The following is a 115343-nucleotide window of genomic DNA, read 5'->3' on the forward strand; positions in this document are numbered from 1 at the left end:
ACAACGCGGCAATGGCGGCTTGTCGATCTCCAATCTGGAAACCTTTTTATGAGTCCTATCTGGCCAGAGGCCTGGCAAAAACCCAAGCCCTGGTCATCCTCGCGCGCAAGCTGTGCCGGGTGGCATTTGCTCTCATGAAAAACCAGAGCGAATACCAGCCGAATTTAAGGCTGCAGGGTTCCCCTGCAACATAGAATCTCCCACAGGGTACTCACTGATCCTGTGGGAGCGAGCCTGCTCACGATTGGGTCTGTGATTCAGCGCTGATCGAATGTCAGACGCGGAAGTGGCTCACCATCTGCTGCAATTGACCACCCAATCGCGCCAGTTCAACGCTGGACTTGGCGGTCTCATCGCTCGCCGCAGCCGTCTGTTCCGACACGTCGCGTACGTTGATGATGCTGCGGCTGATCTCCTCGGCGACGGCGCTTTGTTGTTCGGCGGCAGCGGCGATTTGCTGGTTCATCGACTGGATGTTGGACACCGTGCGAGTGATGTTTTCCAGTGAGGCGCCAGCCTGACGGGTCAGGGCCACGCTGCTGTCGGTCAGGGCGCGGCTGTTGTTCATCACGTTCGCCACTTGCTGGGTGCCGTTCTGCAGGCCGGCCACCAAGGCTTCGATTTCCTCGGTGGATTTTTGCGTACGCTGTGCCAGGCCACGGACTTCGTCGGCGACCACGGCAAAACCGCGCCCGGCTTCACCGGCACGGGCCGCTTCAATGGCGGCGTTGAGCGCCAGCAGGTTGGTCTGTTCGGCCACAGCCTTGATCACGTCCATGACGCTGCCGATCTTGTCGCTTTCCTGTTGCAGCACGCCCATGGCTTCGGTGGAACGCACCACTTCGCTGGCCAGACGCTCGATCTGGGCGATGGCTTCGCCGACCACTTTGTCACCTTCGCGCGCTTCACCATCGGCAGCGGCTGCCGCTTGCGAAGCTTGCTCGGCATTGCGCGCGACTTCCTGCACGGTGGCGGTCATCTCGTGCATGGCGGTGGCGACCTGATCGGTCTCGACTTTCTGGCTGTTGACCCCGGCGCTGGTCTGCTCGGTCACGGCCGACAGTTCTTCGGCGGCGCTGGCGATCTGGGTGACACCGTCGCGGATGCCGCTGATCAAGTCGCGCAGGGTCACGCCCATGCGGGCGATGCCTTGCTGCAATACGCCGAGTTCGTCGCGGCGCGTCACCTGGACGTCTTGGGACAAGTCGCCGCTGGCGATGCGATCGACCACGGCCAGGGTGTCGCGCAGCGGGCCGGTAATCTGCCGGGTAATGATCACGGCAGCGATGACGCCCACCAGCAACGCCAGCAACGTGCTGAACAGTTGCAAGGTGCGGGCGCTGGCGCTTTCGGCGTCACGGCGGTCGAGCTGGATCTGATACAGCGCGTCGCTCAGGCTGACAATGGCGGCGCCCTGGTCGGTCATCTCCTTGCGCGCTTGCACCACATCACTGTTCGCGACTTTGTAGGCCTGCAAGGCACTGCGGTAATTGCTCAGTGCACTTTCCAGTTCACGCAAGGCGTCCGGCTGAACGTCAGCGAGTTGCACGTTGAGTGATTTCAGGCTGGCGATGGCGGCGTCCAGTTGTGCGACGGCTTTTTGCTCGGTTTCGGCGTTGGTGGTGGCGGTGTAGCCGCGCACTTCGTAGCGGGCCAGCAGGAACGCTTCCTTGGCGGCGGTGATGGCCTGGAATTGGTCGAAACGCTGATCGCTCGGCGGCAGTTGTTGCACGCGGGTGTTGATCGCGTTGATCAGGCTATTGGCGGTTTCCGCGTTGGCACCCATGACGTCACGCGCATTGTTGCCGGCGCGGTAGGCGCCACGCATTTTGTTCAGCGACGTCTTGTAGGCGTCGATGACGGTGCCTTGTTCTTTGAGCAGCTTGAGGTTTTCCGGGCTCTTGAATTTCACCAGCAAGGCTTGCTGCTGAGCGGAAAAGGCTTCAAGGGTGGTCTGCACGTTCTGTGCAGTGGCTTCGTCGCCGTTGGTCAGCATGTATTGCAGGCGGACTACGCGCAGTTTGGTCAGGCCGGCGTTGAGCTGAGTGATGTCGCTCATCCAGTTGCTGCGATCAATCAGGCCGCCGAGGCTGGTCCAGCCGGTCAGGGCGAGGACGCAGGTCAGGGCCAGGACCAGGCCAAACCCCAGGCCCAGTTTCAGGTTCACGCTGATGTTGCCGAACCAGCTATTCATCAAAATTCCTCCAGGAACGTGGTGCTTCTTTATCGTCGGTTGGCTGGAAGATTGTTGTTTTTGGGAGCCAGCAAGGTTGTGTCGCAGGTCTGTATCGGCAGCCTTTGCGAGAGCTGAAAGGTTTTTGTGCGGGGATCGCAATCCGTAGGAGCTGGCGCAGGCTGCGATCTTTTGATGCCCTTAAGCTTTTTTTCACATGGGTTTCACCGCCAGCCGACGCTCGTCTCTCTACCCTCGCGGCATCAAATGAAGTGGTGCATGCCGGCGAGGCGGCTTGATGTGGAATTGAGACTGAGTCTGTTCGGCGTAAAACGCTCGATCGATCTGAGCCGTTTTGCTCCCTGGCGCAATGCGGCGGTGATTCTGGCCTCGGCGCTGCTGGCGGTGCCGTTGACGGTGTTTCTGCTGCGGCCGGCCGCTGTACCGGACCTGGCCCATGGCAACGTGGCCGGTGCGCGGGCGTTGCAGGCGGGTTGGGCCAATGGCGACATGATCGTGCTGGTGCGCCACGTCGAACGTTGCGACCACTCCCGAGCCGCTTGCCTGAGTGGCAACGACGGGATTACCGATCGTTCGCGCAGTGTCGCGGTGAGTGTCGGTGCGCAGTTCGAGCAGTTGGGGCTGGGCAAGGCTGATATCTACAACAGCCCGTTGATCCGAACCGCCCAGACCGCGGGCTACATGTTCAACAAGGTCGGCGTGGGTGAGGAATGGCTGATCAACTGCAAAGGCACCATGTTGCGCGATGCGCTGACGCACAAGATTGCCGGGCGCAACCTGATCCTGGTGACCCACAGCGAATGCATGGCGCAACTGGAGAAAGACCTCAAGTTGCCAAGCTCCACCCTCGGCTATGGCGCCTCGCTGTTTATCTCCGCTGAAACGCCACAGAAGCCACGCATGCTTGGCTTCATCGAAGCTTCGGACTGGCGCTCGGTGACCACCGAATGAATTCACACTCCAGATCAGGACGCACAATGCGCCGCTATCGTTTTTACTGGATGAACTTCGGTATTCCACTGGCCTGCGCGGTCGTGGTGTTCCTGATGTTCGACCTGACCACCATCGACATCGCCTTCAATGATCTTTTTTATGACCCGGTGACGCAGACGTTCCCGCTGGACCATGTGCACCTGTTCGAAAAGATCACCCATAAATGGGCGCGGATCATCCCGAACTGGACCGGCGAGATAGCGATCATCGGTGCCTTGTTGTCGTTTCTCTGGCCTCGGCTGAAGGCTGAAAAGCATTCGAAAATCATCGCGTTCCTGGAAAAAATCAAAATCGCCCCGGTGCTGCGATTTGCCAACAAACACCGTCGGGATTTCCTCTACGTGGTGTTCGCGTTTTCCATCAGCACCGGCGTCATTCACTACCTCAAGGGCCACACCAGCGTGTATTGCCCGATCGAAACCACTCAATACGGCGGCAAGATCGAGCACAAGGAGTGGTACCAGAATTTCGATCTGCTGAAGGTCGCCGGCGACGGTCGCTGCTGGCCAGGTGGGCATGCTTCGGGTGGTTTCACTATGCTCGCGTTGTACTTCGTCGCGCGACGTTATCGCTGGCGTTATGCCAAGGCGCTGATGTACGGCTCGCTGGCGCTCGGTTTCATCTATGGCACGACACGGGTGGTGCAAGGCTGGCACTACATGTCCCACACGTTCTGGGCCGGGATCTTCGTCTGGCTCGCCTGTTTGCTGACGGCGCTGGCGTTTTACGGGCGAGCGCGACTGGAAATGCCGGTGCTGCAAAAGCATGAAGAAGTTTCGGGAAACCTGCAGGCGAAAAAAAGCCCGCGGGAGGGCGGGCAAACCGTAGTTTCTTGAATGAGCGAGGGAAATGTACCGGTTGTTGTGCCGGGGTGCAGTGAAGAAAAGTTCATGTGCGGCCCGATGTACGGCGTGCTCGGCCTCCGAACGCGCGCGCTTCGACCTTTGCGGCGAGCCTGCTGGAAATCATTTTTTGTTGCGCCGCCATGATTACCACGTCTATGTGGCGGGTGGGTTTGCTGCAGTCCAGTACGTCAGCGAATACGTTGAAACGCAGGGTTTTCACTTCCCGACCCGGCGCCGGGCCTACCTGCGGGCGGAGGATTCGCAGCCGCTGGGTGAACGCTTGATGGTGTCGATTGATTTGAGCGGGTTTCGATTGAGCTGAGATGTGCGGGGGGGATGTGGTGAGAAAACACGGGCAACAAAAAAGCCGTAAAGCTTGAGCTTTACGGCTTTTTTGAGTCTTCCCGGGAAGACGAATTGGTGGGCCGGGGTAAGTTGAATTGATCTTTTAATACATTGTTCCATATACGGTTTTCCATTTTCATTTTTTGGTAGGAATACCGGTTGGAATACCATATAGAGATAAGTCTATGCTTGAATAGGGGGATGGCTTGCCGCTCTGGCCTCAAGTGAAAAGCTCACCAACGTATCGTTCCCGGAGCAACGTCCTCTTGATTATCTCTCAAAATAGCCGGACAAGGGTTGGGGCCAACGAGTCTTTGCTCTATCCGCGAGTAGACTTGGAAATTTCCCCGAGTCAAAATCCTCAGTCTTTCCATCTATACAGGGATGAATGAATTGCGATCTCTCCAGGGGTTTATTGAAGTAGGACAGGACGCGGCTGCCGTGATCGAGAAGGAAAATACCGATGTCTTAGGAGTATTCACTGGAGGCGTCCAAACCTGCATGGTTTTCAGCTTTGAGTGCAAGCGCGGATTGGTGGTTGTTCATGATTCGGGGCAATTGAAGCTTGAGGATGTGGCGGGCGTAGTCCAAAGCCAAGGGCTCTGCCGCCGGCTCACTACTTACTGCAAGCAAGATACGGAAGATGGCCATATTCCTCGGCTTAGGCAACTGATTCGGATTTTGAGAGTTAAGGATAAAAACATCCAGCCCTACATGATCCCTCATGCATTCGAGCTAGCAATCTCCGTGTCGGGAAATGGCGAGGTAGGAATTTGTGGCCAATTTGAAGGCTACCAAGCCTTACCTGATAAGCCTGTTCGCCATTCCATTACCGAACTGAACAATTTTTTTCTCGCCAAAAATTCGCAGTCTTTACGCTTGGACATTCAATATGCCGGCGGTAGGTATAGGAAGATCCGTCCTTTGGACAAAACTGTTAATCAAATGCTTGCAGTCGTACGCAACCAGCCCGATTTCTTTTTCAACAATCTTGCACTGCTTCATGCTGCAAATCAGGTAGGTGTTTTATCCCTTCCTGAAGGGGTGGCGCAGCTCGTGGATGATCATGGCTTGCAAATGTACCGAAGCAGTGTCGTGGAGGCACATCGACAGGATTTCCAACGCGAGCTTTTTGACGGTTACCTCGAAAGCAGGAAAAACCAGGGGGCGTCGGCTTAAGACTAGGCGCTGACTGAAATTCTCCACAAGGCGACTGCCACTGAGCGCTAGGTCCCAATCAGGATGCGCACACATCAAGCCCTTGGTCGCGTAGAGAGTTTGTCATTCGGCCATTGTTCGGTGGCGCCTGCCCTGATCTTAGGGGGGGCGACTACCTCCCAAAGCGCAAGACCGGCCAAATGCACCAAGTAGTGGGGCATTGATTAATGCGCAGCGCGCGCAGATTTGGTCACTGGAGGCTCAGGACAACATATTTTATGTAGCTGTTTGGGGGGGACGATAGCTGCTATCTGATCTTAATTAAGTAATCATCAATTCTTTGTTTGGTCACGGCTATTATAGACTCTACTGCTTCAGAAACATTTAATGAATTTGCTTTCCGTAGATGGATAAAAAATTCACCTTGTGAGTGTTTTAAGTCCATGCTGTGGATAAAGTTCCTTGTTTCGGATAAGGCTAGGAGTGCTGTGGCAGAGTTCCAACGCTGCATTCCATGAGCGAGCTCAGATTTATTTCTCCAGGTTACAATGTCTTTTATGGCAGAAGGTACCGGCTCAGGACATAACGCAAGTAAACCTGATACGCCTTGAACTGTTTTTGAATCATGCGTGTAGTACACGGCTCCTTTGTGATTTAAGTATAATTTGTTGCTAGCTGATAATACTCCAATAAGGTAGCACTCAATGCATCGGATGCAGTGATGCAAAGATAAGTTCGAGCTGCCTTCCCTATTTGATAATGAGGTTGCCAGGGCTAAGTGAAGGCTAGACTGCCAGACTAAAACTTTTCGATATAAAACTAGGTCTGAGGCTGAGTTGTTAAATACATCTGCGGCTAAACTTCCGTCAGCTAAGTGCTCTAGTGAGTGCCTAAGCTCACCATATGCTATTGACTTAGATGAATGAAGATTTCGTGCGTACTTTATAGCGTCTTTTATTGTCGACGATATGATGTGAGAGCTTGACTGTGCTACTAATGGTACCGAGCATGAGCCTATGTCGGTGCGAAGTGCTTCAAATCGGAAAATTGCGCCAAGTGCTATCATTCCTTCTCTGATGATCTCTGAGATATTAGAGACGGTAAAGTCATCTATCGATGCCTTTAGATGTTTCGTAGACTGAACAAACCAATCAAAATTGATTTGTCGCAGCTGGATCTCTGGCGCACTAAGCTGTGAAACTATATTGGTCAAGCTCCATGGTTTTATCATGGTTAGGTTTGTGCTTTCGAATTGAAATCGATATGTATTTATTAAGGGTTTGTCTATGTTAAGTAATATTGCAATGCAGGCAAGATCTAGATTGGAAATCGCACACTCGGAAATGTAGGTGCATGTAGGTGCGATGTCGAGAGCGATCAACTCAAGAAAAAACTCTTTCCCTGTTTTTTCTGACGATGAAATTATCAGTGTTAGTGACTTGGGTTTAATAGTATCTAAGCGATAGGATAGCTCAAGCGCCACTTCATCGAGTGGCGCTCCTAGTGCTAATGAGACTTCAAGAAGAGTCACTATTCACCTTCTATTTCAACGGACGAATCAATGGCAATTCCGTACTCGTAGTCAAAGGCGCTTCTAAAATCTGCAATCGCAACCTGCACATCTCGGTTGACATGCTTGGCAACTGCTTTGAGAAAGTCATTGCTCACTTCATCTTGAGGTATTTGCTTATGGCGTACTGCTTGGAGTTGTCTGTTGTGTTCTTCTTCTAAACTTATAAGTAGTGCGCGCTCTTCATCATCAAGCGTTGCAAATTCGACTCGATATGTTTTCATGAAGTACCGTTGACGGGCGTCATGGTATTGGTTCATAAATAATCCGGCGCGTTCACATCCTAAACGGTGTAGCCGGTCACGCAGTTTTTCAGAGTCAGCGGGCGATACTGATATTGCAAAATCGGATGCGATGGCGTCTGTTGCAAAAAGAGTCAATATACAATTGGAAATAGCTGTTTTGGAGTCTTCCGTTGGTTTTATATTGATTGCCTCCCAGACGGTATACTGCATATACTTTTTATGCGGTTTGAACAGTTCTCCATCTTCCCGCAATGCATGGTTCAAAATTGGAATGAAAGCTTTGGTTGCGTCTATTGGCGCGATGCCGAGATCCTTGCATCGGTCTAATACCACGCTCCAGGCTTCTAGTATCCCTCGTTGTACTATTGCATATTGCAGAAATGATACGACATTGTCTTTATTAGATGCCCGCAAAGACTCCTCAAATTCAGAGTATATATTTTTCGCTGACTCATGATACTTGTCGTCGTCGATAGGCTTATATTCAAGAATTTGAGTCAGTGCAGCTGTGTGCTGTGTCGGATTTCTTGACGAGTCTCGTTCAGTTCTCAGTTTAGCTATTTGAGTGGTAAATTGATCCGATAGTGTTTTGAATCCATCCAGGCCAAAAAAAATCTCCTCTAAACAAGGTACGAAGTGTTTTACAACTTGCGCCTCAATAATTCGTTTTTGATTTAGCGAAAAACGCTCCCACTCTACTTCACGATTGTCATCGGAATCGTTATCTTGAGGGTTAAGTTGCTCTTCAACTTCGGAAAGTGCTAGTGCGTAAGCTAATAGTATTGACTTGTTGTTTCTAACGGATCCGCCGGAGAATATTTTTGTAAGTGCTTTGTCTAGTATGCCGATACTGGTAATGGAGTAAGGGCGCTTTATGATTGTTGATTCTTTCTTGGATTTGATGTTCCACTCAATCTGGGCTAGAGACTCTTCTCCGCGGCTTTTTAGGATGCCATCACAGAACTTCCGGCAAATTATTCCGCTTATTGAAGAATCAGATAGCAGGATGTTAAAATGACCACCAACATGTTGCATGGTGGTGTTAACGTCGACGAATAAGGTTCTGAATACTGAATGAACCGTTAACACCTCTTTGTCCCCCAACAGTTCTCTATGGGCTTGAGTGCTATTTGGGGGGAATAAGATACATACAGGCACACAAACGCCTTCTAGTAACTCACTTTTTCGTTCGTAGACGTAGCGCAGTGCGGCGAGTCGGTGTTGGCCGTCTATCACTACAAGTTTTGCGCCTTGTTCATTACCTTTCGGGCTTCTGACAGAAAGTTTTACAGGGGAGCGCTGTAATGCTACTTTTTGCAGTGTTCCATTTATAAGTAAGCTAGGGGAATAACTGGTTCCACTCTCGTCGGTAAAGAAATCAAGTTTTATTTGTCTCGGCCACTCACGGGTGACACTACCCAGCGTCGTATCGACAGTAACCTGTTCGTCCGGGTAGTAGGGCTGCATCTTTCTATCTTGCACTGGTACTATTGCTACAAGGAGAGGAGGAAAGAAGACTGCTCTATCCTTGATTTCTTGGTCTGACCTTTCTGTTGGGTTGAGATAAGGCACTACATCGCGTAAGACGCGCTCGTGATCAATGTCTCTTTGCATGAGTAATTCAAAGTCTTGTCCATCCGGGTGCAGCTCTCGTGCGAAGCTCAAATCGAGTAAGTCGGCTGCTGTGAATGAAGCTTGCACATAGTCGATAGGAAAAGAGTTTCCTGATGAGAAACGGCCAAAACTTCCGATGTAACTAATATCGTAGACGTTTTCTGAGAATTTTTTCATTTTTGATCTTTATCCATTAGAGTATGGGGGTTTTATCAAAGCATGCAGTAGCGTTTCGAGCGCTCTTACTGGAGGCTTTGCATCAGCTATAGGGTGACAACCATATATTAAGTCATCCCAGCGTAGCCCTAAGCTTCTAATCCGATAGCCAAAACTGTCGCGTTCGCTACTACTATGAAAATTTGATTTATGCTGGAAGTATCGTTGATTTAAAGTTTGTTCCTTAGCCATGCCTAAATAAATTGGCGCAGGAACAGTACTCAATGACTCTAACGAATCTAGCAATATTGGGACGTCTTGAGGGTCACAGGATTCTAAAAGACGAATCGAACTACTTAATGTTACCTGGCGGGCAGTTACTACGTAGCCTTCGCTTACGCCGCTTCCTTTACCGGATTCTCGAAGTGTGCCATCGAGGGATCGAGACGCAAAAATGCTCTCCAAGCGGCCTAGGCGACGTAGCAAACTCGTTTTAGCTGTGATGAGCGTTTTTTGATCAAAAGGGTGTTTGCCGAGTAACCCTGCTTTTTGCCTGCTACCTAGGATCACAGAGAAGCTATAGATACCAGGCGAATGAGGAATGTCGATTTCATCTGAAATCGAATACCAAAGCATGCTCATGGGTTGACCAAAAAGGGTGTGGAAGTTAAATTTAGCACTGAAAACTTCCATGCCAAAAAATGACTTCCAAAAAAATGTCGATTGCTGATGGTTTCACCAGTACTTTCCCAGCTGTGAGGGGAATCCAATCAGGGCGTCCTTGCTATATCGCGATGTGCCCCATGCGCTTGATTCCTAAGATGTTTATCTTCAATGAGGAAGAGGTGCCAGCAGACCTACGTGCTCAGAGGAAGCTTAACCACTCCAGAATCCCGGAAATTGCAGCGTACCTAGTCGATAATGCACGCGATTATACGCTGTCTGCAATCACCGCCTCAATCGACGGTGTGGTTGCTTTTGAGCCCTCTGCGGATACCGGCATAGGTCAGAATATCGGCACTCTGTCAATACATATGGGTGCTCAAATTTTGATCAATGATGGTCAGCATCGCCGAGCCGCTATCGAAGAGGCAATCAAGACTAATCCCGAGATTGGTTACGATAATATACCGGTACTTTTTTTTATTGATGAGGGGCTCACTCGTAGTCAGCAGATGTTTGCTGATTTGAATAAACACGCCGTTCGTCCAAGTGATTCGATAAGCACTCTTTACGATCACCGTGATTCGATATCTGATCTCGCAAGATATATGGTAAAGAATGTCGATATATTCGAAAGAATGACAGAGATGGAGAAGTCTAGCATCTCCAACAGGAGCACCAAGCTATTTACTCTCAGTGCGATAAAAAATGCGTCTAAAACGCTTTTGCGCATCAGTAAAGGGCAGGTAGTATCCAATGATGCAAAAGAACTTGGCGTTTTGTATTGGGCAACTGTTGCAGCGCAGATGCCTGATTGGCTCTTGGCGAAGAAGAAAGAAGTTTCAACTGCTGAGTTGCGGGAGCAATATGTTCACGCGCATGCGGTAACTCTTCAAGCTTTAGGAATAATTGGTGCAGAGTTAATTGCTCGTCCGAAGGTGGAATGGGTTGCAGTTCTCTCTAAGCTTAGAGTGGTCGACTGGTCAAGATCAAATTCAGATTGGGAAGGTAGGGCATTAAGTCATGGGCGAATTAGCAAAAGCCACGTGAATGTAGCGCTTACTGCCAATTATATTAAAACTGTGTTGGGCATACCACTGTCGAACGCGGAACTTACATTAGAGGGTGGTGTTTAATATGGGAGCTGAAGAGGTCTATATATACGACTCTCACGAAGAGCTTGTGTCTTCGATGCATGCAGCTAATCGGCCGGTAGCCGACTTGGTGCGAGAGATTCAAAATATATATTTGGCGGACTCCCGGCCTTGGGTTGTAGGGTTTAGTGGCGGTAAGGACTCAACCGTTATTTTATCCTTGACATATATTGCAATTTTTTTGTTGCCCGTAGAGCAACGGACCAAGCACGTATATGTCGTGTCATCTGACACATTAGTCGAAACTCCTGTTGTTGTGGATATGATTAAGGCGTCGTTGGCGGCAATTAACGATAGTTCTTTGGCTAATTGCATGCCGATCAGTGCGCACGCCGTGATGCCAAAAATGGATAATACCTTCTGGGTCAACCTCTTAGGTAGAGGTTATCCTGCGCCAACTAGAAGTTTTAGATGGTGTACTGAACGTATGAAAATTAATCCTGTAAGTGAGTTTATTCTAGATAAGGTGGCCTCATTTGGAGAGGTTGTAGTTGTTTTGGGTTCGCGAAGCCAGGAAAGTTCATCCCGGGCACAAGTGATAGCAAAGCATAAGATAGATGGTTCTGCATTAAGTAGGCACTCGTCGCTCCCCAATGCCTATACCTATATGCCAATTGAGGCGTGGTCCTCGGATGAGGTTTGGGAGTATCTGATGAGTGCGCCGCGCCCTTGGGGCGGAAGTAATCGGGTGCTATTTGAGCTATACAAAGGTTCCAATGCAGGTGAGTGTCCACTCGTAATTGATACTAGTACTCCGTCCTGTGGTAATTCTAGATTTGGATGCTGGACTTGTACAGTTGTTACGCACGACAAGGCTATCGAGGGGCTAATTCAGTCTGGCGATTCTTGGATGCAGCCTTTGTTGGATTTTAGGAATTTGCTTCATTTTAGTTCTCTCCCTGAGAATAAAACTAAATATAGAAACCACCGGAGACGGACAGGGAAAGTGACGTTTGCAAGATCTGAAGATATAGAAAATGACGAGGAGAAGACCGCGAAGCATGTACCTGGGCCTTATCTTATGGCTTACAGGCGTGAGTGGTTGCAGCGGCTTCTCGAAATTGAGAAAAATTTAAACGATAGTGGTCACGAGATTGAGCTTATTACTCGTAGTGAGCTTCAATATATAAGGCAGCAGTGGTTGTGTGACCCTAATGAGCCAGATTGGAAGGACTCCGTTCCTAAGATTTTTTCGGATGTATATCCAAATGAAGAAATTAGCTGGATAAAGAATGATGCTGGGGCATTCACCGCTCCAGATGAGATGCTATTAGAAGAGCTTTCTTCTCCTCGGGGAGTTTCATCCTCGATGATTATGCGCCTGATAGACACAGAACTATCATATATGGGTTTGTCGAAGCGCTCAGGTATTCTGAATAAAATTCAATCTGTCCTTGATCAAGACTGGGAAGAATTGGAAGTCGTGAGTAAAAGAAAGTCTGAGCCGCGTAGCTCTACATATTACACTGATGAAGCAAATGCTATGAAAAATCTGATTGAAAGACTTACGCAATGATTATTGATGAGCTAACTCTTCAGGACTTTAGAGTCTTTCGTGGTCAGCACACTTTCGATCTAACCCCAAGGAAAGTTTCAGGGAGAGAGCGTCCAATAATTTTGTTCGGAGGGCTGAATGGCGCCGGAAAAACAACTATTCTCACTGCTCTGAAGCTAGCTATATATGGGCGTGGTGTACTTGGTAGCGTTTCGCTCACGGATTATCATCAGTATCTTTCAGCCTCGATACATAAGGTGGTTGATTGTCTAATTCAGCCATATTACTCGTCAGTTCAGATAAAATTTAGGCACGCTCATCATGGGCAGTTTAATGTATATGAGGTCAAGCGCGATTGGGCGTTGCTAGAGTCGGGGAAAGTAAAAGAGAGCTTGAGAATTGTGTGCGATGGCGACGTAAAGTCGGAATTGTCATATGAGCAGTCTCAGGCGTTTTTAAACGAGCTCATCCCTATTGGTGTGTCTGAGCTGTTCTTTTTTGATGGCGAAAAAATAAAAGAGCTTGCGGAGGAAACTACTGGCGGTTTACTCAAAGGCTCTATTGAGAAGTTGCTGGGGTTAGATGTTATTGCTCGGCTGGATTCAGATCTTTCTGTACTCGTCAGGACGAGGTCAGCAAAAGATGCGTCTAAGGAGAAGCTGTTAACTATCGAAGCTCTGGAGCTAGAGTTGGTTGCGTCGAAGGCGCTTTTGGCCGAGCGTCAGATTGATTTTCAAGCGGTTGATATTTCGTTCAAGCAGTTAAGTAAAAATATAGAAGTTCTTCAGAAAGAAATAGATGCTCGAGGTGGTGCGTGGAGCATAACAAAAAATGATGAAATAGTAGTTCTTGGTGAACTTCGCTTGAAGAAGGAATATGTAGAAGCAGCGCTTAGGGAAGTAGTTTCATCCACTTTGCCCTTGGCAATTACAAGAGATCTAGGGAGGAGCCTTCTTCTCACGCTTGATTCTGAAAGTAAGCTGAAGTTGGATATGAAGCTCGGAGGTATGATAGCTGCCAAGCGCGATGACTTTGTCAGTAAAGTAGACTCGTTTTCTAATCAGGAAGATCTGGTAGAGATTTTCGATTCTTTGTTTTCTGATTTTAATTTAAGCGAGAAAGGTTCGCTGATCCATGATTTGTCAGACACTCAGGTTGCAAGCATAAGTCAGCGGTTGGAGAGTTCAGGAAATCTTCAGTTAAAGAAGGCTGAGACGCTAATTTCCCAGTTAGATGAGATTGAAGAAAAAATTGATTCGGTAGGAGTTAATTTAAGTCGAGCTCCCGATGATGAGGTTATAAAGCCTCTTACTTCAAGGCTCCAGTCCCTTTTAATTGACCTTGGGGAGTCTAAGGCTTATCGCTCTCGGTTGGCAGGTGAGCTTCGCCAATTGGTAAGTAGTATTTTAGAGGCAAGTAGAAGGCTTGATCGTTTATATAGCGAGATTACAGAGTCTTCTAATAAAAATCGTTTGTTTGAGCTGGCGGAAAACTCCAGGCTGGTCCTGAAAGAGTTTATTAAGCGCACTTCTGAACGAAAAATTCGTGAGTTGGAAAGCCAGTTTGAGAAGGCCTTGCATAAGTTGTCTAGGAAAAACCAGAAAAGCTTATCTATAGCCATTGATGAGAAAAATTATAGCGTGATGCTTCGTGATGCATCTGGTGTTGAGATTAACAAGAATGAATTGTCTGCAGGTGAGAAGCAAATTTATGCGATTGCCTTACTTGAAGGATTGGCTAGAACATCTGGTAGAAATCTTCCTGTTATAATTGACACGCCTTTAGGGCGCCTTGATTCCTTTCATAGAAAAAACCTCGTCGACCATTATTTTCCTGAGGCCAGTCACCAGGTTATAATCTTGTCCACGGATACTGAAATTGATTCCTCTTTTTATGAGGATCTGGGTACTAGTATTTCACACACATATTATCTTAATTTTGATCACGCTTCGGGCTCAACCAAAGTTCAAGATGGGTATTTTGAGCGTGTGGGAGGCGATAATGAATTTTCCAAATAGACTTAAAGTGTCTGTCGGGGCGACCGATAAGTTAAAATATTTGAAAAGCAAGACTGGAGTCACGCCGAATATTCTTTGTCGGTTCGCCATTAGTTTGGCTCTTCGGGACTCTGTTAATGTGGACGATTCCTCAGGACTTGAGTTAAGCGGTCAGGAGTTTAATTCGTCTACGCTGTTTGGAGAGAATTCAGATATTTATTTTTGCTTAGTCTCTCAATACATTAGTGACAACGGATTGGAGTCCGACATTAGCAAAGTTATAGGGTCTCTTGTAGAGGTTGGTCTTCACAAAATGGGACATGTGAAGTCTATAAAGGAATTGGCTTTGATTGCTTGTAAATAGTATTGATTAATTGTGGCTGGCCACTTGCAGGGAATTTATTTAATTTCGGGTGGTCGGCTGCTTTAATCCAATCTCAATGGTGAGCGTACTTTATTGACTGTCTAGAGGCGCCACATTAGTACATTATCAATAATTTTCTTCAGGTTATTGTCTTTCTCAGGTGCGTAGGGCGATTGCTAAGATGGTCTTTTCTGAGTTCGGCCGAGCTGAAAACTGAACTTTTTCAACTGAATTTGCTAATTACAGTCTATCGCTACTGTCCGCTATGAGCTGGACTATGATTTTGGAGTTTGTCGACACGAAATTGTTGTTCGGGTGGTCCGAGCGAACTGAATTAATGCCAAGTCACTGGGGTCGATTACATTGATTTGACCGATATGACTTCCACAAACCTGAATTTTTTTCTGGCCAGCTTTGTAGCTTCTTGTTCTGCAAATAGGTAGCTCAGTGTATCGGCAACATGTACAACCTCGTGCATCTTGCCTTCAAACTCATTTCCCACTCGAAGGGTGACTCTCAGTCTTGGCGTAAAGGCGTTTGAGACTCTCTTTTTCTTCGCTGCGCTTACCGGTTGTACGGTCACGACATCTGCAATAGTGTCTTGCACGTGTGGGTTAATTACCGGTACATGCAACTCAGACTCCCCGAATAGCGCACGGCGCATTTCCTCTTCCGTCAATTCTGTATTCATATCATTTCTCGAGATAGGTCATGTATAACGTTACCAATTCTATCAGTGTGGCCTGAATTTGTAGTCGTTTAGTTAGACGTGAAACGATAGAGCGCTCAGACATCGGCAAGAGTTAGCGTCCGGCCTGAAGTTTTCATTTGGATGCTGAGCGTATTGGTATCCCGCGCTTGTGTTGTCGCGGCTTCACATTTACGCTTTGCCCCGTCGCGGTCAATCCCGTGGCCGGGTGTCAGAACCTGAATTGTTCGAGGCGCATAGCGCCATAGCTAGCGATTAAGTGCTTACAGAGGCTTAGCTGCTGCTTTTCTATGGCGGTCCGTGCGGGGCAGGCTTCGGCCTGGCCGGTTCCCTCGGACGCCGGTTTCTGACCCCCGTACGGTCCGCCACCTATTTCGTGTCAGAACGGCTGGGTGGACGGCTCCTTAACTGTCCGAGGAGATAAGGAAAATGCCCTGTCCCCCTTTTAAGCTCGTGCGCCGCCCTGGTCTTTGGGTTCGAACCGCAAACTATCTCGGAGGGATCCGCGATGTTTGATCTCTCGCTTCTAATCGGCCTCCCCAAACCCCACACCATCGATACTGCGTCGCTTACCCCTGAAGATGCCGCGATTAAACTACGGCAGGCTGCCACGCTTCGGCTTAATGGAGCCCAGAGTATTCTGCTTCATTTTCCGCAGGACGTTGAGCTGGCTGTGGAGCTGCTGGATGATGCTGCCGTGTTATACGACAAGGCGTTCCGGTACTTGACCGGCATCCCAGCTCAGCGCGTTCATCAACAGATCCATGAGTACTTTTCTGTCCCCTCCGCTGACGGCTGTCCCGCGATCCAAACCCCTTGGGGTGATGAGTTCGCTCCGTCGATTAAGGATGGCGTTCGGTGTGCAGAGACTTGGCTTGACGGTTCATCCTTACCGTTATGGTGGGCACTGGCGCAGAACCGAAAACGTCATCGTCCAGGCGATTTTCAGGAAGCGTTCGAGGCCGGTTTTCTGCTGCGTTTGCAGCAGACGCTGATCAACCTTCGAGAAGCTGCTGCATCCCGATCGACAAGTTTCGATGCTTGAGGCTCTAATTGACGTTTGAGATTTTGCTTTTCCCGCCAAACCCTCCGATCCTGCGATCTTTGATCGCGCCGATCGGAGGGTTCACTCGCTTTTTCTCGAAGCCAACTCGTTCCACCCTCCCATTTCAAATTTGATTAGCGCCACGTCTTCTTTTACCGGAGTAATTGACTGCGATCTCTATCGAGCGCAACGCAGTCTCAGTGTCAGAGCGGAGTTTGTCGTGGGGCTATGGTTAAAGAGGTGGCGACAGCGGCGACAGCGGCGACAACCCACGTAGAACGTGGCCTGGAGCATGGCGACAAAAGTGGCGACTGTCGCCACTTTCTGAGCGCATTGGCCGTGGCGCTTGACCGCCTTTTCGAGTGGGTATAACAATTGGCGCACGGATCGCTGTCGTTGACAGCACCAGCCCAGGTAGCCAGAACCTTCAAGGCTACGCCACTCGCGTGGTGGTTCTTCCGAAGTGCGATTAGCGTCCGGCGGCTCGCACGGTCACTCCCTAGGAGTGATGGGTGCTCACTCGACTTATCTGCCCACTGCGGCAGACGATGGACCTACCTCGCTGCGTTGCAGCAACCTCACCTTTCGGCACACTTCGCTGCGCCAGACTGCGCCCGTCTCTTTTTCCTGGAAAGAGACGGGCGCTCGTACCACTGCTGCAAGCCACGTCTTACATGGCATTGCCGCAACTCTCCTCGTGACAATCGGCCTGACAAATCTGATTCGTCGCCATCCGCATCGACACAGGCACCGGTGCCGCAGCCTTTGGAAAGGCTGCACCTGACTGACAGTCAGGCATGCCCCAGGTGTCCATGTCGTTGCCTTCTCCTGCTCAGGATCTCCAGGTGCCGAACTCGTCAGTCGGCACAGCCTCCACCCGCCCGCAGCTTCGGATGCGACTAAGGAGGCCAGATTCATGGGTTCATGCCCTCGCTCCCGGTCGTAAGGAGCCGTTCGTTCCGCGTCAGTGAACACCTCACAGGCCGCAGGGGCCTTGATCCCTGATAACACTCAACAGCCGTGGCGGGAGTACGTGAGGACAACCAGCAATCACCGAGGAGAGGGCCCATGCAGCAGTTAGATCCGAAGCTTGAACTACCACGATCCCCTCGACCGTTAATCGAGTCGAATCCCATGGCCGAGCCTTATCCAGTCCAGGCACTGGGTGGAATTCTTGGGCCTGCAGTGGAGCGCATGGCCGAGGTCATCGGCGTGCCCCAGGCACTGGCTGCGCAGTCGGTGTTGGCCGCCTCGGCGCTCGCCACCCAAGGTCATGCGGCCTTACATCTCGACGGTAGAAATTATCCCCTGTCGCTGTACCTGATCACTGTTGCCGCGTCCGGTGATCGCAAGACGGCGGCAGACCGATGTGCATTGCTGCCTGCACGGCAATGGGAGCGTGAACAGTGGCAGCGCTACCGCGAACAACTCACTCGGTACCGTGCCGCACAGCGACAGGCGCAGCGTATCAACCCTGCCGATTCCGTCCCCACAAACGGCGTACTGCTCGAAGCGGAGCCCTCTGCACCCAGGCTGATTACTACGGACCCAACTATCGAGGCGCTGATCAAAGGGCTCTGCCATGACCTGCCGAGCATGGGGTTGTTCTGCGATGAAGGAGGGCAGTTCCTCGGTAGCAGCACCATGAGTCGGGACAACCGCTTGAAAGCGGTCACGACCTTGTCGTCACTCTGGGACGGTAGCCCGATTGACCGCGCGCGCTCCATGGCAGGTGAAAGCCTGCGAGCCTATGACCGACGCGTGAGCCTGCACCTGATGTTGCAACCGTACTTGGCCATGCAGTTACTCAGTGATCCGTTGCTGCAGGGGCAAGGCATCCTCGGACGCTGCCTGATGACCTGGCCCACCAGCCTGGCTGGACAACGTAGCTATCAGGCTGTCGACTTGTCGAAAGACGCCATCCTAAAGCGATATCACCACCGCCTTTCGGCCCTGTTTCATCAGCCTTGGTCACTTTCCGCTGACGGTGCTCTGCAGCTGTCACCGCTGACCCTCAGTCCGTTGGCCCGCCGTCGCTGGATTGATCTGCATGATGCCATCGAAGCCCAGTTGGGTGAGTTTGGGGAGCTGGCCAGCGTACGGCCTAGCGGATCGAAGGCCGCCGACAACCTGCTGCGCGTCGCTGGCATCCTGGCAGTGGTGGAGAAGAGCAGCACTGTGGAAGTCGACCATATACAACGGGCCTCGGCATTAGTTGGCTACTACCTCACCGAGATCCAGCGCCTGACCGAACAGGAGCCGGTTTGCCGGGTAAAGGAAGAGGCGGACCGGCTGCTGCGCTGGCTGCAGGTCAAGGATTGGAAGCGCTTCAGTATTCGGGAGCTGAACCGCAATGGTCCCCGCTTTGCCCGTAAGAGCAGTCGTCATGCCGCCAAGCTGCTGGTCGAGCTAATTGATCATCAGTGGCTGATCACCGATGGCCATACCTTCGAGGTGCGCCATGTTCAATATTGATGAAGCGCTACGCAACCATCTGGCTCAGCGCCAAAAGGAGCCGAAAGCGCGATTTGTCGCCGCTACTGTCGCCACTTTGTCGCCACGCTCAAAGCCAGACAGAGCACGGGTTGTCGCCGGTGTCGCCGATGTCGCCACCATCCGTAAAACTATGACCTCGACGACAGCCATCATCCAATGGTTGGAAGAGGAGGGGGCGATCCTCTTCGTCATGAATAACTCGCTGTATTTTCGCCCGAGTGATTGGTCCCAGTCCGCCATCGTGAGTGCGCACTGGCAAGCCCTCTTGCATGAGCTCGCGGCAGTAGATCAGGAGCAGAAAAATGGCTCGGGTCGGTAGGCGAGCTGGGCGTAATTTTGGCTTCGGTCGCCAGCTCAGCTATGCCGGACCGCAAGCCCTGAAAGAGCTGTTTGGCGACGGCCATTTTAGTACCGTCAAAGCCCATAGCGATCGCTGGCAGGCGTTCGTGCAATGGTGTCGATCAGAGGAGGGACCCGGGCTCAACGACGCGCGACAGATCGACCGCGAGATCCTTATGCGGTACGCCTTCCATTTGCGCGAGCAGGTTGATCAGGGCAACGTCGGCATCGCCACCGCGCAGAACCGCCTGTCCAGCGTGAACCGAACGATGGCCGCGCTGCGCGGTGATCAGTACGTCAAAATCCCCAGTCCGAGCAAGGCGCTTGGCTTGCAGCGCTCAAGTGTGCGTAGTGAGGCCCCGCAAGGCCAAGACCGTGTGCAGGTCGAGTTGATCGCACAGGCGTTGTCAGAGCGAGGCCAGCAATCGAGGGTGAGTGCCATTGTGCTCCTTGCTCGGGAGACCGGCATGCGCCTGCGTGAAGCGATCTTGGCGGACTTGCCCCGGCTGAAACGTGAGGCTCGGCAACTGGGCAAGATCAATATCCAGGACGGCACCAAAGGCGGTCGATCAGGCGCATCGGCACCGCGTTGGATTGCGGTCACGGATCAAGTTCGTGGCGCCCTGGATAGAGCCAGTGAGGTCTCACCCAGTGGCAGTCGGAATTTGTTGGCGCCCGACGAAAGCTACAAAGACTTCATGCAGACAGTCGTACGACCGGCGCGGGACCTCCTGCATGAGCATGGATTAAAAGGCTTTCATGAGCTGCGGGCGGCTTACGCCTGTGAGCGCTATGAACAACTGACCGGCTTCTCCGCGCCCATCAATGGCGGTCGTGGTCATCGAGAGGATCGAGCACTCGATCAGCGTGCACGCCAGCAGATCAGCCACGAGTTGGGGCATAACCGCATCGACGTGGTGAGTGCCTACATCGGAGGTCGTCGATGAAAGCCGATTTCGATATGGCGTTGTTTCTGAGTCCGGTGCTCAAAGGTGCGCATGCCACGCGGCAGCGGCACATCAGGCAAGCAGAAAGGATGCAAGAGGTAATACGTGAGCGCTGGAGTTGCGCAACGCCCTGGTCCTGGAAGGAAAAGCACACCAGATGGTTTTTAGAGCACTGTCTGTGTTGCTCTGCGCCAGCGACCGTTTACTACTACGAATTAACAGCAGGGTTGATTCGTCGAAGATGTGAAGGCCGTTCAGCTGACTATCAGCGGGTCGATACAACCTGACATCGGGCTAATTTGAGCCTCAAAGAGGGATGTGGGTTGTCGACAAGACCTGGCGCAACCCCATGAACGAGCGAATCTGGCGAACCCCGGGCAGGTAAAGCAATTGCTCCGCGTGGAGCCGGTTGAAACTGTTGCTGTCCTTGGTTCGTATCAACATGAAGTAGTCGAATTCCCCCGTCACCACATGGCATTCCATGCAGCCGAACACCTTTTGCGCCGCTGCTTCGAAGGCTGCGAAGGATTCCGGCGTCGAGCGGTCCAGCACCACGCCGATCAAAACCACCATCCCTGCATCGAGCGCTTGATTGTCCAGCAACGCGACAATGCCCTTGATCAGGCCCGCCTGCTTGAGGCGTTCGACGCGCCTGAGGCAAGCCGGTGCACTCAGTTTCACCTTGTCGGCGAGCGCCACATTGGAGATAGAGGCGTCTCGCTGCAGGGTCTTGAGAATGGCGCGGTCGGTTCGATCCAGCGGCTGCGGAATCGGAGCTGTTTTGCTCAGGTTCTTGTGAGCATTTGTTGTGTTCATATTGATTTATACACAATAAAAGTATGTTTTATGTTGCTTGTTGGAAATTATGTTTCCTTTTTTAATGAATGTTTGCAACACATATTTTTCGATTTTTTCTTATTATTGAATTCATCGAAGCCCGCCTGAAGAGCCTGGAATGCAGCCTTTGCCTTTCGGTCTGGCGCTTGGATATCCATTAATCGAGGAGCAGAGTTATGAACCTGAATCGTTTTAAACGTTATCCGTTGACCTTCGGTCCTTCTCCCATCACGCCCTTGAAGCGCCTCAGTGAACATCTGGGTGGCAAGGTCGAGTTATATGCCAAACGTGAAGACTGCAACAGTGGCCTGGCCTTCGGCGGTAACAAGACGCGCAAACTCGAATACCTGATTCCCGAGGCACTCGAACAGGGCTGCGACACCCTGGTGTCCATCGGCGGCATCCAGTCGAACCAGACCCGTCAGGTCGCTGCCGTCGCCGCACATCTGGGTATGAAGTGCGTGCTGGTGCAGGAAAACTGGGTGAACTACTCCGATGCGGTGTATGACCGCGTTGGCAATATCGAGATGTCTCGCATCATGGGCGCGGACGTACGACTGGACGCCGCCGGGTTCGACATCGGCATCCGGCCCAGTTGGGAGAAGGCCATGAGCGATGTGGTGGAGCGGGGTGGCAAGCCGTTCCCGATACCGGCGGGTTGTTCCGAACATCCCTACGGCGGCCTCGGGTTTGTCGGGTTTGCCGAGGAAGTGCGGGAGCAGGAAAAACAACTGGGGTTCAAGTTCGACTACATCGTGGTCTGCTCCGTGACTGGCAGTACCCAGGCCGGCATGGTGGTCGGCTTCGCCGCGGACGGCCGTTCGAAGAACGTTATCGGCATTGATGCCTCGGCCAAGCCAGAGAAAACCAAGGCACAGATACTGCGTATCGCCCGGCACACCGCTGAGCTGGTGGAACTGGGCCGTGAGATCACCGAAGACGACGTGGTGCTCGATACACGCTTCGCCTACCCGGAATATGGTTTGCCCAACGAAGGTACGCTGGAAGCCATTCGTCTGTGCGGCAGCCTTGAAGGTGTGTTGACCGACCCAGTGTATGAAGGCAAATCCATGCACGGGATGATTGAAATGGTCCGCCGTGGCGAGTTCCCCGAAGGCTCGAAGGTGCTTTACGCACACCTGGGCGGGGCACCTGCGCTGAACGCCTACAGTTTCCTGTTCCGCAACGGCTGATTAACGCCAATAACCTGACGGAGCGAGTTTGCTCACGAAGCGGTGGGTTAGTCGGCATCAATGTTGAATGTCACGGCCTCATCGCCACCCGGAGCAAGCTGCTCCTACCAAGCCGCCGGGAGTACCGCCATGCTTGCGATATCGCAATCCGCAGTCTGGATCAAGGAACCTTCGGCGGATGCCGGAGTGGTCATCGTTACTAGCGCCGCGTTGCCCAAATACATGATCGACAAGCTGCACGTGGCGATAGATGACTGGGACCAGGTGGCTTATCTGGCCGTCAAGCAATCCGAGGAGTTGATGGTCGACTGGTTGCGGGTCGGGTCTGGCCCGGAGCAATCTGCTGGGAGCTGCGCGTGTTATGCCAGCCAACTGTTGCGCTCCGTCTCCCTTGGAAGTTTTTTACTGGATGTCGAAGTCGGCACGGTTCCCGGATTGACCTGGCTGGGGTCGGTGCGCGGTCACCCGTTGCGCGTCGTCGAACTGGGAACGACAGCCTCATCCACCGCAGCGATGGATCAACAGGTAGAACAAGTGCTTTCGGCGACCCGCCGTCTGGCGAAAAGCGTGCTGCAGGCGCGCGGCGTCATTTAGCCAGTGTCCGCGCCAATTTGCCTGTTGAATCAACCACCCCAAACATCAAAGGCAACGCCTATGAGCCAAGCTGCCGACTGTCGTACCAACGCCCTGAAGTGGATGCGCGAACCTTCAAATTGCACACGTATCGTGGTCATCGCATGCGGGCTTGATAGCGATCATATTGACTTGATCCATCAGGGGTTTAGCTGTTTTGACAATGTGGCACTGATCCATGTCGATGCTGTGAACACGATGCCTGGCCAGCTCGCTGAAGTGCGAGTGGTCAAGGGTGACTACTGTTTTGTCGTGCTCGGTGAACTGGATGAGCGTTTATTACACGACCTTTCCATTGGTCAGTCCTGCATCTACCCGATTGCTTCAGACGGGGCGGCCGAAAGTTCGGTCATTGCGGCGGTAGAACAGGTGAAAAGCCTCGCCCGAGTGAACCGTTCGCACCACCTTGACGCGTTACCCGACATTTGCAGGAGATGCCCATGAACCCGTCCGACATTCTTGCCCAATTGCCGGGCCAGACCACTGAAGATGCTCAAGAAGTTGCTGAATGGCGGGACGCCTTGCTGTCTGTCATCGCCCATGGCGGCGCGGCACAAGTCAAACAGATCCTCGACATGCTGGTGGCTGTGGCAAGCGCCGCGGACATCGGTTGGCGACCCAGCCATGGCACTCCCTACATCAACACGATCAGCGTTGAGCGGCAGCCTGCGTTTCCGGGTGACCTGGCGATTGAGGAGCGCCTGGCCTCGATCATGCGCTGGAATGCATTGGCCATGGTAGCCAGGGCCAATCATGCCTATGGCGAGTTGGGTGGACATATCGCCAGTTACGCCAGCGCCGCCGATTTGTTCGAAGTGGGTTTCAATCACTTTTTCAAGGCGCGCACCGAAATCTCTGGCGGAGATCTGGTGTTCTATCAGCCGCACTCGGCCCCGGGCGTTTATGCCCGAGCCTTTCTTGAAGGGCGCTTGGGTGAACAGGATCTGCTGCACTACAGACAAGAAATCGGCGCGCGCGCCAATGGCGCACGGGGTTTGTCGAGTTATCCGCACCCGTGGTTGATGCCGGACTTCTGGCAATTCCCGACCGGGTCCATGGGCATCGGTCCGATCAGCTCGATCTACCAGGCGCGTTTCATGCGTTATCTGGAGCATCGAGGCCTGCAGTCCACCACGGGCAGAACTGTCTGGGGGGTGTTTGGCGACGGTGAAATGGATGAGCCGGAAAGCATGTCGGCGCTGACCCTAGCCGCGAGAGAAGGACTGGACAATTTGGTATGGATCGTCAACTGCAACCTGCAGCGACTGGATGGGCCGGTGCGTGGCAATGCTCGCATCATCGACGAGTTGGAAGCGCTGTTCGGCGGTGCAGGCTGGAACGTCATCAAACTGGTTTGGGGTTCCGACTGGGACGGTTTGTTTGCGCGCGATGCAGATGGCGCGCTGGTCAAGGCGTTATCCAGCACCGTCGATGGCCAGTTCCAGACGTTCGCGGCAAAGGACGGGCGCTTTAACCGCGATCATTTCTTCGGCCAGAACGAGGCGTTGGCACATTTGGCCCAGGGTCTGACCGACGAGCAGATCGACCGCCTCAAACGTGGCGGTCACGACATGGTGAAGATTTTCGCCGCCTATCAAAGCGCACTGCTGGAGGGCAAGAAGCCCACGGTGATTCTGGCGCAGACCAAGAAAGGCTTTGGCATGGGCGATGCTGGGCAGGGCAAGATGACCGTGCACCAGCAGAAGAAGCTCGATAGGGAGGCGCTGATCGCATTCCGCAATCGTTTCAACCTGCCGTTGACCGATGAGCAGGCCGCCTCGTTAAGCTTCTTCAAACCCGATGAAGACAGTGCTGAAATGCGCTATCTGCATGAGCGTCGCCGTGCATTGGGTGGATACATGCCATCGCGTCCTTCGACTGCCGAGTCATTGGCTGTGCCTGACGTCAACAGCTACGGCGGGTTTGCCATCAACGCCGAAAGCAAGGAAATGTCCACCACCATGGCCTTCGTACGGATGCTCAGCGGTTTGCTGCGGGACAAGCAACTGGGGCCGCGTATCGTGCCGATCGTGGCGGATGAGGCGCGTACGTTCGGCATGGCCAGCCTGTTCAAGCAGATTGGCATTTATTCCAGCGTGGGGCAGCGATATGAGCCAGAAGACATCGGTTCGATCCTGAGCTATCGGGAAGCTCTGGATGGCCAGATTCTCGAAGAGGGCATCAGCGAGGCAGGGGCGATCAGTTCCTGGGTCGCGGCGGCGACCAGCTATTCGGTTCATGGTTTGCCGATGCTGCCGTTCTACATCTATTACTCGATGTTCGGCTTCCAGCGCATCGGCGACCTGATTTGGGCGGCGGCGGATCAACGGGCCCGCGGCTTTCTGCTCGGCGCCACCGCAGGACGCACGACATTGGGTGGCGAAGGCCTGCAGCATCAGGACGGCAACAGTCACCTGATGGCGGCGATGGTCCCCAATTGCCGTGCTTACGACCCGGCATTTGCCGGCGAATTCGCGGTGATTCTGGATCACGGCATGCGCCAGATGCTGGAGCGTCAGGTGGACGAGTTTTATTACGTCACCTTAATGAACGAGAACTACCCGCAGCCCAACCTCCCTGAAGGGGTCGAGCATGCGATTATCAAGGGCATGTATGCCTTTGCCCGGCATGAAATGGTGGATGCGCGCGGCACCGTCCAGTTGCTGGGTTCCGGCACAATCCTGCGCGAAGTGATTGCCGCCGCCGAACTGTTGGCTAGCGACTGGAACATCGACAGTCAGGTGTGGAGTGTCACCAGTTTCACCGAGCTGGCACGTGATGCCCGTGAAGTGGAGCGCTGGAATCGTCTTCATCCGGGACAACCTGCACGAGGCAGCCATGTTCAGGAATCGCTCAACGATACAGCACCGATCATAGCCTGTACCGATTACGTGCGCGCCTTGCCTCAGTTGATCGCCAGTTATCTGCAGGCCCGTTATACCGTGCTCGGTACCGATGGTTTCGGCCGCAGTGATACCCGCGAGCGGTTGCGCAGCTTTTTTGAAGTGGACCGCTACCAGATTGTGCTCAGCGCCTTGACTGCGTTGGTGCATGAAGGACGTCTGGAAGCCAGTGTTTGTGCCGAGGCCATTACCAAGTACGCCATCGAGGCTGACACAGTGGTGCCTTGGGAAGCTTGAAGCCAAGTCGAATTTTCAGGAAATGTTTATGAAAAATGTGCATGAAGTTCTGGTGCCCGATATTGGCGATGCCAAAGATGTTGGTGTCATCGAAATCCTAGTCCAGGTAGGCGAGACGGTGGTCGAAGGGCAGACGCTGATCATTGTCGAAACCGACAAGGCATCGATGGAAATTCCATCGTCACACGCAGGACTCTTGCAGTCGCTGGTGGTCAAGCTCGACGACAAAGTCAGCGAAGGGTCGCCCATTGCGTTTATCGAGGCCGGTCAGGCGTCCTCGGCAGCATCGTTGCCATCGGAGCCTGCCAAGTTCGCGGTGCCTGTGCCGCCGGTGGCACAGCCCGCCGCCGAACCCGTTGCAACACCTGCTCAGCCCAAACCGGCTGTGCCAGTCGCGATTTCGGGTTCGCCAACTCCATTGCCGCTGGCATCACCCTCGGTGCGCAAGTTCTCTCGGGAACTGGGTGTTTCGATTGAGGCCATTCAAGGCACGGGGTTGCGTAATCGCATCACTAAGGATGACGTCTTGGGCCATGTAAAAAATGCACTGATAGCCCAGGCGCCGGTTCCTGCCGCAAATGCACAACCCTTGGGTGGCTTGCTGCCCTGGCCAGTGGTTGATTTTGCCAAGTATGGGCCGGTGGAAAGCAAGGCACTTTCCCGGATCAGGAAAATCAGCGGGGCCAACCTGCATCGCAATTGGGTGATGATTCCTCACGTCACTAATCATGATGATGCCGATATCACGCAGCTCGAACAATTTCGCGTGCAAGTAAATAAGGAAAACGCACAGGGTGGGGTGAAGGTCACGTTGCTGGCGTTATTGATGAAAGCGTGTGCCGCGGCGCTGAAAAAGTTTCCCGAGTTCAATTCCAGCCTCAACGGCGACGAGCTGGTATTGAAACGTTACTTCCATATCGGTTTTGCCGCCGATACGCCGGACGGATTGGTCGTCCCAGTCATCAAGGATGTAGACCAAAAAGGCGTGCTGACGATTGCCCAGGAAATGTCAGAGCTGGCCGCCAGGGCGCGTGCGGGCAAGTTGAGTGTTGCCGATATGAGCGGTGGCTGCTTTTCGATCTCATCATTGGGCGGAATTGGCGGGACTTACTTCACGCCGATCATAAATGCGCCGGAAGTTGCAATATTGGGCGTAGGTAAAAGTGTCGAAAGACTTGCTCTGGACGGCGGGCAAGTTGTCGCGCGAACCATTCTGCCCTTGAGCCTCAGTTGGGATCATCGCGTTATAGATGGCGCCGCAGCGGGGCGTTTCAACGCTTATCTAAGCAATACCCTAGCGGATTACCGCAGGCTCGTTTTGTAATATGCAAGGTGACGGTTTTGTCGAGACGTTTATTGGTTTTTTGTTTGTCATGTTGTTGATTGTTCATGCCTATTCCAACTGATTGCGCGTTGCTCTGCGCGGAGTTGTGCCTCGCCAAGAAGAAACTGGTTTCGAGTTGTTTAAACTTAAAGATCACTGCCCTTTAAACCCCAACTACAACTGAAGGAGCACTTGTGATGTTGCAATTTCTTGCTTGGCATCCGGAAATCTTGGTGCCGTCCGTGAAACAACCGATTGGACATTGCCCCCTGGCTGTGCGGCTATCCAGCGATCAGATGATTCCGTCACTCGATTCAAGGGGGTACTGATGGACGGAATTTTTATACAGCAACTGGTCAACGGCCTGACCCTCGGGTCGGTCTATGGCCTGATCGCCATCGGCTACACAATGGTCTATGGCATCATCGGCATGATCAACTTCGCCCACGGCGAGGTTTACATGATTTCCGCTTACCTCGCGGCGATCAGTCTGGCTCTGCTGGCATACTTCGGTATTGAATCTTTCCCGCTGCTGATGCTTGGCACACTGATCTTCACCATCGTCGTCACGGCGGTGTATGGCTGGGTCATCGAGCGTGTCGCCTACAAACCCCTGCGTAACTCCACCCGACTTGCACCGCTGATCAGTGCGATTGGTATCTCCCTGATCCTGCAAAACTACGCACAGATCTCCCAGGGCGCAAAGCAACAAGGTGTTCCGACTTTGCTCTCGGGTGCCTGGCGCGTTGATATCGGTACCGGTTTCGTTCAGTTGACCTACACCAAGGTCTTCATTCTGGTCGCCGCGTTCGTCGGGATGGCCGCGCTGACCTACATCATCAAGTACACCAAGCTCGGCCGCATGTGCCGTGCAACCCAGCAAGACCGCAAGATGGCTTCGATTCTGGGGATCAACACCGATCGGGTGATTTCCTATGTGTTCATCATCGGTGCAGCGATGGCGGCCCTGGCCGGCGTGCTGATCACCATGAACTACGGCACATTCGACTTCTATGCCGGCTTCATCATCGGGATCAAGGCGTTCACCGCCGCGGTGCTCGGCGGGATTGGCTCACTGCCCGGCGCGATGCTCGGCGGGATCATTCTCGGGATTTCCGAGTCGCTGTTTTCCGGTCTGGTGAACTCGGACTACAAAGACGTCTTCAGCTTCTCGCTGCTGGTCCTCGTTCTGGTCTTTCGGCCTCAAGGCCTGCTCGGCCGTCCTCTTGTGTCGAAGGTGTAAGCGATGTCTTCAACCACTAAAAAAACCATTGATATCAAAAAAAGTCTGGTTGACGCGATTCTTGCCGGCCTCATTGCCCTGATCGTGTTCGGGCCGATCGTCGGCGTCGTTCTCGATGGCTATGGCTTCAACCTGGAAACCACCCGGGTGGCGTGGATCGTGGCGATCGTCATGGCCGGACGCTTTGCCCTGAGCATGTTCCTGCAGACAGCCAAGGGCCTGAGAATCCTCGAAGGTTTTGAAACGACAGGCTCCGGGGTGCATGTGCTGGCGCCGGACTACAAGTCGCGGTTGCGCTGGATCATCCCGCTGATGGTCGTCATCGCCGTGGTGCTGCCGTTTTTCTCCAACTCCTACCTGCTGGGCGTGGTCATCCTCGGGCTGATCTACGTGCTGCTGGGGCTGGGGCTGAACATCGTGGTCGGCCTGGCCGGCCTGCTCGACCTCGGTTATGTGGCGTTCTACGCCATCGGTGCCTACGGCCTGGCGCTCGGTTATCAATACCTTGGTCTGGGTTTCTGGACGGTGTTGCCGCTGGCGGCGATTACCGCGGGGTTGGCCGGTTGCATCCTCGGTTTCCCGGTGCTGCGCCTGCACGGTGACTACCTGGCGATCGTGACCCTGGGCTTCGGTGAAATCATTCGGTTGATCCTCAATAACTGGCTGTCCCTGACCGGCGGCCCGAATGGCATGGCAGCGCCGTTGCCAACCTTCTTCGGCATCGAGTTCGGAAAAAGGGCGAAAGAGGGCGGAGTGCCGTTCCATGAGTTCTTCGGCATCGCCTACAACCCTGACGTGAAGTACTACTTCATCTACGTCGTGTTGTTCCTGGTGGTCCTGGCCGTGCTGCACATCAAGCATCGCCTGACCCGCATGCCGGTTGGCCGCGCCTGGGAAGCCCTGCGCGAAGACGAAATCGCCTGCCGCTCCATGGGCCTGAACCACGTACTGGTCAAGCTCTCGGCATTCACCATCGGCGCCTCTACGGCCGGTCTGGCCGGGGTGTTCTTCGCCACCTATCAGGGCTTCGTCAACCCGACCTCGTTCACCTTCTTCGAATCGGCGCTGATCCTTGCCATCGTGGTACTGGGGGGCATGGGTTCGACCATAGGCGTGGTGATTGCAGCCTTCGTGCTGACCGTCGCCCCGGAGCTGTTGCGTGGCTTTGCTGAGTACCGTGTGCTGCTGTTCGGCATCCTGATGGTGTTGATGATGATCTGGCGACCGCGCGGCCTGATTCGGATCAGCCGTACCGGTGTGACCCCGCGTAAAGGAGTAGCGCCATGAGCGAAGTCGTACTCAGTGTAGAAAAGCTGATGATGCACTTCGGCGGCATCAAGGCGTTGAGCGATGTCAGCCTGAAAGTGCACCGCAACTCGATCTTCGCCCTGATCGGTCCTAACGGCGCCGGCAAAACCACGGTGTTCAACTGCCTGACCGGGTTCTACAAAGCCTCCGGCGGCAAGATCGAGCTCAACATTCGCGGCGAGCAGACCAATGTCATCAAGCTGCTGGGCGAATCGTTCAAACCGGTCGATTTCGTCTCGCCGAAATCCTTTGCCAGCCGGCTGTTCTACAAGATGTTCGGCGGCACCCACCTGGTAAACCGCGCCGGTCTGGCGCGGACATTCCAGAACATTCGCCTGTTCAAGGAAATGTCGGTGCTGGAAAACCTGCTGGTGGCCCAGCACATGTGGGTCAACCGCAGCCTGCTGGCCGGCATCCTCAACACCAAGGGTTACCGCAAGGCTGAAAGCGATGCGCTGGACCATGCGTTCTACTGGCTGGAAGTGGTGGACCTGGTGGACTGCGCCAACCGTCTGGCCGGTGAACTGTCCTACGGGCAGCAACGCCGTCTGGAAATCGCCCGGGCCATGTGCACCCGTCCGCAGATCATCTGCCTCGACGAACCGGCTGCCGGCCTCAACCCTCAGGAAACCGAAGCGCTGAGCGCGATGATCCGGCTGCTGCGCGACGAGCACGATCTGACCGTGGTGCTGATCGAACACGACATGGGTATGGTAATGAGCATTTCCGACCACATCGTGGTGCTGGACCACGGCATCGTCATCGCCGAGGGCGGCCCTGACGATGTTCGCAACGACCCGAAAGTGATTGCCGCCTACCTGGGCGCCGACGAAGAGGAGCTCGCATGACTAACGGTGCCATCCTCGAACTCAAGGAGCTGGACGTGTTTTACGGGCCGATCCAGGCCCTGAAGAAGGTCTCGCTGTACATCAACGAAGGGGAAACCGTCAGCCTGATCGGCTCCAACGGTGCCGGCAAGTCGACCCTGCTGATGTCGATCTTCGGTCAACCGCGGGCGGCGGACGGGCAGATCCTCTATCAGGGCGTGGACATCACCCACAAGTCGTCGCACTACATCGCCTCCAACGGTATCGCGCAGTCGCCGGAAGGGCGGCGGGTGTTCCCCGACATGACCGTGGAGGAAAACCTGCTGATGGGCACCATCCCTATTGGCGACAAGTACGCCAAGGAAGACATGCAGCGCATGTTCCAGCTGTTCCCGCGGCTCGAAGAGCGCCGCACCCAGCGTGCGATGACCATGTCCGGGGGCGAGCAGCAGATGCTGGCCATCGCTCGGGCCCTGATGAGCCGGCCGAAATTGCTCCTGCTCGATGAGCCGAGCCTTGGGTTGGCGCCCATCGTGGTCAAGCAGATCTTCGCGACCCTGCGGGAACTGGCGAAGACCGGCATGACTATCTTCCTGGTCGAACAGAACGCTAACCACGCCCTCAAGCTGTCGGACCGGGCGTACGTGATGGTCAACGGCGAGATCCGCCTCACGGGCACCGGTAAGGAACTGCTGCTCAACGAGGAAGTGCGTAACGCTTATCTCGGCGGGCACTAAAGCTCAGTGCTCGATAAAAACGTCCTGACAAAATCAGGGCGTTTTTTTGCGCCGGGCATGGCGTGTAATGAGCGGCATGGACGGTGACTGAGTGCGCGCTTGTTGTGGTTTTAGTAATGGCACGGCAGCTGTTCGGTGGTGATCTGGTAACAGCGAGAAATGGATGGGGCCAGAGCAATTATCTCAACTGCTCTCGCCGACAGCCAGAATGGTCGCCACCAAGGCCAGAGCGCGAGGCACCAGCGTGTCCAGTTCCAGGTATTCACGGTCGGTATGGACCCTGCCACCGACCGGCCCGAGGCCACACAAGGTTGGAATACCCAAACTGGCGGTGAATCCGGAGTCGGCGCAGCCGCCGGTGAATTCGCCCTCGACATTGAAGCCGAACGCCAGCGCCTTTTGTTGGTAGATGTGCAGCAGCCGTTCGCTGTGATGGGCTTCCATCGGTAGAAAGGTCGTCGCTTCCTTGAGGATGGCGCTGGTGCCGATCAGTTCTTCTTCTGCGACGATGGCTTGGATTGCGGTAAAGATCTGATCCCAGTGCTTGAGTTCGATGAAGCGCACGTCCAGCCGGGCGGAGGCGCTAGGCGCGACGGTGTTGCTGGACGTGCCACCGGATATCAGGCCAACGTTGGTGGTGATGCCTGCCGGGTAATCGGTCAAGGCATGGAGCTTGATGATCTTGCGTGCCAGGGCTTCGATGGCGCTGGCTCCGTCGGCATGGTTGACCCCGGCATGCGCCGCGCGGCCGCTGACTTCGATGATCAGCGTGGCACCGCCTTTGCGTGCGCTGACCACGTTACCGTTGGTCCGGCCGGGTTCGGTATTAAGCACGGCGCGGGCGGCACGGGCTGCGTTTTCGATATAGGTTCTGGCGCTACCGGAGCCGATTTCTTCGTCACCGGTGTACAGAACCTGCACCGGATAGGGTAACCGACCGGCGCGTTTGAGTGCCATCAGAGCGAAGCAATTGAGCACCAGGCCGCCTTTCATGTCGGCTACTCCAGGGCCATAGGCGAGGTTGGCATCGCGGCTATAGCCGCGAGTAGTGGTCGTGCCCTTGGGGAACACCGTGTCACGATGGCCCAGCAATAGCACCGGTTTGCCAGCCTCGCCAGGCACTTCGGCAAGCAGTACGTCGCCAAAACCTTCGACCGGCATACGCTTGAGCTGGATGCCATCGGCTTCCAGTTCAGCCGCGAGCAGCGCGCCCACAGCGTCGACGCCCACCTTGTCATAGCTGTTGGAGTCGGTGTCGACGATACGCTGCAGCAGCGCTTCCATGGCGTGGCTCTGGTCAGCAAGCCAGTCCAGCGCCTGTTGTGTAGTGGCACTCATTGCGCCTGCTCCCGTAACTGATGTTCCTGAGTCAGGCGTGTCGCGTCGTTGCCCAGGTCCCAGAATAGCCCGGCCATGATTTGCAGGCTTTCCTTGACCACCGGTGCCAGCAAGTGCTCGTTCGGCGCATGTTGTGAGCATGCCGGGTACGAGTGCGGCACCCACAATGTTGGCAGGCCGAGCACGTCCGCGAACACGTCGTTGGGCAGCGAGCCACCGAGGTTTGGCAGCAGCGCAGGTTTTTTACCGGTGGTCTGTGCCAAGGAGCTGAGCGCCCAATTGACCCATGGGCTTTGCGGGTCTAGCCGTGTGGCATGCATCACATCGATGCGGCTTTGCTTGACCTCGACATTGCTGAAACCATGAGCATCCAGGTGGGTGCGAACAGCCGGGATAAAGGTCGTGTAGTCGCTGTTTACCACAAAGCGGATATGGCAGTGAGCGTTGGCCTTACCGGGGATCGCATGCACCGGGGCATCTGGATTACCGGTCTTGAAGGCAATGATATCAAGGGTGTTCCAGCCAAAGACCTTCTCGCTCAGCGACAGCTCCGGGTTGCCCCAGTTGACGTCGATGTGCGGATCTCCCGGCCCTCCACCGACGTCAATATCGGCCAGCGCCTGTCGCACGGAATCCGGCAGTGCGCTGGGCTGCAAGCCTGGGACTTTTACCCGGCCATGTTCATCGACCATGCTCGCGATGGCGTTGGCGAGGATGATGCCGGGGTTGGCTAGCAGCCCGCCCCAGTTGCCAGAGTGGTGTGCACCTTCGCGCAGATTGACTGCCAGCTCGAAGTTGAACACCCCGCGTGAGCCGAGAAAAATTGTTGGCCGTGTTGCGGTCAGACGCGGACCGTCAGAAGCGATGAAAATATCCGCCGCCAGCTCTTTTCTGTGCGCGGAACAGAATGCATTCAAGCCCGGCGAGCCTTCTTCTTCGCCCATTTCCAGCAGCAGTTTGACGTTGAAACCCAGCTTGCCGTCGCGAGCCTTGAGCGTTTGCTCCAGCGCGGTCAGGTTGATCAGGTGCTGGCCTTTGTTATCCGCCGTGCCGCGGCCGTACCAGCGATCGCCTTCGACAGTGACTTGCCACGGCGACAGGCCTTCACGCCATTGCGCTTCATAGCCCCGCACCACATCACCGTGGCCGTAGCTGAGCACGGTAGGCAGTTCTGGATGTTCAATGCGTGTGGCGATCATGAAGGGGCCGCGCTCTGCCACCGGGTTGTCATAGATCTTGACGCTGAAGCCCATCGCCTCGACATGCGGGGTGATGAAGTCATTGAGGTAGCGATGCAACTCGGGCAGGCTGTCCGTTGCCTGGCTTTCGGTGTGCAGGGCGACGCTGCGTTCGAGCAGTCTGAAAAAGGCACCGTTGTCGAACTGCTCGGTGGTGTTGCTGATGGCCAGTGAACGACTCATGAGTGGGCTAGCTCCAATGTTTGGGCAGGATTGTCGTGAAGGTGGCAACGCACATTGCCGCCGATAAGCAGACCATTGGCCGGGTAGGCCGTTTTGCAGGGGGCAAAGCAGCTCGGACAGCGCGGATGGAAGGCGCAACCGGACGGCGGTGACATCGGATTGGGGAAGGTGCCGTGCAGGCCGATTTCGGGAATGCCCAGGCGTGGATCGGGCGTGAGTACCGAATCCAGCAAGGCGCGGGTATAAGGGTGGCCGGGTTCCGCGAACAACGATTCGCGAGTGCGTTCTTCGACGATGCGCCCCAGATACATCACCGCGACCCGGTCGGCGAGGTGTTCGATGACCGCCAGGTTATGGCTGATCAGTAGATAGGTCAGGCCGAATTCGCGCTTGAGGTCTTGCAGCAGGTTGAGAATCTGCGCCTGCACCGACACATCCAGCGCTGATGTGGGCTCGTCGCAGATCAACACATCAGGGCGCATGATCAGCGCCCGTGCAATCGCCACCCGCTGGCGTTGCCCGCCGGACAACTGGCTGGGGTAGCTGTCGATCACCCGCTTGGGCAGGCCGACCACATCAAGCATCTCTTCGGTCTTCTTGCGTCGCTCGGCGGTGCTGCCGATGTCATGCACGATCAGCGGCAGGGTAACGATTTCGCGCAGAGTCTTGCGTGGGTTCAGCGAGGAATAAGGGTCTTGGAAAATCGGCTGAATATGCCGTGACATTTCCTTGCGATCAGTCGCCGCCAGATGTTTGCCATTGACCAGCACATCGCCGCTGGTGGGCGGCAACAGACCGAGCAGCATCTTGGCCAGGGTACTTTTGCCGCAACCGGACTCACCCACCAGGCCGAGGGTCTCGCCACGCATCAGGCGCAGGGAAACCCCATCCACGGCCTTCAGGGTGGCGGCGGGTTTGAAAAAGCCCTTGTTGATCCGAAACTCGCGGTGGATGTCACACAGCTCCAACGTGATGTCTTTTTTCATGACCTTGCACGCTCCTGAAGGCGAATCGGGCCCGGTGCGGCGAACAGGCAGCGCGCCATGTGCCCGTCCTGTTCGAATTCGGGGATGTTTTGCGCGCAGGCCGGTATCGCCTGACCGCAACGATTACGGAACGCACAACCTTGCTGTTCGCCGACCAGACTCGGCACCAGGCCTGGAATCGAACCCAGCGCCTCACCCGGTTTGGTCCGCCCAGGGATTGGAATACTGGCCAGCAGACCACGGGTGTACGGATGCTGCGGGTTCTCGAACAGTTGCAGCGCAGGGGCGGTTTCGACGATTTCCCCGGCATACATCACCGCCACCCGGTCGGCGATCCGTGCCACCAGCCCAAGGTCGTGGGTGATGAAAATCACCGCCAAGCCGAGTTCTTTCTGAATGTCGCGGATCAAGCGCAGGATCTGCGCTTGAATGGTCACGTCCAGTGCCGTGGTTGGCTCATCGGCGATGATCAGGTCCGGTTCGCACATCAAGGCCATGGCGATGATCACCCGCTGGCGCAAACCGCCGGAAAGTTGATGCGGATACTGACGCAAGCGCTCGGTAGCATTGCTGATGCCGACTTTCTCCAGCATCTGCGCGGCGCGAGCGAGGGCGTCCTTGCGTGACACCTTGCGATGCTGAGTCAACACTTCGCTGAGCTGATCGCCAATGCTGTAGGCCGGGTTCAGCGAGGTCATCGGCTCCTGGAAGATCATCGCCAGACGGTTGCCGCGTAGGTCGCACATGCGCCGTTCGCTCTGGCCCAGCATGTCGATACCGTCCAGCGTCAGCCGGGACGCGGTGCGTTTAGCCTTGCGTGGCAACAGGTCCATCAGCGCCAGCGAGGTCAGGGATTTACCGCAGCCGGATTCGCCGACGATGCACAGCATTTCACCGCGCTCGACTTCAAAATCCAGACCACGCACGGCATGCAGCATGTCATCCGGTGTCGGGCTGTTGCCCATGGGGATGTCCACGCGCAGGTTTTCCACATGGAGTAGTGCCATGTTCGGTACTCCTCTATCAGTTGCGGCCGTCGGGCAAGATCAGATCGCGCAGGCCATCGCCGACCAGGTTGATGCCCAGCACCAGAATCATCAGGGCGACGCCGGGAATGGCGATGACCCATGGGGAAAAGAACATGTAGGGTTTGCCTTCAGCGATCATCAAACCCCAGGACGGCGTCGGCGGCTGCACGCCAACCCCGAGGAACGACAGTGCCGACTCCAGCAGGATCGCATGGGCCATTTCCAGAGTCGCGACGACGATCAGCGCGCCGACCAGATTGGGCAGAATTTCACTGACCAGAATGCGCAGGGTCGAGCAGCCAAGAGCCTGGGCCGACGCCACATATTCAGCATCGCGAATCTGCTGCACCGAAGCCCTGACCACCACCGCGAAGCGATCCCATAACAGGCAGCCGAGCAGCACGATTACCACTTTCAGTGAGCCGCCCATCAGCGAGGCCGATGCCAGCGCGACCATCACGACCGGCATCGCCAGTCGGGTGGTGATCAGGTAGCTGATAAACGCATCGATCTTGCCGCCGTAGTAACCAGCCAGCAGTCCCATGACGGTGCCGATAAAGCCGGAGATCAGCGCCGCCGCAATGCCGATGAACAGCGAAATACGCGCGCCGTAGAGTAGGCGCGACAGGTAATCACGGCCCAGCTTGTCGGTGCCTAGGACGTATTCCCAGGTGCCGTGGGCCATCCATACCGGCGGTTTCATGCGCAGCATCACGTCTTGCGCATAAGGGTCGTAAGGTGCCAACCACGGCGCGAACAGTGCACCAGCGAAGATGATCAGCAACAACACCGCGCCGATGGCGAAACCACGATGACGAAAGCTCTTGCCAAGTACTCGGCTCAGGCTGCTCGGAGGTGGCAGGTAGTCATTGATCGCGAGGGTAGTGGGGGTGCTCATGTAAGCCTCCTAGCGCACGCGAATGCGCGGGTCGAGCAGTGCGTTGAGCACATCGGCCAGCAAGGTGAGGATGATGTAGATCACCGCAATCAGCAGGACCACGGCCTGTACCACCGGAAAGTCGTCACGGGCGATGGCGTCCCAGGCGAGTTGTCCGATGCCTTGCAGGGAGAACACGGTTTCGATCACCACCGAACCGCCGAGCATGAAGCCGAACTCCACCGCCGCCAGCGCGACTACCGGAATTAAGGCGTTGCGCAGCGCGTGCTTGAACAACACGCGGGCAGGGCGCAGGCCCTTGGCGCGGGCGGTGCGGATGTAATCGGAACTGAGCACATCAAGCATGCCTGCGCGGGTCAGACGCATGATTGCGGGAGTCGCGTAGTAGCCCAAGGCAATGGCCGGCATGACGAAGTGAAGCATGGTCGAGTTGCCGGACACCGGTAGCCACTTGAGCGTCACCGCGAACACCACGATCAACATCAGCGCAAACCAGAAACTTGGCATTGCCTGCCCCAGCACCGCAACGCTCAAGGCCAGTCGGTCAACCCAGGTGTCGCGTTTGACCGCCGCTAGCACGCCCAGTGGAATCGCCACCAGCAAGGCGATACCCAGCGCCATGGCACCTAACCCGAGGGTAATCGGCAAGCGGCTGGCGACGAGGTTGTAGACCGATTCCTGAAAGAAAAAAGAGTTGCCCAGGTCCAGCCGTAGCAAATCGCCCAGCCAGTTGAAGTACTGGGTCGGAAGCGGTTTGTTCAATCCGTACTGCACGCGGATCTGTTCGATCTGTTCGCCAGTGGCTTCCGGTCCGCCAATGGCAGTGGCCAGGTCGCCGGACAGATGCAAAAGAGAAAAGCTGATCACCGACACGGTAATGGCAACGCAAATAGCGATGCCCAGACGGCGCAGAAGGAATCCAAGCATGGCAAGTTTCCTTATAACCATTGGCTGATATGAGTGGGGGGCTTGCCGTAGTGCGTTTAAAACTGCGCGTCACGGCACTTGTCGATTACTTCCAGCTGGACAGAACGAAACGCGGTAGCTCATCCGGGTAGGGCGTGAACGCCAGGTCGGAGGTATAGGCGTAGTTCATCGAGTAATTGAACAGCGGCGCCCAGTACGCCTGTTCGCTGATGCGCTGCAACGCCTTGCGGTAGTTGTCCTTACGAAATTGCGGGTCGAGGGCGTTATCGGCGGCCTGCAACCAACCCTGGACTTGCGGGTCTTTGATGTTGTCGTCCGGATTGCCCTTGAACCAGGTGCCGGCCGATGCCGAGGTGTCGAGGATCGAGAACGAGCCCCAGGCCTGAAAGGACATCGGCACCTTGCCGCCACGTTGCTGATCGCGCAGGGCGGCGTACTTCAAGTAGCGTAGCTTGGCGTTGATGCCCACAGCACGCAGGTTGCCGATGATGGCTTCGACGTAATCACGGTCGCGATAAGCGAAGATTTCTGTTTCGAAGCCATTTGGGTAACCGGCTTCGGCGAGCAGCGCCTTGGCCTTGGCAGGGTCATAGTTGTAGACCGTGGCCGCGGTGGTATCGCAGCCGAACTGGCCTGGATAACAGGCAACCTGCAGGGGTTTGGCTTCGCCACCCACCAATTGCGTGGCCAGCGCATTGCGGTTGATCGCATGGTTGATGGCCTGACGCACCTTGAGGTTCTTCATCGGCGAGTTTTCCGTGGAGGTGCCCCGAGCATCAAGAATCAGGAAGCCGATGCGCATGGTTTCGCCGCTGGTCACGGTCAGGTTCGACATACCTTTGAGGTCGACTGCCTGATCTGAGGTCACACGCCAGGTCCAGTCGACACCATCGGTCATCAACTCGGCCAGGCGGGTTTCTGCATCCGGGATCACCCGGAACGTGAGGTGGCTGATATGTGGCTTGCCTTGTGGGCTGTCCGGGAAGTAGTCCTTGTTGATCTCCATGGTCACGCCTTCGCCAGCCACCACCGACACGGCTTTATACGGCCCGGTACCAATTGGCTTGCGACTGAATTCGGCCAGGCCGACCTTCTCGAAGTACTGCTTGGGGAACATCGGAACGGCGTTGGACAGGTATTCCAGTGCCGGAGGGAAAGGCTTCTTCAAATACAGGCGGACGCTGTAGTCACCGGTTTTTTCGGCGCTCTTGATCCAGTCTACGTTTTGCACGGTAACGACTTTCGCTTCGGGCGACACCACGTAGTTGAGGGTGAACACCACGTCGTCGGCGGTGAAGGCGTCGCCGTTGTGAAATTTGACGCCTTTGCGCAGCTCAAAGTCGATGGTGGTGTCGTCGACTTGTTTCCAACTGGTGGCCAACATGGGTTTGTATTCGCCGCTGTTGGGATCGCGGTAGATCAGGTTGTCCCAGATCAGACGGCCTAGAATCACACCTTCGCGTAAATCGTTGTGATAGGGGCTGATGTTTTCAGGCTCGCTGTCGGAAGCGTAAACCAGGGTGTCGTTGGCTTTACCGGCATGAGCCGGAAAACTGCTGATGAGGCCCATCAGCGCGATACTGCAGGCGAAACCTTTGATGTCCATGCCGTCGTCTCCGTTGGCGAGAGTGGTTGAATCAAAGGGCAGCGAATCGCAAATGCGTAAAGGAGGATGAAAAGGTCAGGTAATGTTTTTTTTGGTCTGGACACGAATGTAGGGAAAGGCTATCAATGCCACAAGAATAATATTTCGATACTTCCGTTGCCGAAAAGGCAATCCTTGGGGGCGCCGATGCAGCTGTATGGTGTGCAGTCCACGGCACTGCGCTATTTTCTTGAAGTAGCGCGATGCGGATCGATCAGCGAAGCCTCGGTGCGGCTGAATGTCGCGGCGTCAGCGGTGAGCCGACAAATTTCCAAACTTGAGTTGGCCCTGAATGCCAGCCTTTTTGAGCGTCGTGCCCGGGGCATGGTGCTCAGCGAGGCGGGAGCGCGACTGGCGGCTTATGCGCGCAAGTCGCAGCTTGAGGCCGAGCAGGTGGTACTGGAAATTACCGAGCTGCATGGCTTGCAACGGGGTCATGTGCATGTTGCCTGCTCGGAAGGATTTGCACTGGAATACATGCCCAGGAGCATTAGCGCGTTCAGGCGTGAGTATCAGGGCATTCATTTCACATTGGAGGTCTGTGCGCCTGCGGAAGCGACTGAGAAGGTTCGTTCTGGGGAAGCCGATCTGGCGATGACCTTCAGCCTGATGCCGCAAAAGGAAATCAAGGTCGAACATGTCCTGAGCGGGGCGATTTTTGCCGTGGTCTCCAATTCTCATCCCTTGGCAGGGCGTGAAGCGGTCAGCCTCGCCGAGTTGCAACCCTGGCCCATAGCGTTACCGAAGGCCGATACCACGATACGGCAACTGTTCGACATCTGTTGCGGTGTACAGGGGTTGTTGTTCGACCCGGTGTTGACCACTAATTACGTTGCCGCGCTCTATAGCTTCGTCCGCGAAGAGGGAGTGATTAGCCTGGCCAGCGAAATGACCTTGCACAAGCAGGTGGCAGACAAGGCACTCCAATGCTTGCCGATCCTGGATGAAGGCATGCAGGCACGGCGCATCGAACTGCAAAGCATGGCTGGACGCAATTTACCGGCGGCGGTTTCTGCGTTCAGGGATTTTCTGATCGCTGAGCTGGCGAAGGCGAAGCTTCGTTGAAAAGACGAGGTTACTCGACGCTTCCGCCTTGTGGTCGCTCTAGCGCCCAAATCAAACTCTACGAGTGGCTGCGAATAACTGTGGGCTTAACCATACGATGCAACAGCCGCAACCATTGTTCCAAAGTAAAACCAACGACGTGCAAGAAGAACCCAGGCAGTACCACGAGGAAGGCGCAACTCGTGGTTGTCTGATAGACCTTTTAAGCATGAGCCCCTGAGTATGGGAATGCGGAGCCTTCCCATACTCAGGGGCTTGGCCGAAGAAGCGCTGGCATGCGAGAGATTTAGCGACAGTCGTCATTTCTGTCTCCATTCTCCACGACACGAATGGCATGGATTGTCGCCGGTGATGCTCAGCGTATCGGCACCACGTTGCGGTCTCTGGTTTGATTGATGGCAGATGCCGACAGGCTGCCGGTGGCCGCCTTCTGGATATGTTCACTCCACCAGGCCATCATCGGGCGGCGGCGTTCGATGTAGTCCGCCCGGTTGTAGGCGCTCCGAACTTCGTCCTTATCGACATGCGCCAACGCGACTTCGATCAGCTCGGGGTCCCAGCCATGTTCGTTCAGGATAGTGCTGGCCATGGAGCGCATGCCGTGACTGACCAAGCGGTCCTGAAAGCCCATGCGTTTCAACGCCATGTTGGCGGTCTGGCTATTGGCGTGGGTGCGTGGGTTTCTATCTGCCGGGAACACATATTCTCTGTGGCCGCTGTGGAGCTTGAGTGTCTCCAGTAGTGCGAGTGCCTGTTCCGTCAGCGGGATGGTGTGCGGGCGACGCTTTTTCATGCGCTCCGGTGGGATGGTCCAAATGCGTTTGTCGAAGTCGATGTCTGCCCAGCAAGTGGTGGCCGCTTCGGCAGGGCGGGTCATGGTGTGCAGCTGCCATTCGATCAGGCAGCGTGTGACCCGCTTGATGCTGGCATTTGCGATTTCCATCATGAGCTCCGGAAGCTCGTCAGGTCGTAGCGCGGCCATGTTCTCTTTCTTGGGTTTCTTGAACACCGCCCGAATGCCACTGAGGGGGTTCGCAAAGATCAGTCCTGAATTGACCCCGTAGGTCATGATCTCGTTAAGGCGCTGGCTCAGCCGCTTCACTGTTTCGAGGCTGCCTTTGGCCTCAATCGGGCGAAGCAGTTCGATGACCATCGGTGCGGTGATTTTCGAGAGCGGCGTTGTTTTCAGGTCTGGAAATACGTGCAGCGTGAGCGATCGCCAAATGTCCTCGGCGTACGCTGGCGTGACGGAGTCCTTCTTCAGCTCGAACCAGGCGGTGGCCACGTTCTCGAACGTGTGTTCCGTCTCCGCTCGTTTGGCTTCGTCCTGTGCATTGCGTTGCACCTTGGGGTCAATGCCTTGTGCCAGCAGCTCGCGCGCTTCAACCACTTTTTTCCTGGCGTTCGCTAGTGAGAGCTCTGGGTACGTGCCCAGCCCCATGTTGATACGGTTTTTGGTTACCGGCTCGCGGTAGTTGAAGTTCCACAGCATCGAGCCATTGCTCCTGACTCGGAGCTGAAGGCCATCACCATCGCTGAGGACGTAATCCTTGTCTTTTGCCTTGACTGCCTTGAGCTGGCGGTCGGAGAGGCGAAGGGCTAGAGCAGGCATGAGAGCTACCTCTGACACCGTTTTGGTATTCCAAAAAATAGCACCGGAAGGCTTGGAATACCATTTGGAATACCCAAACGGCTGGAACTCAAAAAACCTCTCCAGCGCCCAGTAGCGCTTAAACCCTTGATTTTGCTGGATTTCAGGCACAAAAAAAGACGTCCGTGGACGTCTTTAGATGATGAAGTGGTGGAGCCGGGGGGATTTGAACCCCCGTCCGCCAGTACTCCGCTGTCGGTACTACATGCGTAGCCGTGTCTATTAAGTTAACCCTCAGCGACCCGACGGGCAGGGTGCTTTGGGCGAGTTGTGTAAGTTTTAGCCGCTTCGTCCACAACGTACTGCACGGCGATTCTGTTCTATATGACAATCACTTTGGGTTTACAGACATCCCCTGGTGATTGCTGGGCCCGAAGGCGCCAGAAGTGTTTTAGGCAGCCAGAGCTGCGTTTTCAACACCGTATTTATCGTCATTGGCAACTATAAGAAGTTGCAACAGTGGATTTACGACTTCTGTTACCAAGTCGGCATGCACCTAAAGTTTCGCAACCGGCGTCGAATCCTAAACGGCCCCGAACTCATTGCTCGTGAATCACGATGAGCAACAAGCCTGCACAGTCTACGTCAATGTGGCCCGGAAGGCCAACCCGAAGGTTGGCCTGGCCAGAATCACTACTTGTTAGTGGTGCTTCGAGTCTGGATTTTTTCCAGCATTTGACCGGAGATCTCGATGCAGTCCTTTTCATTACCGGCAGCCTTGGCCTTTTCCGCATTCTCCAACGCAGTTTTTGCGTTGTCCATGGCGCTCTCGGATACGGCCGGCGCGGTGGTGATAGCGTTTTTCAGTTTCGCAATGTTACCGTCGCAAAGATTCTCTTCCGCCGCAAACACCGGCGACGCCAACAGTGCAGCAGAAATGAACAAACCAGCAATTGCAGAGTGCTTCATGGGTATCTCCTTGCGCATGAGGGCTCGGTGCTGCCGGAATCGGGCTGCCGTCCGAGGTGGTTATAAGCCCGTTTACCGGGCCTAGCTAAATGACTATAGCCGCGCTCAGGAATTCGGTTTTTTTTTACCGAACCTGAACCTGTAGGAGCCGGCTTACTGGCGATAGCGGTTTGTAAGGACAGATCTTTGTTGGCTGCTCTTAAGCTATCGCCAGCAAGCCGGCTCCTACAGGTATGGGGTCCCCGTCTTTGCAGTCTTTTTCAAGCCGGGCGCGCTTGCGTCACGCGGTCCACCAGATAAACCAAACCGTGATAATCAATCCCGCCATGCTGGCTCAGGCCGATCTCACAGGTGCGGCTGGTGGAAATGCCTTCGCTGCAATATTGCACCGCGTCTTTCAAGGTGCGCAGCGAATGCGCGTTCAGTTCGGGCGTGGTGAAGCCCTTGTCGCCGGCAAATCCGCAGCAGTGAATGCCCTCGGGAATGACCACGTTTTTACTGCACTTGCGCGCCAGATCGATCAACGCCTGGCTTTCCCCAAGGTGCTGGGTGCTGCAGGTGACATGCACCGCGATCGGCGCATCCTGCGGCGTGAAGTCCAGTCGATCCATCAAATGCGTGCGAATGAAGCGCACCGGGTCGTACAGGTCCAGACGCACATCGCCAAGGTCCTGGGTCAGGCGCAAGGTGCAGGGGCTGGTGTCGCAGTAGATAGGATCGAGTCCGCCGCGACTGGCATGGAGCAGGGCGCCGATCAGTTCCTGGCGTTTGTGTTCGGCCTGTTCGGCATAACCCTTGGACGCGAAAGGCTGGCCGCAGCAGAGACTGTCCAGATTGTCCGGGAACACCACTTGATAGCCAGCCTTTTCCAGCAGACCACGGGTTTTGTCGTACAGCGACATTTGCTCCTTGTCACCGGACGCCGGTCCCATGGCCCGTGAAACGCACGCCGCGAGATACACCACACGCGGGCGCTCGTCTGTCACCGTCGGACTGAAGCGAATGGCCTTTTCCGGTTGCGGCATGGCGTTGGTCCATTGCGGGACCCGGCCTTTGGACAGACGGGTCAGCGTTGCCGATAACTTCGCCAATCGCGGTGCGCCCAGCAGCATCCGCGCACCGTTCGCCACGTGCAGAGTGAAACGCGCACCTTGCAGCGCCGTGGCGAAATTGCCCTCCAGCCAGTTGGCGGTTTTCGTATGCGTGGCGTGTAGGCCGCGAAGCTTTTTCACCAGTTCGCCGGTATTGATGCCTACCGGGCAGCGTTGTGCGCAAAGCCCGGTCGCGGCGCAGGTGTCGATGCCCTGATATTCGTAGGCTGCTTCAAGTTCGCGGGTATCGACCCCGGCACGTTTCTTCGCCTGAATGTCACGCCAGATCACGATGCGCTGGCGCGGGCTCAGGGTCAGGCCTTTCGATGGGCAAACCGGTTCGCAGAAACCGCACTCGATGCACTTATCCACAATCTCGTCGGCGGCGGGCAAGGGTTTCAGGTGCTTGAGATGGATCTGCGGATCGTCGCTGAGCACCACGTCCGGATTTAGAATGCCGCTGGGGTCGAGCAAGCGTTTGAGCTGCCACATCAACTGGTAAGCATCTCTGCCCCATTCCAGCTCAACGAATGGCGCCATGTTGCGCCCGGTGCCGTGTTCGGCCTTCAGCGAGCCGCCGAACTCGACCGCGACCAGTTGCGCCACGTCGTCCATGAATGCTTGATAGCGTGCGACTTCTTCCGGGTTGTTGAAGCCTTGGGTGAAGACGAAGTGCAAATTGCCTTCCAGTGCGTGTCCGAAAAGGATCGCCTCGTCGTAGTGATGTTTGTCGAACAACTCGATCAGGCGATTCACGCCAATGGCCAGTTGTTCCACCGGGAACGTCACGTCTTCGATGATCACCGTGGTGCCGGTTTTGCGCACCGCACCGACCGCGGGGAAGGTGTCCTTGCGGATCGCCCAGAGACGGGCGTTTTCCAATGGGTCTTCGGTGAAGTCGATTTGCTTCTCCACCGGGAACGAGGCGAGTGACGCCATGATCTGCGCCAGTTGTTCCTGCAACAAGGTGGACGATGCCGCGCGGGATTCGATCAACAAGGCGCAGGCATTGTTCGACAGGTGTTGTACGAAAGCGGGCATGCCGGGTTTGTTCTGCACCGAACGCAGGCTTCGGCGATCCAGCAACTCAACGGCCGACACGGGCTGGCTTTTCAGTACGGTGACCGCGTTGCAGCAGGTTTCCACATCCGGGAACACGATCAGCGCAGAGGCCTTGTTCGGATGGTCGATCACCGTGTCGTAAGTCACCGCGCTGATGAAGCCGAGGGTGCCTTCGGAGCCCACCAGCAAGTGGCTCAAGATATCCACAGGCTCGTCGAAATCCACCAGGGCATTGAGTGACAGGCCGGTGGTATTTTTCAGACGGTATTTGTGGCGAATCTTTGCGGCCAGTTCGGCATTGGCGCGGGTCTCACGGCCCAAGGTCGCCAGGCGCTCCAGCAGTGTTGCGTGGCTTTGGCGAAACGCGGCGACACTGGCGGCATCTTCGGTATCGAGGCGGCTGCCATCGGCCAGTACCAGACGGATGCCGGCCAGCGTGTGATAAGTATTTTGCGCCGTGCCACAGCACATGCCACTGGCGTTGTTGGCGACGATGCCGCCGATCTTGCAGGCGTTGATCGAGGCCGGGTCCGGTCCGATCTTGCGACCGAAAGGTGCCAGCCAGGCATTGGCCTGAGCGCCGATCACACCGGGTTGTAAGCGGATCTGCGTGCCCTGGCCACGAATCTCGCGACCGTTCCAGTTGTCCCCAAGCACGATCAGCACCGAGTCGCTGATAGCCTGGCCGGAAAGGCTGGTGCCGGCGGCGCGGAAGGTCACTGGGACCTGATCGCGCTGCGCCAGTTTCAGTAGCGCCACCACTTCATCTTCAGACTCGACGCGGATCACCAGTTGCGGAATCAGCCGATAGAAACTGGCGTCTGTGCCGAAGGCCAAGGTCGACAAGGGATCGTCGAAACGACGCTCTTGAGGAATCAGTTTTTGCGCATCACACAGGAACGCTGCCGGTAGACTCATTGGTCCTCCAGAATCAACACAACCAGGTCCTTCGGACCGTGAGCGCCGTAGGCCAACACCTGCTCGATGTCAGCGGTTTTCGATGGGCCGGACACCAGTAAGGCATTGGTCGGCATGCCTTGGGCCCATTCGAACTCCTGCTGCACCTGATAGAAGTTGTCGCGGATTTCGCTGGCCTTGAGCAGGGCGAAGTGCACCGGTGGCGCCAGACTCATCATGCGCGGCTCTTCCCTTGTCGGCCAGATAATCAGGCTGCCCGTTGCAGCGATGGCGCCGAGGGTGCCGGTCAGGCTGGCCGGGGTGTCGTTGAACAGCTCGGCTTTCCATTCCTCGATCGGACGATCGTAGGATTTGAGCGTCGCCAGGTCGGGATTTTTTGCCCAGTGCTGTGCGACACGTTGACCGTGAGGTGTAGTCGGCGCGATCAACAGGCTCGGTATCTGGCGATCCCGCAGCAATTGCGCCAGCAGTTCTGGCCAGCCTTCACCGGATGTCAGATGGATTTCCGTGTGCACCGCTTCCATCAGTTTGCGCAACTGCGGGATGCGTTGTTCGGCGGTGTAGGTGTAAGGCTGAGTCACCAGTTCGACGTCGAAGTTGTCAGCCACCGGCGTGGTGCCTGTCAGGCTTTTCCGCAGTTTGGCCATGATATTTTGCTTGGCGCTCATCAACGATCTCCCTGTTTGGCCAGATGCTCGCGGGCCATGTCATGCAGTGAGCGGGCGGCGGGTTTCGGTGCGCTGTGGTTTTGCGTCCACGGGCCGACATTGCTCGGCGTCAGGGCGCGCAGGCGCGTGGCGAAGAAAGCGAACAGGCGATACAGCGTCGGCGAGCTGTTCAGCTTCGCCCAAGCGTTCCAGATGAAGCGCTCCTTGCGCGAATACTTGCTGCCTTGGCCGCGCATCACTTGATCCGTGCTGTCGGGTGCTTTGACGTTCTCCTCACGCAAGCGGCGCAACAACGCAGGAATGGGGATTTTCACCGGGCACACTTCACCGCAGGCACCGCACAACGAAGAGGCGCTCGGATGATCCGGGACTTTCGCCAGGCCAACCATGTGCGGGGTAATGATTTTTCCGATAGGCCCTGGGTAAACCTCCCCATAGGCATGACCGCCGATTCGCGTATAGACCGGGCAATGATTCATACAAGCGCCGCAGCGGATGCAGTTCAGGGTCTGGCGCAATTCGCTGTCGGCAAAGGCCTGGCTGCGTCCGTTGTCGAGCAGCACCAGGTGCACTTCTTGTGGGCCGTCGAGTTCATGGGCCTTGCGTGGGCCGGAGATCATGTTGACGTAGGTGGTGATCGGTTGACCAAGCGCCGAGCGGGTCAGCAATGACAAAAGAGGCACCACGTCGCGCAGGTTTTCCACGACTTTTTCAATGCCGGTGACGGCGATGTGCACCGGTGGCACCGTGGTGGTCATGCGGCCGTTACCTTCGTTTTCCACCAGCAGCAGGGTGCCGGTTTCGGCCACGGCGAAGTTGACACCGGAAACGCCGATGTCCGCTTCGAAGAATTTCTGCCGCAGGACCCTGCGGCCGATCTGAATGAGTTGGTCTACGTCCTTGGTGTATTCCACGCCAAGTTTGTCGTGGAACAAGGACGCGACCTGACCGGCGTTCTTGTGGATTGCCGGCATGATTATGTGTGAAGGCTTCTCGTGGTCGAGCTGGACGATGTACTCGCCCATGTCCGATTCCAGGCATTCAATGCCCTGATCAGCGAGGACATGGTTCATCTCCATCTCTTCGCTGACCATCGATTTGCCCTTGATCACTTGCCGCCCCTCGTGAGCGCGGATGATCGAGAGGACGATGCCATTGGCCTCGTCCACCGTTTCCGCCCAGTGCACTTTCACACCGTTGCGGGTCAGGTTCTGTTCAAGTTGCTCAAGCAGGTCGGGCAACTTGGAAAGCGCGCGGGCGCGGACAGCATTGCCCAGCGCTCGCAGATGTTCTCTTTCATGGGCATCGCTGAAGGACGCTGCCCGTTTTGTCATCAGTGAATCCATCGCCTTGCGAAAGTTGCCTCGCAATTGCGTGTCACCCAAAGCCTCGTGAGCCCGAGTGCGGAAGTCTTCTTCTACGGCGACCGTAGGAATAATCTCGGCGGCGCTCATCGGGCACCCCCGGTACGCTGCCAGAGGAAACTGGCCAGATGTTGGCCGCGAAGTGCTTCCTTCTGCTTCTCCAGAGAACCGTTGATGTTCATCAGGCAACCGCAGTCGGCACTCAGTACCTTGTGTGCGCCGGATTCCTTCAACGACCGGGTCTTGTCAGCCACCATCGCGCCGGAAATGTCTGGCATACGGACGCTGAAAGTCCCACCGAAGCCACAGCATTCGCTCTCGTGGCTGTGGTCCACGCGTTCCACGTTGCTCAACTGCGCCAACAACTCGCGACCATGCAAATGGGTGTTCATTTCACGGCGTGCCGAGCACGACGTGTGTAGCGCCACTTTTACCGGCTCGCCGTCGTCCTTGAGCTGCACTTTGCAGACAAACAACAGGAACTCGGCGAGTTCGTAGGTTCTGGCCGCCAATGCCTGAACCTGTTTCAACGTGTCCGGCTCGTCCTTGAACAAGTCGGCATAGTGTTCGCGCAACATGCCCGCGCAGGAGCCCGAAGGCACCACCACCGGATAATCCCCGGCGAACAACGCCAGTTGCGAGCGCGCCACGGTCCTTGCCTGCTCGGTGTAACCCGAGGTGTAGGCCGGTTGACCGCAGCAGCTTTGCCCTTGCGGGTACTCGACGCGGATGCCTTCGCGTTCCAGCAAGTGGATCGCGTCCATTCCGGCTTCCGGGTAGAACAAATCCACTACGCAGGTTCCGAACAGGTACACCCGTTGCGGTTTCTCGCCGGGGTATTGCCGAGGCTCGGGCAGTGGCGGGGCGACACGGGTCGCATTCGGCACAGCGTTGTAAAAAAGCTCGCTCATCAGGCGTGTCTCCGGGTGGTCCCGGTTATCCGTCCGCTGAGGCCGCTGAATATAGAGAGAGATTCTTTCAGCAGCCTTACAGACCGGGTTGTGAATAGCTGACGCCGGAATCGTGGTCCGGCGTCGGTTTTTTCCATATTGGGTGTGGCTCTTAGTGCACCAGCATGCCGGTGAACCAGTAGGCCTGAGCGAGGGTGATCAGGCCGACGATCGTTGCGAAAAACAGACTGTGCTTGAGCGTGAAGCGGAACAGATCCGACTCCTTGCCCACCAAGCCAGTCGCCGCGCAAGCCACGGCGATCGATTGAGGCGAGATCATCTTGCCGGTCACACCGCCACTGGTGTTCGCCGCCACCAGCAAGGTGTCGTTGACGCCGATCTGGTGTGCTGTGGTCGCTTGCAACGAACTGAACAGCGCGTTGGACGAGGTATCGGAACCGGTAAGGAACACGCCCAGCCAGCCGAGGAACGGCGAGAAGAACGGGAACGCAGCGCCGGTGCCGGCCAGTACCAGGGCCATGGTCGACGACATACCCGAATAGTTGGTGACGAAGGCGAAGGCCAGCACCATACCGATAGACAGGATCGGCCAGCGCAGCTCGTAGAAGGTCTCTTTCAAAGTGGTCAGACCAGTTTTGATATTGATCTTCAAGACCAGCATCGAAATCAGTGCGGAGAAGAAAATCGCCGTGCCGGTCGCGGAAATCGGATCAAGCTTGAACACGGCTGGAATGGCGGTCGGGTTGGCCACGATCGGCGCAACCTTGATCACCATTTGATCCAGGTGCGGAATGGCGAAGTTGAACACGAAGTTGTACATCGAACCGCCGGCGGCAAACATGGCCTTGAACGGTTTAAGGGTCCAGATCGTCACCAGTACAGTGAGGATCAGGAATGGCGACCAGGCTTTGAAAATTTCACCCAGGCTGTAAGGCGAAGCTACGGTGGTGCGCTTCTGGCCGAAACCACCAACGCTGGCGCTCACGACCGAGGCCGAGACGGCACCAACGATGTGTTGGCCGGCGGCGCGTTTTGGCTGCCAGACTTTCAGGAACAGCGTCAGGGAGATCAGGCTGGCCAGGGCCGAGGTGATGTCCGGCAGTTCCGGGCCGATGAAGTTTGAGGTGAAGTACTGGGTGACGGCAAAACTCAAACCGGCTACCAGCGCGGCAGGCCAGGTTTCGCGGACGCCGCGCAGGCCATCCATCATGAACACTAGCCAGAACGGCACGAACAGCGACAGCAGCGGCAGTTGGCGGCCGGTCATGGCGCCAATCTTGAACGCGTCGATGCCGGTTACTTGCCCCGCAACAATGATCGGAATCCCCAGAGCGCCGAACGCCACTGGGGCGGTGTTGGCGATCAGACACAGGCCTGCGGCATAGAGCGGGTTGAAACCCAGTCCTACCAACAGCGCCGCGGTAATCGCTACCGGTGCCCCGAAACCGGCCGCACCTTCGAGGAAGGCGCCGAAGCAGAAACCGATCAGCAGCACTTGCAGGCGTTGGTCGTCGGTGATCGACAGCACCGAGCTGCGGATTACCTCGAACTGGCCGCTCTTGACCGTCAGTTTGTAGAGGAACACAGCCGCCACGATGATCCAGGCGATTGGCCACAGACCGTAGGCGAAACCATACCCGGCGGCGGCGAACGCCATGTCGACAGGCATCTGGAAGGCAAAGATCGCCACCAGAATCGACAAGGCCAGCGTGATGCTACCGGCGACGTGTCCTTTGAGGCGGAACACGGCCAGGGCCAGGAAGAAAAACACGATGGGAATAACGGCCGCGAGCGCGGACAGGCCAAGGCTGCCGAGCGGGCTGTAGAGCTGTTGCCAGGTTTGCATATGGGGTGGCCCCTAATTGTTGTTGGTCAGGCACTGATCAGCGTTCTTGGATAATTGGTAATACCAATTTACAATCGCTGTTGGCTAGGGTAAAAGCGTTGTAGGTGGTGTGTCAATTTGCCGCCCTAGAACTTTTGTCGAATGCCCGGTCTTTCAAGCCATTTTCCGGGTTTGGATAAATGTTGTGTGGCAGGTGCTGGTGCAGCATCAATAGGCCAGAATAGAGGCCCGGCGAGCGGTCGGGGTCGTGGAGAAATCGAGTTATGGGGTTTGATCAAATACGTCAGCGCCGTTTGTCTGACGATATTGTCGAGCAGCTTGAGGGCATGATCCTCGAGGGCACGCTGAAGGCGGGTGAGCGCTTGCCGGCCGAACGCGTATTGGCCGAGCAGTTCGGCGTGTCGCGCCCTTCGCTGCGCGAAGCCATCCAGAAACTGGCGGCCAAGGGTTTGCTGGTCAGTCGACAGGGCGGTGGCAATTACGTGGTGGAATCCCTGGGCACGACCTTCAGTGATCCCTTGCTGCATCTACTGGAAAGCAATCCCGAGGCGCAGCGCGACCTGCTGGAATTTCGCCATACGCTGGAGGCGTCCTGCGCCTATTACGCCGCATTACGGGCTACGGACGTTGATCGCGAGCGGCTGACCGCGACGTTCAACGAATTGCAGGACTGCTATTCGCGCCACGACGAAGTGAGTCGGGTGGAGGAGGGTGCGGCGGATGCGAAATTTCATCTGGCAATCGCCGAAGCCAGTCACAACGCCGTGTTGTTGCACACCATTCGCGGGTTGTTCGACCTGCTCAAGCGTAACGTGGTGACCAACATTGGCGGTATGTACAAACAGCGCACCGAAACTCGCGACATGCTGATCACGCAGCACCGGGAGTTGTATCAAGCGATTATCGAGGGGCGGGCGGAGCAGGCGCGGGAAGTGTCCAGTCGACACATTCTGTATGTGCAGGAAGTGCTGGAAGAAGTGCGTCAGGAAGTGCAGCGCATGGCCCGGGCGGAGCGGCGCAAGGGGATGTGATCAGGTTTAGAAACAAAAGATCGCAGCCTGCGGCAGCTCCTACTGAGGTTCATGTGACCCTGTAGGAGCTGTCGCAGGCTGCGATCTTTTCGCTAGCGCCACGAACTCAAGCGGGAAGATTAATCTTCCTTGCCCTTGTTCCGCACCGCACGCTGCAACTCACGACCGGCATCGCGCTCGCGCTCGGTATCACGCTTGTCGTATTCCTTCTTGCCCTTGCCCAGAGCGATCTCGCACTTGACCATGTGCTTGCTCCAGTACCAGGACAGGCAGACGCAGGCATAGCCTTTCTGCTGCACGGCCGCGGCGAGCTTTTCCAGCTCGCGCCGATTGAGCAGCAATTTGCGCGTGCGGACCGGGTCGGCAATGACGTGGGTGCTGGCGGTCGTCAGAGGCGTGATGTGGCTGCCGAGCAGCCAGGCTTCGCCATCCTTGAGGAGCACGTAACTGTCGACCAGTTGCAGCTTGCTCGCCCGCAGACTTTTTACTTCCCAGCCGGCCAGGACCAGACCAGCCTCGAACTTATGCTCGATGAAGTAATCGTGTCGCGCCTTTTTATTTTGCGCGATGGTCCCTGTTGGGTGTTTCTTCTGTTTAGCCATAGGGGCGGCATTATAGGGAGTTGCAAGCGAGTCGGCTACGGTGTTGCTGCGTGCTTGAGCAGGTTGATTGAATCCCGGACAATGCGCGCTCTTTTTTGAACGGTTGGACGTGACAACGATGTCGACAGACAAGGTTTCAGTCCACGGTAGTTGGGCTAGCCGCTGGGTCTTCATACTCGCCGCGACCGGTTCGGCCGTGGGTCTGGGTAGTATCTGGAAGTTCCCGTACATGGTCGGCGTATATGGCGGCGGCGCTTTCGTGCTGATGTTCCTGGCCTGTATCGCGCTGATCGGTGTGCCGGTGATGCTGGCGGAAACCCTGATCGGTCGGCGCGCCCGGCAGAGCCCGGCCAATGCCCTGAAGGTGTTGGCGCTGGAGGCGGGGCATTCAGGTAAATGGTCCTGGGGCGCGTTTGCCGGGATGATCACGGCATTGCTGATTCTGTCTTTCTACAGTGTCGTTGGCGGCTGGTCGCTGGACTACATCATCGACATGGGGCGGGGCGACTTCCAGGGGGCGACGCCCGATCAGGTGGGCGCGTACTTCGGTAATGTGATCGCCGATCCATGGCGCCTGACACTCTGGCACACAATTTTTATGCTGCTGTCGGCGGTGGTGATCGCCAAAGGCGTGGTCGCCGGGCTTGAGCGCAGTCTGCGAATCATGATGCCGCTGCTGTTCGTGATGGTGCTGGTGTTGCTGGGCTACAGCATGACCACCGGCCATTTCATGGAGGGCGTGCATTTCATGTTCGACTTCCAGCCGGAAAAAGTCCTCGGCGGGTTGCTGCCGGCGATGGGGCATGCGTTCTTTTCCCTGAGTGTGGGCGTCGGCTCGATCATGATCTACGGCGCTTATATGCCGAAGACTTCGTCGATCTCAGGCACCATCGTCGGTGTGGCGCTGCTCGATACCTTCGTTTCCCTGGTGGCCGGCCTGGCACTGTTTCCGATTGTGTTCGCCGCGGGCCTGAACCCAAGCGAAGGCCCAGGCCTGATGTTCGTGAGCCTGCCCTTTGCCTTTGGTAACGTAGCGCTCGGACAGTTGATGGGCGTAGTGTTCTTTGTGCTGGTCGCGATTGCAGCCTGGAGTTCGGCTATTTCGCTACTGGAACCGATGGTGGCGTACCTGGTCGAGCGCACGAAGGTGAGCCGGGCCTGGGTTACGTTCTGGTTGGCGTTCACCTGCTGGTTTGTTGGCTTGGGCACCGTGTTCTCCTTCAATATCTGGAAGGAGGCGAAGTTCTTCGTGAACGAAGGCGGTTTGTTCCACCTCTACCAATGGGGCGCGACCGGCGGCCTGGATTTCTTTGGTGTGATCGATTTCTTTACCTCGCGAATCATGTTGCCACTCGGTGGTTTGTGTTTCGTGGTGTTTGCAGGCTGGGTGATGGGTCGTGATGCGGTGCGCGACGAACTGTCGATCCGCAATCCCCTGTTGTTCGCCCTGTCTTTGTTCTTGATGCGCTATGTGGCGCCCATCGGCATTCTTGTAGTGTTTGCCGCCCAGCTGTGGAAGTGACGCTTACATGACGACACACATTGCACGTTCTGCCCTGCTGCCGTATCCGGCACAAGCGCTGTACGACCTGGTCAACGACGTGGCCCGCTATCCGGAATTCCTGCCGTGGTGTTCAACGGCCGAAGTGCTCGAAAGCTCTCCTGAGCATATGCGGGCCAGCGTGGGTGTGGCCAAGGGCGGACTCAGTCAGCATTTCGTGACGCGTAATACCCTGGTTCCCGGACAGTCGATCGAGATGAATCTCGAAGAGGGGCCATTCACTCAGTTGCATGGCGTCTGGGTGTTCAAAGCGTTGACCGATAAGGCTTGCAAGATCAGCCTGGACCTTTCGTTCGATTACGCTGGGCCGATTGTTCGCGCGACCTTGGGGCCATTGTTCAATCAGGCGGCCAATACGCTGATGGATGCTTTCTGCCAGCGGGCCAAGCAAATACATGGTTGATGCGTTGATTGAGATTGAGGTGGTGTATGCCGCCGTTGATCGCCAGGTGCTTTTGCCGGTGGTGGTGCCAGCAGGGACGACCGTTCGAGGGGTGTTGCTGAAATCCGGGATAAGCCAGGCATTTCCTGAGCTGGATGTGGCCCGGTGCACGGTGGGGATCTTCGGGAAGGTAGTCGTCGATCCCGACAGTCATTTGGTTCGATCGGGGGATCGCATCGAGATTTATCGACCTTTGCTGGCCGATCCCAAAGAGATTCGCCGGTTGCGGGCGGCCAAGGCTGCCGAGGCGAAGGCGCGCAATCAATAAGTCGCCAATCACCAGGCAATAAAAAACCCGGCACGCCGGGTTTTTTATTGCGTCGCAAATTATTGCGGCGAGGTGTCCAACGGTTCTGGTGTCGGGACTGGAACGGTTTCTACGCCGTCCACGTCCTTCTGGATCTGATCCAGCAACGAACCTGGCTTGACCGGTTTTTCCGGCTTCGGCTTCTCGACGTTTTCTGCAGGAGCGGTCACTGTCGTGCCACTGTCCTTGCCGAGAATGGCTTCGTCGCGGCTCACGCCGGGCATGAAATCACCAGAGAGGCTGACAAGCTGGTCATTTGGGTTGAAGATAACGCTAATGCGTTCTTGTTGGCGTTCACCGCCACCCGGTTGCAGGCTGTACAGATAATCCCAGCGATCGGCATGGAACGTGTCAGTCAGCAGAGGGTTGCCCATGATAAACCTTACTTGCTTACGGGTCATTCCCGGGCGTAACTGGTCTATCATGTCCTGCGTGACGACATTGCCCTGCTGGATGTCGATTTTGTAAACCCCGGGGAATGAACAACCGGCGAGTGCGAGCAGTCCCACAAAGGTGAAACTGGTTAGCAAGAGCTTGGTGTTTTGCATCGGTGGGCGACTTCCACTATCTTGGCTGGGACAACGTAAACGCCGATCATACCCGCATTAAGAGAAGCTGCGAAGCAGCATCGCGAGAAAGCTGACCATGGTTGAAAATAGCGAACTACGCAAAGCCGGCCTCAAAGTGACCCTTCCACGGGTCAAAATTCTGCAAATGCTCGATTCCGCCGAGCAACGCCACATGAGTGCCGAGGATGTCTACAAGGCACTGATGGAGGCTGGCGAGGACGTCGGTCTGGCCACGGTTTACCGTGTACTGACTCAGTTCGAGGCAGCTGGGCTTGTGGTGCGGCACAACTTCGACGGAGGCCATGCGGTCTTCGAACTGGACGACGGCAAGCATCACGACCATATGGTCAACGTCGAAACCAGCGAAGTGATCGAATTCTTCGACGAAGAAATCGAGCGCCTGCAGAAAGCCATCGTCGACAAGTACGGTTTCGAGATGGTTGATCACAATCTGGTGCTGTACGTACGCAAGAAAAAGTAAGCATGTCGCGCGAACGCAAGGTTCGCGAAACGAACAAAGGCGACCTCAGGGTCGCCTTTGTGCTTTTTGCCTGATGTAGGAGCCGGCTTGCTGGCGATGGTCGTTAACGATAACTCGTAGGAGCAGGTTGACCGCGGTGTAGCCATCGCCAGCAAGCCGGCTCCTGCATACACGCGTTTCACGATCCCAAAGCTTTTGCCGCCACCACCATTTTCTTGGCGTGAGCCAGGGACTCCTTGGTCAGATCGATGCCGCCCAGCATTCGCGCCACCTCTTCGACGCGATCGTTCTTGCTGAGTTTGGAGACGGCCGTACGAGTGGCATCCTCGCCGCGCACTTTATGTACAAACAAATGCTGATGTCCCTGCGCCGCCACCTGTGGCAAGTGCGTTACTGTCAGAACCTGTCCGCGCTCCCCTAGTCGACGCAGCAACTGGCCGACGATCTCGGCGGTGGGGCCGCCGATACCTACGTCCACTTCGTCGAACACCAGGGTTGGGACGCGGGAGGTTTGTGCAGTGATGACCTGGATGGCCAGGCTGATTCGCGACAGTTCGCCACCCGATGCCACCTTCGCCAGCGCTTTTAAAGGCTGCCCCGGGTTGGCACTGACCAACAGCTCTACCTGTTCAAGTCCGTTCGGTAGCAATTCATTGCTGCTGTTCGGTCGCAGTTCAATGGCAAAACGCCCGCCGGGCATGCCAAGGCGCTGGATTTCCTGTTCCACGGCGCTGGCTAGGCTGCTGGAAGCTTGGTGGCGCAGGTCGCTCAACTCCCGAGCCTTCTCCTGATAATGACGGGCGTAAGACGCCAGCTCATCACTCAGTCGCTCGATGGATTCATCGTTGGCATTCAGGGTTTCGATTTCATCCAGCAACCGCTGTTGCATCTCGGCGACCTCGGTCGGCTGGATGCGGTGCTTGCGGGCCATGGTGTAGATCGCGTCGAGGCGCTCTTCCAGGTATTGAAGGCGGGCCGGGTCTGCGTCGAAGTTATCCAGGAAGCGGTTCAGCTCACCCACGGCTTCTTCAACCTGGATCTGCGCGCTGGTCAGCAAGCTGCTGGCTTCGCCAAGCGCACCAATCGAGCTGTTCACGCTCGACAGGCGATTGAGGCTGGCAGTCAGGGCGTTCAGCACATTGCCGGAATCACTTTCGCTGCATTGCTCGACGACTTGTCGGCAGATACCCAGCAAGGTTTCAGCATTGGTCAGGTTCTTGTGTTCCTGTTCCAGCTGCTCCAGTTCGTTTTCGCCGAGGCCGAGATTTTCCAGTTCTTCAAGCTGATAGCTGAGCAATTGATGGCGCGCGCGCTGTTCATCACCGGAGTTGGAAAGCCGCTCCAGCTCCTGGTGCGTCTGGCGCCAGCGTTGGGCGGCCAGTTGCACCTGGCGAGCGAGGTCCGTAGCGCCGGCATACTCGTCGAGCAGGCGCCGATGGGTATCGGTCTTGAGCAGGGATTGGTGTTCATGCTGGCTGTGGATATCGATAAGCAGCTCGCCCAATGCCTTGAGGTCGCCAAGCGGGCAGGGCGTGCCGTTGATATATCCGCGCGATCTCCCTTCAGCAGTGATCACCCGGCGCAGGATGCACGGGCCATCGTTCTCAAGATCGCGCTCGGCCAGCCAAACGCTGGCCTCAGGAATGTCCGCCAGGTCGAAAGTCGCCAGGATGTCGGCCTTGTCTGCGCCGGGGCGGACCACGCCGCTGTCGGCGCGATCGCCCAGCGTCAGGCCCAAGGCGTCGAGCATGATCGACTTGCCGGCGCCGGTTTCCCCCGTGATCACGCTCATTCCGCGATCGAGTTCGAGATCGAGATGTTCAACGATGGCGTAGTTGTGTACGGACAGGTGCACCAGCATAAAGGCCGCTCCCAGGCTTTAGGTCTGGTTATTTATACAGTGTTTTGTTTCTGGCTGACAATGCCCCTCGTTAGCTCGATTGGCTTGATCCGACGAAATCCTTAGTGCGCCCCGCAATGACAATGCAGGTGTTTTTTGTAGGGTTAATGCGTAGGCACCCCTTGAAGCCGGATTTTGCGGCCCCATATAGCTGGGCAGAAGCGCGAGTTGAGCTCGCGGACGATATTGAAAGGAGAATTCTATGGCTGACGAACAGACAGTGGATACGCAAAATCTAGACGCCGATCAGGCTCCCCAGGCTTCGGGTGATGATCTGGCGGCTCGTGTACAAGTGCTCGAAGAGCAACTGGCAGGCGCGCAGGATCAGGCTTTGCGTGTAGCTGCCGATCTGCAGAACGTCCGCCGTCGCGCCGAGCAGGACGTGGAAAAGGCTCACAAATTCGCGCTGGAAAAATTCGCTAGCGACTTGCTGCCGATCATCGACAGCCTCGAGCGCGGCCTGGAGTTGTCGAACCCGGATGACGAGAGCATCCGTCCGATGCGCGAAGGGATCGAACTGACCCTGAAAATGTTCCAGGACACCCTGAAGCGTTATCAGCTGGAAGCGATCGATCCGCATGGCGAACCGTTCAACGCCGTTCTTCATCAGGCAATGGCCATGCAGGAAAGTGCTGACCTCGAGCCGAACAGCGTGCTCAAGGTGTTCCAGAAGGGCTACCAGCTCAATGGTCGCCTGCTGCGCCCGGCGATGGTCGTGGTCAGCAAGGCGCCTGCGCCAGTTTCGCCTTCGATTGATGAGCAGGCTTGAAATTAGCCGCAAGGCCCCCATTTAGAAGTCAAGCGTTTAAGTGCTACCGCAGTTAGCCACCACTGCTGCGGCAACCAAATCCAAAGTTTCGGGAGAGTGAACATGGGCAAAATTATCGGTATCGACCTGGGGACTACCAACTCCTGCGTCTCCGTACTTGAAAACGGCGTAGCCAAAGTAATCGAAAACGCCGAAGGCGCGCGTACCACGCCGTCGATCATCGCTTACGCCAACGATGGCGAAATCCTGGTTGGCCAGTCGGCCAAGCGTCAGGCGGTGACCAATCCGCACAACACCCTGTATGCGGTGAAGCGTCTGATCGGTCGTCGCTTTGAAGAAGAAGTTGTACAGAAAGACATCCAGATGGTGCCTTACAAGATCTCCAAGGCTGACAACGGCGACGCTTGGGTTGAAGTGAACGGCCAGAAAATGGCGCCGCCACAAATCTCGGCTGAAATTCTGAAGAAAATGAAGAAGACCGCCGAAGACTACCTCGGCGAGCCAGTGACCGAAGCGGTGATCACCGTTCCGGCCTACTTCAACGACAGCCAGCGTCAAGCCACCAAAGACGCCGGCCGCATCGCGGGCCTGGACGTAAAACGTATCATCAACGAACCAACCGCAGCCGCTCTGGCTTACGGTATGGACAAGGCCAAGGGCGATCACACCGTGATCGTTTATGACCTGGGTGGCGGTACTTTCGACGTTTCCGTGATCGAAATCGCTGAAGTCGATGGCGAGCACCAGTTTGAAGTGTTGGCCACCAACGGCGACACCTTCCTGGGTGGTGAAGACTTTGACATTCGTCTGATCGACTACCTCGTTGACGAATTCAAGAAAGAAAGCGGCATGAACCTCAAGGGTGATCCGCTGGCCATGCAGCGCCTGAAAGAGGCCGCTGAAAAAGCCAAGATCGAGCTGTCTTCCGCTCAGTCGACCGACGTGAACCTGCCGTACATCACTGCAGACGCCACCGGTCCTAAGCACTTGAACGTGAAGATCTCGCGCGCCAAGCTGGAAGCGCTGGTTGAAGACCTGGTTCAACGCACCATCGAGCCATGCCGCATCGCTCTGAAAGACTCCGGTATCGACGTTGGCGCAATCAACGACGTGATCCTGGTCGGCGGTCAGACCCGTATGCCACTGGTTCAAAAGCTGGTTACCGAGTTCTTCGGTAAAGAAGCTCGAAAAGACGTGAACCCGGACGAAGCCGTTGCCATGGGTGCTGCCATTCAGGGCGCTGTTCTGGCCGGTGACGTTAAAGACGTTCTGCTGCTCGACGTCAGCCCGCTGACCCTGGGTATCGAAACCATGGGTGGCGTGATGACCGCGCTGATCGAGAAAAACACCACGATTCCTACCAAGAAATCGCAAGTGTTCTCGACTGCCGACGACAACCAGGGCGCCGTGACCATTCACGTGCTGCAAGGTGAGCGTAAGCAAGCGGCGCAGAACAAGTCCCTGGGCAAGTTCGACCTGGCCGAGATTCCACCAGCACCACGTGGCGTGCCACAAATCGAAGTAACCTTCGACATCGACGCCAACGGCATTCTGCACGTAGGCGCCAAGGACAAGGCCACCGGAAAGACTCAGTCGATCGTGATCAAGGCCAACTCCGGTCTGTCCGACGAAGAGATCGAGCGCATGGTGCGTGATGCCGAGGCTAACGCCGAGGAAGACCGCAAGTTCGAAGAGCTGGCCGCTGCCCGTAACCAGGGTGATGCACTGGTTCACTCGACGCGCAAAATGGTCGCTGATGCTGGCGATAAAGTGAGCGCTGAAGAGAAGACTGCAATCGAAGCCGCTGTAGTTGCCCTGGAAGCCGCCGTAAAAGGCGACGACAAGGCCGCTATTGAAGCCAAGGTTGAGGAGCTGTCGAAGGTTTCCGCGCCAGTGGCTCAGAAGATGTACGCCGAACAGGCTCAGCCTGCTGAAGGCGCGGCACCGCACGACGAAAAAGCTGAAAAGGCTGACGACGTTGTTGATGCCGAGTTCGAAGAAGTCAAAGACCACAAGTAAGTTGTTGGTCGGCCGGTTGACTGCCTTGCGGCGGTGACTGGTAGGATGTCGCCGCGCGGGAGCTTGCTCCCGCGTTGGCGTGTCTGGAGTTAGCGAATTTTTACAGCATGCGACAACGCTCGCGTGTTGATGGCATGGCCGGAAATGCTCCTGCTTTCCGGGCCGAAAGTGCCGATCGAATCAAAGACCAGGATCGTTGAATTGACGTGAGTTGGGTCCGGGCCTGTATTGGGGCTCAACGAGTTTGACGAGGCTCAGGAGAGGTTTGTCGAACGTCCTCAAGAGTGCAAAAGACTTATGGCAAAGCGTGACTATTACGAAGTATTGGGTGTTGAACGAGGCTCAAGCGAAGCGGACCTGAAAAAGGCCTACCGTCGCCTGGCGATGAAGCATCACCCGGACCGTAATCCCGATGACAAAGCGTCGGAAGAGATGTTCAAGGAGGCCAACGAGGCCTACGAAGTGCTGTCCGATTCCAGCAAGCGTGCGGCGTACGACCAGTACGGCCATGCCGGTGTCGACCCGAGCATGGGTGGCGGCGGTGCCGGTTTCGGTGGTCAGAACTTCTCCGACATCTTTGGCGATGTCTTCAGTGACTTCTTCGGTGGCGGTCGCGGCGGTTCTCGTGGCGGTGCCCAGCGCGGCAGCGACCTGCGTTACACCCTGGAGTTGAACCTGGAAGAAGCGGTGCGCGGCACGACCGTGAATATCCGTGTTCCGACGCTGGTCAACTGCAATCCATGCGATGGCTCGGGAGCCAAGAAAGGTTCGTCGCCGTCCACGTGCCCGACCTGTGGCGGTATCGGCCAGGTGCGCATGCAGCAAGGGTTCTTCTCGGTGCAGCAGACCTGCCCGCGCTGCCATGGCCAAGGCAAGATCATTTCCGATCCATGCGACTCCTGCCATGGCGAAGGCCGTATCGAAGAGTACAAGACTCTGTCGGTGAAAGTGCCGGCCGGTGTCGATACCGGTGACCGCATTCGCCTGTCCGGCGAGGGCGAGGCGGGTGCTCAGGGTGGTCCGACTGGTGACCTGTACGTGGTGATCAACGTGCGCGAGCACGCGATCTTCCAGCGTGACGGCAAGCACCTGTTCTGCGAAGTGCCGATCAGCTTTGTTGATGCAGCGCTGGGTGGCGAGTTGGAGATTCCGACCCTCGATGGTCGGGTCAAGCTGAAGATCCCTGAAGGCACTCAGACCGGCAAGCAGTTCCGCGTTCGCGGTAAAGGCGTTGCGCCAGTGCGTGGTGGCGGTGCCGGTGACTTGATGTGCCGTGTGGCGGTCGAGACCCCGGTTAACCTGAGCCGTCGTCAGCGCGAAATGCTGGAAGAATTCCGCAGCTCGCTGGCGGACGACAACAGCCATTCGCCGAAAACCACAGGCTGGTTCGAAGGCGTGAAGCGCTTCTTCGGCGATTTGTAAGGAGGCAGGCATGCGACGTATAGCTGTGATGGGCGCCGCCGGGCGCATGGGCAAAACCCTGATCGAAGCCGTTCAGCAAGCGCCGGGCGCCGGTCTGACCGCTGCGGTCGATCGTCCTGACAGTACGCTGGTCGGCGCGGATGCCGGTGAACTGGCTGCGCTGGGCCGTATTGGCGTGCCGCTGTCTGGTGATCTTGATCGTGTAGTTGACGAGTTCGACGTGCTGATCGACTTCACGCATCCGACCGTGACCCTGAAGAACCTCGCCTTCTGCCGTAAGCACAACAAGGCGATGATCATCGGAACTACCGGCTTCAGCGTTGAAGAGAAGCAGTTGCTGGCGGAAGCGGGCAAGGATATTCCGATCGTCTTCGCGGCCAACTTCAGCGTGGGTGTAAACCTGTGCCTGAAGCTGCTCGACACCGCTGCTCGCGTGCTGGGTGATGATGTCGATATCGAGATCATGGAAGCTCACCATCGGCATAAAGTCGATGCGCCGTCCGGTACGGCCGTGCGCATGGGCGAAGTGATTGCTGATGCCCTGGGGCGCGACCTGAAGAAGGTTGCGGTTTATGGTCGTGAGGGTCAGACCGGTGCTCGTGATCGCGAGACGATCGGTTTCGCCACTGTGCGTGCTGGCGACATCGTCGGTGATCATACCGTGCTGTTCGCCGCCGACGGTGAACGTGTCGAGATCACTCACAAGGCTTCCAGTCGCATGACCTTCGCCAAGGGTGCGGTGCGTGCTGCATTGTGGCTGGACGGGCGCGAGCCTGGTCTTTACGACATGCAAGACGTGCTCGACCTGCGTTAAGATGCACCCGAAATCGGGCTCGCGCACAGCGTTTGAGCCCGGTTTTATTCCGCCAAGCGACGTCCTGTCGCATTCTCCAGCCTTTAAGGCTCATTGGCGGTAGACCAAAAATGCCTTTTTCTGTAAGCTACAGCTTTAGTGTGTCCACTAAAAGCGCGCAGAATAATTCAGTGAAGAAGCGGGGTGACGTGTCCATACGTCACTCCGCTTTTTTACAACCTGCGATCGCCCTTTCAGGCTTTATTTACGGGAGGTCTTCTTGACTAAGCCAGCCATACTCGCCCTTGCTGATGGCAGCATTTTTCGCGGCGAAGCCATTGGAGCCGACGGTCAAACCGTTGGTGAGGTGGTGTTCAACACCGCAATGACCGGCTATCAGGAAATCCTTACCGATCCTTCCTACGCCCAACAGATCGTTACCCTGACTTACCCGCACATCGGCAACACCGGCACTACGCCGGAAGACGCCGAGTCCAACCGTGTCTGGTCGGCTGGCCTGGTCATTCGTGACCTGCCACTGGTTGCGAGCAACTGGCGTAACACGATGTCCCTGTCCGACTACCTGAAGGCCAACAATGTTGTGGCCATCGCCGGTATCGACACCCGTCGCCTGACGCGCATCCTGCGTGAAAAAGGCGCACAGAACGGCTGCATCATGGCCGGTGACAACATTTCCGAAGAAGCCGCCATCGCCGCCGCCCAGGGTTTCCCTGGCCTGAAAGGCATGGACCTGGCCAAAGTCGTCAGCACCAAAGACACCTACGAATGGCGCTCGACTGTCTGGGATCTGAAAACCGACAGCCACGCGACCATCGAGGCTTCCGAGTTGCCGTACCACGTAGTTGCCTACGACTACGGCGTCAAAGTGAACATCCTGCGCATGCTGGTTGAGCGCGGCTGCCGCGTCACCGTGGTGCCTGCTCAGACCCCTGCTGCCGATGTACTGGCGCTGAAGCCGGACGGCGTGTTCCTGTCCAACGGCCCCGGCGATCCGGAGCCTTGCGACTACGCGATCCAGGCGATCAAGGATGTGCTGGAAACCGAGATCCCGGTATTCGGTATCTGCCTCGGTCACCAATTGTTGGCCCTGGCTTCCGGCGCCAAGACCCTGAAAATGGGTCACGGCCACCACGGTGCCAACCACCCGGTCCAGGACCTGGACACTGGCGTCGTAATGATCACCAGTCAGAATCACGGTTTCGCGGTAGACGAAGCGACCCTGCCAGCCAACGTTCGCGCGATCCACAAATCGCTGTTCGACGGCACACTGCAAGGCATCGAGCGTACCGACAAGAGCGCCTTCAGCTTCCAGGGTCACCCGGAAGCCAGCCCTGGCCCGAACGACGTAGCGCCTTTGTTCGATCGCTTCATCAACGAGATGGCCAAGCGACGCTGATCGCTCGCCCTGATGTAGCAAAGCTTGAGGGCGGTCCCGACACCGGCGACCCCCTCAAGTCTTCAGAGATTGAACAAGACGGCTTGCCGACTGACCTGCGGATTTGAGTGACAAACCCATGCCAAAACGTACAGACATTAAAAGCATCCTGATTCTCGGCGCTGGCCCGATCGTTATCGGCCAGGCCTGCGAATTCGACTACTCCGGCGCCCAGGCCTGTAAAGCCCTGCGCGAAGAGGGCTACCGCGTCATCCTGGTGAACTCCAACCCGGCTACTATCATGACCGACCCGGCCATGGCTGACGCCACCTACATCGAACCGATCAAGTGGCAGACCGTTGCCAAGATCATCGAAAAAGAACGTCCTGACGCACTGCTGCCAACCATGGGCGGCCAGACTGCTCTGAACTGCGCCCTGGACCTGGAGCGCGAAGGCGTACTGGAGAAGTTCGGCGTAGAGATGATCGGTGCCAACGCCGACACCATCGACAAGGCTGAAGACCGTTCGCGTTTCGACAAGGCGATGAAATCCATCGGCCTGGCGTGCCCGCGTTCCGGCATCGCCCACAGCATGGAAGAGGCCAACGCGGTCCTCGAGAAGCTCGGCTTCCCATGCATCATCCGTCCGTCCTTCACCATGGGCGGCACCGGTGGCGGTATCGCTTACAACCGTGAAGAGTTCGAAGAAATCTGCGCCCGTGGTCTGGACCTGTCGCCAACCAAAGAGCTGCTGATCGACGAATCCCTGATCGGCTGGAAAGAGTACGAGATGGAGGTAGTCCGCGATAAGAAGGACAACTGCATCATCGTTTGCTCGATCGAAAACTTTGACCCGATGGGCGTGCACACCGGTGACTCGATCACCGTGGCTCCTGCACAAACCCTGACCGACAAGGAATACCAGATCCTGCGTAACGCCTCCCTGGCGGTACTGCGCGAGATCGGCGTGGAAACCGGTGGTTCCAACGTTCAGTTCGGCATCTGCCCGAACACCGGCCGCATGGTCGTGATCGAGATGAACCCGCGTGTATCCCGTTCCTCGGCCCTGGCTTCGAAAGCCACCGGTTTCCCGATCGCCAAGGTCGCGGCCAAACTGGCTGTGGGTTACACCCTCGACGAACTGTCGAACGACATCACCGGCGGCAAGACCCCGGCGTCCTTCGAGCCGTCCATCGACTACGTCGTCACCAAGCTGCCACGCTTCGCCTTCGAGAAATTCGCCAAGGCTGACGCGCGCCTGACCACTCAGATGAAGTCGGTCGGTGAAGTCATGGCTATCGGCCGTACTTTCCAGGAATCCCTGCAGAAAGCTTTGCGCGGTCTGGAAGTCGGTGTTTGCGGTCTGGACGAAAAAGTTGATCTGGCTAACCCGGAAAGCATGAGCGTGCTCAAGCGCGAGCTGACCGTACCGGGTGCCGAGCGTATCTGGTACGTGGCGGACGCGATGCGCGCCGGCATGAGCGTTGAAGACATCTTCGGCATGACCATGATCGATCCTTGGTTCCTGGTGCAGATGGAAGATCTGATCAAGGACGAAGAGAAGGTCAAGACCCTGGGTCTGACCAGCATCGACCGCGACCTGATGTTCCGCCTCAAGCGCAAAGGCTTCTCCGATATGCGCCTGGCCAAACTGCTGGGTGTGACCGAGAAGAGCCTGCGTGCTCACCGTCACAAACTGGAAATCTTCCCGGTCTACAAGCGCGTCGACACCTGCGCCGCCGAGTTCGCCACCGACACCGCTTACCTGTACTCGACGTACGAAGAAGAGTGCGAAGCCGCGCCATCGGGTCGCGACAAGATCATGATCCTGGGCGGCGGTCCGAACCGTATCGGCCAGGGCATCGAGTTCGACTACTGCTGTGTACACGCGGCACTGGCGCTGCGCGATGACGGTTACGAGACCATCATGGTCAACTGCAACCCGGAAACCGTTTCTACCGACTACGACACGTCCGATCGCTTGTACTTCGAACCAGTGACCCTGGAAGACGTGCTGGAAATCGTCCGCGTCGAGAAGCCAAAAGGCGTCATCGTCCAGTACGGCGGCCAGACCCCGCTGAAACTGGCTCGCGCCCTGGAAGCCGCTGGCGTGCCGATCATCGGCACCAGCCCTGACGCCATCGACCGTGCCGAAGACCGTGAGCGCTTCCAGCAGATGGTTCAGCGCCTGAATCTGCGTCAGCCGCCAAACGCCACCGTGCGCAGCGAAGACGAAGCGATTCGTGCCGCCAGCAAGATCGGTTACCCGCTGGTGGTGCGTCCGTCTTATGTATTGGGCGGCCGTGCGATGGAAATCGTTTACGAAGAAGAAGAACTCAAGCGCTACCTGCGTGAAGCGGTTCAAGTGTCCAACGACAGCCCGGTGCTGCTGGACCACTTCCTCAACTGCGCCATCGAAATGGACGTGGATGCGGTCTGCGACGGTAAAGACGTTGTCATCGGCGCAATCATGCAGCACATCGAGCAGGCCGGCGTTCACTCCGGTGACTCCGCATGCTCGCTGCCGCCGTACTCGCTGCCTGCGCACATCCAGGACGAGATGCGTGACCAGGTCAAGAAGATGGCCCTGGAGCTGGGCGTGGTCGGCCTGATGAACGTTCAGTTGGCGCTGCAAGGCGACGACATCTACGTCATCGAAGTCAACCCGCGTGCCTCGCGTACCGTGCCTTTCGTGTCCAAGTGCATCGGTGTTTCCCTGGCAATGATCGCGGCTCGCGTCATGGCCGGTAAAACCCTGAAGGAAATCGGTTTCACCAAGGAAATCATTCCTAACTTCTACAGCGTGAAAGAGGCGGTGTTCCCATTCGCCAAATTCCCTGGTGTTGACCCGATCCTCGGCCCAGAGATGAAGTCCACCGGTGAAGTGATGGGCGTGGGCGACACCTTCGGTGAAGCGTTCGCCAAGGCTCAGATGGGTGCCAGCGAAGTGCTGCCGACCGGCGGTACCGCGTTCATCAGTGTGCGCGACGATGACAAGCCGCTGGTTGCAGGCGTGGCCCGTGATCTGATCAACTTGGGCTTCGAAGTGGTCGCCACTGCCGGTACTGCCAAGCTGATCGAAGCCGCAGGCCTGAAAGTGCGCCGCGTGAACAAGGTGACCGAGGGTCGTCCACACGTGGTCGACATGATCAAGAATGACGAAGTCACCCTGATCATCAACACCACCGAAGGTCGTCAATCGATCGCTGATTCGTACTCCATTCGTCGCAACGCTCTGCAGCACAAGATCTACTGCACTACCACCATTGCTGCTGGCGAAGCTATATGCGAAGCGCTGAAGTTCGGTCCCGAGAAGACCGTGCGCCGCTTGCAGGATCTACACGCAGGATTGAAGGCATGAGCATAACGAAGTACCCAATGACCGTTCAGGGCGCTCGCGCCCTGGAAGAGGAGCACACTCACCTGACCAAAGTCGTCCGTCCGAAGCTCAGCCAGGACATCGGTACGGCTCGTGAGTTGGGTGACTTGAAGGAAAACGCCGAATACCACGCTGCTCGCGAGCAGCAGGGTATGGTTGAGGCGCGTATTCGTGACATCGAAGGCCGGATTCAGAATCAGGTCATCATTGATGTCACGACTATTCCTCACACCGGCAAAGTGATTTTCGGCACCACCGTTGAAATCGCCAACGTCGAGACTGATGAGCGCGTCACTTACCACATCGTGGGTGAGGATGAGGCGGACTTCAAACTCGGCAAGATTTCGGTGGGTTCGCCATTGGCCCGCGCCTTGATTGCCAAGGAAGAGGGTGATGTGGTTGCCGTGAAAACGCCTGGTGGCGTTATCGAGTACGAGATTGTCGAAGTTCGCCACATCTAAACGCAGGCGCCCGCTTCGTGCGGGCGCCATGCTTTGGCAACTGACTCAGATGTTATGGGTTGGCGGCCTGTGGCTGTTACATATCGGTCTGCTGCCGGTGCTGGGCCGAATTGGCCTGGCGCCGCTGCTGATCGAAGAAATTGCAGGCATGCTGGATGCGCTGATGGTGGGATTCGCCGCAGCGTGTGTGGTATTTCAGGTTTTGGTGCTGGTTCAGGCCGAGGGCCTTGCCAGTCTATGGCGGGATATTCGCGGGCAACTGCTATTGATGGCGCTGTATGCGTGTGCGATGTACTTCGCAGCGCGGATTGGCTGGCCGGAAGCGGTGCGTTGGCAGGTATTCAGCTATCTGATTCTGGGCTTTTCCGGGTTGGTGCTGGTGTTGCAGCCAGTGCCGGGATGGAGTGGCAGGGTGCGCGAAGCACACCCTTGACCCTTGCCATCACTTGAAGCGATGGACGTTCGACAGCTGCTTGTTGACGCTGAAGTTCTTGCGGTAAATCAGTGCCATCTTGCCGATGACTTGAACCAGGTCCGCTTTGCCGACCTTGCAGAGTTCTGCAATGGACGCCAGGCGGGATTCGCGATCCAGGATGTTGAGCTTGATTTTGATCAGCTCGTGATCCGCCAATGCGCGTTCAAGTTCGGCTAACACACCTTCAGTCAAACCGTTGTCAGCCACAATCAAAACCGGTTTCAGATGGTGGCCAATGGATTTGTACTGTTTCTTCTGCTCTTGAGTGAGCGGCATAATCTGACCCTTTCGTCTGGATTCTGTAAAATGGCGGCCATTTTACCCGAGGGTTCGTGGATCCGCCCAACTAATCACGACCCTTATCATCGAGGTGCCCAATGGCGCGTTCCAAGACAAGCCTTGGTTGGCTGAAAAGACATGTCAATGATCCCTATGTGAAGCAGGCGCAGAAGGATGGATACCGCTCGCGTGCGAGTTACAAACTTCTGGAGGTCCAGGAGAAATACAAGCTGATCCGTCCGGGCATGAGCGTTGTCGACCTGGGTGCGGCGCCCGGTGGCTGGTCGCAGGTCACTAGCCGGCTGATTGGTGGTCAGGGGCGTCTGATCGCCTCGGACATCCTGGAAATGGACAGCATCCCGGACGTGACTTTCATTCAGGGTGACTTCACTCAGGACGAAGTGCTGGCCCAAATCCTTGAGGCCGTCGGTAATTCGCAGGTGGACCTTGTGATTTCCGATATGGCCCCCAATATGAGTGGTACGCCTGAAGTGGACATGCCGAAAGCCATGTTTCTGTGCGAGCTGGCACTTGATTTGGCGGAGCGGATTCTCAAGCCGGGTGGTAATTTCGTAATCAAGATTTTTCAGGGCGAAGGTTTCGATGTTTACCTGAAGGACGCTCGCAAGAAGTTCGACAAGATCCAGATGATCAAACCGGACTCCTCTCGTGGCAGCTCCCGCGAGCAGTACATGCTGGCTTGGGGCTATCGCGGTCGCAGCGAATAAAACGAGGTTTTTAGGCGGGGTGATAGGTTTTTCGTATTTCGCCTCGCGTGCATAAGCGAATATTGTGTAGAAAGTGTTTCACAAAGGGTTACAGACGGCGCCTGCCAGTGTTGTAGGTAATGTAGTAAGTTAGGCCGGTGAATATCATGCGGAGCGCGCGCCACCAGCGGCGCTTGCTTCAGAGGGTAGTTAATTGAACGATATGGCAAAGAATCTGATCCTGTGGTTGATCATCGCGGCAGTCCTGGTGACGGTGATGAACAACTTCTCCAGCCCTAACGAGCCGCAGACCCTCAACTACTCCGACTTCATCCAGCAGGTCAAGGATGGCAAGGTCGAGCGCGTAGCTGTTGATGGCTACGTCATTACCGGCAAGCGCAACGATGGCGACAGCTTCAAGACCATTCGTCCGGCAATTCAGGACAACGGTCTGATCGGCGACCTGGTGGATAACCATGTCGTGGTCGAAGGCAAGCAACCTGAACAGCAAAGCATCTGGACCCAACTCCTGGTCGCAAGCTTCCCGATCCTGGTAATTATCGCCGTATTCATGTTCTTCATGCGGCAGATGCAGGGCGGTGCTGGTGGCAAAGGTGGCCCGATGAGCTTTGGCAAGAGCAAGGCACGCCTGCTCTCCGAAGATCAGGTGAAAACCACCCTGGCTGACGTTGCCGGTTGCGACGAAGCCAAGGAAGAAGTCGGAGAACTGGTCGAGTTCCTGCGCGATCCGGGCAAGTTCCAACGCCTGGGCGGTCGCATTCCTCGTGGCGTGCTGATGGTCGGTCCTCCGGGTACCGGTAAAACCTTGCTCGCCAAGGCGATTGCAGGCGAAGCCAAAGTGCCGTTCTTCACCATTTCCGGTTCCGACTTCGTCGAAATGTTCGTCGGTGTGGGTGCCAGCCGTGTTCGCGATATGTTTGAGCAGGCCAAGAAGCACGCCCCCTGCATCATCTTCATCGACGAAATCGACGCCGTTGGTCGCCATCGTGGCGCCGGCATGGGCGGCGGTCATGACGAGCGCGAGCAGACTCTCAACCAGTTGCTGGTTGAGATGGATGGCTTCGAAATGAACGATGGCATCATCGTGATTGCCGCGACCAACCGTCCAGACGTACTCGACCCTGCGCTGCTGCGTCCGGGGCGTTTCGACCGTCAGGTTGTGGTGGGTCTGCCGGATATCCGCGGTCGCGAACAGATTCTCAAGGTCCACATGCGCAAAGTGCCAATGGGTGACGACGTCGCTCCGGCAGTGATCGCTCGTGGTACGCCTGGCTTCTCCGGTGCCGACCTGGCCAACCTGGTCAACGAAGCGTCGCTGTTCGCTGCTCGTGCCGGCAAACGCATCGTCGAGATGAAAGAGTTCGAACTGGCGAAAGACAAGATCATGATGGGCGCCGAGCGCAAATCCATGGTGATGTCCGAGAAAGAAAAACAGAACACCGCTTACCACGAGGCGGGCCACGCTATCGTTGGTCGCGTCGTGCCTGAGCATGATCCGGTTTACAAGGTATCGATCATCCCGCGCGGTCGTGCGCTGGGTGTGACCATGTTCCTGCCAGAAGAAGATCGCTACAGCCTGTCCAAGCGTGCGTTGATCAGCCAGATCTGCTCGCTGTACGGTGGCCGTATCGCTGAAGAAATGACCCTGGGCTTCGATGGTGTCACCACCGGTGCATCCAACGACATCATGCGTGCCAGCCAGATTGCGCGGAACATGGTGACCAAGTGGGGCCTGTCCGAGAAACTCGGTCCGTTGATGTACGCCGAAGAAGAGGGTGAAGTGTTCCTCGGTCGCGGCGGCGGTGGTCAGAGTGCGAGCTTCTCTGGTGAGACAGCCAAGCTGATCGACTCCGAGGTGCGCAGCATCATTGATCAGTGCTACGGCACGGCCAAGCAGATCCTCACGGACAACCGTGACAAGCTCGACGCCATGGCTGATGCCCTTATGAAGTATGAAACCATTGATGCCGAGCAGATCGACGACATCATGGCTGGACGTACACCTCGCGAACCTCGCGACTGGTCTGGTGGCACTGGTACATCCGGTACACCTCCAGCAGTACAGGATGAGCGTCCGGAAACACCTATCGGCGGTCCCGCTGCTGACGTTTAAGGTTTGAAATGACTTCTGTTCAGTCCTCGACCCGGTTGCCTTGCGGCAACCGGGTTCTTGATTTGGCCCAGACGCATGTCATGGGCATTCTCAATGTCACTCCCGATTCCTTTTCCGACGGTGGCCAGTACAGCCAGCTTGATGCAGCCTTGCGTCATGCTGAAGCAATGGTGGCGGCTGGCGCGACGCTGATTGATGTCGGCGGAGAGTCGACACGGCCAGGCGCCAGGGCAGTGTCGCCGCTTGAGGAGCTTGAGCGTGTAGCGCCGATCGTCGAGCGGATTAACCGCGAATTGGATGTGATTATATCGGTTGATACTTCCACGCCAGCCGTCATGCGCGAAACTGCGCGGCTGGGAGCCGGGTTGATCAACGACGTGCGTGCACTGCGTCGCGACGGCGCTCTGGATGCGGCAGCGGCAACAGGGCTGCCCGTCTGTCTGATGCACATGCTCGGTGAGCCGGGCGATATGCAGGATAATCCGCACTACCAGGACGTTACGAAAGAGGTGGCTGAGTTTCTTGCCGAACGTATGGCTCAGTGCGCGTCAGCAGGTATTCCGGCTGAGCGGATCATCCTCGATCCGGGCTTTGGCTTCGCTAAAACCCTGCAGCACAATTTAAGCTTGTTCAAACATATGGAAGCCTTGCATGTCTTTGGGCGTCCCCTGTTGGTCGGGGTTTCGCGAAAGAGCATGATAGGTCAGGCACTGAATCGCCCGGTGGATGAGCGCTTGTATGGCGGTCTCGCTCTCGCAGCGCTGGCATCACAGAAGGGTGCGCGTATATTGCGCGTCCACGATGTTGCTGAAACAGTCGATGTGGTGAGGATGATTGCCGCAGTGGAATCAGCCGAATAAGAATGATGGAGTACCTATGACTAAGAAATACTTTGGCACCGACGGCATTCGTGGTCGGGTCGGTGAGTACCCGATTACTCCTGATTTCATGCTCAAGCTCGGTTGGGCCGCAGGCATGGCGTTCCGCAAAATGGGCGCATGCAAGGTGCTGGTAGGCAAGGACACTCGCATCTCTGGATATATGTTTGAATCGGCACTTGAGGCTGGGCTAACGTCGGCCGGCGCCGACGTAATGCTTCTGGGCCCGATGCCGACACCCGCCATCGCCTACCTGACGCGTACTTTTCATGCCGAAGCCGGCATTGTGATCAGTGCCTCGCACAATCCACATGACGATAACGGCATCAAGTTTTTCTCCGGCAAGGGAACCAAGCTTCCGGATGAAATCGAGCACATGATCGAAGAACTGCTCGACACGCCGATGACCGTGGTCGAGTCGAGTAAGATCGGCAAGGTCTCGCGAATCAACGACGCCTCGGGTCGTTATATTGAATTCTGCAAAAGTAGTGTGCCAACCGGCACCAGCTTTTCGGGTTTGAAGATCGTCATCGACTGCGCCCATGGTGCAACGTACAAGGTGGCGCCTAGCGTATTCCGTGAGCTGGGGGCCGATGTAGTAGTCCTGTCCGCGCAGCCTAACGGATTGAACATCAATGACAACTGCGGTTCGACTCACATGGGGCAGCTGCAGGCTGCTGTTCTGGCTGAGCACGCTGATCTGGGTATCGCATTCGATGGTGATGGCGACCGTGTCCTGATGGTTGATCACACCGGCGTCATTGTCGATGGTGATGAGTTGTTGTTCATCATTGCTCGCGATCTGCACGAGCAGGGCAAGTTGCAGGGTGGTGTAGTCGGTACGCTGATGAGTAACCTGGGCCTGGAGCTGGCCTTGGCGGATCTGGCGATTCCATTTGTCCGCGCCAATGTCGGTGATCGTTATGTGATCGCTGAGTTGTTGGAGCGCAACTGGTTGGTAGGTGGTGAGAACTCGGGTCATATCGTTTGTTTCAACCACACCACTACCGGTGATGCGATCATCGCTGCGCTTCAAGTGCTGTTAGCGCTGAAAACTCGCTCAGAAGGGTTGGCTCAAACGCGTCAGGCGTTGCGCAAGTGCCCGCAGGTGTTGATTAATGTGCGCTTCGGCGGTGGTGCAAGCCCCCTTGATCATCCATCGGTCAAGGAGGCGAGCGAGCGCGTGACCAAGGCCATGGCGGGTCGCGGGCGCGTGCTCTTGCGCAAGTCCGGAACAGAGCCGTTGGTACGCGTGATGGTTGAAGGCGAAGACGAAACACAGGTTCGCGGCTACGCCGAAGAGCTGGCAAAACTGGTTACTGAAGTTTCTGCCTGAATTCGGCTTGCCAGCCATGATTGTGTTGGGTAACATCTGCGCCCACTTTGACCGACGAGGTACAGCATGCGTCGCCCTATGGTAGCTGGTAACTGGAAGATGCACGGTACCCGCGCCAGCGTCGCTGAGCTGATCAACGGCCTTAGTCGTTTGGCGTTGCCGAGCGGTGTTGATGTCGCGGTATTCCCGCCTTGCCTGCATATCAATCAAGCGATTGATGGCTTGAAAGGAAAGTCGATTTCGGTCGGCGCGCAGAACTCTGCGGTGGAATCCGGGCAAGGTGCATTGACCGGTGAGGTTTCTCCGAGTCAGTTGGTGGATGCAGGTTGTTCCCTGGTGCTTGTCGGGCACTCTGAGCGCCGCCAGATAATGGGCGAGCAAGATGAGATGCTGATCCGCAAGTTCGCAGCGGCACAGGCAGGCGGCTTGATTCCGGTGTTGTGTATTGGGGAGACCCTTGAGCAGCGTGAAGCCGGTAAGACTCTTGAGGTTGTCTCGCGTCAGCTGGGCAGTATCATGGGCGAGTTGGGTGTCGAGGCATTCGCCAATGCAGTAATTGCTTACGAGCCGGTCTGGGCCATTGGCACCGGGCTGACTGCTTCGCCGCAACAAGCGCAGGATGTGCATGGAGCCATTCGCGCACAGTTGGCGGAAAAGAATTCTGAAGTCGCACAAGGTGTGCGGCTTCTATACGGCGGCAGCGTGAAGGCGGCCAATGCGGTCGAACTGTTCGGCATGCCGGATATCGATGGGGGGCTCATTGGTGGAGCTTCCCTGAATGCAGATGAGTTCGGTGCGATCATTCGCGCCGCGGGAAACTGAAAAAATGCTGGAAACAGTCGTAGTCGTTTTTCATCTGCTGGGTGCATTGGGCGTAGTAGCTCTCGTATTGCTGCAGCAGGGTAAAGGTGCGGACGCTGGCGCGTCTTTCGGAGCAGGTGCTTCAAATACTGTATTCGGAAGCCAAGGTTCTGCTACCTTTCTTAGTAAGTTTACTGCTATACTTGCCGCAGGTTTCTTCATAACCAGCTTAGGGTTAGGTTACTTTGCTAAAGAGAAAGCTCACCAGCTGACTCAAGTAGGTCTCCCAAATCCAGCAGTGTTGGAAGTTCCAAAGCAACAACCGGCTTCTGATGATGTTCCGGTGCTTCAAGAGCAAAAGTCGGCTACTCCAGCGACTGACGTGCCTCCAGCTCAAGAGCAGAAGTAAGAAGGGTTTCAAACGTAGTATTGCCGAGGTGGTGGAATTGGTAGACACGCAACCTTGAGGTGGTTGTGCCCATAGGGTGTAGGGGTTCGAGTCCCCTTCTCGGTACCAATTAGTCAGGAGAGCCCGCTGTTGCGGGCTTTCTTGCAGGTGGAAGGTTACATTGACCCTGTAGGGGATCGGTCGTATACTTCCGCCCCAGCTTTGTCGCGGGGTGGAGCAGTCTGGTAGCTCGTCGGGCTCATAACCCGAAGGTCGTCGGTTCAAATCCGGCCCCCGCAACCAGTTTAAGGAGCCCCTTTTAAGGGGCTTTTTGTTAGCTGGACACTTTCAACGCCGCTGTTCGACGGCGTTTCAAGGATGGGCGTTTCGCCCATTTTTTTATTTTGCATAGCATGCACATACATGCACGAGGGGGTTCAGGTGTCGAGCAAGCTAGAAGAGTTGCAGGCCTTGCTGGCCCCGGTGGTCGTGGCCCTAGGCTATGAATGCTGGGGTATTGAGTTTTCGGCTCAAGGTCGCCACTCAATGTTGCGCGTTTATATCGATAAAGAGGGCGGCGTGCTGGTGGACGATTGCGCCATTGTCAGCCGTCAGATCAGCGGTGTGCTGGATGTTGAAGATCCAATTTCCGTTGAATACACCCTTGAAGTTTCCTCGCCTGGCATGGAACGCCCGCTGTTCACTCTTGAGCAGTTTGCAAAATTTGCCGGTGAACAAGTGAAGATCAAGCTGCGCTCGCCTTTTGAAGGTCGACGCAACTTTCAGGGCCTTCTGCGCGGTGTAGAAGAGCAGGATGTCGTGGTGCAGGTAGAAGACCATGAGTTCCTGTTGCCGATCGATATGATCGACAAGGCCAACATTATTCCCAGTTTTGACTGAGACGCGGATCCCGCGGATCCAATGGCTTGCGAAAGGCGAGGCGTACGATGAGCAAAGAAGTACTGCTGGTTGTTGAGTCGGTATCCAATGAAAAGGGCGTACCGGCAAACGTGATTTTTGAAGCGCTGGAGCTGGCTCTGGCCACTGCTACCAAAAAGCGTTTCGAGGACGAAGTTGATCTGCGTGTGGAAATTAACCGCCACACCGGTGCTTACGAGACCTTCCGTCGCTGGACGGTCGTCGAAGAGGCAGACCTGGACGATCCGGCCATCGAAACCTGGCCGAGCAAGGTTGCCGAAACGCATCCTGGCGCCAAGGTTGGCGATGTTGTCGAAGAGAAAATCGAGTCCATCGAATTCGGCCGTATCGCTGCACAGACTGCCAAGCAAGTCATCGTGCAGAAAGTTCGCGAAGCCGAGCGCGCTCAGGTTGTTGACGCTTACCGCGAGCGCCTGGGTGAAATCATCTCCGGCACCGTGAAGAAAGTGACCCGCGACAACGTGATCGTTGATCTGGGCAACAACGCCGAAGCGTTGCTGGCCCGTGAAGACATCATTTCTCGCGAAACCTTCCGGGTTGGCGTGCGTCTGCGTGCGCTGCTCAAGGAAATCCGCACTGAGAACCGCGGCCCGCAGCTGATCCTGTCGCGTACCGCGCCGGAAATGCTGATCGAGTTGTTCCGCATCGAAGTGCCGGAAATTGCTGAAGGCCTGATCGAAGTAATGGCTGCGTCCCGTGATCCGGGTTCGCGCGCCAAGATCGCCGTCCGCTCCAAGGACAAACGCATCGACCCGCAGGGCGCTTGCATCGGTATGCGCGGTTCGCGCGTCCAGGCAGTGTCGGGTGAGTTGGGCGGTGAGCGTGTTGATATCGTCCTGTGGGACGACAACCCGGCTCAGTTCGTGATCAACGCCATGTCCCCGGCTGAGGTTGCGGCAATTATCGTTGACGAAGATGCCCATGCAATGGACATCGCCGTTGGCGCAGACAATCTGGCTCAGGCCATTGGTCGCGGTGGTCAGAACGTGCGTCTGGCTAGCCAGTTGACTGGCTGGACCCTGAACGTGATGACCGAATCGGACATCCAGGCTAAGCAGCAAGCAGAAACCGGCGACATCCTGCGCAACTTCATCGACGAGCTGGAAGTCGACGAAGATTTGGCTCAGGTGCTGGTAGATGAAGGCTTCACCAGCCTGGAAGAGATTGCCTACGTACCGTTGGAAGAAATGCTCAACATCGACGGCTTTGACGAAGAAACCGTCAACGAGCTTCGCGCTCGTGCCAAGGATCGTTTGTTGACCAAAGCCATCGCTACTGAGGAAAAGCTGGCAGACGCCCATCCGGCCGAAGACCTGCTCTCGCTTGAGGGTATGGACAAGGATTTGGCGATGGAACTGGCGGTGCGCGGCGTAATTACCCGCGAAGACCTGGCCGAGCAGTCTATTGACGACCTGCTCGACATCGACGGCATTGACGATGATCGTGCCGGCAAGTTGATCATGGCCGCCCGAGCCCACTGGTTCGAGTAATTAGGCGCGGCCTGAGGAGAGAAGTGCATGACGCAAGTCACGGTGAAACAACTGGCCGATGAGGTCAAAACACCGGTAGAGCGCCTGTTGCAGCAGATGCGTGAGGCAGGTCTGCCGCACACCGCCGCCGAAGAAAGTGTGACTGACAGTGAGAAGCAATCGTTGCTGACTCACTTGAAAAGCAGCCACAAGGCGAAAGTGGAAGAACCACGCAAGATTACGCTGCAGCGTAAAACCACCAGCACCCTGCGTGTTGCTGGCAGCAAAAGCATCAGCGTTGAAGTACGCAAGAAGAAAGTCTTCGTACAGCGCAGCCCGGAAGAAATCGAAGCCGAGCGCAAGCGTGAACTGGATGAGCGTCGCGCAGTAGAAAATGCTGCACGTCAAAAGGCTGAAGAAGAAGCCAAGCGTCGCGCCGAAGAAGAAGCGCGTCGCCAGCCTGCTGCTGCGCCGACCGCTCAAGCCGAATCTGTTGCAGCGCCTGCTGCGGTGGCCGAGCCAGTTCGCGAAAGCGCACCGGTTGTGGCGGCTGCTCCAGCTCCTGCGGCGGACACTCGCAAGCGTGACGAACAACGCCGTCCGGACAAGCCACGTGCCGACGATAACAATCGTCGCGGTAGCGGCGATGGCGAGCGCAAAAACGCTCCGCATCGTGCGTCGGTCAAGGAAAAAGCGCCTGCTCCACGCGTTGCCCCACGTACTACCGACGAAGAAAGCGATGGCTTCCGTCGTGGTGGTCGCGGCAAGGCCAAGCTGAAAAAGCGCAACGCCCACGGTTTCCAGAGCCCAACCGGCCCTGTCGTGCGCGAAGTGAAAATCGGCGAGACCATCACTGTGGGCGATCTCGCTCAACAGATGTCGGTCAAGGCTGCTGAAATCATCAAGTTCATGTTCAAACTGGGTACTCCAGCGACCATCAACCAGGTACTCGATCAGGAAACTGCTCAACTGGTAGCTGAAGAGCTGGGCCATAAAGTGACCCTGGTCAGCGACACCGCCCTGGAAGATTCCCTGGCCGAGTCCCTGAAGTTTGAAGGTGAGGCTGTTTCCCGTGCACCAGTCGTGACCGTAATGGGCCACGTTGACCACGGTAAAACTTCCCTGCTCGACTACATCCGTCGTGCCAAGGTAGCTGCTGGCGAAGCCGGTGGTATTACCCAGCACATCGGCGCATACCACGTTGAAACCGACCGTGGCATGGTTACGTTCCTCGACACCCCTGGTCACGCCGCGTTTACCGCAATGCGTGCCCGTGGTGCCAAGGCGACCGACATCGTGATCCTGGTGGTTGCAGCGGACGACGGCGTGATGCCGCAAACCATCGAAGCTGTTCAGCACGCTAAGGCTGCTGGGGTTCCGTTGGTTGTCGCAGTGAACAAGATCGACAAGCCGGGCGCTGATCTCGATCGCATCCGTAGCGAACTGTCGGTTCACGGCGTGACGTCGGAAGAGTGGGGTGGTGACACGCCATTCGTACCGGTCTCGGCGAAGATGGGTACTGGCGTCGACGAACTGCTCGAAGCCGTATTGCTGCAGGCCGAAGTTCTGGAACTGACTGCCACTCCGTCGGCTCCTGGCCGTGGTGTCGTGGTTGAATCGCGTCTGGACAAGGGCCGCGGCCCGGTAGCGACCGTTCTGGTTCAAGACGGTACCCTGCGCCAAGGCGACATGGTACTGGTCGGTTCGAACTATGGTCGCGTTCGCGCCATGCTCGACGAGAACGGCAAGCCAATCAAGGAAGCGGGTCCTGCCATCCCTGTCGAGATTCTCGGCCTGGACGGTACCCCGGACGCTGGCGACGAGATGAGCGTGGTTGCCGACGAGAAGAAAGCCCGTGAAGTGGCTCTGTTCCGTCAAGGCAAGTTCCGTGAAGTCAAACTGGCTCGCGCTCACGCCGGCAAGCTGGAAAACATCTTCGAAAACATGGGCCAGGAAGAGAAGAAGACGCTCAACATCGTCCTCAAATCCGACGTCCGTGGTTCGCTGGAAGCGTTGAACGGTGCCTTGAACGGCCTGGGTAACGACGAAGTGCAAGTGCGCGTGGTCGGTGGCGGTGTCGGTGGTATCACCGAATCCGACGCCAACCTGGCACTGGCCTCCAACGCTGTACTGTTCGGCTTCAACGTGCGTGCCGATGCCGGCGCTCGCAAGATCGTCGAGCAGGAAGGTCTGGATATGCGTTACTACAACGTGATCTACGACATCATCGAAGACGTCAAGAAAGCCCTGACCGGTATGCTCGGCAGCGATGTTCGCGAGAACATCCTGGGTATCGCCGAAGTGCGTGACGTGTTCCGTTCGCCGAAGTTTGGCGCGATCGCCGGTTGCATGGTTGTCGAAGGTGTTGTTCACCGTAACCGTCCAATCCGTGTACTGCGTGAAGACATCGTTATCTTCGAAGGCGAGCTGGAATCCCTGCGCCGCTTCAAGGATGACGCTTCCGAAGTACGTGCCGGCATGGAATGCGGTATCGGCGTGAAGAGCTACAACGACGTCAAAGTCGGTGACAAGATCGAAGTCTTCGAGAAGGTTCAGGTTGCTCGCAGCCTCTAACTCGCGCACTTCAAGAGCCGTGATGGGCAGCCGCATGAAAATGCACGGCGCATCAGTCGGACTCTAAACGCAACGCCCGGTCTGGCTTTTGTCAGGCCGGGCGTTTGCCGCTTTCAGACCTCACGGGTTTCGCCGTGGGGCAGTAACAGGTAACAAGACATGGCAAAAGAATATAGCCGTACCCAACGCATTGGCGATCAGATGCAGCGCGAGCTGGCACAACTGATCCGTCGTGAAGTCAAAGACCCGCGCGTCGGCCTGGTCACCATTACCGCTGTGGAAGTCAGCCGTGACGTCGGTCACGCCAAGATTTTCATCACCGTGATGGGTCAGGACAGCGCTGAAGACATCGCACAGAGCATCAAGGTGCTCAACTCTGCCGCTGGTTTCCTGCGCATGCAGTTGGCCCGCGAGATGAAGCTGCGCAGCGTTCCACAGTTGCACTTCCACTACGACGAAAGCGTCGTGCGTGGTGCGCACCTGTCGGCATTGATCGAGCGTGCAGTGGCTGAAGACAATCAGCATCCGGTTGCGGCAGAAGCCGAAGACACCAAGGAGTAATCGGTGGCTCAGGTCAAACGTATCCGTCGTAACGTCAGCGGCATCATCCTGCTCGACAAGCCGCTGGGGTTCACCTCCAACGCCGCGTTGCAGAAGGTTCGCTGGTTGCTCAACGCCGAGAAGGCCGGTCACACCGGCAGTCTCGATCCGCTGGCCACCGGCGTGCTGCCGCTGTGCTTCGGTGAGGCCACCAAGTTCTCGCAATACCTGCTCGATTCCGACAAGGGTTACGAAACCCTGGCGCAACTGGGCAAGACCACCACCACGGCAGATGCCGAGGGTGAAGTTTTGCAGGAACGCCCGGTGACCGTTGGTCGCGCCGATGTCGAAGCGGTTTTGCCGAAATTTCGTGGGCAAATCAGTCAGATACCACCGATGTACTCGGCACTCAAGCGTGACGGGCAGCCGCTGTACAAGCTGGCCCGTGCTGGCGAAGTAGTGGAGCGCGAACCGCGTTCTGTTACTATTGCGCGCTTGGAATTGCTGTCCTTCGAAGGCGATACTGCGCGGCTGGCGGTGGATTGCAGCAAAGGCACCTATATCCGTACCCTGGTGGAGGATATTGGTGAGCAACTCGGTTGTGGCGCTTACGTTGCAGAACTGCGACGTACCCAGGCCGGGCCTTTCACGCTGGCGCAGACGGTCACCCTGGAAGAGTTGGAAGCGGTACATGCCGACGGCGGCAACGAAGCGGTTGATCGCTTCCTGATGCCATCGGACAGCGGCCTGCTGGATTGGCCACTGTTGCAGTTCTCGGAGCACAGCTCGTTCTACTGGCTCAACGGCCAGCCGGTACGCGCCCCGGATGCACCGAAGTTTGGCATGGTACGGGTACAGGATCACAATGGTCGCTTCATCGGTATCGGTGAAGTGAGCGAAGACGGGCGCATCGCGCCACGTCGACTGATTCGGTCAGAATGACCGGACGAGGGTGGCTGTTAACAGGCACGGTCACTACTCATTTTTAGATACAGGGATTTGTCCCTGGCCTGTTGAAGCTGTTTTTCTGAAACAGTTTCCTGATAAAAGGATTGCCTCATGGCTCTCGACGTTCAAGAAAAAGCTCAAATCGTAGCTGACTACCAGCAAGCTGTTGGTGACACTGGTTCGCCAGAAGTGCAAGTTGCACTGCTGACCCACAACATCAACAAACTGCAAGGTCACTTCAAGGCCAACGGTAAAGATCACCACTCCCGTCGTGGTCTGATCCGCATGGTAAACCAGCGTCGTAAGCTGCTGGACTACCTGAAAGGCAAGGACGTGAGCCGTTACAGCGCTCTGATCGCTCGCCTGGGTCTGCGTCGCTAATAAGCGATTGCGCTAGAGGTTGGTTGTCTGTCGTGCGCCAGTGGGTTTCCCGCTGGCGCATGGCAGGCTCCCAGCCTCAAGTTTTATCTGGATACACGTTTTACCCTGGACAATCCTGTCGGGCCGATTCCCGGCGTTGCCCAAGAATTTCGCAAGAAACCAGTTTCCCCAAGAGCCACAAAAGAAGGTAGGACACCGTGAACCCGGTAATCAAAAAATTCCAGTTCGGTCAGTCGACCGTTACCCTCGAGACTGGCCGTATCGCCCGTCAGGCCTCCGGCGCAGTATTGGTCACCGTTGACGACGACGTCAGCGTATTGGTGACCGTAGTCGGTGCCAAGCAAGCCGATCCAGGCAAGGGCTTCTTCCCTCTGTCTGTTCACTACCAGGAAAAGACTTACGCTGCCGGTAAGATCCCTGGCGGTTTCTTCAAGCGTGAAGGCCGTCCTTCCGAGAAAGAAACCCTGACTTCCCGACTGATCGACCGTCCGATCCGTCCGCTGTTCCCAGAAGGTTTCATGAACGAAGTGCAGGTTGTCTGCACCGTCGTTTCCACCAGCAAGAAGACCGATCCGGACATCGCTGCGATGATCGGTACCTCGGCTGCCCTGGCGATCTCCGGCATTCCTTTCGATGGCCCGATCGGCGCTGCCCGCGTTGCGTTCCACGAAAGCACCGGCTACCTGCTGAACCCGACTTACGAACAACAGAAAGCTTCGAGCCTGGACATGGTCGTTGCCGGTACTTCGGAAGCCGTTCTGATGGTTGAATCGGAAGCCAAAGAGCTGACCGAAGACCAGATGCTGGGCGCGGTACTGTTTGCTCACGACGAGTTCCAGGTTGTGATCAACGCTGTTAAAGAACTGGCTGCCGAAGCTGCCAAGCCGACCTGGACCTGGGCTCCACAGCCAGAGGCCACTGCTCTGCTGGGCGCTATCCGTGCCGAGTTCGGCGAAGCAATCTCCCAGGCTTACACCATCACCATCAAGGCCGACCGTTACGCTCGCCTGGGTGAGCTGAAGGATCAGGTTGTTGCCAAGCTGTCCGGCGAAGAAGGTCAACCGACTTCCGCTGAAGTCAAAGCTGCTTTCGGCGAAATCGAATACCGCACCGTTCGCGAAAACATTGTAAACGGCAAGCCACGTATCGACGGTCGCGACACCAAGACCGTACGTCCTCTGAACATCGAAGTCGGTGTTCTGCCAAAGACCCACGGTTCGGCCCTGTTCACCCGTGGCGAAACCCAGGCTCTGGTAGTCGCAACTCTGGGTACTGCCCGTGACGCACAGTTGCTGGACACTCTCGAAGGCGAGAAAAAAGACCCGTTCATGCTGCACTACAACTTCCCGCCGTTCTCGGTAGGTGAGTGTGGTCGCATGGGTGGCGCTGGTCGTCGCGAAATCGGTCACGGCCGTCTGGCCCGTCGTTCGATTTCAGCCATGCTGCCAGCCGCTGACGTGTTCCCGTACACCATCCGCGTTGTATCGGAAATCACCGAGTCCAACGGTTCGAGCTCCATGGCTTCGGTCTGCGGCGCTTCCCTGGCACTGATGGATGCCGGCGTTCCGATGAAGGCACCGGTTGCCGGTATCGCCATGGGTCTGGTTAAAGAGGGCGAGAAATTCGCCATCCTGACCGACATCCTGGGTGACGAAGACCACCTGGGCGACATGGACTTCAAAGTAGCCGGTACCGCCAAAGGTGTGACCGCGCTGCAGATGGACATCAAGATCAAAGGCATCACCGAAGAAATCATGGAAATCGCTCTGGGCCAAGCCCTGGAAGCGCGCCTGAACATCCTCGGTCAGATGAACCAGATCATTGGCCAGTCGCGTACCGAGCTGTCGGAAAACGCTCCGACCATGATCGCGATGAAAATCGACACCGACAAAATCCGTGATGTCATCGGTAAAGGCGGCGCGACCATTCGTGCGATCTGTGAAGAGACCAAGGCTTCGATCGACATCGAAGACGACGGCTCGATCAAGATCTTCGGCGAAACCAAGGAAGCAGCTGAAGCTGCCCGTCAGCGCGTTCTGGGTATCACCGCTGAAGCCGAGATCGGCAAGATCTACGTCGGTAAGGTTGAGCGCATCGTCGACTTCGGCGCATTCGTCAACATCCTGCCGGGCAAGGACGGTCTGGTTCACATCTCCATGCTGAGCGACGCTCGCGTTGAGAAAGTGACCGACATCCTGAAAGAAGGCCAGGAAGTGGAAGTGCTGGTACTGGACGTGGACAACCGCGGCCGTATCAAGCTGTCCATCAAAGACGTAGCAGCAGCCAAGGCTTCGGGCGTTTAATCACCCTCGCGTCTGACCGCTGAAAAACAAAACGCCCCGACTGGTTCGGGGCGTTTTGCTATGTGCAGAAAAGATCAAAAGATCGCAGCCTCCGGCAGCTCCTACAGGATGTTCGCGTGTAGGAGCTGCCGGAGGCTGCGATCTTTTGCTTTTGTGGCCCGGCCGGTTGCCTGACCTCAAGGTCAGTGCTAGGTTTAGCCCACCGCCCGTGTAGCTCAGTTGGTAGAGCAGCGCACTCGTAACGCGAAGGTCGCAGGTTCGACTCCTGTCTCGGGCACCAGCGATACGTTGTTTTCAGATGATCCCGAATGGTTCTGAAGGCCAGACAAACCGGGCAGTAAACGGTTTTTTGCGTCAGAGAGATCCTTGATGATCCAGATCCATCTTCCATTCCTCAGATCAAAGAGAACGCCATGACCGTTAAAGAATTGACCCAAGAAGCCAGACACGAAGAAGCGCTCAAGAAGTATTTGCTGGATTCGCCCCAGCTAGCGGATGAGATCAAGGACCTGCCGGCCGATGATCAGAAAGACCAGATTCAGTGGGCCTTCGAAGACGAGGCAGAAGCCCAGGGCTTACAGCCGTGGGAGCTGACACTCAAGTACACCTCGACTCCGGAAGAGTTCGAGGCCGCGCGCCTGGTATTGCACAAGGAAGCGGCGGAAGTGTTGGGTGTTGAGTGGGAAGAGTACTGCGAGATGAACAATCTGGTGGTTTGACATCAGCGCTCTTGTAGGAGCCTGGCTTGCCGGCGATAGCATCCTTGAGATCGCTATCGCTGGCAAGCCGGGCTCCTACAGGTTTGTGATGCGGATCAGAGACTGAGACGCATCGACAGATCCACAGCCTTCACATCCTTGGTCATCGCACCGATCGAAATGTAATCCACCCCGGTTTCGGCAATCGGCAGCAACGTGCTTTCGTTGATACCGCCGCTGGCCTCCAGCTTTGCCTTGCCGTTGTTCAGACGCACGGCTTCGCGCATGTCATCCAGGCTCAGCTCGTCGAGCATGATGATGTCGGCCCCAGCCGCCAACGCTTCTTTCAGCTCATCCAGGCTTTCCACTTCAATCTCTACCGGTTTACCCGGTGCGATCTTGTGCGCAGCAGCGATGGCCTGCGGGATTCCCCCACTGGCGGCGATATGGTTTTCCTTGATCAGGAAAGCGTCATACAGACCGATGCGGTGATTGTGGCAGCCGCCGCAGGTCACCGCGTACTTCTGCGCCAGGCGCAGCCCCGGCAGGGTCTTGCGGGTGTCGAGCAACTTCACTTGAGTCTGGGCAACGTAATCCGCCAGGTATCGCGCACGAGTAGCCACGCCAGACAGCAGTTGCAGGAAATTCAGGGCGCTACGTTCGCCCGTCAGCAGTGAGCGGGCCGGGCCTTCGAGGTGGAACAACACCTGGTTGGGTTTGACGCGTTCGCCGTCGGCGACCTGCCAATGCACCGCGACCCGAGGGTCCAGTTGCCGAAACACATTATCCACCCACGCCGTGCCGCAGATGACGGCCGCATCGCGGGTGATGATGGTGGCTTTAGCCAGGCGTTCGGCCGGGATCAGCTGCGCGGTGATGTCGCCGCTGCCGATGTCTTCGAGCAACGCACGGCGCACGTTGGCTTCGATTTCGGCGGTCAAATCGGCGAGACGTAGATTCGGCATAACGGACTCCACAAACAAAGTGCTCCGATTATAGGGCCATGGTGCTGGCCAACCCAAGGCGCCTGAAGTGATCCCATCGCTCTCGGGCCTGCATTTGGTCGATCTCGCAAGTGATCGGGGCAATTGGAAAACGAGGTGCAGAGTCTTCTGGCACAAGCGGGACGTTTTACAAGATAATTCGCCTTGTAATTGACGTCATGACGTTGACGGATCGAAGAATATTTTTCAGGAGGCTGGATGCACAACGACGGGAATGTAGTGCCTTTGCGCAAGGCGACTACCGACCAGGCGATTCATACGCCGCTCGCCCGCCTGCCTGTGATTCTGCTTCAGGTCCGCGACAAGGCCACTCAGCAGCTCAGGCAGGGTCTGCAGGCACTGTTCGATAACGCCGACGACACCCTCTTCGAAATGGCCGACGGGGCTCGTACCGACGCCGATCACAATATTTTGTTTCAAGCCATGCGCGACTTGCGCCTCAAGCGCAAAAGTATCGAGCGGGTCTTTTTCGAGCAATTCTTCGAAGCATTTGTCAGTCTGACCCAGTACAGCGCCACTCACACGGTCCTGCCTCAGCCTTTGCCTGTCGACATCCGCAAAGCGCTGCCCGATGACGAGTTGGAACGCGCCGTAGCGGTGGAAGCGATGGTCAACAAAGTGCTGAACCGTGATGGTTTCGCACTCGACCAGCTCACCGCCCGCCTCAGTACACTGCTGGGCAGATCGCTGATGGAGCAGCACAACCCCATGGGGCCGACGATGCTCTGCGCGTTTTTCTTGCAGGCCGGGCGCAACCTGGGGGTGGAGATCAAGGTCAAGTTGATCATCCTCAAGCTGTTCGAGCGCTATGTGCTCAGCGATGTTCATAAGCTCTACACCGATGCTAACCAACTGCTGATCGCCAGCGGTGTGCTGTCTGGTCTCACGTCCGCTCCGATAGGCCAGATAGCGGATGACGCGGCCAGTGTTCCTTTGAAAGCGCAAAGTCCGGCGCAGGTGCCGGCGATCGACGTGGCCGATGAGGACGTGATCAATCTGATCGCTATGCTCTTCGACTACTTTCATGATGACCGCACTTTGCCGGGATCCTTCAAGCCATTGATCGCCCGGCTACAGATTCCACTGGTGAAAGTAGCGGTGCTCGACAAGAGCTTCTTCAGTCGCAGCAGCCATCCCGCGCGGCGTCTGCTTAATGAGATCACCAATGCGACTTTGGGCTGGAGTGAGGGTGATGACCCTCAGCGCGACGGACTTTACCTGTGCGTTGAACAGGTCGTGCAGCGCCTCTCGACCGAATTTGTTGATGATCCGGCGATATTTTCTGAGTCGCTGGCCGATTTCCTGGCGTTCACCAGTGATGAACGTCGTCGCAGTGAATCGTTGGAGCAACGTATCCGCGATGCTGAAGAGGGTCGTGCCAGAGCTGAATTGGCCCGCCAGCGCGTCGAGCAGGCGTTGAATCACGCCATGCTCGGAAAAGTCCTGCCTCAGGGGGTGGTGCTGTTTGTCCAGCAGGCCTGGAGCAAAGTGTTGCTGCTGACTTGCCTCAAGCACGGCGACCAATCGACGCAGTGGCATGCCGCGGTGCAAACCATGGAGCAGTTGATCTGGAGCGTCCAACGCCATGACGAACCCGATGCACGGTCGCACTTGTTGGCGCTGGTGCCGGGTTTGCTCAAGGCGTTGCGCGAGGGCTTGAGCGGTTCGGCGTTCGATCCGTTCGCCACGGCCGGGTTTTTCAGTGAACTGGAAGGCTTGCACGTTCAATTGTTTGAACACGGCACCCAAGCCACACCGCTTGCAGGGGCGCCGATGATGATCGAAGTGCTGGAAGAAGTGGTTTTGCCGAGGGCCGATGAATTCCCGGTCGATACAGTTTCGGTGCGTTTGCCGGCGGACGATGCGGGCTTGCGTCAAGTCGATCAATTGAGTGTTGGTAGCTGGGTCGAGTTTCAGGAAAACCCTCAGCGCTGCAAACTGGCGGCGATCAACGAAACCAGCGGTCAGTACATTTTCGTCAACCGCACGGGTATGCAGGTGCTGGAGCGCAGCCGCACCCAGCTCGCCATCGAATTTCGTCATGGCACGGTACGGGCTCTGGAGGACACCTTGTTGTTTGATCGGGCTCTGGAGTCGGAGATCGGTAAGCTGCAGCGCCTCGATCGCGGCAAGTGATCGCATGCCGAGGGTCTATCGCGGCATACTGGGCACCAACACAGTCGTCGTTGAAGGAATTTGTATGCAGTTGGACCCCGCAAGCGGTTGGTGTCAGGACGTGCATTTATGCCCCTCGCCCAACTTCAATGCGCGCCCCGAGGGCGAAATTTCCCTGCTGGTGATCCACAACATCAGCCTGCCGCCGGCGCAGTTCGCCACCGGCAAGGTGCAGGAGTTTTTCCAAAATCGCCTGGATGTCACGGAACACCCGTACTTTGAGGGGATTGCCGATCTGCGGGTGTCTGCGCATTTTCTGATTGAGCGTGACGGCACCGTCACTCAGTTTGTCTCTTGCCTGGAGCGCGCCTGGCACGCCGGTGTTTCGATTTTCGAGGGACGGGAAACCTGTAACGATTTTTCCGTGGGCATCGAGTTGGAAGGCACGGATGATCTGCCGTTCACCGATGCTCAATATGACGCATTGACGGTGTTGACCCGGCAGCTGCAAAACACCTTTCCGGCCATCACCGCACAGCGCATCTGCGGGCACAGCGACATCGCGCCCGGGCGCAAGACCGATCCGGGCCCTGCGTTCGACTGGGCACGCTATCGCACGGCCCTGCTACGAGAGGAAGGACAATGAGTTTTCTGGTGTTGCTGTTGGCGGTGTGGATCGAGAAATTCTCGGCCCTGCGCCACCAGATTCAACGTGATGGCGGTTGGGTGCGCGAGTTGCACAAGCTTGAATCCAGCCCGCGTCTGACGAAGCGTCCGTGGCTGGTTCTGGTCGTGATGGTGTTGTTGCCGGTGGCGTTGCTGGGCTTGCTGTTGGTGGTCCTGGATCCGGTCGCCTACGGTTTGTTGGCGTTGCCGGTGCACCTGCTGGTGGTGATTTACAGCCTGGGACGCGGCGACCTGCTGGGCGGTCTCGGGCCTTTTCGCGATGCCTGGCGTCGCGAAGACCTGCAAGCTGCGGCCCATGTCGCCAAGCGTGACCTCGACATCTGCGCCGACAGTGGCGAGCAACTGCTGGAACGGGTCGAAGCTCATCTGTTGTGGGAGGCTTACCAGAGCTTTTTTGCGGTGATTTTCTGGTATTTCCTGTTGGGACCGGTCGCGGCGCTGGCCTATCGACTGCTGGCCCTGGCCGAAGAACACGGGCAAAACCCGACTGTGGTCGAGCGCGCAGGACAATTGCGCCATGCCTTCGACTGGCTGCCGGTACGTCTGCTGGCGGCCAGTTTTGCCTTGGTGGGTAACTTTGTCGCGGTCAGCCGGGTGATGTTGCACGAATTGTTGAACTGGAACATCAGCGCCGCTCAACTGATCGAGAAGGCCGGACTTGTGGCCGGTGAAATTCCGGCTCCGGTGGTCGGGCCTGAAGGCATCAACAACCTTGACCGGATCTGGGAGTTGCTGCTGCGGGCGGCAGTGCTCTGGTATGCGGGTTTTGCGTTGTGGACCGTGATGCCCTGATCCGGGATTAAAAATCAAAAGATCGCAGCCTGCGGCAGCTCCTACATGGATCGCGTACTACCGATAATCGGATGCACGCACCCCTGTAGGAGCTGCCGGAGGCTGCGATCTTTTTGCCATTAACCTTAAGTTACAAAACTTCCCGCCGATTTAAGTTATACAGAGACAGCGCCCAATAGTGGCTATCTGCTGTCGGTCTGCGCCTGCCAATAAAAATAAGAAATCCAAGGGAGACTTCCAGTGAAGAGCTTGCTCTATCCCGCCGTCGCACTGATGAATCGCCTGAGCTTCGGCATGAAGTTCAGCCTGATCAGCGTACTGTTTCTGGTGCCGATGCTGGTGACCAACTTCTACCTGGTGCGTGATTCCTATCGCGAATTCCAGGGCACCCGGGTTGAACTCCAGAGCCTGGATCTGTTGGGCAGCAGCCTGACGTTGCGGCGCGATCTGGAGACCCTGAACAACCTGGTGCAGATCAACGTCTCCCTCGGTCAATCCGGCAAGGCCGGGAATGTCGAGTCACAGATCAATACTTTGGGGCAAAGTGTGCTGAGCCGTATGCAAGGGTTGACGGCGATGAGCACGGACCCGGAACAGATTGCGGTCTTCGATGCCAAGCGCGATGAAATGATCGCCGCCTTCAAGGCTCAGCAAGCCGAAAGCTCGCTGCAAAGCAAAAGCGGCATGATCGGCAAGTTGCTCGGCAGCGCGCAGGTGTTCAGCCAGATCATTGCCAGTCAGGCCGGCCTCAGTCGTGATACGCAAAGCGACATGCGCCAACTGAGCGAACTCATCACCAATGTCACCCCGCCGGTCACTCAGCTGCTGGGCGAAGGCCGGGCGATGGGCTCTTTTTCGCTGGGGCAGGGCTTTATCAATTCCTCATCGAGCACGCGTTTCGATGAATTGTTGGCACAGATCGAAAAGCTGCAGGGCGAATACGGGGTGAAACTGCAGGATGCGCTGGGCTCCAGCTCTGCCGCACGGGAAACGCTTGCCGCCAAGGCTGATAGCAGTCGGGCGTCGCTGAAGAAAGCCAGTGAATTGTTCGAAGAACAAGTGGTGATGGCCGACACCCTCGATAGACCATGGCAGGGCTTTTACGATCAGGTCACGGGCCTGATGGACCAGACCTACCAACTCAACGAAGCCACCCTGAAATTTCTCGGCACCCAGTTGCAGCAGCGTCTGGAGCAGAACCGCACGCACATGGTCTTGCAGGCCGTGGCGCTGTCGGTGGTTTTTGTGTTGATTTTTTATCTCTACGGCGGCTTCTACGCCTCGACCCGCACCACCCTCAAACGTCTTGGCGGGGTGATGGACAAAGTGGCGGCTGGCGACATGACCGTTACCTTCAGCGCCAATAGCCGCGATGAGTTGGGCGAGTTGGGCGAGGTGTTCAACGGCACGGTGAAAAAAATCCATGACCTGATCGAGCGGGTGGGGCAGACCGTCAGCGAGGTCGAGCGTCAGGCCGGGCAAGTGGAACATGTCTCGGCGCAAAGCAATCAGGCAGTGGCCGGGCAGCGCACGCAGATCGAGCAGGTCGCGACGGCGATGAACCAGATGTCCGCCACTTCACTGGAGGTCGCACGCAGTGCCGCTGCGGCGGTCAGCAGCGCCCACAGTGTCAACGACGAGACCGTCAGCGGTCGGGGACTGGTGCAGTCCCAGCAGGGCAGCATCGCGGCATTGGCCAACGAGATTGATCAATCGGTGCTGGTCATCAATCAACTGGCCAGCGACAGCCAGTCCATCAGCCGCGTGCTGGAAGTGATCAAGAGCATTGCCGAACAGACCAATCTGTTGGCGCTCAACGCTGCAATCGAAGCGGCCCGCGCCGGTGAACAGGGGCGTGGTTTCGCGGTGGTGGCGGACGAGGTCCGGACCCTGGCCAAGCGCACTCAGCAATCAACCGAAGAAATCGAGCAGATGATCGCCAAGCTCCACGGCGGTGTTGGCGCAGCGGTGAAGGCGATGGGCGTCAGCCACGAAATGGCGAATGGCACCGTGGGGCAGTCGGAAAAAGTCCAACTGGCACTGGAAAACATCCTTGGCGCCGTGGGCATGATCGTCGATCAGAACCAACAGATCGCCGCCGCCGTGGAGCAGCAAACTGCCGTGGCACACGACATCGATCAGAACATCGTCGAGATCAACCGCGCCGGCGAGCGCACCGCCGAAGGTGCGCACCAGACCGAGGACGCCAGCCGTGCGTTGTCGGCTCAGGTGGTGGAGTTGAAGCAGTTGATCAGCGCGTTCCGGGTCTAACGAACACTGTGCCCCCTGTGGGAGCGAGCCTGCTCGCGATGACGGATTAACAGTCGAGAATTATGTCGACTGACACTCCGCTATCGCGAGCAGGCTCGCTCCCACAATTGTTTTGGTTTGTCTGTTACCAGTTGAACAGCTCACAGGCATTGGCGGTGCTGGCGGCGGCCAGTTGCTCGGGGCTGATCGCCATGATGGCGGCCAGTGCCTCGCAGATCGCCGGCAAGTGCGCGGGGCTGTTGCGTTGACCGGGGAACATGGCGGGCGCCATGTCCGGTGAGTCGGTTTCCAGCACCACTGAATCCAGCGGCAGCTCGGCGAGGACGCGGTGCATACGCAGCGCTTGTGGCCAGGTCGCGGCGCCGCCGAGGCCGAGTTTGAACCCGAGCTTGATGTACTCGCGGGCTTCTTCCTTGCTGCCAGCGAAGGCGTGGATGATGCCGGCTCGTTTCAATTTGAAGCGTTTGAGCGTGGCAATCACCGCCGCATGGCTGCGCCGCACATGGATCAACGCCGGTAAATTGAAGTCCGCCGCCAGTTGCAGTTGTGCGTCGAACAACGCTTGCTGGCGATCGCGGTCCAGTGTTTCGATGAAGTAATCCAGGCCGATCTCGCCCACCGCGCACAACTGTCGGTGACCGGCCAAACGGCTTAGCCAATCAGCGAGTTCGGTTAAATCTTCCGGACGATGATCGTCCAGATACACCGGATGCAAACCGAAGGCCGCATGCAGGTCGGAATCGCTTTGCACCAGCTCCCAGACTCGCTGCCAATTGCCCTGATAAACCCCCAGCACCACCATTCGCCGCACCCCGAGGCCCCGGCTTTCGGCCATCAGCGCCTGACGATCCGCGTCGAAGTCGGGAAAGTCCAGGTGCGTGTGGGTGTCGATCAGGTCCATGGCTCAGTCCTGACGAATACGTTGTTTGAACGTCCGTGCGATGGCCTGCACGCCGGGTTGATAATCGGACTGCTCGATGGCAGCCAGCGCCAGGGCCAGGGCTTTGTCGGCAATCAGCTGATGTTGCTGCGCCATGGCGTTGACCGGCAGCGGCAGGAAGTCGAGTAACTGGGTGTCGCCGAAGGTGCCGAGTCGCAGCGGTCGGGATTTCAGCGGGAAGTCGTGCAAGGCATCGAACACGCCCTGTAGCAGTACGTAGGACGTGGTCACCAGCGCATCCGGCAAATGCCCCAGGCGCTGTAGCATTTCTTCCATCAACTGCTTGCCGCACTCGCGGCTGAACGATTCGCCGTGCTCGATCAGCACTTCGCCGTTGAATACGGTCAGCGCCTCTTTGAACCCGGCGGCCCGTTCCTGGCTGATGCTCAACTCGGGGCGGGCGCCGATCAGGGCGATCTGCTTGGGCAACGGCTCGAGCAGGCTGCGTGTCAGTTGCAGGCTGGCTTCGCGATCGTCGCTGATGACCGAGCAGAAATGCTCGGGCGCCATGACCCGGTCGATGGCGATGATCGGAATGCCCTTGGCCTGCAATTGGAGATAGCTGTCGTCGCCGGGCGGCAGGCAACTGGCGACAATCAGCGCATCACAGCGCCGGGCGCGGAACAGTTGCAGCAATTGCCGTTCGCTTTCCGGTGCATCGTCGGAGCTGGCGATCAGCAACTGATAGCCGCGAGCGCGCGCACCTTGTTCCAGCAGTTTGGCGATTCGCGCGTAACTGGGGTTTTCCAGGTCCGGCAGAATGAACCCCAGCGTGCGGGTGTGCCGACTGCGCAGCCCGGCCGCCTGCGGGTTAGGCGTAAAGCCATGAAGATCGACCACCGCGCGCACGCGCTCGACGGTGGCGCTGCTGATGCGTTGCTGTTCGGCCTTGCCATTGATGACGTAGCTGGCGGTGGTAACGGACACACCGGCCAACTGGGCTATATCACTGAGTTTCAACCCGCAATTCCTTGTTTTCTCGAGCTTGCCTCGACATTTTCGCCAATCCTACCCGATTCGGGCAGTCGACCATGGTCACAACGCATCCGACAAGTTGGACTTCAAGGATGGGACATTATCGAGTAACGTGCCAATCGATCTAGATTAAACGTTTCAGCAAGCGTATTTTCTACGTTAAAGGTGCCTTTGGCCGGTTCTGCCGCGAAACCGACAAAGACTGTGACAATACAAGCGCCTAAGCTGAAATCATTCAAAACAATACCTGGTGCCAACCGGTGCCAAAAAGGAGAAAGCATGCTCGAGCTCACCATAGAGCAGATATCCATGGCCCAGTCGGCTGTGGATAAGTCCGCAGCGTTGCAATTACTCGCCGGGCATCTGGTCGCCGACGGTCTGGTGGCCGACGGTTACCTCGCCGGGTTGCAGGCGCGCGAAGCCCAGGGCTCGACCTTTCTCGGCCAAGGTATTGCCATCCCCCACGGTACACCGGAAACCCGCGATCAGGTGTTTTCCACCGGCGTACGGCTGATGCAATTCCCCGACGGCGTTGATTGGGGCGACGGCCAGATCGTCTACCTGGCGATCGGCATTGCTGCCAAATCCGATGAACACTTGCGCCTGCTGCAACTGCTGACCCGTGCCCTCGGCGAGACCGATCTGGGCCAGGCCTTGCGCCGCGCCAGTACCGCTGATGCCTTGCTGAAACTGCTGCAAGGCGCGCCGCAAGAACTGGCGCTGGATGCGCAGATGATTGGTTTGGGCGTTGCCGCTGAAGATTTCGAAGAACTGGTTTGGCGTGGTGCACGTTTGTTGCGCCAGGCCGATTGTGTCAGCAACGGTTTCTCCGCCGTGTTGCAGCAAGTCGAAGCGTTGCCGCTGGGCGATGGCCTGTGGTGGCTGCACAGCGAACAAACCGTCAAGCGTCCCGGCCTGGCCTTCGTCACGCCGGACAAACCGCTGCGCTATCTCGGCCAGCCGCTGAGCGGGTTGTTCTGTTTGGCCAGCCTCGGTGAGGCCCATCAAGCATTGCTCGAACGCCTGTGCGCGTTGCTGATTGAAGGGCGCGGCCATGAATTGGGTCGCGCCACCAGTTGCCGCGCGGTGCTTGAAGTGCTCGGCGGTGAGTTGCCGGCGGACTGGCCGAGCGCGCGGATTGCCTTGGCTAACGCCCACGGTTTGCATGCGCGCCCGGCGAAAATCCTCGCGCAATTGGCAAAAAGTTTTGAAGGCGAAATACGCATCCGCATCGTCGACGGCCAGGACAGCGCCGTGTCGGTGAAGAGCTTGAGCAAACTGCTCAGCCTCGGCGCCCGTCGCGGTCAAGTACTGGAAATCATCGCCGAGCCGAGCATCGCCGCTGATGCATTGCCTGCGTTATTGGCCGCCATCGAGGAAGGCCTCGGTGAAGAAGTCGAGCCGTTGCCTGCGGTGAGCCAACAACGCGAAGAGATTGTCGAGGTCGCCGCGGTGCTGCTCGCGCCGGCATCAGGCAGCCTGGTTCAGGCCATCGCCGCCGCACCGGGGATCGCCATTGGCCCGGCGCATATTCAAGTGCTGCAAACCATCGATTACCCGCTGCGTGGTGAGTCGGCCGCCATCGAGCGCGAGCGTCTCAAGCAAGCGCTGGCGGATGTGCGGCGTGACATTGGCGGTTTGATCGAACGCAGCAAGGCCAAGGCCATTCGCGAGATTTTCGTCACCCACCAGGAAATGCTCGACGACCCGGAATTGACCGATGAAGTCGACACCCGCCTCAAGCAAGGCGAGAGCGCGGAAGCGGCGTGGATGTCGGTGATTGAAGCCGCAGCGCGGCAACAGGAATCGTTGCAAGACGCCTTGCTCGCCGAGCGCGCCGCTGACTTGCGCGACATTGGCCGTCGGGTGCTGGCGCAACTCAGCGGTGTCGAAACCCCGAGTGAGCCGGAGCAGCCGTACATTCTGGTGATGGACGAAGTCGGTCCGTCCGACGTGGCACGTCTCGATCCGGCGCGTGTCGCCGGCATTCTCACCGCCCGTGGCGGCGCCACCGCGCACAGCGCCATCGTCGCCCGCGCGCTGGGTATTCCAGCGCTGGTCGGCGCTGGTCCGGCGGTGTTGCTGTTGGCGCCGGGTACGCCGCTGTTGATCGATGGTCAGCGTGGGCGTTTGCATGTGGACGCCGACGCGGCGACCTTGCAGCGTGCCACGCAAGAGCGCGACACCCGCGAACAACGCCTGAAGGCGGCGGCAGAACAACGTCATCAACCGGCGCTGACCACTGACGGTCATGCCGTCGAAGTGTTCGCCAACATCGGTGAAAGCGCCGGTGTGACCGCTGCGGTGGAGCAGGGCGCCGAAGGCATCGGCCTGCTGCGCACTGAACTGATTTTCATGGCCCATCCGCAAGCGCCTGACGAGGCGACCCAGGAAGTCGAATACCGCCGTGTCCTCGATGGCCTCGCCGGGCGGCCGTTGGTGGTGCGTACCCTTGATGTTGGCGGCGACAAACCGCTGCCGTATTGGCCGATCGCCAAGGAAGAAAACCCGTTCCTCGGTGTGCGAGGCATTCGCCTGACCTTGCAGCGGCCGCAGATCATGGAAGCGCAGATTCGCGCCTTGCTGCGCGCCGCCGACAACCGTCCGCTGCGGATCATGTTCCCGATGGTCGGCAGCGTCGATGAGTGGCGTCAGGCGCGGGACATGACCGAACGCCTGCGTCTGGAAATCCCGGTCGCGGACCTGCAACTGGGGATTATGATCGAAGTGCCGTCGGCCGCTTTGCTGGCGCCGGTCCTGGCCAAAGAGGTCGACTTCTTCAGCGTCGGCACCAACGACCTGACCCAATACACCCTGGCCATCGACCGTGGTCATCCGACCCTGTCGGCCCAGGCCGACGGTTTGCATCCGGCGGTGCTGCAACTGATCGACATCACCGTGCGCGCCGCCCATGCCCATGGCAAGTGGGTCGGCGTGTGCGGTGAGTTGGCGGCCGATCCGCTGGCGGTGCCAGTGCTGGTCGGGCTGGGTGTGGATGAGCTGAGTGTCGGTGGGCGCAGCATCGCCGAGGTCAAGGCGCGGATTCGCGAACTCAGCCTGGCTCAGGCTCAAACCCTTGCCCAACAGGCACTGGCCGTGGGCAGCGCCAATGAAGTGCGCGCATTAGTGGAGGCCCTGTAATGGCCAAGATCTTAACCCTGACCCTCAACCCGGCACTGGACCTCACCGTGCAGTTGCCGCGCCTCGAGCCCGGTCAGGTCAACCGCAGCGACGTGATGCACACCCACGCCGCCGGCAAAGGCGTGAACGTGGCGCAGGTGCTGGCGGACCTTGGGCATCAACTGACCGTCAGCGGTTTCCTCGGTGAAGACAATCCGCAAGCGTTCGAAACGCTGTTCGCCAAACGCGGCTTTGTCGATGCGTTCATCCGCGTGCCCGGCGAAACGCGTAGCAACATCAAACTCGCTGAAAGCGATGGGCGTATCACCGACCTCAACGGTCCGGGGCCGCTGGTCAGTGCGGCGGCGCAGCAGGCCTTGCTTGATCGTCTCGATCAGATTGCGCCGGGACATGACGCCGTCGTTGTCGCTGGCAGCCTGCCGCAAGGCATCAGCCCGCAGTGGTTGCAGGCGTTGATCCTGCGCTTGAAAAAGCTCGGTTTGAAAGTGGCCCTGGACACCAGCGGCGATGCGCTACGGGCCGCGCTCAAGGCCGGCCCGTGGCTGATCAAACCCAACACCGAAGAGCTGGCGGAAGTGCTCGATTGCGAAGTGGTTTCCGTTAACGCACAAGCCGAAGCGGCGAGCCGTTTACACGTGCAAGGGATCGAGCACGTGGTGATTTCCCACGGGGCCGATGGCGTGAACTGGTTCAGCGTCGGCTCGGCGCTGCATGCCACGCCGCCCAGGGTCAGTGTCGCCAGTACGGTGGGCGCGGGCGACTCGTTGCTGGCGGGCATGCTCCACGGTTTGCTCAGCGCCGATACGCCTGAACAAACTTTGCGCACCGCCACGGCAATTGCCGCGATGGCGGTCACCCAGATCGGTTTCGGCATTGGCGATGCGGCGCACCTGGCGCAGCTCGAACAGGGTGTGCGCGTGCGTCCCCTGACAGAACAATAAGAGGGTTGGTCATGAAGTTAGCCATTGTTACTGCCTGCCCGAATGGCATGGTCACCAGTGTGCTGTGCGCCCGTTTGCTCGACGCAGCGGCCCAGCGTCAGGGCTGGAGCACCGGTGTCGAAATCACCGATGCGGCGCATCCCGAGCAGCAATTGTCGGCGGCCACGATCGACGCGGCGGAGTGGGTGTTGCTGGTGACCAGCGCACCGGTGGATATGTCGCGATTCGTTGGCAAGCGTGTATTCCAGAGCACTCCGGCGCAGGCCCTGCAGGACGTCGAAGCGGTGCTGCGCCGTGGGGCGCAAGAGGCTCAGGTGTATGTCGCGCCTGAAGCCGTTGCCGAACCGATCACCGTCGCCCAAAACGCCCCGCGTCTGGTGGCGATCACCGCATGCCCGACCGGTGTCGCCCATACCTTCATGGCCGCCGAAGCCTTGCAGCAAGCGGCCAAGCGTTTGGGTTACGACCTGCAAGTGGAAACCCAGGGCTCGGTCGGTGCGCGCAATCCGCTGAGCGAGCAAGCGATTGCCGAGGCTGAGGTGGTGCTGCTGGCCTGCGATATCGAAGTCGCCACCGAGCGTTTTGCCGGCAAGAAAATTTACCGTTGCGGCACCGGCATTGCCCTCAAACAATCTGAAGCAACACTGAAAAAAGCGCTGGCCGAAGGCACCCAGGAAACTGCGTCCACGGGCGCAAAAGGTCCGGCCAAAAAAGAAAAAACCGGCGTCTACAAACACCTGCTGACCGGCGTGTCTTTCATGTTGCCGATGGTGGTGGCTGGCGGCCTGATGATCGCGCTGTCGTTCGTGTTCGGCATCACCGCGTTCAAGGAAGAGGGGACGCTGGCGGCGGCGCTGATGCAGATCGGCGGCGAGACCGCGTTCAAGCTGATGGTGCCGTTGCTGGCAGGGTACATCGCCTACTCCATCGCCGACCGTCCGGGCCTCGCACCGGGGATGATCGGCGGTCTGTTGGCGAGCACGTTGGGCGCCGGTTTTATCGGCGGGATCATCGCCGGTTTCATTGCCGGTTACGCGGCGCAGGCGATCAATCGATATGCGCGTTTGCCGCAGAGTCTTGAAGCGCTGAAACCGATCCTGATCATCCCGTTGCTGGCCAGTCTGTTCACCGGCCTGGTGATGATCTACGTGGTCGGCAAACCGGTGGCGGGCATGCTTGCCGGGCTCACGCATTTCCTCGACAGCATGGGCACCACCAACGCGATTCTGCTCGGCGTGCTGCTGGGCGGGATGATGTGCGTCGACCTCGGCGGGCCGATCAATAAGGCGGCGTATGCGTTCTCGGTCGGGCTGCTGGCGTCGCAGAGTTATGCGCCGATGGCCGCGACCATGGCGGCCGGCATGGTGCCGCCGATTGGCCTCGGCATCGCCACGTTCATCGCCCGGCGCAAGTTCGCCCAGACTGAGCGCGAGGCCGGTAAAGCGGCGCTGGTGTTGGGCTTGTGCTTTATCTCGGAAGGGGCGATTCCGTTTGCTGCGAAAGACCCGCTGCGGGTGATCCCGGCGAGCATCGCCGGCGGAGCGCTGACCGGTGCGTTGTCGATGTATTTCGGCTGCAAGCTGATGGCGCCCCACGGTGGCTTGTTCGTGTTGGCGATCCCGAATGCGATCAACCATGCGTTGCTGTATTTGCTGGCGATTGTCGCCGGGAGTTTGTTGACGGCGGTGGTGTATGCGCTGGTGAAGCGGCCTGAGACAGTTGAGTTGGCGGTAGAGCCCGTGAGCGCGTAATCCCTTGTAGGAGCCGGCTTGCTGGCGATGGCGATTTCGTGACCGCTATCGCCAGCAAGCCGGCTCCTACAAGGCCGATGTCACCTTCAGGTCATGTTTTCCATTTTCAGGGAGAACACCATGAGCGAATTCGACCTCGGCCGCCGTCGTGTCTTGCAAGCGGTGGGCGCCGGGTTGTTGTTGCCGGGGCTGGCGCCGGTGGTGATTGCGTCGATCAAGGATCGTCCGCAACTCACCGATGGCGTGCAGTCCGGCGACGTGCTGGGCGATCGGGCGATCATCTGGAGCCGCAGCGATCGCCCGGCGCGCATGGTGGTGGAGTGGGACACCCGCAGTCTGTTTCCCTACCCCCGACGCTTCGTTTCGGCCCTGGCCGATGCCCGCTCCGATTTCACCGCCCGGGTCGAGCTCAGCGGGCTGCCCGCCGATCAGGCGATTTTCTATCGCGTACAGTTCGAAGATGCCCAAAGCGGCGTCACCAGCGAGCCGTGGTTCGGCCATCTGCGCAGCGTGCCGCAGACGAGGCGCGACATCCGTTTCGTCTGGAGCGGTGACACTGCCGGCCAGGGCTTCGGCATCAATCCGGACATCGGCGGCATGCGCATCTATGACGCGATGCGTTTGCGGCTGCCCGACTTCTTTATCCACTGCGGCGACAGCATCTACGCCGACGGTCCCATACCGGCGCAACTCACCACAGAAAGCGGTCGCGTGTGGCGCAACATCACCAGCGAAGCCAAGAGCAAAGTCGCCGAAACCCTCGACGATTACCGGGGCAATTACCGCTACAACCTGATGGACGAAAACGTCCGCCGCTTCAACGCCGAAGTGCCGCAGGTCTGGCTATGGGATGACCACGAAGTGGTGAATAACTGGTCGCCGGGCACGTCTCTGGATGCGCGCTACACCGACAAAGATATCCACAGCCTGGTGCGGCGCGGACGTCAGGCCTGGCTTGAATATGCGCCGATGCGTTGGCAGAGCGCCGAAGCTGGTCAGCGGATTTATCGTCAACTCAGTTATGGGCCATTGCTCGATGTGTTCGTGCTCGACATGCGCAGTTATCGCGGGGCCAACGACGACAACTTGGGTGCCGCCAAACCCTTCCTGGGTCGTGAACAACTGGATTGGTTGAAGGCTTCGTTGAAAGGCTCGAATGCCCAATGGAAAGTCATCGTCGCTGACATGCCGATCGGCCTTGGTGCACCGGATGGTCAGGTCAGCCCCGGCTTGATGCGCTGGGAATCGGTGGCCAATGGCGACCCGGGACCGGCGCAGGGGCGTGAGCTGGAAATCGCCGAGTTGTTGGGTTTTCTGCGGGCGCATCAGGTGCGCAATTTCCTCTGGCTGACGGCGGATGTGCATTATTGCGCGGCGCATCATTACCACCCGGACCGCGCCGCGTTTCAGGACTTTGAACCGTTCTGGGAGTTCGTCGCGGGGCCGCTGAATGCCGGGAGTTTCGGCCCGGACAAACTGGATAAAACCTTTGGCCCTGAAGTGGTGTTCGAGAAAGCACCACCCGTGCAGAACATGTCGCCGTTTGCCGGGTTTCAGTTTTTTGGCGAGGTGAACATCGATGGCCAGACAGGGGAGTTGAGCGTGGTGTTGCGAGATCTGGATGGGGTGGCGGTGTTCGAGCAAAATTTGCAGCCAGCCTGACCACACATCCCCTGTAGGAGCTGCCGAAGGCTGCGATCTTTTGATTTTGATTTTTGAAAGATCAAGATCAAAAGATCGCAGCCTGCGGCAGCTCCTACAGAGGCGGGGTGGGTCAGTAGACGTCGCGGCGGTAGCGGCCCTGTTCGATCAGGCGCTGGACTTCGGCGGCGCCCAGTACGTCGTTGAGCACTTGATCCACGCCTGCGGCCATCCCCTGAAGGCTGCCGCAGATGTAAATCACCGCGCCGTCCGCCAGCCATTTTTTCAGCTCATCGGCCGATTCGCGCAGGCGATCCTGGACGTAGATCTTCTCGGCCTGATCCCGCGAGAACGCCAGGTCCAGACGTTCCAGGTCACCCGAAATCAACCACTCTTCCAGCTCATCTCGACACAGGTAGTCATGCTCGCGATTACGTTCGCCGAACAACAGCCATTGACGCTGTTGGCCATCGGCAATCCGCGCCTTGAGCAAACTGCGCAGCCCGGCCAGACCGGTACCGTTGCCCAGCAGGATCATCGGCACCGGCTCGGTCGGCAGGTGGAAACCGCTGTTGCGCCGTACGCGCAGGCTGATGGTGCCGCCCACTGGCGCGTGTTCGGTCAGCCAGCCGGAACCGATCCCGAGGCTGCCATCGGGGTGCAGTTCCTGGCGCACGATCAGTTCCAGGACACCGTCGGCGGCAATCGAGGCAATCGAGTATTCACGCGTGGCCAACGGCACCAGCGCCTCCGCCAGCGCCTGGGCATGCAGGCCGACCAGGTGCGCGCGGTTCTCCGGCAATTGGCGGCTGGCGAGGGCTTGTTCCAGCGGTTGCGACAGGCCATCGAATTCAATCGTCGCCCGGCCATCAATCCCCAGGCCATCGAGGAAATGTTCGATGGCCCATGGGCAATTGCGTGGCAACACTTCCACCAGGTCGCCGGCCAGCCAACTGCTGGTGGTCGGCGCCTTGAGGCTCAGCAAGTACACCGGCGAACCGCTGCTGTCCGGGTTGAGTAGCTCTCGATGTGCCAGGATCCAGTTGTCGTAGCTTGGTGCTTGCCAGGTGTCCGCCGGCATCTGCCCGGTCAACTGGCCGAGTTGTTGCTGCCAGTGACGCAAGGCGTAAGGGTCACCGCTGTCGACTTCCACCGGGGCGAACAAGGTCTTGCCGCCGTGCTCGCCGAGCCAGGTGTGCAAGCGCCGGGCGAAACCGCAGAAGTGTTGATACTGCCGATCACCGAGGCCGAGTACGGCGTAGTTCAGGCTTTCCAGGCTCAGCGCGCGACCCAATACCTTGCGTTCAAAACCACGGGCGCTGTCCGGTGCTTCACCGTCGCCGAAAGTGCTGACTACGAATAGCGCGTTGTTCGAATCACGCAGGTCCTGCTCGCTGACCGTCGCCAGTGCCTGCACTTTCACCGGCAGGCCGGCCGCCTGCAACTGACCGGCGGTTTGCCACGCCAGTTGTTCGGCAAAGCCGCTCTGGCTGGCGAAACCGATCAGCCACGCCGGGGCGTCGCTGCCCGCTTGGGCGAGGCCTTGGCGGGCGTCCTTGATCTGGCGTTTTTTGCGCCGACGATCAAGATAAAGCAACCAGCCAGTGATGAAAAACAGCGGCATGGTCAGGGCGCTGATGGTCAGGACAATCCGCCCGACGATGCCGAAGTAGCTGCCGACGTGCAGCGCATAGATGCTGGTCAACAACTGCGCCTTGAAGCTCTTGTCGCTGTAGCGATCGTGACGCTTGATCGCGCCGGTGGCGGGATCGAGGGTGAGCTGGTTCAGCGCGCGGTCGTGGGGCGAATCTTTGAGCAGGTAGAAAACGGTCGCCGGTTGTCCGGCCACCGCAGGCATGCGGGTGTTGTAGAAACTCAGGTCGGGACCGGCGGCGCTGTAGATGCTGCTCCACATCGCCGAGTAATCGACGGTCGGTGCCGGACCACTTGGCGCAGGGCCTCGACCGCCGCGAACGCGCTCGTTCTGCGGCGAATCGGAGAGCAATCGGGTCAGGCCTTTGTTGTACCACTCGTAGGACCAGGACAGCCCGGTCAGTGCCGCCAGGAGGTAGAACACCAGGCACCAGGTGCCGGCGACCGAGTGCAGATCCCAATTGAAGCTGCGACCTTTTTTCTTCCAGTCGAGGGTCAGCCAGGCACGCCAGCTTTTCCACTGGCGCGGCCAGCGCAGGTACAGGCCCGACAGGCAGAAAAACACCAGGATCAGCGTGCACGCACCGGTGATTTGTCGACCGGTATCGCCCATGGCGAGGAAGCGGTGCAGTTGCAGCATAAAGCCGAAGAAGCCCTGGCCGGTGGCGTCGCCCATGAGTTCAGCGGTGTACGGGTCGAAGAAACGCATCTGCCCGCGCCGCTCGCCCGGTGGCGGGGTGAAGAACACTTTGGCGGCAATGTCGCTGTCGATGCCGACCGAGAGCATCGCCACTTTTTTGCCCGTGGCCGCTTCGATTTTCTCCACCAGTTCGGCAGGCGGCAAAACACCGGCGACCTGTTTCTCGACCTGCAACACCGAAGGGTTCAGGGCGTACAGGATCTCATCCTGAAACGATACCGTCGCCCCGGTGATGCCCATCAGGGCCAGGACCAGTCCGGCGCTGATGCCAAAAAACCAGTGCAACTGGAACAGGGTTTTCTTCAACACGTCGCTCGCCTTGTTCGTTCAAAAGTGGTCATCACGGCGCGCATTATGCCGTGGGTTGTCGAGAAACATTCTGTTTACACACAAAAGCCCCATTCACCTGGATGAACGGGGCCTACCTCTGTAGGAGCTGCCGCAGGCTGCGATCTTTTGATCTTTTAAAAGCAAGATCAAAAGATCGCAGCCTGCGGCAGCTCCTACAGGTTTGTGTTCACGCTTGTGTCATCAGAAGTGGAAGTTGGTGCTCAGCAAGGCAGTACGGCCCGCCGCCTGGTTGGCGAAGTGAGTCGAGAAGGCTTTGTCGTAGTAGGTTTCGTCGGTCAGGTTCTGTACGTTTAGTTGCAGGTCGACGTTTTTGGTCAGCTTGTAGGCGGCCATCGCATCGTAACGAACGTAGGAATCAACCATGGTGGTGTTGGCCGCGCTACCGAACACGTCGTCGACATAGAACGCGCCACCGCCGATGGTCAGCTTCGGCGTGACCTGGTAAGTCGTCCACAGGCTGGCGCTGTTTTTCGGTGTGTTCGGCAGTTCGTTGCCATCGTTGGCTTTGTTGGCCGGCAGGTCGCCGCCATCCACTTGCTCGCTGTCCATGTAGGCGTAACCGGCGAATACCTGCCATTTGTCGGTGAGCTTGCCGGTGGCCGACAGTTCGAAACCTTGCACGCGGGTTTTGCCGACGTTTTCGTAGGTGGTGGTGTTGGTTTGCACACGAGCGTTGTCTTTCTCGGTGCGGAAGATGTCTGCCGTCAGCGACAGGCGATCGTTCAGCAGATCCCACTTGGTGCCGATTTCGTAGTTCTTGGTGGTTTCCGGCTCCATGTCGCTGCTCAGCAGGTTGCCGCTGCGATCAGGGGTGCCGCCCAGCGGGTTGCCATCCTGGCCTTCGCCGAGGGTAGCGCCCGGTGGCGTTGCCGAGGTTGCGTAGGACGCATAGATGCTGCCGTTTTCCGCCGGCTTGTAGACCACACCGAACTGACCGGTCACGAACTCGCTGACATCATCGCCCTTGGCGGTGGTGGTGCCGGCTGCGTTGTAGGTTTTGTAGTCGGTGTCGAAATGGTCGTAGCGCAGGCCCATGTTCACCAGCCACTGCTCGGACAGCGTCAGGGTGTCGAACACGTAGAGCGCGTAGGTTTTGCCCGTGGTGTCGGTGCCGGCATAGTTGCGCGAGATGGCACCGTTCCATGGATCGCTCGGGGTCGGGTTGGACAACGAGGTGCAGTTGTAGCCGCTTGGCGCGCCGATCATCGCCGGGGTGCAGTTGGTGCTCGAAGCCGGCACCGTCGTCAGTGGAGTGGTGTCGGAGTTGACGGTGTACGAGGATTTCTGGCTTTCCTCACGGCTCAACTCGATACCGGTGGCGAAGCTGTTCTTGAAGCCGGCGATGTACACGTCACCAAACAGGTCGGTCTGGTTGGTGGTGGTCTCGGTGTTGCTGACACGGCTGTTGGGCCGGCGCCAGACGCTGCCATTGTTGACGTTGCCCTTGCTGTCGTCCGGCTGGGTCAGGATGTAGTCCTGCATGCTGTTGCCATGACGCAGGGTGTTCTTGATGGTCAGCGCGTCGCTCAGGTCGTGCTCGATGGCGATGGTCGCGGTATCGGTGCGGCCCTTGCGGAAATCGCGGCCATCGAGACCGTAGAAGTTGCTGCTGTCGCCGCCGTCGTCTGGTTTGTCCGGGTTGGACTTGGTACGGGCAGCGGAGCCAGCGGTCGGTATCGAATACGGAATGCCCGAGTCCGGCGTGTCGTTACTTTCCAGATGGTAGTAGTCGAGGTTGACGCGGGTATCTGTGCCCAGGCCGAAGGCCAGCGATGGCGCAATGCCCCAGCGATCGTAATCGACGCTGTCACGCCCGGCGACGTTGCTCTCGTGGCTCATCAGGTTCAGACGGCCAGCGGCGGTGTCAGTGAACTGATAGTTGCCATCCAGGGTGTAACGCTGGGTCTGATCGGAGCCCCAGGTAAAGCCGCCGTCGAACGAATTGCCCAGGTGCGCTTTTTTGCTCACCAGGTTGATGCTGCCGCCAGCTGCGCCGCGGCCGCCGATGGCCGAGTTCGGGCCCTTGCTGACTTCGATCGATTCAACGGCGAAGATTTCGCGGCTTTGCGAACCGGTATCGCGCACGCCGTCGAGGTAGGTGTCGCCCTGGGCATCGAAGCCGCGAATGAATGGACGGTCGCCCTGCGGGTTACCGCCTTCACCGGCACCGAAGGTGATGCCGGGAACAGTACGCAGCGCGTCCTGCATGTTCATCGCGCCAGTGTCTTTGAGCACTTGCTGCGGGATAACGGTGACGGAGCGTGGTGTGTCGACCAGCGGTGCGGTGTACTTGGGAGAGGACGCTTTTTCGACGTTGTACGAGGTTTCGTCCTGAGCTTCGCCGGTGATGGCAGTGGCACCGAGGGAGATGGTGTTGCTCGGTGCTTTTTCGTCGGTCTTTTCAGCCGCGAAAACCATGTGGCCCGCGGAGCCGGCAGTGATCGCCACGCCAATTGCAGAAGCGAGCAAACGCGGTGAACTGACAGGTAATTGTGCTTGTTGGCGTGACATTTTAATTCCCCTCCCCAAGGATTTGAGGCCGCGGAATATAGGGTAAACACGTATTCGTATCAATTGCGAAACATTACTATTCGCACTGAATTTACAATCTTTACAATTTAACCTTACGGTTTTTGCTGTTTCGTTCGTCCCGTGGGTTTTACACAGTCAATAAGAATCAATACCATTGGCACCCCTTTGCTCCCAGGTGTCTCTGCCATGCTGCTGCACATCCCCGGCTTGTTCGATAAAGAAGAAGTGCAGCGCATTCGCGAGGCTCTGGAGCAGGCCGATTGGGCCGATGGCAAGATCACCGCCGGTTATCAGTCGGCCAAGGCCAAGCACAATCTGCAATTGCCCGAAGGTCATCCGCTGGCCAAGGAGATTGGCGCGGCCATGCTGGAACGGTTGTGGAAAAATCCGCAGTTCATGTCAGCGGCCTTACCTCACAAAGTCTTTCCACCGCTGCTGAACTGTTACACGGCCGGCGGCAGTTTCGACTTCCACATCGACAACGCCGTGCGTCAGCCCAAGGGCAGCATGGAGCGGGTGCGCACCGATCTGTCGGCCACCTTGTTTTTCAGTGAGCCGGAGGATTACGACGGCGGTGAGCTGGAAATCCAGGACACCTACGGCACCCAGCGCGTGAAGCTGCCGGCCGGTGACATGGTTCTTTACCCCGGCACCAGTTTGCACAAGGTCAACGCGGTCACTCGCGGGACGCGCTACGCCTCGTTTTTCTGGACCCAAAGCCTGGTGCGCGAAGACAGTCAGCGCGCCTTGCTGTTCGAGATGGACGGCGCGATCCGGCAACTGACGCAGGATGTGCCGGATCACCCTTCGCTGATCCGCCTGACGGGCACCTATCACAATCTGTTGCGCCGCTGGGTCGAGGTATGAGTTTTCATTTGCGTCGCGAGGAAGTCCTTGACGGCGATGCGCTCAAATCCATGCTCGAAGAAAGCCCGGCCCGTGCTGCCCAGGCCATTTTGATGGCCGCGCGCGAAGACGTTCTCGATGCGCAGGCGCTACTCGGGCAGATTCTGCTGGACGGGCAGGGCATCGCTCAGGATCAGCCGCTGGCGGTGCGCTGGTTCGACATCGCGGCGCGGCGCGGGCATTTGATGGCGCGCAACATGCTCGGGCGTTGCCATGAGCATGGGTGGGGATGCGAGGCTGATGCTGCGCTGGCCGCTCGGCATTATCAGGTTGCAGCCGAGGCTGGGCTGGATTGGGCGATGTACAACTACGCCAACCTGTTGGCGACCGGGCGCGGAGTGGTTGAGGATCAGCTCAAGGCATTGAGTTTTTATCAACAGGCCGCCGACATGGGCCATGCGAAATCGATGAACCTGCTGGGGCGATATCTGGAAGAAGGGCGCGTTTGCCCGGCAGATCCGGCAGCCGCCCGTGACTGGTATCGGCGTTCCGCCGAGGGTGGGGACTTTCGTGGGCAGTTCAGTTTTGCGGCGGTGTTGGCTGATGAAGGCAATGTCGATGGCGCGTTGGACTGGCTGCGCAAGGCGTTGGTCGCCGGAAATCTTAATTTCCTGCGGGTGGCGAGCGAGGCGCTAAAGAGCGCCACCGACCCACGCATTCAAATGCTGGCGAACGATTACCGCCGCCGCTGCACCGAACTCACGTCGACCCTGTAGCGGCCGCAGGCTGCGATCTTTTAAAAGCAAGATCAAAAGATCGCAGCCTGCGGCAGCGCCTACAGGGGGATGGTGTACAGGCATTCGAACTTCTGTAGGAGCCGGCTTGCTGGCGATCCAGGCGCTCCGGTCAACCAGTTACACCGCGTGACCGTTGATCGCCAGCAAGCCGGCTCCTACAGGATTGTAATCAGCCACAAAAAAGCCCATGACTCGTCATGGGCTTTTTACTTGCAGCTTGTGGCTGCTCTTACACGTAGAACGACTTCAGCGGCGGGAAGCCATTGAACTCAACCGCGCTGTAGCTGGTGGTGTACGCACCGGTCGACAGCCAGTACAGGCGATCACCGATGGCCAGGTTCAGTGGCAGGCCGTACTTGTAGTTTTCGTACATGATGTCGGCGCTGTCGCAGGTTGGGCCGGCGATGACCACTTCTTCCATCTCGCCTTTCTTTTCGGTCCAGATCGGGAACTTGATGGCTTCGTCCATGGTTTCGATCAGGCCGGAGAACTTGCCCACATCCGTGTACACCCAACGCTCAACGGCGGTACGGGATTTACGCGCGACCAGCACCACTTCACTGACCAGGATGCCGGCGTTGGCGATCAACGAACGGCCTGGCTCCAGGATGATTTCCGGCAAGTCGTCACCGAAGTCTTCCTTGAGGAAACGGATGATTTCTTCAGCGTAGGTTTCCAGGCTGTTGGTACGGGTGATGTAGTTGGCCGGGAAGCCACCGCCCATGTTGATCAGTTTCAGCTCGATGCCGTCTTCTTCTTTCAGACGCTCGAAAATCACTTTGACCTTGGCGATCGCCGCGTCCCAGACGCTGATGTCGCGCTGCTGCGAACCCACGTGGAACGAGATGCCGTACGGCACCAGGCCCAGGTCGCGAGCGAGGATCAGCAGGTCCATGGCCATGTCGGTCTGGCAGCCGAATTTGCGCGACAACGGCCAGTCAGCGGTGGTCGAGCCTTCGGTCAGGATGCGTACGTAGACTTTCGCGCCCGGCGCAGCCTTGGCGATGTTGCGCAGGTCGGCTTCGGAGTCGGTGGCATACAGGCGCACGCCCTTCTCGTAAAAGTAGCGGATGTCCTTGGATTTCTTGATGGTGTTGCCGTAGCTGATCCGGTCGGCGCTGACGCCGCGGCCCAGCACTTTGTCCAGCTCGTAGATCGAGGCGATGTCGAAGCTCGAGCCTTTCTCTTTGAGCAGGTCGATAATTTCCACGGCCGGGTTGGCCTTGACCGCGTAGTAGACCTTGGCGAATTCGAAACCGGCGCGCAGGTCGTCATAGGCCTGGCTGATCATCGCGGTGTCGATCACCACGAACGGGGTTTCTTGCTTGTCGGCGAACGCCTTCATTTTCTGGAAGGTTTCACGCGCGAAATAGTCTTCGACCTGGATCGACATACCTGGGAGCTCCTACTGGCAAACGTTAATAATCAATGGGTGCAAATGAACGTCCTCCGTATCCCCACTTTGGTTCGCCTACTTCCCAAGGCATGTCGCCGAAAGCAAAAAGGCCATGGGAAGTGCAGCTTTCCCTTGGCCTTGCTGTCTCGTCGTCAGTACTTGAGCCGGATGGATCGTTTCCAGCATGGACGTTCGGCGCGAACTTTAGGGCGTGAGGGGCTTGAGATCAACAAAAAATGTCGCGTTTTTGCACGCTTCCGTCGTGCGGTCCCTGACAGCTACTGATGTAACCGACCTGTGTGACGGTGTGATGTTCCCCGGATGGAGAGTTTCAGAGGGATTTGTGTTGCCTTTGTGGCGAGGGAGCTTGCTCCCGCTGGGCCGCGTAGCGGCCCCAAATTTGCGGCTGCTGCGCAACCGAGCGGGAGCAAGCTCCCTCGCCACAGGGGCAGGTCAGGCGACGGCAATCTCGGCAGGCGAAACGATACTGGTCTTGCCGCCTCGGGACTTGCCCGAACTCAGATACTCGGCAATCGACTCCTGCGTCACCTCACCCAAAAACACCCGCTCCGCATCCATCACCGGCAACCACGAGCGATTGAACTCGTACATCCGCGACAACAGGATGCGCAAATGCTCGTCATACGCCGCCGTGGCGTTGAACTCACGCAGGTACTGGCCGCAAGTGCCGGTCTGACGGTGCAGATCGCGACGTCGCACATAACCCTGCGCCTTGTTATCAGCGTCGGTGACCACTACATAACGACGGTCATGCTCATCCATCAATTCCAAAGCATCGGCTACCGGGGTTTCCGGACTGACGGACGGCGCGTTGTCCGCTGCGTCTTCGGCCTTCACCAGCAACAGGCGTTTCAACGTGCTGTCCTGGCCGACGAAGTTACTGACAAAGTCGTCCGCCGGATGCGCGAGCAAGGTGTCTGGATGGTCGATCTGCAGCAGTTTGCCGGCACGGAAGATAGCGATCTTGTCGCCGAGCTTGATCGCTTCGTCGATGTCGTGGCTGACCATGATCACGGTCTTGTTCAATGCGCGCTGCATCTCGAAGAACTCGTTCTGGATCATCTCGCGGTTGATCGGGTCGACCGCGCCGAACGGTTCGTCCATCAACAGCAGCGGTGCATCCGCTGCCAGCGCCCGAATCACGCCGATCCGTTGCTGCTGGCCACCGGACAATTCCCGCGGATAACGATGCAGATATTGCTTGGGCTCAAGCTTGATCATGCTCATCAACTCGCGGGCGCGGTCGTGGCATTTCTGTTTGTCCCAGCCCAGCAGGCGCGGGACCACGGTGATGTTTTCCTCGATGGTCATGTTCGGGAACAGGCCGATCTGCTGGATCACATAACCGATGTTGCGCCGCAGGGTCACTTCGTCGAGGCCGGTGGTGTCTTCGCCGTTGATCAGGATCTTGCCCGAGGTCGGCTTGATCAGGCGGTTGATCATTTTCAGCGTGGTGCTTTTGCCGCAACCCGATGGCCCGAGGAACACGCAGATTTCGCCTTCATTGACGGTCAGGCTCACCGAGTCCACGGCTTTCACATCTTTGCCGTTGCTTTGGAAGGTCTTGCTGAGGTTTTGAAGTTCGATCATTTGAGCAGTCCTTTTGGAGTCAGCGAACGTTGCAGCCATTGCAGAAGCAGGTCAGCGAAGATGGCCAGAAGACTGACCAGCACGGCGCCGACGATCAGCATCGACATGTCGCTGCGGCTGATGGAAGCGAGGATGAGCACGCCCAGACCACCGGCGCCGATGGTCGCGGCGATGGTCATGACGCCGATGTTCATCACCACGGCGGTGCGCACACCGGCGAGGATCACCGGCACGGCGATGGGCAGTTCGACCATGCGCAGGCGCTGGCCGAAGGTCATGCCGATGCCGCGTGCGGCTTCGCGTATGCCCGGTTCGACGCCGGTCAACGCGAGGTAGGTGTTACGCATGATCGGCAGCAGCGAGTAGAGGAACACAGCGGTGATCGCCGGCATGGGGCCAAGGCCCTGACCGAACTTGGAATAGAACGGCAGCAGCAGGCCGAACAGCGCAATCGATGGCACGGTCAGCAGCACCGTGGCGCTGGCCTGCAAGGGGCCGGCGAGGGTCGGAAAGCGCGTCATCAGGATGCCCAGCGGCACGCCGACCACAATCGCCAGCGTCACCGCGATGCCGACCAGGGTGATGTGCTGCCAAGTCAGGTGCATCACCTGCTGCCAGTCGAGGTGGGAAAAGGCGTTGAGAAATTCCATGACTTTTCCTCCTTACTTGATTGGATGCTGGCGCAGGAAATCTGCGGCAACGGATGAAGGGCTTTCATGGTCGACATCGACCCGCGCGTTGAGCTGGCGCATGGTCTCGTCGTCGAACAGTTCGGCCAGGGGCTTGAGCTGTTCCGCCAATTGCGGGTGTGCATCGAGGTAGGCCTGACGCACCACGGGAGCGGCGGTGTAGTCCGGGAAGTAGTGCTTGTCGTCTTCCAGCAGCTTGAGCTTGAAGGCGTTGAGGCGACCGTCAGTGGTGTAGACCAGACCGGCAAACACCTGACCATTGCGCAACGCGGTGTAGACCAGCCCGGCGTCCATCTGACGGATGTTTTTTCGGGTCAGGTTCATGTCGTAGAGCTTGACCATGCCGTCGAGACCGTCGGAGCGGTTGGCGAACTCGGTGTCCAAGGCCACCAGGTTGTTGGTCTTGGCCTCGTCCCGCAGCACTCTGTTCAGATCGCTGATGTTGTTGATCTGCGGGTATTGGTCAGCGACGTTTTTCGGCAGGGCGAGGGCGTAGGTGTTGCTGAATTTCGACGGGGTGAGCCAGACCAGTCCTTTCTTCGCGTCGAGTTCTTTCACCCGGGCGTAGGACTGTTCGCTGTCGAGTTTTTCCGTCACATGGTTGTAGGCCACCAGCGATACGCCGGTGTATTCCCAGAGCATGTCCAGTTGACCGCTTTCGTGAGCGCTACGGGCCAGATTGCTGCCGAGACCGCCGGTCACTTGGGCGTCGTAGCCCTTGGCACGCAGGTATTGCGAGGTGATTTCCGCCAGCAGGGTTTGTTCGGTGAACACCCGGGCGCCGATGCGGATTACCGGTTTTTCGGCGGCTTGGGCAAATCCTGCAAACAACAGGACGCAGCCCAGTAAAAAGCTTGATGTCTTCATGAGTATTCCTTTGCCGAGGCTTAAGACGGGCGCAAGCCGCGTTCGAGCCAGAGGCGGCTGGCGATCGTCACCAGGCCGTCCAGCAACAAGGCCAGCAGCGCCGTGCAGGCCGCGCCGAGCAATAGTTGCGGCTGATTGTTCAAGGCGATGCCGGGGAAAATCAGGCTGCCGAGGCTGTTGGCACCGATCAGAAACGCCAGCGGCGCCGTGCCGACGTTGATCGCCAGTGCCACGCGCACGCCACCGATGATGATCGGCACGGCGTTGGGCAATTCGACTTTCCACAGCACCTGGCGCGGGGTCATGCCGATGCCGACGGCGGCTTCCTTGAGCGAGCCCTGGACGTTTTTCAGGCCTTCATAGGTGTTGCGCACAATGGGCAACAGAGAGGCGAGGAACAGGGCGAAAATCGCCGGGCCGCTGCCGATCCCGAGAATGCCCAGGGCGATGGCCAGCACGGCCAGCGGTGGAATGGTGTTGCCGATGTTGAAGATTTGCATGAAGCGTTCAGCACGGTCGACCCGGGTCGGACGGCTGAGGAAGATGCCGGCGGGAATGCCCACGACAAGGGCGGCCAGCATGGAAGCGAGGACGAGAATCAGATGAGCTTGCAGGTAAAACAACAAATCGTCGCGGTAGTGTTCGATCGTGTTGATGCCAATCCAGTGGATCAGCAGGGCCAGGAGGGCGATTACCAGCGCGCCTCCCATCAGCCCTTTGCCATAGCGAATAGCCACAGGCGGACTCCTTTTTTCTTTGTCGGCGAACGCAGTCCCGTGTGGCAGTGCCATACATGGCTGCCGGGTTCGAAACGTTCGCGAGAAGCAGCTCTTCATGCTGATGAAACCGCATGAGATCGAGCCATAAGCGCAGCCTCGTCAGGCTAACTTGCTGATTTTTCAGCCCCTGACGAGTGGTCGTAGCAGGGGAGTGGACGCCTCCACCTTTTAAAAGGTTCCATAATTAGCAGCCTTTGGCCACCCTTGATTACCAATCGCGTCCCCGTAGGAGCCGGCTTGCGGGCGATAGCATCCCCGCGGTCTGCCAGATACACCGAGGTGATGCCATCGCCAGCAAGCCGGCTCCTACGAAGGGGTCTGTTGGTCGCCGCGGTGGTCCGGGGCGGTCGCTTTGCGCTATACTCGCCGCCCTTTTTTGAATCACCTGCCAGGCGATTTCCCATGACCAAACAGGCCGCCGAAGTCGCGAAACGCCGCACTTTCGCCATTATTTCCCACCCCGATGCCGGTAAGACCACCATCACCGAGAAGCTCTTGCTGATGGGCAAGGCGATTGCGGTAGCCGGCACGGTGAAATCTCGTAAATCCGACCGCCATGCCACCTCCGACTGGATGGAAATGGAAAAACAACGTGGTATTTCCATTACCACGTCGGTCATGCAGTTCCCGTATCGCGAGCACATGATCAACCTGCTTGACACCCCGGGCCACGAAGACTTCTCCGAAGATACCTACCGCACCCTGACGGCGGTGGACTCGGCCTTGATGGTCCTCGACGGCGGTAAGGGTGTAGAGCCACGGACCATCGCCCTGATGGACGTCTGCCGTCTGCGCGACACGCCGATCGTCAGCTTCATCAACAAACTCGACCGTGACATCCGCGACCCGATCGAACTGCTCGACGAAATTGAAGCGGTCCTGAAGATCAAGGCCGCGCCGATCACCTGGCCGATCGGTTGCTACCGCGATTTCAAAGGCGTGTATCACCTCGCCGACGACTACATCATCGTCTACACCGCCGGTCACGGCCACGAGCGCACCGAAACCAAGATCATCGAGAAGCTGGACTCCGATGAAGCGCGCGCGCACTTGGGTGACGAGTACGAGCGTTTCATCGAACAGCTGGAACTGGTGCAGGGCGCCTGCCACGAGTTCAACCAGCAGGAATTCCTCGACGGTCAACTGACCCCGGTGTTCTTCGGTACCGCACTGGGCAACTTCGGTGTCGATCACGTACTCGACGCCGTTGTCGACTGGGCGCCGCGCCCGCTGGCCCGAGTGGCTAACGAGCGCACCGTGGAGCCGGTGGAAGAGAAGTTCTCGGGCTTCATCTTCAAGATCCAGGCGAACATGGACCCGAAACACCGCGACCGCATCGCCTTCATGCGTATCTGCTCCGGCAAGTACGAAAAAGGCATGAAGATGCGCCACGTGCGCACCGGCAAGGACGTGCGGATCGGCGACGCGCTGACGTTCTTCTCCTCCGAGCGTGAGCAACTGGAAGAAGCCTTCGCCGGCGACATCATCGGCCTGCACAACCACGGCACCATCCAGATCGGCGACACCTTCAGCGAAGGCGAAGTCCTGGGCTTCACCGGCATCCCGCACTTCGCCCCGGAACT

The 115343-nt window shown here is 57.4% G+C and carries 95 protein-coding genes, 3 tRNA genes, 1 other RNA gene and 2 pseudogenes (1 of these 101 running past the window's edge); 65 read left to right on the plus strand and 36 right to left on the minus strand.

Features of this window, described 5'->3' with window-relative positions; genetic code table 11:
• Window positions 1-194, plus strand: a pseudogene (locus KGB21_RS16045) (IS110 family transposase); the annotation flags it as partial.
• An 80-nt stretch (window positions 195-274) separates the two neighbouring features.
• Here the strand turns inward: KGB21_RS16045 and KGB21_RS29615 are convergent.
• Window positions 275-1138 carry a methyl-accepting chemotaxis protein gene (locus KGB21_RS29615; RefSeq protein ID WP_411741399.1) on the minus strand — a complete coding sequence of 288 codons (864 nt, stop codon included), beginning with the start codon at window positions 1136-1138 and terminating at the stop codon, window positions 275-277.
• Window positions 1133-2194, minus strand: a pseudogene (locus KGB21_RS29620) (methyl-accepting chemotaxis protein); the annotation flags it as partial. The gene KGB21_RS29615 and the pseudogene KGB21_RS29620, both read right to left, overlap by 6 nt.
• Window positions 2195-2473: 279 nt before the next feature.
• On the opposite strand from KGB21_RS29620, the gene KGB21_RS16055 reads away from it, so the two are divergent.
• The 4 genes from KGB21_RS16055 (at window position 2474) to KGB21_RS16070 (ending at window position 5556) form a co-directional block, all read left to right on the plus strand.
• Window positions 2474-3145, plus strand: coding sequence for a histidine phosphatase family protein (locus KGB21_RS16055; protein WP_223505736.1), 672 nt, complete (start codon window positions 2474-2476; stop codon window positions 3143-3145).
• Window positions 3146-3171: 26 nt separating this feature from the next.
• Entirely contained in the window at window positions 3172-4023 is an 852-nt protein-coding gene (locus KGB21_RS16060) for a phosphatase PAP2 family protein (protein WP_223505738.1), read from the plus strand.
• A gap of 13 nt (window positions 4024-4036) precedes the next feature.
• Window positions 4037-4354 (plus strand): hypothetical protein, encoded by a 318-nt coding sequence (locus KGB21_RS16065; RefSeq protein WP_223505740.1) that lies wholly within the window; start codon window positions 4037-4039, stop codon window positions 4352-4354.
• 464 nt (window positions 4355-4818) lie between these two features.
• Window positions 4819-5556 (plus strand): hypothetical protein, encoded by a 738-nt coding sequence (locus tag KGB21_RS16070; RefSeq protein WP_223505741.1) that lies wholly within the window; start codon window positions 4819-4821, stop codon window positions 5554-5556.
• A 286-nt stretch (window positions 5557-5842) separates the two neighbouring features.
• Here the strand turns inward: KGB21_RS16070 and KGB21_RS16075 are convergent, their stop codons facing one another.
• From KGB21_RS16075 to KGB21_RS16085, 3 genes are read right to left on the minus strand one after another with little or no spacing between them, the layout of a single operon-like run.
• Window positions 5843-7066 (minus strand): hypothetical protein, encoded by a 1224-nt coding sequence (locus tag KGB21_RS16075; protein WP_223505742.1) that lies wholly within the window; start codon window positions 7064-7066, stop codon window positions 5843-5845.
• The gene (locus KGB21_RS16080) at window positions 7066-9141 is read right to left on the minus strand and encodes a hypothetical protein (RefSeq protein ID WP_223505743.1); all 2076 of its coding nucleotides are present in this window, start codon (window positions 9139-9141) and stop codon (window positions 7066-7068) included. Before KGB21_RS16080 ends, KGB21_RS16075 begins: the two co-directional genes overlap by 1 nt.
• Window positions 9142-9150: 9 nt before the next feature.
• Window positions 9151-9813, minus strand: a complete 663-nt coding sequence (locus KGB21_RS16085; RefSeq protein ID WP_223505744.1) for a hypothetical protein — start codon at window positions 9811-9813, stop codon at window positions 9151-9153.
• 8 nt (window positions 9814-9821) lie between these two features.
• Here KGB21_RS16085 and dndB point away from each other — a divergent pair, with 8 nt between their 5' ends.
• Genes dndB through KGB21_RS16105 form a run of 4 tightly spaced genes read left to right on the plus strand, consistent with a single transcriptional unit; the run spans window position 9822 to window position 14793 of the window.
• Complete coding sequence (dndB, locus tag KGB21_RS16090) at window positions 9822-10919, plus strand: DNA sulfur modification protein DndB (RefSeq protein WP_223505745.1); 1098 nt, start codon at window positions 9822-9824, stop codon at window positions 10917-10919.
• Between the two features lies 1 nt (window position 10920).
• Complete coding sequence (gene dndC / locus KGB21_RS16095; RefSeq protein WP_223505746.1) at window positions 10921-12453, plus strand: DNA phosphorothioation system sulfurtransferase DndC; 1533 nt, start codon at window positions 10921-10923, stop codon at window positions 12451-12453.
• Window positions 12450-14450: a DNA sulfur modification protein DndD gene (gene dndD / locus KGB21_RS16100; RefSeq protein ID WP_223505748.1), complete on the plus strand. Its 2001-nt coding sequence runs from the start codon at window positions 12450-12452 to the stop codon at window positions 14448-14450. The genes dndC and dndD overlap by 4 nt, the downstream gene beginning before the upstream one ends.
• Entirely contained in the window at window positions 14434-14793 is a 360-nt protein-coding gene (locus KGB21_RS16105) for a DndE family protein (protein ID WP_223505750.1), read from the plus strand. Before dndD ends, KGB21_RS16105 begins: the two co-directional genes overlap by 17 nt.
• Before the next feature lie 358 nt (window positions 14794-15151).
• Here KGB21_RS16105 and KGB21_RS16110 read toward each other — a convergent pair whose 3' ends face one another.
• A complete protein-coding gene (locus tag KGB21_RS16110) occupies window positions 15152-15484 on the minus strand; it encodes a hypothetical protein (protein WP_223505752.1) in 333 nt (110 codons plus the stop codon).
• Window positions 15485-16010: 526 nt separating this feature from the next.
• Between KGB21_RS16110 and KGB21_RS16115 the strand changes: the two genes are divergently transcribed.
• The 5 genes from KGB21_RS16115 (at window position 16011) to KGB21_RS16135 (ending at window position 20616) form a co-directional block, all read left to right on the plus strand.
• Entirely contained in the window at window positions 16011-16547 is a 537-nt protein-coding gene (locus KGB21_RS16115) for a LasR-specific antiactivator QslA (protein WP_223505754.1), read from the plus strand.
• Window positions 16548-17615: 1068 nt separating this feature from the next.
• Complete coding sequence (locus tag KGB21_RS16120) at window positions 17616-19022, plus strand: YfjI family protein (RefSeq protein WP_223505756.1); 1407 nt, start codon at window positions 17616-17618, stop codon at window positions 19020-19022.
• Entirely contained in the window at window positions 19009-19362 is a 354-nt protein-coding gene (locus KGB21_RS16125) for a hypothetical protein (RefSeq protein ID WP_223505757.1), read from the plus strand. The genes KGB21_RS16120 and KGB21_RS16125 overlap by 14 nt, the downstream gene beginning before the upstream one ends.
• Window positions 19346-20329 (plus strand): integrase domain-containing protein, encoded by a 984-nt coding sequence (locus KGB21_RS16130; protein ID WP_223505759.1) that lies wholly within the window; start codon window positions 19346-19348, stop codon window positions 20327-20329. Before KGB21_RS16125 ends, KGB21_RS16130 begins: the two co-directional genes overlap by 17 nt.
• Window positions 20326-20616, plus strand: coding sequence for a hypothetical protein (locus KGB21_RS16135; protein WP_223505761.1), 291 nt, complete (start codon window positions 20326-20328; stop codon window positions 20614-20616). The genes KGB21_RS16130 and KGB21_RS16135 overlap by 4 nt, the downstream gene beginning before the upstream one ends.
• Window positions 20617-20635: 19 nt before the next feature.
• Here KGB21_RS16135 and KGB21_RS16140 read toward each other — a convergent pair whose 3' ends face one another.
• Window positions 20636-21145 (minus strand): Lrp/AsnC family transcriptional regulator, encoded by a 510-nt coding sequence (locus KGB21_RS16140; protein ID WP_223505763.1) that lies wholly within the window; start codon window positions 21143-21145, stop codon window positions 20636-20638.
• Window positions 21146-21342: 197 nt separating this feature from the next.
• Here KGB21_RS16140 and KGB21_RS16145 point away from each other — a divergent pair, with 197 nt between their 5' ends.
• The 9 genes from KGB21_RS16145 to KGB21_RS16185 all read left to right on the plus strand — a co-directional run bounded on the left by KGB21_RS16145 (window position 21343) and on the right by KGB21_RS16185 (window position 31571).
• Window positions 21343-22359, plus strand: coding sequence for a 1-aminocyclopropane-1-carboxylate deaminase (locus tag KGB21_RS16145; protein ID WP_223505765.1), 1017 nt, complete (start codon window positions 21343-21345; stop codon window positions 22357-22359).
• A gap of 129 nt (window positions 22360-22488) precedes the next feature.
• A complete protein-coding gene (locus KGB21_RS16150; RefSeq protein WP_223505768.1) occupies window positions 22489-22953 on the plus strand; it encodes a transketolase in 465 nt (154 codons plus the stop codon).
• A gap of 60 nt (window positions 22954-23013) precedes the next feature.
• The gene (locus KGB21_RS16155; RefSeq protein WP_223505769.1) at window positions 23014-23436 is read left to right on the plus strand and encodes a hypothetical protein; all 423 of its coding nucleotides are present in this window, start codon (window positions 23014-23016) and stop codon (window positions 23434-23436) included.
• Window positions 23433-26132 (plus strand): alpha-ketoglutarate dehydrogenase, encoded by a 2700-nt coding sequence (mdeB, locus tag KGB21_RS16160; RefSeq protein ID WP_223505770.1) that lies wholly within the window; start codon window positions 23433-23435, stop codon window positions 26130-26132. The genes KGB21_RS16155 and mdeB overlap by 4 nt, the downstream gene beginning before the upstream one ends.
• A 28-nt stretch (window positions 26133-26160) precedes the next feature.
• Entirely contained in the window at window positions 26161-27456 is a 1296-nt protein-coding gene (locus tag KGB21_RS16165) for a dihydrolipoyllysine-residue acetyltransferase (protein WP_223505771.1), read from the plus strand.
• 328 nt (window positions 27457-27784) lie between these two features.
• Window positions 27785-28699, plus strand: coding sequence for an ABC transporter permease subunit (locus KGB21_RS16170; protein WP_223505772.1), 915 nt, complete (start codon window positions 27785-27787; stop codon window positions 28697-28699).
• 3 nt (window positions 28700-28702) lie between these two features.
• Window positions 28703-29986, plus strand: coding sequence for a high-affinity branched-chain amino acid ABC transporter permease LivM (gene livM, locus KGB21_RS16175; protein ID WP_223505773.1), 1284 nt, complete (start codon window positions 28703-28705; stop codon window positions 29984-29986).
• Window positions 29983-30855, plus strand: a complete 873-nt coding sequence (locus KGB21_RS16180; RefSeq protein ID WP_223505774.1) for an ABC transporter ATP-binding protein — start codon at window positions 29983-29985, stop codon at window positions 30853-30855. The genes livM and KGB21_RS16180 overlap by 4 nt, the downstream gene beginning before the upstream one ends.
• Window positions 30852-31571, plus strand: coding sequence for an ABC transporter ATP-binding protein (locus KGB21_RS16185; protein WP_223505775.1), 720 nt, complete (start codon window positions 30852-30854; stop codon window positions 31569-31571). The genes KGB21_RS16180 and KGB21_RS16185 overlap by 4 nt, the downstream gene beginning before the upstream one ends.
• Before the next feature lie 183 nt (window positions 31572-31754).
• Here KGB21_RS16185 and KGB21_RS16190 read toward each other — a convergent pair whose 3' ends face one another.
• The 7 genes from KGB21_RS16190 to KGB21_RS16220 form a co-directional block, all read right to left on the minus strand.
• On the minus strand, window positions 31755-32909 hold the full coding sequence (locus KGB21_RS16190; RefSeq protein ID WP_223505777.1) for a M20 family metallopeptidase: 1155 nt from the start codon (window positions 32907-32909) through the stop codon (window positions 31755-31757).
• Window positions 32906-34330 carry a M20 family metallopeptidase gene (locus KGB21_RS16195; RefSeq protein ID WP_223505778.1) on the minus strand — a complete coding sequence of 475 codons (1425 nt, stop codon included), beginning with the start codon at window positions 34328-34330 and terminating at the stop codon, window positions 32906-32908. Before KGB21_RS16195 ends, KGB21_RS16190 begins: the two co-directional genes overlap by 4 nt.
• Window positions 34327-35316, minus strand: coding sequence for an ABC transporter ATP-binding protein (locus KGB21_RS16200; protein ID WP_223505780.1), 990 nt, complete (start codon window positions 35314-35316; stop codon window positions 34327-34329). The genes KGB21_RS16195 and KGB21_RS16200 overlap by 4 nt, the downstream gene beginning before the upstream one ends.
• The gene (locus KGB21_RS16205) at window positions 35313-36323 is read right to left on the minus strand and encodes an ABC transporter ATP-binding protein (protein ID WP_223505782.1); all 1011 of its coding nucleotides are present in this window, start codon (window positions 36321-36323) and stop codon (window positions 35313-35315) included. Before KGB21_RS16205 ends, KGB21_RS16200 begins: the two co-directional genes overlap by 4 nt.
• A 16-nt stretch (window positions 36324-36339) precedes the next feature.
• Entirely contained in the window at window positions 36340-37242 is a 903-nt protein-coding gene (locus tag KGB21_RS16210) for an ABC transporter permease (protein ID WP_223505784.1), read from the minus strand.
• Window positions 37243-37251: 9 nt separating this feature from the next.
• Window positions 37252-38169, minus strand: coding sequence for an ABC transporter permease (locus tag KGB21_RS16215; protein WP_223505786.1), 918 nt, complete (start codon window positions 38167-38169; stop codon window positions 37252-37254).
• An 85-nt stretch (window positions 38170-38254) separates the two neighbouring features.
• Window positions 38255-39775: an ABC transporter substrate-binding protein gene (locus KGB21_RS16220; RefSeq protein ID WP_223505787.1), complete on the minus strand. Its 1521-nt coding sequence runs from the start codon at window positions 39773-39775 to the stop codon at window positions 38255-38257.
• Window positions 39776-39961: 186 nt separating this feature from the next.
• Between KGB21_RS16220 and KGB21_RS16225 the strand changes: the two genes are divergently transcribed.
• Window positions 39962-40879 (plus strand): LysR substrate-binding domain-containing protein, encoded by a 918-nt coding sequence (locus KGB21_RS16225; RefSeq protein ID WP_223505853.1) that lies wholly within the window; start codon window positions 39962-39964, stop codon window positions 40877-40879.
• A gap of 355 nt (window positions 40880-41234) precedes the next feature.
• Here KGB21_RS16225 and KGB21_RS16230 read toward each other — a convergent pair whose 3' ends face one another.
• The 8 genes from KGB21_RS16230 to KGB21_RS16265 all read right to left on the minus strand — a co-directional run bounded on the left by KGB21_RS16230 (window position 41235) and on the right by KGB21_RS16265 (window position 51299).
• Entirely contained in the window at window positions 41235-42491 is a 1257-nt protein-coding gene (locus tag KGB21_RS16230) for an integrase domain-containing protein (protein ID WP_223505855.1), read from the minus strand.
• Window positions 42492-42678: 187 nt separating this feature from the next.
• Window positions 42679-43065, minus strand: a transfer-messenger RNA (tmRNA) gene (gene ssrA / locus KGB21_RS16235).
• A gap of 98 nt (window positions 43066-43163) precedes the next feature.
• Entirely contained in the window at window positions 43164-43439 is a 276-nt protein-coding gene (locus tag KGB21_RS16240) for a hypothetical protein (RefSeq protein ID WP_034148358.1), read from the minus strand.
• Between the two features lie 260 nt (window positions 43440-43699).
• Window positions 43700-46510: an FAD-binding and (Fe-S)-binding domain-containing protein gene (locus KGB21_RS16245; RefSeq protein WP_223505789.1), complete on the minus strand. Its 2811-nt coding sequence runs from the start codon at window positions 46508-46510 to the stop codon at window positions 43700-43702.
• On the minus strand, window positions 46507-47178 hold the full coding sequence (locus KGB21_RS16250; protein WP_223505791.1) for a lactate utilization protein C: 672 nt from the start codon (window positions 47176-47178) through the stop codon (window positions 46507-46509). Before KGB21_RS16250 ends, KGB21_RS16245 begins: the two co-directional genes overlap by 4 nt.
• Window positions 47178-48632: a LutB/LldF family L-lactate oxidation iron-sulfur protein gene (locus KGB21_RS16255; protein ID WP_223505793.1), complete on the minus strand. Its 1455-nt coding sequence runs from the start codon at window positions 48630-48632 to the stop codon at window positions 47178-47180. The genes KGB21_RS16250 and KGB21_RS16255 overlap by 1 nt, the downstream gene beginning before the upstream one ends.
• Window positions 48629-49453: a (Fe-S)-binding protein gene (locus KGB21_RS16260; protein WP_034148354.1), complete on the minus strand. Its 825-nt coding sequence runs from the start codon at window positions 49451-49453 to the stop codon at window positions 48629-48631. Before KGB21_RS16260 ends, KGB21_RS16255 begins: the two co-directional genes overlap by 4 nt.
• A gap of 151 nt (window positions 49454-49604) precedes the next feature.
• A complete protein-coding gene (locus KGB21_RS16265) occupies window positions 49605-51299 on the minus strand; it encodes a lactate permease LctP family transporter (RefSeq protein WP_034148353.1) in 1695 nt (564 codons plus the stop codon).
• A gap of 263 nt (window positions 51300-51562) precedes the next feature.
• Between KGB21_RS16265 and KGB21_RS16270 the strand changes: the two genes are divergently transcribed.
• The gene (locus KGB21_RS16270) at window positions 51563-52330 is read left to right on the plus strand and encodes an FCD domain-containing protein (RefSeq protein ID WP_223505794.1); all 768 of its coding nucleotides are present in this window, start codon (window positions 51563-51565) and stop codon (window positions 52328-52330) included.
• Window positions 52331-52449: 119 nt separating this feature from the next.
• On the opposite strand, the gene smpB is transcribed toward KGB21_RS16270, so the two are convergent.
• Complete coding sequence (smpB, locus tag KGB21_RS16275) at window positions 52450-52932, minus strand: SsrA-binding protein SmpB (protein ID WP_007933497.1); 483 nt, start codon at window positions 52930-52932, stop codon at window positions 52450-52452.
• A gap of 118 nt (window positions 52933-53050) precedes the next feature.
• Between smpB and KGB21_RS16280 the strand changes: the two genes are divergently transcribed.
• The 3 genes from KGB21_RS16280 to KGB21_RS16290 are packed head-to-tail and all read left to right on the plus strand — an operon-like array spanning window position 53051 to window position 55203.
• Window positions 53051-54454, plus strand: a complete 1404-nt coding sequence (locus KGB21_RS16280) for a sodium-dependent transporter (RefSeq protein WP_223505796.1) — start codon at window positions 53051-53053, stop codon at window positions 54452-54454.
• 7 nt (window positions 54455-54461) lie between these two features.
• Entirely contained in the window at window positions 54462-54896 is a 435-nt protein-coding gene (locus KGB21_RS16285; protein WP_034148350.1) for a type II toxin-antitoxin system RatA family toxin, read from the plus strand.
• Window positions 54889-55203, plus strand: a complete 315-nt coding sequence (locus KGB21_RS16290; RefSeq protein WP_034148349.1) for an RnfH family protein — start codon at window positions 54889-54891, stop codon at window positions 55201-55203. The genes KGB21_RS16285 and KGB21_RS16290 overlap by 8 nt, the downstream gene beginning before the upstream one ends.
• 59 nt (window positions 55204-55262) lie before the next feature.
• Here KGB21_RS16290 and KGB21_RS16295 read toward each other — a convergent pair whose 3' ends face one another.
• Window positions 55263-55790: an outer membrane protein assembly factor BamE gene (locus tag KGB21_RS16295; RefSeq protein ID WP_034148348.1), complete on the minus strand. Its 528-nt coding sequence runs from the start codon at window positions 55788-55790 to the stop codon at window positions 55263-55265.
• Between the two features lie 97 nt (window positions 55791-55887).
• Between KGB21_RS16295 and fur the strand changes: the two genes are divergently transcribed.
• The gene (fur, locus tag KGB21_RS16300; protein WP_003197684.1) at window positions 55888-56292 is read left to right on the plus strand and encodes a ferric iron uptake transcriptional regulator; all 405 of its coding nucleotides are present in this window, start codon (window positions 55888-55890) and stop codon (window positions 56290-56292) included.
• Window positions 56293-56470: 178 nt separating this feature from the next.
• Here the strand turns inward: fur and recN are convergent, their stop codons facing one another.
• Window positions 56471-58153, minus strand: a complete 1683-nt coding sequence (gene recN, locus KGB21_RS16305; RefSeq protein ID WP_223505798.1) for a DNA repair protein RecN — start codon at window positions 58151-58153, stop codon at window positions 56471-56473.
• Between the two features lie 241 nt (window positions 58154-58394).
• On the opposite strand from recN, the gene grpE reads away from it, so the two are divergent.
• From grpE to KGB21_RS16345, 8 genes are all read left to right on the plus strand, one after another.
• Complete coding sequence (grpE, locus tag KGB21_RS16310) at window positions 58395-58961, plus strand: nucleotide exchange factor GrpE (RefSeq protein WP_034148346.1); 567 nt, start codon at window positions 58395-58397, stop codon at window positions 58959-58961.
• A 102-nt stretch (window positions 58962-59063) separates the two neighbouring features.
• On the plus strand, window positions 59064-60980 hold the full coding sequence (gene dnaK / locus KGB21_RS16315) for a molecular chaperone DnaK (protein WP_223505800.1): 1917 nt from the start codon (window positions 59064-59066) through the stop codon (window positions 60978-60980).
• A gap of 297 nt (window positions 60981-61277) precedes the next feature.
• Window positions 61278-62402, plus strand: coding sequence for a molecular chaperone DnaJ (dnaJ, locus tag KGB21_RS16320; protein ID WP_223505803.1), 1125 nt, complete (start codon window positions 61278-61280; stop codon window positions 62400-62402).
• 10 nt (window positions 62403-62412) lie between these two features.
• Complete coding sequence (gene dapB, locus KGB21_RS16325) at window positions 62413-63216, plus strand: 4-hydroxy-tetrahydrodipicolinate reductase (protein WP_034148343.1); 804 nt, start codon at window positions 62413-62415, stop codon at window positions 63214-63216.
• 259 nt (window positions 63217-63475) lie between these two features.
• On the plus strand, window positions 63476-64612 hold the full coding sequence (gene carA, locus KGB21_RS16330; protein ID WP_034148342.1) for a glutamine-hydrolyzing carbamoyl-phosphate synthase small subunit: 1137 nt from the start codon (window positions 63476-63478) through the stop codon (window positions 64610-64612).
• A gap of 118 nt (window positions 64613-64730) precedes the next feature.
• Window positions 64731-67952: a carbamoyl-phosphate synthase large subunit gene (gene carB, locus KGB21_RS16335; protein ID WP_034148341.1), complete on the plus strand. Its 3222-nt coding sequence runs from the start codon at window positions 64731-64733 to the stop codon at window positions 67950-67952.
• 2 nt (window positions 67953-67954) lie between these two features.
• Window positions 67955-68431, plus strand: a complete 477-nt coding sequence (greA, locus tag KGB21_RS16340) for a transcription elongation factor GreA (protein ID WP_034148383.1) — start codon at window positions 67955-67957, stop codon at window positions 68429-68431.
• Window positions 68432-68459: 28 nt separating this feature from the next.
• The gene (locus KGB21_RS16345; protein WP_034148340.1) at window positions 68460-68864 is read left to right on the plus strand and encodes a hypothetical protein; all 405 of its coding nucleotides are present in this window, start codon (window positions 68460-68462) and stop codon (window positions 68862-68864) included.
• A gap of 9 nt (window positions 68865-68873) precedes the next feature.
• On the opposite strand, the gene KGB21_RS16350 is transcribed toward KGB21_RS16345, so the two are convergent.
• Window positions 68874-69182 carry a YhbY family RNA-binding protein gene (locus KGB21_RS16350; RefSeq protein WP_007942889.1) on the minus strand — a complete coding sequence of 103 codons (309 nt, stop codon included), beginning with the start codon at window positions 69180-69182 and terminating at the stop codon, window positions 68874-68876.
• Window positions 69183-69283: 101 nt separating this feature from the next.
• On the opposite strand from KGB21_RS16350, the gene rlmE reads away from it, so the two are divergent.
• From rlmE to KGB21_RS16435, 17 genes are all read left to right on the plus strand, one after another.
• Window positions 69284-69913, plus strand: a complete 630-nt coding sequence (gene rlmE / locus KGB21_RS16355) for a 23S rRNA (uridine(2552)-2'-O)-methyltransferase RlmE (RefSeq protein WP_034148339.1) — start codon at window positions 69284-69286, stop codon at window positions 69911-69913.
• A 202-nt stretch (window positions 69914-70115) separates the two neighbouring features.
• Window positions 70116-72026, plus strand: coding sequence for an ATP-dependent zinc metalloprotease FtsH (gene ftsH, locus KGB21_RS16360; RefSeq protein ID WP_034148338.1), 1911 nt, complete (start codon window positions 70116-70118; stop codon window positions 72024-72026).
• Between the two features lie 8 nt (window positions 72027-72034).
• Complete coding sequence (folP, locus tag KGB21_RS16365; protein WP_034148337.1) at window positions 72035-72886, plus strand: dihydropteroate synthase; 852 nt, start codon at window positions 72035-72037, stop codon at window positions 72884-72886.
• Window positions 72887-72902: 16 nt separating this feature from the next.
• The gene (gene glmM / locus KGB21_RS16370) at window positions 72903-74240 is read left to right on the plus strand and encodes a phosphoglucosamine mutase (protein ID WP_223505805.1); all 1338 of its coding nucleotides are present in this window, start codon (window positions 72903-72905) and stop codon (window positions 74238-74240) included.
• Between the two features lie 66 nt (window positions 74241-74306).
• Window positions 74307-75062 carry a triose-phosphate isomerase gene (tpiA, locus tag KGB21_RS16375; RefSeq protein ID WP_223505807.1) on the plus strand — a complete coding sequence of 252 codons (756 nt, stop codon included), beginning with the start codon at window positions 74307-74309 and terminating at the stop codon, window positions 75060-75062.
• A 4-nt stretch (window positions 75063-75066) separates the two neighbouring features.
• The gene (secG, locus tag KGB21_RS16380; protein ID WP_034148334.1) at window positions 75067-75450 is read left to right on the plus strand and encodes a preprotein translocase subunit SecG; all 384 of its coding nucleotides are present in this window, start codon (window positions 75067-75069) and stop codon (window positions 75448-75450) included.
• Window positions 75451-75472: 22 nt separating this feature from the next.
• Window positions 75473-75558: transfer RNA gene (locus KGB21_RS16385), tRNA-Leu, on the plus strand.
• Between the two features lie 97 nt (window positions 75559-75655).
• Window positions 75656-75732, plus strand: a tRNA-Met gene (locus tag KGB21_RS16390).
• A 138-nt stretch (window positions 75733-75870) separates the two neighbouring features.
• On the plus strand, window positions 75871-76329 hold the full coding sequence (rimP, locus tag KGB21_RS16395; RefSeq protein WP_007973115.1) for a ribosome maturation factor RimP: 459 nt from the start codon (window positions 75871-75873) through the stop codon (window positions 76327-76329).
• A 47-nt stretch (window positions 76330-76376) separates the two neighbouring features.
• Window positions 76377-77858 (plus strand): transcription termination factor NusA, encoded by a 1482-nt coding sequence (gene nusA, locus KGB21_RS16400; protein WP_007900474.1) that lies wholly within the window; start codon window positions 76377-76379, stop codon window positions 77856-77858.
• A gap of 27 nt (window positions 77859-77885) precedes the next feature.
• On the plus strand, window positions 77886-80411 hold the full coding sequence (gene infB / locus KGB21_RS16405) for a translation initiation factor IF-2 (protein WP_034148333.1): 2526 nt from the start codon (window positions 77886-77888) through the stop codon (window positions 80409-80411).
• 159 nt (window positions 80412-80570) lie between these two features.
• On the plus strand, window positions 80571-80972 hold the full coding sequence (gene rbfA / locus KGB21_RS16410) for a 30S ribosome-binding factor RbfA (protein ID WP_034148332.1): 402 nt from the start codon (window positions 80571-80573) through the stop codon (window positions 80970-80972).
• A gap of 3 nt (window positions 80973-80975) precedes the next feature.
• The gene (gene truB / locus KGB21_RS16415) at window positions 80976-81893 is read left to right on the plus strand and encodes a tRNA pseudouridine(55) synthase TruB (protein ID WP_223505808.1); all 918 of its coding nucleotides are present in this window, start codon (window positions 80976-80978) and stop codon (window positions 81891-81893) included.
• 117 nt (window positions 81894-82010) lie between these two features.
• Window positions 82011-82280, plus strand: a complete 270-nt coding sequence (rpsO, locus tag KGB21_RS16420) for a 30S ribosomal protein S15 (RefSeq protein ID WP_003197723.1) — start codon at window positions 82011-82013, stop codon at window positions 82278-82280.
• 197 nt (window positions 82281-82477) lie between these two features.
• On the plus strand, window positions 82478-84583 hold the full coding sequence (pnp, locus tag KGB21_RS16425; protein ID WP_034148330.1) for a polyribonucleotide nucleotidyltransferase: 2106 nt from the start codon (window positions 82478-82480) through the stop codon (window positions 84581-84583).
• Window positions 84584-84787: 204 nt separating this feature from the next.
• Window positions 84788-84863, plus strand: a tRNA-Thr gene (locus KGB21_RS16430).
• A 133-nt stretch (window positions 84864-84996) separates the two neighbouring features.
• Window positions 84997-85302, plus strand: coding sequence for a DUF6388 family protein (locus KGB21_RS16435; protein WP_034148329.1), 306 nt, complete (start codon window positions 84997-84999; stop codon window positions 85300-85302).
• A gap of 95 nt (window positions 85303-85397) precedes the next feature.
• Here the strand turns inward: KGB21_RS16435 and nadC are convergent, their stop codons facing one another.
• On the minus strand, window positions 85398-86246 hold the full coding sequence (gene nadC, locus KGB21_RS16440) for a carboxylating nicotinate-nucleotide diphosphorylase (RefSeq protein ID WP_034148328.1): 849 nt from the start codon (window positions 86244-86246) through the stop codon (window positions 85398-85400).
• A 237-nt stretch (window positions 86247-86483) separates the two neighbouring features.
• On the opposite strand from nadC, the gene KGB21_RS16445 reads away from it, so the two are divergent.
• The 4 genes from KGB21_RS16445 to KGB21_RS16460 all read left to right on the plus strand — a co-directional run bounded on the left by KGB21_RS16445 (window position 86484) and on the right by KGB21_RS16460 (window position 92150).
• Window positions 86484-88421 carry a DUF1631 domain-containing protein gene (locus KGB21_RS16445; RefSeq protein ID WP_223505810.1) on the plus strand — a complete coding sequence of 646 codons (1938 nt, stop codon included), beginning with the start codon at window positions 86484-86486 and terminating at the stop codon, window positions 88419-88421.
• A 64-nt stretch (window positions 88422-88485) separates the two neighbouring features.
• On the plus strand, window positions 88486-89046 hold the full coding sequence (gene ampD / locus KGB21_RS16450) for a 1,6-anhydro-N-acetylmuramyl-L-alanine amidase AmpD (RefSeq protein ID WP_223505857.1): 561 nt from the start codon (window positions 88486-88488) through the stop codon (window positions 89044-89046).
• Window positions 89043-89879, plus strand: a complete 837-nt coding sequence (gene ampE / locus KGB21_RS16455; protein ID WP_034148325.1) for a regulatory signaling modulator protein AmpE — start codon at window positions 89043-89045, stop codon at window positions 89877-89879. The genes ampD and ampE overlap by 4 nt, the downstream gene beginning before the upstream one ends.
• 240 nt (window positions 89880-90119) lie before the next feature.
• Window positions 90120-92150 (plus strand): methyl-accepting chemotaxis protein, encoded by a 2031-nt coding sequence (locus tag KGB21_RS16460; RefSeq protein WP_223505812.1) that lies wholly within the window; start codon window positions 90120-90122, stop codon window positions 92148-92150.
• A 124-nt stretch (window positions 92151-92274) separates the two neighbouring features.
• On the opposite strand, the gene KGB21_RS16465 is transcribed toward KGB21_RS16460, so the two are convergent.
• A complete protein-coding gene (locus KGB21_RS16465; protein WP_223505814.1) occupies window positions 92275-93051 on the minus strand; it encodes a TatD family hydrolase in 777 nt (258 codons plus the stop codon).
• A 3-nt stretch (window positions 93052-93054) separates the two neighbouring features.
• On the minus strand, window positions 93055-94050 hold the full coding sequence (cra, locus tag KGB21_RS16470) for a catabolite repressor/activator (RefSeq protein ID WP_223505816.1): 996 nt from the start codon (window positions 94048-94050) through the stop codon (window positions 93055-93057).
• 294 nt (window positions 94051-94344) lie between these two features.
• On the opposite strand from cra, the gene ptsP reads away from it, so the two are divergent.
• The 4 genes from ptsP to KGB21_RS16490 all read left to right on the plus strand — a co-directional run bounded on the left by ptsP (window position 94345) and on the right by KGB21_RS16490 (window position 101560).
• Window positions 94345-97206, plus strand: a complete 2862-nt coding sequence (gene ptsP, locus KGB21_RS16475; RefSeq protein ID WP_223505818.1) for a phosphoenolpyruvate--protein phosphotransferase — start codon at window positions 94345-94347, stop codon at window positions 97204-97206.
• Window positions 97206-98147, plus strand: a complete 942-nt coding sequence (pfkB, locus tag KGB21_RS16480) for a 1-phosphofructokinase (RefSeq protein ID WP_223505819.1) — start codon at window positions 97206-97208, stop codon at window positions 98145-98147. The genes ptsP and pfkB overlap by 1 nt, the downstream gene beginning before the upstream one ends.
• An 11-nt stretch (window positions 98148-98158) precedes the next feature.
• Window positions 98159-99898, plus strand: coding sequence for a PTS fructose-like transporter subunit IIB (locus tag KGB21_RS16485; protein WP_223505821.1), 1740 nt, complete (start codon window positions 98159-98161; stop codon window positions 99896-99898).
• A gap of 120 nt (window positions 99899-100018) precedes the next feature.
• Complete coding sequence (locus KGB21_RS16490) at window positions 100019-101560, plus strand: alkaline phosphatase D family protein (protein WP_223505823.1); 1542 nt, start codon at window positions 100019-100021, stop codon at window positions 101558-101560.
• A gap of 112 nt (window positions 101561-101672) precedes the next feature.
• On the opposite strand, the gene KGB21_RS16495 is transcribed toward KGB21_RS16490, so the two are convergent.
• A complete protein-coding gene (locus KGB21_RS16495; RefSeq protein WP_223505825.1) occupies window positions 101673-104201 on the minus strand; it encodes a PepSY domain-containing protein in 2529 nt (842 codons plus the stop codon).
• A 222-nt stretch (window positions 104202-104423) separates the two neighbouring features.
• Window positions 104424-106754 (minus strand): TonB-dependent receptor, encoded by a 2331-nt coding sequence (locus tag KGB21_RS16500; protein WP_223505826.1) that lies wholly within the window; start codon window positions 106752-106754, stop codon window positions 104424-104426.
• A gap of 207 nt (window positions 106755-106961) precedes the next feature.
• On the opposite strand from KGB21_RS16500, the gene KGB21_RS16505 reads away from it, so the two are divergent.
• Both KGB21_RS16505 and KGB21_RS16510 read left to right on the plus strand, forming a co-directional pair.
• A complete protein-coding gene (locus KGB21_RS16505; RefSeq protein ID WP_223505828.1) occupies window positions 106962-107642 on the plus strand; it encodes a Fe2+-dependent dioxygenase in 681 nt (226 codons plus the stop codon).
• Complete coding sequence (locus tag KGB21_RS16510; RefSeq protein WP_223505830.1) at window positions 107639-108397, plus strand: tetratricopeptide repeat protein; 759 nt, start codon at window positions 107639-107641, stop codon at window positions 108395-108397. Before KGB21_RS16505 ends, KGB21_RS16510 begins: the two co-directional genes overlap by 4 nt.
• A gap of 250 nt (window positions 108398-108647) precedes the next feature.
• Here the strand turns inward: KGB21_RS16510 and KGB21_RS16515 are convergent, their stop codons facing one another.
• From KGB21_RS16515 to KGB21_RS16535, 5 genes are all read right to left on the minus strand, one after another.
• Window positions 108648-109811 carry a type III PLP-dependent enzyme gene (locus tag KGB21_RS16515; protein WP_034148313.1) on the minus strand — a complete coding sequence of 388 codons (1164 nt, stop codon included), beginning with the start codon at window positions 109809-109811 and terminating at the stop codon, window positions 108648-108650.
• Window positions 109812-110267: 456 nt separating this feature from the next.
• Window positions 110268-111425 (minus strand): betaine/proline/choline family ABC transporter ATP-binding protein, encoded by a 1158-nt coding sequence (locus KGB21_RS16520; protein WP_223505832.1) that lies wholly within the window; start codon window positions 111423-111425, stop codon window positions 110268-110270.
• Window positions 111422-112075 carry an ABC transporter permease gene (locus KGB21_RS16525; RefSeq protein ID WP_223505835.1) on the minus strand — a complete coding sequence of 218 codons (654 nt, stop codon included), beginning with the start codon at window positions 112073-112075 and terminating at the stop codon, window positions 111422-111424. The genes KGB21_RS16520 and KGB21_RS16525 overlap by 4 nt, the downstream gene beginning before the upstream one ends.
• A gap of 12 nt (window positions 112076-112087) precedes the next feature.
• Window positions 112088-112981, minus strand: coding sequence for a glycine betaine ABC transporter substrate-binding protein (locus KGB21_RS16530; protein WP_223505837.1), 894 nt, complete (start codon window positions 112979-112981; stop codon window positions 112088-112090).
• Between the two features lie 20 nt (window positions 112982-113001).
• Window positions 113002-113691 carry an ABC transporter permease gene (locus tag KGB21_RS16535; protein WP_172668668.1) on the minus strand — a complete coding sequence of 230 codons (690 nt, stop codon included), beginning with the start codon at window positions 113689-113691 and terminating at the stop codon, window positions 113002-113004.
• 471 nt (window positions 113692-114162) lie between these two features.
• Between KGB21_RS16535 and KGB21_RS16540 the strand changes: the two genes are divergently transcribed.
• Window positions 114163-115343, plus strand: the 5' portion of a protein-coding gene (locus KGB21_RS16540; RefSeq protein ID WP_034148308.1) for a peptide chain release factor 3. Its footprint extends 403 nt past the window's final position; only the first 1181 of its 1584 coding nucleotides appear in the window; its start codon is at window positions 114163-114165; its stop codon lies off the right edge, out of view.

The organism is Pseudomonas sp. GL-RE-29 (assembly GCF_019947275.1).
In the GTDB taxonomy this organism is placed as follows: Bacteria; Pseudomonadota; Gammaproteobacteria; order Pseudomonadales; family Pseudomonadaceae; genus Aquipseudomonas; species Aquipseudomonas fluorescens_A.

What these genes read in the sequence shown, in the direction of transcription:
- KGB21_RS29615 (WP_411741399.1), bottom strand. Translation starts at nt 1,138, where the DNA reads ATGGGCGTGACCCTGCGCGACTTGATCAGCGGCATCCGCGACGGTGTC.
- KGB21_RS16060 (WP_223505738.1), top strand. Translation starts at nt 3,172, where the DNA reads ATGCGCCGCTATCGTTTTTACTGGATGAACTTCGGTATTCCACTGGCC.
- KGB21_RS16065 (WP_223505740.1), top strand. Translation starts at nt 4,037, where the DNA reads ATGTACCGGTTGTTGTGCCGGGGTGCAGTGAAGAAAAGTTCATGTGCG.
- KGB21_RS16080 (WP_223505743.1), bottom strand. Translation starts at nt 9,141, where the DNA reads ATGAAAAAATTCTCAGAAAACGTCTACGATATTAGTTACATCGGAAGT.
- KGB21_RS16085 (WP_223505744.1), bottom strand. Translation starts at nt 9,813, where the DNA reads ATGGAAGTTTTCAGTGCTAAATTTAACTTCCACACCCTTTTTGGTCAA.
- dndB (WP_223505745.1), top strand. Translation starts at nt 9,822, where the DNA reads ATGACTTCCAAAAAAATGTCGATTGCTGATGGTTTCACCAGTACTTTC.
- dndC (WP_223505746.1), top strand. Translation starts at nt 10,921, where the DNA reads ATGGGAGCTGAAGAGGTCTATATATACGACTCTCACGAAGAGCTTGTG.
- dndD (WP_223505748.1), top strand. Translation starts at nt 12,450, where the DNA reads ATGATTATTGATGAGCTAACTCTTCAGGACTTTAGAGTCTTTCGTGGT.
- KGB21_RS16105 (WP_223505750.1), top strand. Translation starts at nt 14,434, where the DNA reads ATGAATTTTCCAAATAGACTTAAAGTGTCTGTCGGGGCGACCGATAAG.
- KGB21_RS16110 (WP_223505752.1), bottom strand. Translation starts at nt 15,484, where the DNA reads ATGAATACAGAATTGACGGAAGAGGAAATGCGCCGTGCGCTATTCGGG.
- KGB21_RS16115 (WP_223505754.1), top strand. Translation starts at nt 16,011, where the DNA reads ATGTTTGATCTCTCGCTTCTAATCGGCCTCCCCAAACCCCACACCATC.
- KGB21_RS16120 (WP_223505756.1), top strand. Translation starts at nt 17,616, where the DNA reads ATGCAGCAGTTAGATCCGAAGCTTGAACTACCACGATCCCCTCGACCG.
- KGB21_RS16125 (WP_223505757.1), top strand. Translation starts at nt 19,009, where the DNA reads ATGTTCAATATTGATGAAGCGCTACGCAACCATCTGGCTCAGCGCCAA.
- KGB21_RS16130 (WP_223505759.1), top strand. Translation starts at nt 19,346, where the DNA reads ATGGCTCGGGTCGGTAGGCGAGCTGGGCGTAATTTTGGCTTCGGTCGC.
- KGB21_RS16135 (WP_223505761.1), top strand. Translation starts at nt 20,326, where the DNA reads ATGAAAGCCGATTTCGATATGGCGTTGTTTCTGAGTCCGGTGCTCAAA.
- KGB21_RS16140 (WP_223505763.1), bottom strand. Translation starts at nt 21,145, where the DNA reads ATGAACACAACAAATGCTCACAAGAACCTGAGCAAAACAGCTCCGATT.
- KGB21_RS16145 (WP_223505765.1), top strand. Translation starts at nt 21,343, where the DNA reads ATGAACCTGAATCGTTTTAAACGTTATCCGTTGACCTTCGGTCCTTCT.
- KGB21_RS16150 (WP_223505768.1), top strand. Translation starts at nt 22,489, where the DNA reads ATGCTTGCGATATCGCAATCCGCAGTCTGGATCAAGGAACCTTCGGCG.
- KGB21_RS16155 (WP_223505769.1), top strand. Translation starts at nt 23,014, where the DNA reads ATGAGCCAAGCTGCCGACTGTCGTACCAACGCCCTGAAGTGGATGCGC.
- mdeB (WP_223505770.1), top strand. Translation starts at nt 23,433, where the DNA reads ATGAACCCGTCCGACATTCTTGCCCAATTGCCGGGCCAGACCACTGAA.
- KGB21_RS16165 (WP_223505771.1), top strand. Translation starts at nt 26,161, where the DNA reads ATGAAAAATGTGCATGAAGTTCTGGTGCCCGATATTGGCGATGCCAAA.
- KGB21_RS16170 (WP_223505772.1), top strand. Translation starts at nt 27,785, where the DNA reads ATGGACGGAATTTTTATACAGCAACTGGTCAACGGCCTGACCCTCGGG.
- livM (WP_223505773.1), top strand. Translation starts at nt 28,703, where the DNA reads ATGTCTTCAACCACTAAAAAAACCATTGATATCAAAAAAAGTCTGGTT.
- KGB21_RS16180 (WP_223505774.1), top strand. Translation starts at nt 29,983, where the DNA reads ATGAGCGAAGTCGTACTCAGTGTAGAAAAGCTGATGATGCACTTCGGC.
- KGB21_RS16185 (WP_223505775.1), top strand. Translation starts at nt 30,852, where the DNA reads ATGACTAACGGTGCCATCCTCGAACTCAAGGAGCTGGACGTGTTTTAC.
- KGB21_RS16190 (WP_223505777.1), bottom strand. Translation starts at nt 32,909, where the DNA reads ATGAGTGCCACTACACAACAGGCGCTGGACTGGCTTGCTGACCAGAGC.
- KGB21_RS16195 (WP_223505778.1), bottom strand. Translation starts at nt 34,330, where the DNA reads ATGAGTCGTTCACTGGCCATCAGCAACACCACCGAGCAGTTCGACAAC.
- KGB21_RS16200 (WP_223505780.1), bottom strand. Translation starts at nt 35,316, where the DNA reads ATGAAAAAAGACATCACGTTGGAGCTGTGTGACATCCACCGCGAGTTT.
- KGB21_RS16205 (WP_223505782.1), bottom strand. Translation starts at nt 36,323, where the DNA reads ATGGCACTACTCCATGTGGAAAACCTGCGCGTGGACATCCCCATGGGC.
- KGB21_RS16210 (WP_223505784.1), bottom strand. Translation starts at nt 37,242, where the DNA reads ATGAGCACCCCCACTACCCTCGCGATCAATGACTACCTGCCACCTCCG.
- KGB21_RS16215 (WP_223505786.1), bottom strand. Translation starts at nt 38,169, where the DNA reads ATGCTTGGATTCCTTCTGCGCCGTCTGGGCATCGCTATTTGCGTTGCC.
- KGB21_RS16220 (WP_223505787.1), bottom strand. Translation starts at nt 39,775, where the DNA reads ATGGACATCAAAGGTTTCGCCTGCAGTATCGCGCTGATGGGCCTCATC.
- KGB21_RS16225 (WP_223505853.1), top strand. Translation starts at nt 39,962, where the DNA reads ATGCAGCTGTATGGTGTGCAGTCCACGGCACTGCGCTATTTTCTTGAA.
- KGB21_RS16230 (WP_223505855.1), bottom strand. Translation starts at nt 42,491, where the DNA reads ATGCCTGCTCTAGCCCTTCGCCTCTCCGACCGCCAGCTCAAGGCAGTC.
- KGB21_RS16240 (WP_034148358.1), bottom strand. Translation starts at nt 43,439, where the DNA reads ATGAAGCACTCTGCAATTGCTGGTTTGTTCATTTCTGCTGCACTGTTG.
- KGB21_RS16245 (WP_223505789.1), bottom strand. Translation starts at nt 46,510, where the DNA reads ATGAGTCTACCGGCAGCGTTCCTGTGTGATGCGCAAAAACTGATTCCT.
- KGB21_RS16250 (WP_223505791.1), bottom strand. Translation starts at nt 47,178, where the DNA reads ATGAGCGCCAAGCAAAATATCATGGCCAAACTGCGGAAAAGCCTGACA.
- KGB21_RS16255 (WP_223505793.1), bottom strand. Translation starts at nt 48,632, where the DNA reads ATGAGCGCCGCCGAGATTATTCCTACGGTCGCCGTAGAAGAAGACTTC.
- KGB21_RS16260 (WP_034148354.1), bottom strand. Translation starts at nt 49,453, where the DNA reads ATGAGCGAGCTTTTTTACAACGCTGTGCCGAATGCGACCCGTGTCGCC.
- KGB21_RS16265 (WP_034148353.1), bottom strand. Translation starts at nt 51,299, where the DNA reads ATGCAAACCTGGCAACAGCTCTACAGCCCGCTCGGCAGCCTTGGCCTG.
- KGB21_RS16270 (WP_223505794.1), top strand. Translation starts at nt 51,563, where the DNA reads ATGGGGTTTGATCAAATACGTCAGCGCCGTTTGTCTGACGATATTGTC.
- smpB (WP_007933497.1), bottom strand. Translation starts at nt 52,932, where the DNA reads ATGGCTAAACAGAAGAAACACCCAACAGGGACCATCGCGCAAAATAAA.
- KGB21_RS16280 (WP_223505796.1), top strand. Translation starts at nt 53,051, where the DNA reads ATGTCGACAGACAAGGTTTCAGTCCACGGTAGTTGGGCTAGCCGCTGG.
- KGB21_RS16285 (WP_034148350.1), top strand. Translation starts at nt 54,462, where the DNA reads ATGACGACACACATTGCACGTTCTGCCCTGCTGCCGTATCCGGCACAA.
- KGB21_RS16290 (WP_034148349.1), top strand. Translation starts at nt 54,889, where the DNA reads ATGGTTGATGCGTTGATTGAGATTGAGGTGGTGTATGCCGCCGTTGAT.
- KGB21_RS16295 (WP_034148348.1), bottom strand. Translation starts at nt 55,790, where the DNA reads ATGCAAAACACCAAGCTCTTGCTAACCAGTTTCACCTTTGTGGGACTG.
- fur (WP_003197684.1), top strand. Translation starts at nt 55,888, where the DNA reads ATGGTTGAAAATAGCGAACTACGCAAAGCCGGCCTCAAAGTGACCCTT.
- recN (WP_223505798.1), bottom strand. Translation starts at nt 58,153, where the DNA reads ATGCTGGTGCACCTGTCCGTACACAACTACGCCATCGTTGAACATCTC.
- grpE (WP_034148346.1), top strand. Translation starts at nt 58,395, where the DNA reads ATGGCTGACGAACAGACAGTGGATACGCAAAATCTAGACGCCGATCAG.
- dnaK (WP_223505800.1), top strand. Translation starts at nt 59,064, where the DNA reads ATGGGCAAAATTATCGGTATCGACCTGGGGACTACCAACTCCTGCGTC.
- dnaJ (WP_223505803.1), top strand. Translation starts at nt 61,278, where the DNA reads ATGGCAAAGCGTGACTATTACGAAGTATTGGGTGTTGAACGAGGCTCA.
- dapB (WP_034148343.1), top strand. Translation starts at nt 62,413, where the DNA reads ATGCGACGTATAGCTGTGATGGGCGCCGCCGGGCGCATGGGCAAAACC.
- carB (WP_034148341.1), top strand. Translation starts at nt 64,731, where the DNA reads ATGCCAAAACGTACAGACATTAAAAGCATCCTGATTCTCGGCGCTGGC.
- KGB21_RS16345 (WP_034148340.1), top strand. Translation starts at nt 68,460, where the DNA reads ATGCTTTGGCAACTGACTCAGATGTTATGGGTTGGCGGCCTGTGGCTG.
- KGB21_RS16350 (WP_007942889.1), bottom strand. Translation starts at nt 69,182, where the DNA reads ATGCCGCTCACTCAAGAGCAGAAGAAACAGTACAAATCCATTGGCCAC.
- rlmE (WP_034148339.1), top strand. Translation starts at nt 69,284, where the DNA reads ATGGCGCGTTCCAAGACAAGCCTTGGTTGGCTGAAAAGACATGTCAAT.
- ftsH (WP_034148338.1), top strand. Translation starts at nt 70,116, where the DNA reads ATGGCAAAGAATCTGATCCTGTGGTTGATCATCGCGGCAGTCCTGGTG.
- folP (WP_034148337.1), top strand. Translation starts at nt 72,035, where the DNA reads ATGACTTCTGTTCAGTCCTCGACCCGGTTGCCTTGCGGCAACCGGGTT.
- glmM (WP_223505805.1), top strand. Translation starts at nt 72,903, where the DNA reads ATGACTAAGAAATACTTTGGCACCGACGGCATTCGTGGTCGGGTCGGT.
- tpiA (WP_223505807.1), top strand. Translation starts at nt 74,307, where the DNA reads ATGCGTCGCCCTATGGTAGCTGGTAACTGGAAGATGCACGGTACCCGC.
- secG (WP_034148334.1), top strand. Translation starts at nt 75,067, where the DNA reads ATGCTGGAAACAGTCGTAGTCGTTTTTCATCTGCTGGGTGCATTGGGC.
- nusA (WP_007900474.1), top strand. Translation starts at nt 76,377, where the DNA reads ATGAGCAAAGAAGTACTGCTGGTTGTTGAGTCGGTATCCAATGAAAAG.
- infB (WP_034148333.1), top strand. Translation starts at nt 77,886, where the DNA reads ATGACGCAAGTCACGGTGAAACAACTGGCCGATGAGGTCAAAACACCG.
- rbfA (WP_034148332.1), top strand. Translation starts at nt 80,571, where the DNA reads ATGGCAAAAGAATATAGCCGTACCCAACGCATTGGCGATCAGATGCAG.
- rpsO (WP_003197723.1), top strand. Translation starts at nt 82,011, where the DNA reads ATGGCTCTCGACGTTCAAGAAAAAGCTCAAATCGTAGCTGACTACCAG.
- KGB21_RS16435 (WP_034148329.1), top strand. Translation starts at nt 84,997, where the DNA reads ATGACCGTTAAAGAATTGACCCAAGAAGCCAGACACGAAGAAGCGCTC.
- nadC (WP_034148328.1), bottom strand. Translation starts at nt 86,246, where the DNA reads ATGCCGAATCTACGTCTCGCCGATTTGACCGCCGAAATCGAAGCCAAC.
- KGB21_RS16445 (WP_223505810.1), top strand. Translation starts at nt 86,484, where the DNA reads ATGCACAACGACGGGAATGTAGTGCCTTTGCGCAAGGCGACTACCGAC.
- ampD (WP_223505857.1), top strand. Translation starts at nt 88,486, where the DNA reads ATGCAGTTGGACCCCGCAAGCGGTTGGTGTCAGGACGTGCATTTATGC.
- ampE (WP_034148325.1), top strand. Translation starts at nt 89,043, where the DNA reads ATGAGTTTTCTGGTGTTGCTGTTGGCGGTGTGGATCGAGAAATTCTCG.
- KGB21_RS16465 (WP_223505814.1), bottom strand. Translation starts at nt 93,051, where the DNA reads ATGGACCTGATCGACACCCACACGCACCTGGACTTTCCCGACTTCGAC.
- ptsP (WP_223505818.1), top strand. Translation starts at nt 94,345, where the DNA reads ATGCTCGAGCTCACCATAGAGCAGATATCCATGGCCCAGTCGGCTGTG.
- pfkB (WP_223505819.1), top strand. Translation starts at nt 97,206, where the DNA reads ATGGCCAAGATCTTAACCCTGACCCTCAACCCGGCACTGGACCTCACC.
- KGB21_RS16485 (WP_223505821.1), top strand. Translation starts at nt 98,159, where the DNA reads ATGAAGTTAGCCATTGTTACTGCCTGCCCGAATGGCATGGTCACCAGT.
- KGB21_RS16490 (WP_223505823.1), top strand. Translation starts at nt 100,019, where the DNA reads ATGAGCGAATTCGACCTCGGCCGCCGTCGTGTCTTGCAAGCGGTGGGC.
- KGB21_RS16500 (WP_223505826.1), bottom strand. Translation starts at nt 106,754, where the DNA reads ATGTCACGCCAACAAGCACAATTACCTGTCAGTTCACCGCGTTTGCTC.
- KGB21_RS16505 (WP_223505828.1), top strand. Translation starts at nt 106,962, where the DNA reads ATGCTGCTGCACATCCCCGGCTTGTTCGATAAAGAAGAAGTGCAGCGC.
- KGB21_RS16510 (WP_223505830.1), top strand. Translation starts at nt 107,639, where the DNA reads ATGAGTTTTCATTTGCGTCGCGAGGAAGTCCTTGACGGCGATGCGCTC.
- KGB21_RS16515 (WP_034148313.1), bottom strand. Translation starts at nt 109,811, where the DNA reads ATGTCGATCCAGGTCGAAGACTATTTCGCGCGTGAAACCTTCCAGAAA.
- KGB21_RS16520 (WP_223505832.1), bottom strand. Translation starts at nt 111,425, where the DNA reads ATGATCGAACTTCAAAACCTCAGCAAGACCTTCCAAAGCAACGGCAAA.
- KGB21_RS16525 (WP_223505835.1), bottom strand. Translation starts at nt 112,075, where the DNA reads ATGGAATTTCTCAACGCCTTTTCCCACCTCGACTGGCAGCAGGTGATG.
- KGB21_RS16530 (WP_223505837.1), bottom strand. Translation starts at nt 112,981, where the DNA reads ATGAAGACATCAAGCTTTTTACTGGGCTGCGTCCTGTTGTTTGCAGGA.
- KGB21_RS16535 (WP_172668668.1), bottom strand. Translation starts at nt 113,691, where the DNA reads ATGGGAGGCGCGCTGGTAATCGCCCTCCTGGCCCTGCTGATCCACTGG.